Genomic DNA, 97,415 nt, shown 5'->3' on the forward strand with positions numbered 1-97,415 from the left:
GTATGACGATTATTGTGATGGGCTGGCGCAGTGAGTAATAAGTTGGTGAGTGAGATGCAAATGATTAAATATTTGAATGAGGGATTATTGTGATTAGCAAGTTATTGAAGCTACTTGGAAAAACACTGGCTGCACTGTTTGTGTTGATTATTGTTGTGGTATTGGCGTTTGTTGTTATTAATAGCAGTGATAAACCACCTTCGCAAACCACACTGGAATTTCAACAGGCTTATGACAACCGTAAGCCAGTGAATGCAGCGGATAATGGCTATATCTACTTGGCCGGGTTTGATGCAGCAAGCGATGAGACACCAGAAGCAGTTGGAGCAAAACGCATCAAATTCTCAATAGACTTTATAAAAGGTCTTGAGTCAAAAAATAAGGATATTTTTCGTGCTGAATATAACCCTGAAGAAGCTTTTATCAAGGAAGTAAAAACGGTATTTGATCAGTGTGCCGTAATTAATAAAGTTTGCATTGAGGAAATTAACAAAAATAATGCTCGAATTTTTGAATGGTCGCAGGCAGAAGCACTAATAGGTGAGCGCTATACAAAACTTATTACTCACTCGAGCTGGCTTGAGTTAGCGCCTATGGATATGGATTTACCCACCCCTACTTTTGGCTTAGTAATGAAGGCACAGCGCCTTGCATTTATACAGGAATTGGCTGCGTCAGGCCCGAAAAATCCAAATCGAGTTGTTGAATTGCTTGATAAAGATCTGCAATTTTGGCGAGTGGTATTGCGCGATACTGACATGCTGATTGGAAAGATGGTTGCTGCAACTGCAATAAAAAATAATTTTTTGTGGACGAATCAGTTTCTATTATCGCTTGATCAAAACGAACGATCTTCTGTAATTCCGAGTGTCGCACAAAAGACCTTCACCGATGAAGAGTTGTCATTGCGCCGCAGCCTTATCGGAGAGTGGATTTTTACCTCCAAGGCTTATGATAAGCCCGAAAAAATGCACCTTGATAAGTTCCCCGATAAGCTAGCTTCTGACCTGTTATTTAAAAAGCAAGACACTATTAATCGATCAGCAACAACATTTGCAAAGGTGATAAATGAGCAGGATATTTCTATCGCTGAATTTGAAACTACGTTTGTAGCACCGAAGGAATCCAATCTGCAAAATGACTCGAAAGAAAGTTCGCTCACTTATTTTATTAAGAATCCCTACAATCCTGTAGGAAAAATTTTATTAGCGGTGGCAGTTCCCGCTTATGACAATTACAGTGCACGCACCAAGGATTTAGAAGCATTTAGGCGTGGCTTATTGGCAAGTATTGAACATATGAACAATGTACCCGACGCGAGCACTAGCTATATTAGCCCATACAAAACCAAACCCTTTGTAATAAACCAGCAAGAACGCGCAATAACCGTAAACGGTCTCGGCAATGGTACTCATGGACAACTGATCTATTCTTATTAAATACGGATGTGTTTCACCACTACAACGGCAGCTAAACTATAACAATGAAAACACCTATTTTTAATATTCACGACTTAATCCTCGTGCTCACTGTAGCGGTGTGTGTGCTGCTAGTGATTTTCCAGTGGCTGTTGTCCAAACAGAAAGCAGTTGCATCGCAACTGCTTTCGGGGTTTTTTGTTTGTGTGGGTGCAAGTGGGCTGTGTAATTTATTGTTGTGGAATGACTACATTGGTTTGCAGAGCGACTTTTCAAAAATCCTATTATCGTTAGGGCTGGCGACGGCAGTAGTGGGTAAAAGCGTTTGCCTTTATTTATATGTAGTGGCGATTACCCGCGCAAATTTTGCATTGAAAGTAAAAGATGCATTTCATTTGCTCAATTTGGGAGTTGTTATTGGTTTGATTGCTATTGGTGGAGTAGACAGTGATCGCCTGCGGTTTTTGGCGAATAGCCATACTGAATTCTCAACGCAAATCACCAATTATTTATGGCATTACCTGAAATTTCTGCCGGTGGTGTATGCCTTTGCGGCGGCGCTGGAAATTTACCGTTACAAACAACAATTAAAAGAATTTTATTCCAGTTTGAGTTTGCAAGGTCCCTATTGGTTGCTGTTGTTAACCCTGGGCTTTGCGTTTAATTGGCTCTGGTCGTTGATTGTGCATTTGCTGGGGCAGACTGTTGGCATTAACGTCGCGGATAGTTTTGGTATTGTCGATAACTACCTGACCTTTTTATTAGTTAATGCGCTCTTTGTTTACAGCTTGTTATATGCGCACCAATTGTTAGAGACGCAGGGCAAACCTAAAGAAAAAGAAGTTGTCACTGAAACGGAAATATCACCCGATGCCATTGCCCGTATCCGCAATACCATGGAAAAGCATCAGTTATATTTGAAGCAGAATTTGAATATCGAGGATTTTGCCAAGCAGGTGGGCATTCACTATCGCGAAGTGTCGAGTATTATTAACAAACACTTTGAGACGAATTTTTTTGAATTTGTGAACGAATATCGGGTCAATAAAGCCAAGGCGATGTTGCTTGATCCGGCCTGTAGCGAGATGACGATCCTGGATATTTTATTGGAGTCCGGATTCAACAGTAAGTCGGCATTTCACCGTTTTTTTAAACGCTACACGGGGATGTCAGCGGCGGAATTCCGCAAACAGCATCCTGCAGGTAGCTTGCAAAATAACGCACAGGATAAAAGCGCTAATTAGCGATATAAGCGCATTTGCCCTTTCGTGTGCGGGACGCTCCTGTACGGGCTTGTTATAATCGCCACTTCATTCTCCACAACGGAAGAGTAGTTACGTTGGATAAATCACAACTCCCCCAATTTCACCGCAGTTTTTTGTTGCCGCGCTTTTGGCCGACCTGGTTAGCGCTGGGTTTCTTCTGGGTAATCGGGCAGCTACCGGTGGCGATGAATCAGGCAGTTGGCCGTGGCATGGGACATTTGCTTTATCGCGTTGCCAAATCGCGTAAACGCTACGCTGAAATTAATATCGCACTCTGTTTCCCCGAATTGGATGCGCAAGCCCAAGCGAAAATGGTGCATGGCGTGATTATGTCCTGCGGGCTGAGCATTGCTGAAACGGCAATGGGCCTGTGGGGCCAGCAGAATAAAATGCGCGATCGTTACAGCATTACTGGTCTTGAGCACATTGAAAAGGCGCGTGCCGAAGGCAAAGGTGTGTTGTTGTGCGGCAGCCATTTGACCACGATTGATATCAGTGGGTTGATGATGTCCTATCACATTGTGGCCGATGTACTTTATCGCGCTGACCCCAACCCGTTGATGGCGTACGCCATTATGAGCGCGCGCAGCCGCGTGAATGACAGTGCCATTCATCGCAATGACACTCGTCAATTAATCAAAAATTTACGCAAGGGAAATATTGTCTGGTATGCACCGGACCAGGATTATGGTCGCGATCAAAGTGTGTTCGCACCTTTTTTTGGAATCCAGGCCGCGACTGTAGTTGCTACATCGCGCATTGCGAAAATTTCCAAGTGCGCAGTGATTCCATTTTTTTGTTTTCGCGAACCTCATGGCCGCTACCGTTTGGAAATCCAACCGGCGCTGGAAAATTTTCCTACTGACGATGATGTTGCCGATGCAACGCGGATCAATAAAATTTTAGAAGATGCAATACGGCAGGAGCCTGACCAATATCTGTGGGTGCACCGTCGTTTTAAAACCCGTCCAATCGGCGAAGAAAGTTTATATCCACCCAAGAAAAAACGCCGCGCACGACCATCAGTCTAATGGTTGGGTTGGTGCGCAGCGCGAATAATTAATGCGAATTGCGTTTTGCGTTGCGCACCAATGCCAAAGCACCGAGCAACAACAACCATCCATAATGCACAGTACCGCCCCCACCTCCGCTGCCGGAATTATTGCTGGCGGCTTTTGAACTGGCAGCAGTTGAACTAACCGCAACGACTGAGCTTGGCGCAACACTTGATCCAACACTGCTCGCTGCAATTGAGCTTGCTGCTGCACTTGAAGGAGCAACAGAGCTTGCACTTGAGCTGCTTGCGGGTTCATCGGCTGGCGGTGTACCGGTATAACCTGTGGCATTTTCTTTGGTGAGCGCGAGCACCAGAATTCCATCTTTTACTACAGCATTTTCCGGTGCGAAATCAACGCGGTTAGAATCAAATGTCCAATTAGCTTTGCCCCAACGGCTGGTGTCGAAACTATTAAAATCATCGCGCCAACCACCTTCAAAGGTTTTGGTTGTTGCGTTGTAAGCTTTGTATTCGATGTAACTAACGAATTGATAAACCGGTAATACAGAATCGTCCCATGCGCCCACCCACGGCACTGAATCTGATGCCCAAATATTGAAACGTAAACTCTGCGGACTGGTCAGGGTGTTAAGGGTGCTGGTGCCGGTGATGCGACGTTTTTCAACACCATCGACAAACCAGGCTACGTATTCCGGCGTCCATTCCAATACATAGGTGTGATAACCCTCAGCGAGCGAAGTGCTTTCGGTGTGTGTCTCTTCAGTATGCGACGGTCCGGTGCCGTAAATAATATTGCTCTGCCATTGGGTGCCGTTATTTTTGCCGAAGATTTCGATATCAATTTCTTCCCACACTGTGCCGGCTATTTGCGAACCATCTTTGTAAGTGAAAAAAGTGGAGAGCACACCGCTCGCTTTTGCCGATTGCATACGCATTTCATAGCGGCCATAAAGATAGGCATTGTTGCTATAAATTTCGGCACCCTTGTATGCCTTGGCATGGACAAGTTGGGCAGCCAAACCCGTAGTGATCGCTAAAAATACATACAACAAACGACGCATAAGTTTTACCTCATCAACAAAAACAAAAATCAGAAAACACATTGAATAAAAAATAGCAGAATAAAAACGGGGGCGGGAATGACCCGCGCCCCCAAAGCGGAAACACCACTAGATTTTGGTCAGCTTGATCCAATCGATATTGAATCCACCGCTGTTGGCATAGATCGCCAGATTTTGCGGACCGGCCGGGAAATAAATATTGTGCTGGATTACCCAATAGGTTCCCCAATCACCGGTATTGGGAACACTGATGGTGCCGAGGCCGACGCCATTTTTATCGAGCGTAAATTGCGCCGTGTTTAACGCCGAAGCCACTTTGTATTCCACGCGATAGGTACCCGCCTGCGGGATGTTCACGTTGTGATATTTGAACCACTCGCCCGCGTCGATATAACCCACCACGCCGCCTGCAACATTCACGCTGCCGCCGACTTCGTTAAAACTTTCCGCTTCGATAAATACGCTCGGTGCCGGTGTTGAACCGCCATCAACAGGAGGTGTGCCGGTATAACCGGTTTGGCCTTCGCGGGTTAAGGCGAGCACCAGAGTGCCGTTTTTCACTACTACGTTGTTGGGTTCAAAGTCGGCCAGGTTCTCGCCGAAGGTCCAGTTGGCTTTGCTCCAGCGGTTGGTATCAAAGCTGTTGAAGTCATCGCGCCAGCCGGTGCCGAAACTGTTGGTCGCAGCCACCCAAGGCTTGTACTCGATGTAATTGACGAATTGGTAAACCGGCAGGATATTCGGGTTCCAAGCGCCCACCCACTCGGCAATATTTGCAGCCCAGAGGTTAAAGCGCAGGTCTTGCGGGCTGGTCAGGCTGGTAACGAACTGGCCGCCGTTGATGCGGCGCACTTGGGTGCCGTCTACAAACCAGGCGATGTAGCTTGGCGTCCACTCCAGCACATAAGTGTGATAACCATCGCCCAACGAGTAAGGCAGTGTGTGGACACCTTCGGTTTTGGTGGTCGGGCGATTGGTGCCGATAATGACGTTGCTCTGCCATTGGGTGGCGTTGTTCTTGCCGAAGATCTCAATATCGATCTCCTCCCAGAAAACCCCCGGTTGCTCCGACCCATTTTTGTAAGTGAAGAAAGTGGACAGCACGCCGCTGCCTTTGGCGACCTGCATACGCATTTCGTAGCGGCCGTATTTGTAGGTTTGCTTCGAATAGATTTCCGCTGCCTTGTACGGCTTGGCGATAGCGGGAGTGGTAAAACCGATTAGAGCGGCGAGTGCGAGCAGCACGCCGGTAGCGCGATTGAGTTTGAACATAGCGATTACCTTTATCATTAATTATTAGAAACGCTGTTGGAGAAAAGTGGCACCTCCGCAACCTACTTGCACAACTTACGGCCGTACCACTTGAGCTTATCTTCGCTAAAAAAAACCGTACCAGCGCACCAGTTTGCGCACTATCGCAAACTGGTGTGGTACGGCTTCCCGCATCGCCCAAAACGACCGGATTGTCATGAAATGGTCATCTCCCGTTAACCCCGCAGTAATAATCGTGTCGTATTTTTCAACCTCTTTTAAGTAACCGTGAAGATGCCGAAGGCACAAAAAGAGAGGAAAATCATGAGGTTGAACTACACCAAGAAGGCACTCGTTGTCGCTATGGCCCTGGTTGGGGCACAACAAGCGGTAGGCCAGCAAAACGCGCAACTCGACGAAATTATCGTGACCGGAACCCGGGGTGCATTGATTAATGCGCTTGAACGCCAGCGCGATTCGGACAAAGTGGCAAGCGTGGTAGATTCTGACTCCATGGGGAATTTTGCCGATATCAACGTTGCGGAATCCCTGCGTCGCGTCTCAGGCGTGATGGTAGAAAATGACCAGGGCGAAGGCCGCTATGTATCCGTGCGCGGTATGAATACTGACTTGAACGCCATGACCATCAATGGCGTGAGCACTGCATCACCGGAAAACCGTCGCGGCATCATGTTGGATGGCGTGCCGACCGACATGCTCGAATCCATGACCGTTTACAAAACCCTTACCCCGAATCTCGATGCCGATACCATCGGCGGTGCGATCGATCTGGAAACCATCAGCGCATTTAAGTTCGACGGTTTGCATGCGCGGGTAAAAGCCGAAACCTCCTACAGCGAACTGAGTAAAGACAGTTCCAATCCTAAACTGGCACTCATCGCAACCAACCGTTTCCAAATGGCCGATGGCGAATTGGGCGTGGCCCTTACCCTGAGCGACCAAACCCGCCGCATCGTCTCCAAAAATAATGAGACGGGTGGCTGGGGTGAAGAGGCGATCAATACCGATTATGAAATGCGCTACTACGACCTCGAGCGCGAGCGTCAGGGCGCGGTGTTGAATTTTGATTATCACGCCAACAGCGGCAACAAGTATTACGCGCGCTTCTTCCACAACGAGTACACCGAAACTGAAGATCGTGCCAAGTGGGAAGTACGCAAATCAATGGAAGAAGATGCGGTGGTCGAAGGTAATATCGCCACTTTTCCATTCCAGCGCGTTGATACCGAATCCCGCCCCCGTGTTGAGTTGCGCAGCATCAGTTCCGCGCAGTTTGGTGGTGAGTTCCAACTGAGCGACCGAACCACTTTGAAGGCTGAGATCTTTGGCTCGGAAGCCGAGCAGGACGATACCAACAAGTGGAATGTGGTGTACCGCAGCAAGCAATTGAACACACCGCTGACCTACGACAACAGCAATCCGCGCAAGCCAGTGCTCAATTTTGACCCAGCGCTTTATGACGCCGCGAATTACAAGCTCAACGCATTCGAAAGCGAATACGCGCTCACCCAGGATCAGGATGTTGGTATCCGTGCTGATTTAACCTTTGAGCTGAGTGACTCGACTGAAATCCAATACGGCGCCAAATACCGTGCGCGCCAGAAGGACAATGATTTTAACTTCTGCGGTTATTCACCAGTTGAAGATTCTACTTTGGCTGAGCATCCCTACGAAATCATCGGCAATTACATGAATAACCGCCATGGTCCGGCACCGACAGCAGCTGGCGCGCGCGCCCTGATCGACACCCTCGGCACCGGTGTAGTGACATTGTCCGATGGCACTAGCTGCCGAGCTCCCGGCGATAACTGGGAAATGAGCGGCGATGAAGATGCAGAATCAATCGCCGCTGACTGGTACACCGACGAAGATATTTTGTCCGGTTACCTGATGGCGACCACCAAAACCGACAAAGTGACTTACATCTACGGTGTGCGTTACGAAGAGACCAAAGCGACCTATAACGGCAAACAATTTGATGGCGAAGCCTTTGCCGGAAATGTCTCCTACGACAATGACTACGGTTTTGTAGCGCCCTCGCTCAATATCAAAATCGATTTGGCCGACGATAAATTAATGCGCGTTGGTTTATTCCGCTCACTGGTTCGCCCGGGCTTTGGCGAGTCGGCAGCCGGTGCAGAGATTGATCTGGAAGACAACGAAATCAAAGGCGGCAATCCCTTCCTCGACCCAACCACGGCCTGGAACCTGGACCTGAGTTACGAGTGGTATATCAGCCGTGAAACCTTCCTGAGCGCGGGTGTTTTCCACAAAGAAATCGACGATGCCATCCTTGCAGTAGAAGCGGCGGATATCAACTTACGCGGGCAACTGTGGGATCGTGGTGAAACCTACATTAATGCCGATGGCAGCAGCATTACCGGTTTTGAACTGGGCTTCCAAACCGCATTTGAAAACGGCTTCCTGGTATTGCTCAACTACACCTACGCCGATGGCACCACCGATTTGCCAGCAGATTCTGCCTACGGTGTACGCAGCATCCCTTACTTCAAGCAAGCGGAACACACCGGCAACGTCTCCTTTGGCTACAACAAAGGTGATTGGGATATTCGTCTCGCCGCTAACTACCGCAGTGAATATCTCGACGCTATCGGCGGCGGCGCTCTCTATGACCGCTACGCCAGCGACCACGTCCAGCTGGATTTGACCGCCAAGTATCAATTCAGCGAGAAGTTAGCCTTCAATGCCGCTGCGATTAATCTCAATGATCGCCCCGAGTACTACTACTTCGGCAACAAAAGCCGTCTGTCGCAGTACGACGAGTTCGGTGCGACTTATGAAGTGGGCGTGAGTTATACCTTTTAATCCGACTTAGTTCTCTCCTCCTTTTGTCCCCGCTTGCGGGGACTTTTTTATTTAAGGACTCCTCTTTTTAGGAACCATTATGAAAACGATTATTTCTTTGTGTGTATTGAGCCTCGCGCTCGCTGCCCAAGCCGAATCCCTACCCGCACAAAAACCCGCTCCCAAAGCGATGAATATCCTGGATTTCCCGCAACCCAAAAAAGCACCGGAAGAAATCTACGCGGTGATTGAAATTCCCGCCGGCAGCACGACCAAATATGAGTTGGATGCAGAAACCGGCTTCCTGATTGCCAACCGTTTCCAGTCAATGCCGGTGGTTTATCCAGCCAATTACGGCACCTTGCCTTCATCACTCGCAGGCGATATGGACCCGCTCGATATTCTGGTTTACACCCGTGAACCCATAGTGCCCGGCGCACTTATCAAGGTGCGTCCAATCGGTGTGCTGCGCATGCTGGACGATGGCAAGCAGGACGATAAAATCATCGCCGTCCCCACCGAGAAAGTGGACCCAACCTATGCCCACATCAAAGATCTGCGGGACTTACCGGAGATCGAGCGCGAGCGTTTGCTGGCCTTTTTTACCATCTATAAAGATCTGCCCAAAGGCCGCAAGAAAGTGAGCATCCAATCGCTTGATGATCGCAAGCAGGCGCTCGTGCTGATCAAAAACGCCTTGGCGGAATATAAGAAACAATAAACCCCATGGGATTGTAAAAGGGCTTGCCAGCATCCCGAATCAAGACCAAAATACTGTATTCATATACAGTATTTTGGTGCAACCCATGGTAGACGATGAATTCCTCGAAGACCCCGCTCCCTGGGTTGTTGCCAAACCACAAGCGCTCAAGGGGCGCGGCGCGATAAGCAATATTGCTGGCCGTTTCGAAACCCAATTGATCGAAACTGTGGATGACGGTTGGCTGCCATACAGCGCTGATACCGACATCAACCCCGCACTTACAACCAGTATTACACCGGAGCTGGCCAAGACAATTCTCACTCGCAACCAATCGCCGGATTTACCCTTCAGTGTGACGCTTAATCCCTATCGCGGTTGTGAGCATGGCTGTGTGTATTGTTTTGCGCGCCCGACCCACGCCTATCTCGGCCTATCGCCGGGGCTGGATTTTGAAACCCGCCTCTACGCCAAAACCAACGCGCCGGAATTATTGCGCCGTGAACTCGCCCATAAAAGTTATCAGCCCAGCCCCATCGCCTTTGGTATGAATACCGATGCCTATCAACCCTGCGAGCGCGATTTAAAAATCACCCGCCGCTGTCTGGAGGTTTTGCACGAATGCGATCATCCGCTCGGGATGATTACCAAGTCGACGCTGATCGAGCGGGATATAGATTTACTGACGGATATGACGGCGAAAAATCTGGTCACAGTCGCTATCACAATTACCACGCTCGACCATTCAATCGCACGAACATTAGAGCCGCGCGCCGCGTCACCTACTCGCCGGTTACAAACGATTGAAAAACTGACACAAGCGGGCATTCCGGTGCTGGTGAGTGTGGCACCGGTGATTCCGTTTGTAACCGAACAAGAATTGGAAAATGTGATGCGCGCTGCCGCTGATGCGGGAGCCGTAGCGGCGGGTTACACCGTGTTGCGTTTGCCCTGGGAAGTGAACCCGCTCTTTCAACAATGGCTCGCAACCCACTTTCCCGAGCGTGCCGAACGGGTGATGAACCGCATCCGCGATATGCGCGGCGGCAAAGATTACGACGCTAATTTTGCCACGCGCATGCGCGGTGAAGGGCTCTGGGCCGATATGATCCGCCAGCGTTTTGCCAAAGGGCTTAAACGCTATGGGCTAAATAAAAGTGGCCGCTTTGCACAAATGGACTGCAGTTTATTTCGCAAACCCCTGAGCATTCCGGCAACGAAAAAATTGGATGGGCAATTGGATATTTTTGGTTGAACCCATCACATCTGATCTCACTCCTTACCGAAGTGCAGTAACGCCTTGTAATGCAAGCTGGTACAAAGCATCGATATGATCGTTTTGGATATCCAGCAGCAACCCGGTTTAGCTATCTGAAATTAAATATGCAATTAATTGAAGTTGCCTGTGCCGCATAACTCCAAAATTAGTTGGAATAAGGTTCTACGGGTTATATAGTCGGTGCAATTTAATAAGCTGCTATAAATCTCTAGGGAACAAAGAATGAAGTCAGTATTTAAAGCCATGATTTTATTGGAACTTATTATTGGTTATGGCCCAATTTTTTATATGCTGATACTGTCCTTAATCATGAGCCCATTTATGTTGTTATCTGTTTTTACCGGAGCAACTACTTTGTTGGCACCGTTGCTTGCAACCATTCTGGGTTCTTTAGGTTGCATCGGTATGTTTCAGGTGGTAATTAAAATTTTAGACCGCGACGTTGAAATAAAGAAGCCAAAGCTTATTAAGCTTTTCCTTTTCTGCGGGCTAACAGCATTAATAATTGGTGCCGCATATATGCAAGCCTTCGAGTTTCCACAGGCTTTAATATTTTTATTGCCTGCCTTTGTTTTAGTTCACTTTGTCTATCTTTTGAAAGACCAACTGTTTAAAGAGTACTCATAACAAGCATAGCGACCTGCGCACTGCATGTACTGTACAGTTTGTAAGTCGCAATTTTTTGGCTTTGCTACGCAAAAGGAAGAATGGATTAAAAATGAATACTGAAAAGAATCGTATACAAGATGCGATAAATGAGCTTCAGAGATTTTACTGGCTAGATGGGTTAGTCGCTAAGTTATCAACGCATCATCGAAAATTTAATTTTCCACGTCCTCCTGACAGATCTTTTGGCCGAACTCCACGTGTTTTGCCGTTTATTAATCCAAATAAAATTAGCAACCTTTATGGTTACGAACAGCTTGCAATTGAGTCATATAATGAAGGCGTTGTATTTGCTCACAAATGTATTGACTGGGAATATTCCGGGCTTCTAACCGCCATTGCAAATGAGGCAAAGGGTACCTCTGAATGGAATGCATATATTGTTGAGGCGAGAGCTTCAATAAAAGAATATTTTGAATCTGGCGAAGCTTGGTCTGACTTTGAAGCTTATATGATTGAGCCAGTTCAGGAACTAATGGCACTAGAGTAAGTGCATACAAATCATTCAAGCCGATACTACGTCGTGACGCGGCTTAATTCAGGCGTTATAAAACTAAAGGAAACAGCATGAAGTACGATGATGCTTCTTGGCATTTTGGAGCAGAAAATTTCGGTAATTTGCCAGAAATTAATGGTTATACCCATACTGGAACTTTCTTGGCTTGGGCAGTAATAAATGGTTTGGCTGGAGAGATTCATACAGAAGAATGGCCAGAAGAAATAGAAAAGTTAAAGGCCAGAGAAATAACACCAGTTGAATTTTTCAGAGATAACTGTGACGGAAAATTTACTGATCAAGACCTGAATGATCTTGGCAATAAATTCGCTCAGTCATTTTTTGAAAATCGATATTTCGGAGTCTATGCAGAAGCCGCCGACCCTGAAGAGCAATTTGAAAACCCATATGAAATTCCGTGCAGCTGGGAAACATACGACAAAGTAGCACCAGAATTAGATAGAGCTTTTAGTCTTTGGAAGAATGAAAATTTATAACAAGTCGTTGCATCTGACAGTGAAATTTTCCAATTTAATGGGCATTTTTTTCGCAGTTTTAGCTTGGCTCTTCCATGGCCTTACTGCGCAAAAGTAACCCACAAACCGCCATTGTGCTAAACGTTAGGGCGCCAAATGCACGAAAATCTAAATGAATTTTCTAGGAATGTATCAATTCAATTTTTTAAGTCTTTTCCTGAATTGAAAGAATTTGCAACTGCGCTAGAAGAAAATGATGAAGGTACATTCTCAGTAAAGGTTATTCCACCTTTCAATGTGGTTGAGCATCCCTTAAGTATTGACACATTTGGTGAGGAGGTTACGGTTGCATTTGATGCGTATCACGCTCACTTTAATGAGTTCAAAGAGGAGTGCGAGTATGGCGGTGCACTAACATTCATTAAAAATATTGTATCGGAACAATATGCAGTTGTTAGTTTTTGGCGTAACGATCAATGGTGCGGCTCTTCATTGATAGAAAGTTGTAACTTTCCATCAAACAATGAAAATTATCCTTATGCCAATTTAATTAAAATAAGGTCTTGGTCAGGAAAACTTAACAAAACAATTGAGTGCATTCCAAGAGACTAACTACCTAATAATTCGCTCGAACGTAGCACCTTCGGTGCTGGAAAGGTTTTAATTGCAATTTAAGCTAGACGTTGCACATTACGCTCAACCTGAACACCACATCTCAAATATTCATCTTCGCATTAGCATTCTGATTATTTTGTTTTTCACAAAATTGGGTGATAAGGCCTCAATCATTGATCTTGATAAACGACGAAATAATATATTTATCATTTGATTCCGCCACATGTCCGCAGTGCATATAATTCCAGCCCGCAGGAAACATCACGAGATAGCCCGCCTTTGGTGAAATCTTGATGCGCTGATGAAAAAATTCGGTTTCGCCACCCTGCTTCACATCATTCAAATACAACACCATAGCCGCAACACGATTGCGCGCGTTGCGCCCCAATGAATCTGCATGCCAGCGGAAGTAGCCCTGGTTTTTTGGATACATTTGAATTTTGTATCCGGTGGCCAATAGAGGAAAGGATTTTAATACCGGGCTGCGCGCTAAATAGTCTGCCATGCAGGCTTGGATTTGCGGATGGATTTTTTGGAAGAGATTTTGCCATTCACCTTCATTGGCGATTTCCAGATCCCAGGAATTTTTGGTTTCTTGCTGATGGCTAATCCCATCGGAGCGGCCAATTTTACCGCGCCATTTGCTACTGTCCTGATCGAATAAATCAATAACAGCTTTGCATAAGTCTGCATCAAGGCCGCGATAGACAACGATAAAATCTTTATCGTGTATCACTTCAGGTGAAGAGCTGTTGCTGGTAGTGCAGGAGGATTCCATTATTGAAAATAAGTCGCTGGCAAAAGATGCAAGCAGAGTAAGACAGCGGTTGGTATCTGTCTATTAAAGTGCACTGTGCTGATACGACTAATTGCAAAATAATAAAGGATGGCTGCATTTTTGATTGCTGTAGCCATCCATCATCTTAATTAATACATTTTTTCAATCTGGTAATAGCTGTGAAGCCAGTTGCTCTTCCTGTGTTACTGAGCCCGGCGCTGGCGTTAACAACAGAACCAATGCCATTGCGATAATCGGTACATGGCCGAGCAATTCCTCCGGTCCCAATACAAATCCCGTCAGCGTGAAAATAACTGCAATCAATATCGACGCTATTCGCGGTGCAATATTAGCCACCAGCAATGAACCAAAACACAATTCGGCCATGCCTGCCCCGAATACAAAATGGGTGTTGGTAAAACTGTGCCAGCCAAAATAGTGGGGGAAATTAAACATTGGATAATCTTGCAAAAATGCCAAACCAAAACCAGGGTGCAATAACTTGTCGTGGAAGGTGAGAATAATTAATTGAATTCCCAATCCCAATTGCAAAATTGCCACTGCAAAAGCGCGATGTTCCATGCGCAACCATTTCATTTGCAAATTACCATCGGCATAACCCGAGCTGGTAAAGAACAGGGCGATGCTCAAAGCAATTAATTCCGGTGCATAATCGATAGCATTGGTAACAGGGAAAAACGCAAACAGTGCTAATGAAAAAACAAACAGCGCAATTGCAAACAATTTTACGCTTACAATCAGAAGCAAAATCAATAAAGCTTGAATGAGCACGTAGTTAAATGCACTGCCATCCGCTACAAAATTGGGCGCGATAAAATGTCCTTGCACCAAATTAGCGAGAAATAATATTCCTAAAGAAAACTTTAATAGTGCATTAATGTAATGCGATGGATTTTTCATCCAGCGTTTATTGATGGGCGCATGTAAACAGGAATGAATGCGCGGATTATGTTTGGCTTGCCACTGCATCAGGCTGGCAGCTGCGATAAATAAAAATGCACCCAGCAAGATAAATGCAAAAAGACTATCAAAAACATAGCCTGCTTTAGTAAACGCGTGATTTTCTTCTACAAACCATTTAACGTGCGCATGAGCACCAGCAGGAAAAATACCGGCTATAAGCAATAAAAATCGTTGGTATCGCATCACATTGCTCCCATTTATTCGTTATTCAATAGCAAGGAGCAGATACTATTCGCTGAAATAGAGTTTGATGAGTAAAATATTCGGGACATTAAGTTGCAGCTTTAATGCGCAAGCTGACTGTCAATTAACAAAAAGCTGTGTTAAATAGGCAACGACCAAAAGGCTAATCATAAATTGGTCGAACAATTAAAAATAAAAATGGAATTAAGCAACCCAAACCACCACTAGCGCCAACGCACCACTCTCTGGAAACAGGATTTATTGGTTCGATAATTTACGCGCCAATAATGCCAACCCTAGGCTTTTCCTCAGCAAGCAGCGGGTTCTATAGGACTCAGTAGAGCAGTACTTTTATTTTCTGCGTCAACTTTTGTTGAGGGGTCTATGGCATCCAGCGTTAACCTAAACGACATCTATGTTTTTCATGCAGTGTCTGAACTGAGCAGCATCACTGCCGCAAGCAAGCAGTTAAATAGCAGCAAACAAACCATCAGCCGCAAGCTCGCGCAATTGGAAGCCGCGCTAGGTGTGACTCTTATTTCGCGCAATAGCCGCCATTTCCAACTGACTAGCGCCGGGCAAACCTACTATCAAAATTGCTGCCAGATTATCCAGCAAATTGAATTTGCAAATGCCCAAGTGCAAGAACATCAAACGGTGATGGAAGGCCACATCAAAATAAGCCTGCCCCACGAGTGCAACAGCAAAGCCTTGTGCAATTACTTTATGACGTTTATGGAAATGCACCCTGCGATCAAATTGGATATCAGCCTGTGTGATCGCAATAGTTTTGCCGCGGGCGATGGTTTTGATCTGGCATTTCGTTTGGGAGAGCTGGAAGATTCGTCGCTAGTTGCACGACGCTTGGGTGAAATTAATTACGGCCTGGTTGCCAGCCCTTGTTATCTGAAAAAAATTAGCCCACCACAAACTGCTGATGATCTGCAGCGCCACACTTATATTATGGTCAGTAAAAGTTTGGCCAATACCGGCCGCGATTGGCCGCTACAACAATGTCGGCAATTGGTGGTAAATGAATTTATCCTTGCCAAACAATTTTCCTGCCAAGGGTTCGGGTTGGTGCATTTACCTTTGTTTATGTGCTGCGACGAATTGCAATCCGGCGAGCTATCAACTTTGCCATTGGCAGAATGCATGGAAACCAAAACACTAAGTCTGGTATTCCAGAAAGATAAATACATGCCCGGTTATGTACGCCGTTTTATCGATTATCTGGTAGATACCTGTCGCGACCGCGAGCTGTGGCTGGTTGACCACAACCAATATCTTTATCAGGCCCCACACTCCAAGCGCTGAATATCAGCGCTAATCCTTCCAGTTGTTGCCCTCGTAAAAGCACTTGGCTAAGTGTAGTAACAGCTTGTAATGCAAACTAGCCCAAATGTAGCTATGATCTTTTGAACACGTTTCTTGTTTGCATAACCACATTAACTTAAAAAAACTGCCGTACAGCATTAATTTACTATTACGGTCTTATAAGGTTTTAAATGATTACATTCGCTAATCCCCAAAAAAAGAAAATGGATATCGGCTGGGAATATATTGAGCTTACAGAATCTGGAAATTGGGAAACGTTTCCTGAGTTTGCTGAAGCTTACGTGGTGCAGCTAGAGGCAAAAATTGTTAAACGCAACTCAGCTGTTGATATACATATCTGGGAAATTGAATATGAGGGAGGTGGCTTTAAACCTTGTGTATGATGATTTTCCGAACGGTGTATCAATTGAACCAAAAAGTAAAAAAGGCCAAATTGCTATAGAAAAGCTGTGGCGGCTTGCTTCAATGCAAAGTAAGCCAGATGGTTTATAGCATTTTATAAACGGATAAGGGTTACCAGTTTGATAATGGATGTCGAATCCAATTAACAAAAAGGTAACCCTTTTACATATCAATATATCGGCTGGTATTAGGCCAATAGTTCTTTTCGAACAATTTCTGCGCCTGCACTTAACGCATCCAGCTTGCCTCTTGCTACTTGGCGAGATAAAGGCGTCATGCCACAGTTGGTGCAAGGATAGAGTTTGTCGGCATCTACAAATTGAAGTGCTTTTCTTAAGGTGTTCGCAACTTCCTCGGGGGTTTCAATGGTATTGCTTGCCACATCAATAGCGCCCACCATCACTTTTTTACCGCGGATCAACTCCAGCAATTCCATTGGAACATGAGAGTTGTGACATTCCAGTGAGATTATATCGATATTGGATTTTTGCAGCTTGGGGAAAATTTCTTCATATTGTCTCCACTCGGAGCCCAAGGTTTTTTTCCAATCGGTATTGGCTTTGATGCCATAGCCGTAGCAAATATGAACGGCAGTTTCGCACTTAAGCCCTTCAATTGCTTTTTCTAAGGTAGCAATACCCCAGTCATTTACCTCATCAAAAAACACATTAAATGCAGGTTCATCAAATTGGATAATATCCACACCGGCAGCTTCTAATTCTTTCGCTTCCTGATTAAGAATTTTGGCAAATTCCCAAGCCAGTTTTTCACGGCTTTTATAATGGGCATCATAAAGCGTATCGATCATCGTCATAGGGCCAGGCAGAGCCCACTTAATTGGCTGCTTGGTTTGCTGACGTAAAAACTTGGCATCTTCAACAAAAACTGGTTTGGTACGTGACACAGGACCAACGACTGTGGGTACGCTAGCATCGTAGCGATCACGAATTCTAACAGTCTCACGTTTTTCAAAGTCAACACCGTTGAGGTGTTCAATAAACGTAGTCACAAAGTGTTGGCGCGACTGCTCGCCATCGCCAACAATATCAATGCCTGCTTGTTCTTGTTCGTGCAATGACAAACGCAAAGCATCTTGTTTGCCGTCAATTAATTCCTGATCTTGCAGTTTCCAAGGTGACCAAAGTGTCTCAGGCTGTGCCAGCCAGGAGGGTTTTGGCAAACTGCCTGCAGTTGAAGTAGGTAATAGCTTTTTCATAATCGATAATCTTGATTTTAATAAAGGGGATTTTCTAAATGAAAGATCTTGTCTAAATAAATGGTCTTGTATAAATGATCGTAATTACGCGCTTTAATTAAAGCGCGTAATTAGCAGACCATTGCTCAAGAATAGTTTGGTATGGTTTGATAAATTGCTCTTCAGCAAACTTACCCTGCTCAATCGCCAAGCGACTACGCTCTTCCCGATCATAAACAATGCGAGTTAATGAATAATCCTGGTGCTTCAAACTTGGCTGATAGGATTTACCCGCAGCAGAGTTCGCATTGTAAATCTCAGGGCGATAAATCTTTTGGAAAGTATCCATGGTGCTGATAGTGCTGATAAGCTCAAGATTAGTGTAATCAACCAGCAAATCGCCAGAAAAATAAAAAGCCAAAGGCGCAACACTATTCGCAGGCATGAAATAGCGAACTTGTAAGCCCATTTTTCTGAAATATTCATCAGTTAAAGAATATTCATCTTGTTGGTATTCAACACCCAATACCGGATGCTGATTTTCAGTTCGATGATAGGTCTTACTGCTCGAAACACTTAAGCATATAACGGGTAGCTTATTAAAATGTTCTTTGTAAGTGCTGGAGTTCACGAAGCTCTTAAATAGCTTCCCATGCAGATCGCCAAAATTATCCGGAGTTTTAAATTCAGACTGATCCTTATTGTGCCCCAGCAACAGAACACTAAAGTCATAATCGCGCACGTAGGAGGAAAAATTATTCCCTACAATACCTTCAATGCGCTCGCCAGTTTTGTGATCAACAATATTCGTTTTCAATATTTCAATCAAAGGAAGAGCATCACCACTCTTTTCAGTGGCAACATCCATCTCAACAGAAATGATTTCAAGTTCAAGTGAATAACGATCGCCTTTGGGGTTATCCCAATGCGCCAGGGCATTGAAACGATTGTCAATCATCCGCAGCGTGTTGCGCAAATTCTCCTGACGGCTCTCGCCTCTGGCCAAATTGGCAAAGTTGGTAGTGATGCGCGTATTGTCTGCAGGACGATAATTTTCATCGAAACGAATGCTTTTAATCGCAAATGTGAAATCTGTATTCATGGTGATCTTGTAACCTGATTGCTGAGATAAAACCCGAATTTGTGCCGTGCTCTGAGCCTTCCAGTTTTCTGGACTGCTTAGTACCTAATTGGTCTAGCTGATGGCAGGAGTACTTTATACTTGAATCGGAGCATGAATAAAAATGATCTTATTTCACAAAAACATGAGTTAAATTCATGTTTTTGTGAAATATCAGGCTTTGGGATGGGACTTTCCACCGATATTGGGGGAACGAAGGTTTATGAAGCTGTGAATTAGATATTCCACAGCTCCCGATTAAGTTGATATTTATGCTGGATTTGAGTACCTACTGAGGTGCTTGTTTCGCCTTCTCATACTCTTGAGTCATGATTCTCAGTGTCATTGCACCAATTTGACCATCCGGAGTAAGGCCGTGCTCTTGCTGAAACGTTTGTGTGGCTTGTCTAAATTCAGGAGTGTAAAAATCTTCAACTTGTCCGGTGTAATAGCCCAATGCTTTAAGCATTTCCTGAACATCTCTGGCCGTTTTGAATTTCGTTGGTACTTGGGCGACAGACATAATTTGGGGGATTGATTCCGGAACTGCCTCTCTGGATTTTGCGTACTCTCGTACTCCTTTTTTTATTTCGGGATCTTGTATTAGATTGGTTTCAATTAGCAATCTTAGTGATTCAAGCCGCTGCGACGGATCGCCAGATTCCAGGGCTTTCAGGACAAGATCGGAATTGAATTTCTGCTTTGCTAGTTGAACTTGTGACCAACCAGTTACCGCAGCTCCACCCAGCGCACCTGCTAGTGCGAAAACACTTGCAACAATTGTCCCTCTTATAGCGTCTGTCATTTTCACTCCTTTAGCTCTGAGAGCTGCGTTGATATATTCCCGCCTACAATGAAACCTATGTTGATCTGTTTTACAAAAAATCATTTATTTGATGATTGTTAAACTAAGCCTTGCAGTAGGCTCAGTTGTTAGCAGGTATCACTTCAATTTTCACCTCAATAACGCCTGCCGATACACTTGCTATGCTGCTGAATGCAGATTTTGAAAGATCCAGAATTCGGCCTTTAATAAAGGGGCCGCGATCATTAACTTTTACAACAACGGTTTTCCCATTCGCCAAATTAGTGACCTTGAGTTTTGTTCCAAAAGGTAATTTCTTGTGGGCTGCTGTACTCAGTTTATGATCGTAAATTTCTCCGCTGGCGGTTTTCTTCGCTTGATGTAGGTTTGCATAGAACGAGGCTTTACCTGTTTCTACATAACCAGGTTGACTCACACTACTTGTTCCTGTGGGCTTGGTTGAAGGAGTTTTATGTTGAGCTGAGCTACAGCCCCACATAACAGCAGAGATAAGTATTACAACTAGTGCCTTTAAAGCGAATCTCATGTTATTCCCTCGTTTATTGTCTACTTTTCAACGGCGCGTTTTGGAAGCTTATCACTAAAGTCTATTCTGTGGTTGTGTACAAGTTTTTACGCGTTTTAGTTGGAATATAACAGCAGCGTTTATATGAATTTATTATTCGTTTGAGGCGCTCGCGTTGTGTGCGATAGACCTCTTAGGAAATATGTTTTCAACCGCCTGTTCAGGGCATCAGCAAAATCAGTAGAGTGGGTTATTGCCTGACACTGAGTCCGGTTAATGACGCAACTTTTCTCAGAAATTTTCCAGGAGGGATCATGGGACTTTTAGCACTTGCCTTATTTTCTGTGTTTGCAATCTGGCTGCTTTCATCTCCAACGTCGGAGAAGTAAAAGCTTTTGCGACACGTGTTTTCAATGCGATGAAAGCATCCAGATTGGTTGTAGAGCACTGCATTAGCAGCGCATTAATCCAACCTCTCCTCAATCACTTTTTTCGGCTCTGGATTTGGGAATTTTTTGCGATCCTCATCGGTCGCTTTGTCGTAGCATTCGCCAGCGATATTCATCGCACCGCGCCGCGATTGGGTTTCCAATTGTTGGTAGCCGTTGCGGCAGTAACCGGTGTCTTCCAACTTGGCGAGCAAACCTTCTTCGGTGAGATGTTTTAGTCGTCCGTCATCATGATCGTCATCTGCGCGATCAAAATCTCCGGGGCCGCCGGGGCGTTTACCGTCTGGGCCTCCCGGCGGTGGACCGCCTTTACCACCACCTCTGCCTCCGGGTCCTCCTTGCGGTCGGCCACCTCGGTCGGGCATTTCCATAATCAGGGTATAGCTGAATTGTTTGCTGCCATCAACCTGGATCAGGGTGATGATGGAGTCGGTAGTTTTGGGCTGTTTTGGTTCCTGGCTGGCGCAGGCGAACAAGCTGAGGGCGACGGGGATTAAAAAGAAACGAGTGATAGTCACTGCAAACTCCGTGGATTTATTCAATATTCAGGGGCTCTGACCATTGCCGGATCATTTGATTCCAACCGGAAGTTGTTTGCACAATCTTTGAATTATTTGTGTGCTTGAATGGCGCGCGCTCCAGCATCAAAAACCAGCGATTAATTTCCCCAGTGTCGCCATAGCTGCATCCATTCCCGCGTTCCAATTGCAGCCGTAGTTTAGGCGGATGCAATGTTGGTAGCGGCGGGTGGCAGAAAAAATTGGGCCGGGGGCGACACTAATGCCTTGCGCGAGCGCCATGGAAAACAATTGCAAACTATCCACTTGCGGCGGCAATTCTACCCACAAAAAATAACCGCCATCAGGACGGGTGACTTTCGTATTTTTGGGAAAATATTTTGCAATTGCGTTCAACATTAATTGCTGTTGATGTTCAAGGGTATCGCGCAATTTGCGTAGATGGCGATCATAACCGCCGTGTTGTAAATAATCGGCGATAGCAACTTGCGCGGGCACCGAGGGCGAAATGGTGGTCATTAATTTCAGGCGATGGATTTGTTCGGTGTAGCGCCCCGCAGAAACCCAGCCTACCCTGTAACCGGGCGCGAGATTTTTGGAAAAAGAGCCGCAGTGCATTACCAATCCACCGCGGTCAAAAAATTTCACCGGCTTGGGTGGCGTAGCATCAAAATACAATTCGGCGTAGACATCATCTTCAATTAAGGGAACCTGATGTTGCTGTAGTAATTCGTAGAGCGATTGTTTTTTTTCATCGCTCATGGACGCGCCGAGTGGATTGTGAAAACTACTCATAAACCAGCAGGCTTTAATTGGCAAACGTTGCAAGCTGTCCGCCAAAGTAGGCAAGTGAATTCCGTCGCGCGGATGCACCGGAATTTCCACTGCTTTTAATTGCAAGCGTTCAAGGATTTGCAATGCGGCGTAAAACGTGGGTGATTCAATCGCTACCAAGTCGCCCGGTTTGGTGACAACTTGCAAACATAAATTCAATGCTTCCAATGCGCCGTTGGTGATAACTAATTCGTCGGGTGAATTCATTACGCCATTCACCATGTAACGCAATGCAATCTGGCGGCGCAAGTTGGGGTTGCCGTAAGTCATATCGGCAAGAATCGCGCGCGCGGGTAATTGCTGGATACTTTTGCCCATTGAGCGGGCAAGGCGCGAGAGGGGAAATAAATCCGGACTGGGAAATGCGGAGCCCATCGGAATAATGTCCGGATCTTTAATTGAGCCTAATACTGAAAATACCAGTTCGCTGACATCTACATCGGTACTGTCAGCAATCGCTGCGCTCATTTCCGGTTCGGCGAGTGCGTGTTTTGCTTGCGCGCGCACGAAGTAACCTGAGCGCGCGCGTGCTTGAATCAGGCCGCGGCTTTCCAATAAATAATAGGCTTGGAAAACCGTAGCCTGGCTTACGCCGTAGGTGCGGCTTGCAGTGCGCACCGAGGGGACTTTTTCATTCGCCGCCAGCACACCGGTGCGAATGAGTTGCGCGATTTCGTCGGCGAACTTTTCATAAAGTTTCATAAGGTGTTATAAATTTTCCTTGTGACTTTTAATTAAATAACACCTTAATAAATTACCAGGCATTAAAACGCCGGATAAATAAAGTTGGCATCTACACGCACTGATGAACCTGGCTGGGCGTGATTCACCAGCACAAAATCAAAGTGCGTCATGCCGGATGTTTCGCTGCCTTGTTTCATAGTGACGCTGATCGGCATATCAAACACTTCACCCGGTTTTAATATTATCTCGTGGGTGCGAGTCAGGGTTAAACGCGGGTCTTTATCGATCATCAATTCGTAGCGCGCAGGCACCTGGGTTTTGTTGGTGATTTTTAAACGGTACACGTTCATCACATTGCCTTCGCTGGTTTTGCGATACATCACGGTGCGATCTTTTACTACGCTCATATCGACCAGTTCGCGCGCATCCAATGCAAACCAGAGCGAGCCGATCATAATCACCAGCGCCGCGCTGTAAGCCCACAAACGTGGACGCGCAATGCGCACCGGTTCGCCCGCGAGTGCGGCTTCTGAAGTATAACTGACGAGGCCTTTGGCATAGCCCATTTTATCCATCACATCATCGCAGGCGTCGATGCAGGCGGCGCAGCCGATGCAATCCATTTGCAAACCATCGCGGATATCAATTCCAGTCGGACAAACTTGCACGCACATATAGCAGTCGATGCAATCGCCCAAGCCAAGCGCTTTGGGATCTTCGTGTTTTTTGCGTGCGCCGCGTGAATCACCGCGCGCACTGTCGTAGGCGATCACTAAGGTATCGCGATCAAACATCACGCTTTGGAAGCGCGCGTAGGGGCACATGTGTACGCACACTTTTTCGCGCACCCAACCGGCGTTAACGTAAGTGAGACCGGCGACAATAAATACCCAGGCGGCGCTGGTGGTGAACCATTCCAGTTGCAGCAAGTTGGCAGTCAGTTCGCGCACCGGAATAAAGTAGCCGACAAAGGCGATGCCGGTGGCAAGGCTCATCGCCAACCACAGGCCGTGTTTGCTGGTGCGCTTGGCGATTTTGGATAAATTATTCGGCGCGGCATTTAATTTGATGCGCTGGTTGCGATCGCCCTCGGTGATATTTTCGACCCACATAAACGCCCAGGTCCACACGCTTTGTGGGCAGGTGTAGCCACACCAAATGCGCCCGGCAACCATGGTCACAGCGAACAATAAAAATACGCCGATCAGCATAAACAGTGAGAGCAGCAAGAAATCCTGCGGCCAGAAGGTGGTGCCGAAGACGTGGAATTGGCGGGTGTTCAGATCCCATAACACGGCTTGGTGGCCATTCCAATTCAGCCATGAAGTGCCGAAAAACATCAGCGCTAACAGACCCGCTGCGCCACGGCGCCAATTGCGGAAGCGGCCGCTGAAGCTGCGAGTGAAAATTTTGCCGTCGACCTTGGCGGCGGCTTTGGGAGAGTGCAAGTTTTTGGTGGGAATTAACAGAGGGTTGCTGGTGTTGCTCATGGTGATGTCTCATCCGCAGTGATGCTGTTCACTATGGCGTTTCATCTGTACTAAAAACAGACTCAGTTAAATCATAAAAAACCATAGCAGATGCGTTTGTCCCGTTAAAAAGCCCGCCGTGTGGCAGGCTTATAACCAAAACAGGTTACAGATCACTATGGGGGCCAAAAACCTCGTAGTGGATGCGCGCGGCATCAACCCCCAATGCCAACAACTGGTCTTTGGCAAACTTCATAAAGCCGGTCGGGCCGCAGAGGTAAAAGTTGCCATCCGCGAGTGGCAGTTGCGCCGCGAGCGGGGCGATTTCCATCAAGCCGTGGAAGTGCGTTGGCGAGGGCAAATCATCCAGCGCGCTGTACCAGGTAAAGCTGCGCAGCGGTGCATAAGCTTGCTGAAGCGCGGCGATACGCCCGGCGAACGAGTGCTGCTGCGCATTTTCGCAGGCATGTAGGAAGGCGACCGGTGCACCGGTATTGGCGTGCACGATTGCCTCCAGCATGGACACCATCGGTGTTAAGCCCACGCCGGCAGAGATCAATACCGTCGGGCGGTTGAGCGATTGCAGGAAGAAATCACCTGCCGGTGGCAGCACTTCGATTTCATCGCCCTGCTGTACCGCATCGTGCAAATGGTTGGAAACCGCGCCCTGCACCGCTCCATTCTCGCGTTTTACGCTGATCCGGTAATACTCGCCGTTGGCGCGATCTGAGAGCGAATACTGGCGGATCTCCCAATAGTCGGCGCCCGCCGGTTTTACGCGCACTGACAGGTATTGCCCCGGTTGGTAACGCAGTACCGCGCCGCCATCGCTGGGTGCGAGTACAAAACTGGTCACCAGTGCCGACTCGACTTTTTTCTTGATCACAGTAAAGCGACGCACACCTCTCCAGCCGCCAACTCCCTGTTCTGACTGGCGATACAGTTCACCCTCGCGGCCAATAAATATTGCGGCGAGAAAGGCGTAAGCCTCGGTCCAGGCCGCTTCGACCTCGGCAGTAAAGGCGGCGGGCGCCAGCTCGCGCAGGGTTTCGATCAGGTGATGGCCGACGATATCGTAGTGATGCGCCTGCACATTCAAACTGGTGTGTTTGTGGGCGATGCGCTCCACCGCCGTCTTGAGCACCGCCGGGTTTTCGATATTTTTGGCGTAGGCCGCAATCGCACTGAAGAGCGCAAATTGCTGGCGCCCGGACTGCTGGTTGCTCATGTTAAAAATATCTTTCAGCTCGGGGTTGGCGCGAAACATACGCGCGTAAAAATGCTCGGTAATCACGGTGCCGGCATCTTCCAGCAGGGGGACGGTACTTTTCACAATAGCCATAGTTTGGGCAGATAACATAGCGGGCTCCTCAGCCTGAATTGTCGCAATGCGACGATAAAAACAACGAAAATACACATAAAATCGGCGAAATAGGGATCAACCTACAGGTAAGTGCAGCGCCTGTTGGGCGATACAGCGCAGCAGGTAAGTGAGCTTGATCAGCACTGCACTCAGGATCATCGCGGCGTGACCGAAGATCTGTGCCTCCAGCGAAAACCACTCGGCATAGGGGTAACAGACGAGCACAGTCAGCAGCAGGACAAGGGCAGATGCGAGCAAGCCGCGATTGGCGAAGCTGAGCAGTAAGCGGTGATCCACTTCGACGTCAGCGTGATCGGCAGAAGATTGGGCACAGATTGGTAGTGACATGGTTGGCTCCCGGATGAATTTGGTTAACTTGCTAATCCGGTTATTACAGCAACAATGCCAAAATTAAAAACTGTTTAATATCAGTATCTTATGAGTTTTCATCGATTCTTTATGTGTCATATTGACTCTATTATTTTGTGTCAATATGACTCTTATGTATTGTTTTGACTTTCAAGAAACAGCAGGATCAAATAGACTCGCGACGTGATCATTTCTTAAGTGGCACTCAGCGGGAGCAGGTTATGGCAGAGGTGAATTCCACCCTGTTGATTGAAGTGGCATTGGACTTGGCCAATAGCATCGGCAATGAAGACCGCTTTGACCGGCTGCTGACCAGCATCCGCAAAGCCATCAATTGCGATGCGGTTGCCTTGCTGGCACTGAACGATGGCCTGCTAACGCCGCTGGCGATCCAGGGCTTATCACCCGATACCCTCGGTCGCCGTTTTCATACCCGCGACCATCCGCGCCTCGCCGAAATTTGCCAGGCAATGCGGCCACTGCGTTTTGCTGCCGATTCGCCTCACCCTGATCCTTACGACGGTCTATTGCTGGCGCAACCGGGCGATTTGCCCGTCCACGCCTGCATGGGTTTACCGCTTTATTCGGATGCGCAACTGATCGGCGTAGTTACGCTCGATAGCCTCACTCCTAATGTGTTCGACACCATTCCCGAGCGCACGCTGGAGGTAATCGCCGCTATGTCGGCCGCCAGTTTAAAAACAGCGATGCAGCTGAATCGCCTCGAACTCAGCGCCAAACGCAGCCAGGATTTGTTGCAGGAATTGACGCGCGAGGCGCTCACCCGCGAAGGCGGCGGCGGTGAGTTGATCGGCCAAAGTCCGGCGATGCTCGCGCTCAAAAGCGATATCAATCTGGTCGCCAACTCGGATTACACGGTGCTGATTGAAGGTGAAACCGGCGTTGGCAAAGAGCTGGTCGCGCGCAAGTTGCATCAGTTATCCCATCGCAGCAGTCAGCCCCTTGTCCATCTCAACTGCGCATCGCTGCCGGAAACCCTCGCAGAAAGCGAATTGTTCGGCCACAGCAAAGGCGCATTTACCGGCGCCGAGCGTGAGCGTGCGGGCAAATTCCAGTTGGCGAATGGCGGCACTTTATTTTTGGATGAAGTGGGCGAGTTGCCGTTGGCGATCCAAAGCAAACTGCTGCGCGCTTTGCAGAGCGGTGAGATACAACCGGTCGGGCGCGACCAGGTGGAGCGGGTTAATGTGCGCGTGGTTGCGGCGACCAATCGCGATCTCAAGCAAGAAGTTGAGCGAGGCAATTTTCGCGCAGATTTATACCATCGCCTGTCGGTTTACCCGATTGCCGTACCGCCATTGCGTGAGCGCGATGGCGATGTGTTGTTGCTCGCCGGCTATTTCCTTGAACTCACCGCGCGCAAATTGGGTTTGCGTCAATTAAAGCTGGCGAAGGCAAGCGAATTGGCGCTGCTGAATTATCAGTGGCCGGGCAATGTGCGCGAGTTGGAACACATGATCAGCCGCGCCGCACTAAAAGCCAAAGCGCAACAGGGCGCGGATGATCCGGCGATACTTGCCCTTCTGCCTGCGCATTTTGATTTGGCGGAAGGCGCAAAACCGGAAACGAATCGCGCTGCTAAAACCAACGTGCAAGCGATTGATATCAGCGGCGCGAGCTTGAAAGAATCAACCGAGCAATTTCAACGCGCGCAAATTATCCAGGCGTTATCGGCATCCGCAGGTAATTGGACTGTTGCGGCCAAGACTCTGGATTTGGATCGCGCCAACCTCACGCGCTTGGCGAAACGCTTGGGTATCAAACTGGAAAAACGGCTCGCCACAGATAATTAATAACCACCATTCATAATTAATGCTCTCCACTGACAATTAATAATTGGCGCGCGCCATTTTTTAACGAAACTGTCATTTCCTTTCTGCACATTAAATAACTGCACTTTAACTAAGTGATGGCGAGCCATTCCGGTGCCTGCAAAACAGGGTTTGCATTCTGGTGAGGCACTTGGGTGAAATAAGTGATCGCTGATTTTTATTCCTGATTGCGCCGCGATGCTTATTTCACGCGTGCAATTCCTTATCCCGAAATCCTGACCGACGCTGGCACAATCCATGCTGCCGCCTATGCCGCCAGAGTGACAACTGGGCTCGCTAGATGTTGTAAAAAAATCGGTGGAAAAAATGGCGCTATCCAAATATCAATTCAATCGTTTGATCAACACAAGGTTTATCAGCACGGCAATTAAAACGGCATTCGCAACCGGCCTCATCATTGGGCTTGGCGCTTGTACGCATTCTCCATCCTCCTCAAGTGTGAATGTGAGCCTTGTTGCCCTGAATGATTTTCACGGCTACATACAAGCCAGCACTTACACTTACGCCGACCCCAAAAATCCTACGCAGCAAATCGCAACACCCGCAGGTGGTATTGCGGCCTTAAGTGGTTTGCTAACCGAATTGAGCGAACAAGATCCGCAATTATTATTTGTGGGGGTGGGCGATTTAATCCGCGCATCGCCGCCAGTCTCGGCAATGTGGGCCGACGAGCCCAGCATTAATGCGCTGAATTTATTGGGGCTTGAATTTTCCACGCTCGGCAATCACGAGCTGGACGAAGGCAAAGCGGAATTATTGCGGCAGGTGCATGGCGGTTGTGAGTCGCCAAGGCCAGATAAAGCCTGCAAATATGCAACGGAATTCAAGGGCGCAACATTTCCCTATATCGCTGCGAATTTAATCGATAGCACCAGCGGCCAACCAGTTTTTGCGCCTTACCTGATTAAAGAAATCAAAGGTGTGAAGATCGCTTTTATTGGCGCAGAAGTAGAAGAACTTGCGTCGGTTATTCCCGCATCATCAATGAAAGGTATTCGGGTCCTCGATGAAGCTGAAGCGATAAATCGCTACGTGCCTGAAATCCAGCGTCAAGGTGTAAAGGCCATAGTTGCGTTGGTACATCAAGGTGGAAAACAGCAGGGATCGTTTAACGGTTGCGATAATTTTAGTGGTGACATTGTTGATATTGCGCAGCGGCTTGATCCGGAAATCGATGTGCTCTTGAGCGCGCACACACATCAATCTTATGTATGCAAACTCGGAAAATTATTGATCAGTCAAGGTGCGTCTTACGGTCATTTGGTAACTCATTTGAATTTAACCTTGAATCAAGCCGATGGCGAAATCACTAACGCCGTTGCAGAAAATATTCTGGTTGATCCAAATCGCTATCGCCCTACTCCTGCAATTGCTGCGTTTGAACAGCAGCTGGTGGAACGCAGCAAATCAATTTTAGAAAAACCGATTGCGCGAATTGGTGTGCAAACAATTAATCGTGTTGCTAATACCGCCGGAGAATCGGCAATGGGTGATTTGATTGCCGATGCGCAATTGGCTGCGACAAAAAATAAAGGGGCGCAAATTGCGTTTATGAATTCGGGTGGCATTCGCAGTGATTTGTCGCTGGGTGAAGGCAAAGCGCAGGTAGTATTTTCGCAAGTATCCGCCGTGCATCCATTCAAAGGTACTTTGCAAGTGATGAACCTGAGCGGTGCGCAATTAAAATCCCTGCTGGAGCAGCAATGGCAGGCGGGAGCGGTGGAAGATTTTCGCCCGCTGCAAATTTCCCGGTCGTTTTCCTATCAGTGGGATGCAACGCGCCCGCTGGGCAATCGCGTTATTGCGGAATCGCTACGCGTGAATGGGCAGCTGGTAAAAGCGGATAACCAGTATCGTATTACGACCAATTCATTCCTCGCGGATGGGGGCGATAAGTTTTCGGTATTCACGCAGGGAAGTGAGCGCGAAGACAGCGCCGTGCGCGATCTCGATGCGTTAATTGATTATCTGCAAGCGCAGGAAAAAGCCGGAAAACCCGCCGGCCAAGCAGCTCCGGAAAAGCGCATCCAGCGGGTGAATTAATAGCGCAGCGCTAAAGGCTATTGGGCGCGAGTGAGGTTTTTGCGTAGTTGCTGCAATTGCTCGCGCAGGGCATTGATCTCCGCTTCGCTGGTCGCGCAGGCCATGCCGATGTGCAGGGGGATTTCCTGCGCCTGTTCACGCAGCGCTTTACCGGCCGGGGTCAGGCCAATCTCAAGGGTGCGCTCGTTGTCTACCTGACGCTGGCGCTGCAAAAGTCCCAGGGCTTCAAGCCGTTTGATCACTGGTGTAAGCGCGCCGGAGTCGATATGTAATTGCTCGGCAATATCCTTCAGTGCAAGGCCATCACGCTCCCACAAAATCAGCATCACAAGGTATTGCGGGTAAGTAAGCCCTAACTTTTCCAGCAATGGCTTATAGAGTTTGGTCATCGCCAAGGATGTGGAATAGAGGGCAAAACAGAGCTGTTTGTCTAATAGCAGATAGTTAGTGGACATGGCGGTTGCTCGCAGTCAAAAAGAATCAAGGCGATAACATTGCTTGTTGTGCTCAATGTTATCGCGATAATTCTCGACCAAAATTACACCAGTTGCAAACTTACCTGAATGTTGCCGCGGGTGGCGTTGGAGTATGGGCAAACGATGTGGGCTTTATCGACCAGCGCTTGGGCCTGTTCTGGATCAACACCGGGCAAGCTGATTTTCAGCGCGACTTCCAAGGCAAAACCGGTGGGGATCTGGCCGATGCCAACGTCGGCAGTCACGGTTGAATCGCTACCTACCGCGATTTTTGCCTGGCCAGCGACGAATTTGATCGCGCTCAGAAAGCAGGCTGAGTAACCAGCAGCGAATAGTTGTTCAGGGTTAGTTGCAGCGCGGCCATCGCCACCCAATTCTTTTGGCACCGCCAGTTTTACATCCAAAACTCCATCAGCAGAAACTGCACGACCATCGCGGCCAGAGTTGGTAGTAGCAGAGGTTTTATACAATATGTTCATGGTGTAGCTCCTGTATTTACATTGAATATTTAAGGTAATTGATTTTGCGATAATTATTATCGCGATAATTAAATGAGTAAATAAAAAGGTTTTTCGTCTTGTCCCGGAAGCGTTTGTACAATTCCGTGGAACTGAAATTAGATTATCGCGATAACTATTATTGTGCAAATTATTATTTTGATAAATTTATACCGTTTTATTCTGAAGGCAGTTGTTTTAATGATCAAAATGGCAAGAATCAATGGGCAGGTTCAGTTATTACTGATGCAGGCAGCCCGAATACTGTGTCGAACACCCAGTTAAATATAAAGGTGTAGAACAGGAAGAAGGCCAGTAAACCCATGTCCAGAATCAGTGCTTCCATAAAGCTGATATCCAGCCAGAGCGCGATTACCGGTACCAAAAAGATCAGCAAGCCGCCTTCAAACCCGAGCGCATGCAGCACGCGCACGCCTATGCTGCGCCCTTTGCGCTGGCGATATTGTTCCCAGCGCTCAAACCCATAGTTGAACACCAGATTCCACACAATCGCGATTGCCGAGGCGGCCACCGCAATACCCAGCGAGTCGCCAGTACCAGCGCTGCTGATCAGCTTTAACAAGAGTGCCGACAGCACTATCGCGATAAATTCGTACAGTCCCACATAGACCACACGGCGTTTTAAACCTTGCATAACGACCTCCATCACAATCGAATGAAGCCAGTTTCTATGTTTTGTGCTGATAGAAAAAGTTAGCTAATATCAGTTCAATTGATAGATTGAGGTATTAAGCATGAGCGCGGTATTCAATTCCGAGACGATCAGTATCTTTTTGGCAGTGTTGGATAGCGGCTCCTTCTCTGCCGCCTCGCGCCGACTGGGGCGCGTGCCCTCGGCAATCAGCATGGCGATTGCGAACTTGGAAGCCGAACTGGCGCTGGAATTGTTTGACCGCAGCGGCCGCGAGCCCAAACCCACCGCCGTCGCACGCGCATTGGAACCGCAAGCGCGTTTGCTGATGAACCAGCTACAGCAGCTCAACACCCAGGCACTGGAGTTGAGCCAGGGATTGGAAACACGGTTGACACTGGTAATTGCCCCCGAGCTGCAATCCACCGCTTGGGTTGATCCACTCAAGGTGCTGGCACAGGAATATCCGCTGCTGGATATCCAGGTCATCACCGCCCCGCAAACCGATGCATTGCAACTGCTGCATAACGGCAGCGCGCAACTCGCCCTCGTGTTTGAACGCCCTGCCGCTGATGGCCGCGAAAACTTTCAGGAGGTGGGGCAAGAAACATTGGTCGCAGTGATTGCCCGCACTCATCCACTGATGCAACAAGTTTCCGCTGAAGGCAATCTCAACGACAGCCAGTTGCGCCCCGTGCGGCAGATATTAGTCAGCAGCCGCAACAGCGAAACCCCGCGCAGCGAAAGCAACCTCAACAGCTTCTGTACTATCTCCGAACACTACTGGCGAGTGGATAATCCGGAAGTCGCATTACAATTGGTCATCGCCGAACTCGGCTGGGCCTGGTTGCCACGCACGCTAGTGCAACCCTGGATTAACGGCCGCATGGTGCTGGAATTGCCTCTGGAAAATCTCACCAACGGCGAAGAATTATGGATCGATTTAGTTTGGTCGCGCGAACGCCCCTTAGGTTTGGGCGCGCAAAGATTTGTTGCGTTGATGGCGGAGCAGTATCGGAAAACGCGGTGATGAGGTGAAAAATCCGCTACTGAAATACAGTAGCGGATTTTTATTTATTGGCAGGACCACTCAACGATTGGATTATTATATTGCTGACTTTGCGATGCTGGTTTGCATTGGGTGTTATAACCTTTTTCTGCGGTGCTTAACGGACAGCTAGCATCACCACAGACTACATATCTTCCCATATCATTAGGTCCTGGATTGAGTATTCCATTGGTGTATTTGCACGATTGTCCCAAAACTGCACCTGATTGACAGGCAGTGCTGGTTCTAACCAAATTTGGTTGCAAGCAAGTGCCATTGTTAATGGTATTTCCAATCATGCTAATTGTGCATGCTGGAGGAGAGGTAAAGGGTGCTGAAGACACTAGTGTTCGGGTAGCAAACCACGCATTACTGTTATTATCTTTACAGCGTTGATTGGTTGTTTGTTGTTGAGGAGTCGATGTGGAGCTGGTTATCTCCCAAGAACAGGAAGCTGGTGTGTTTGCCAGCGCTGGAATTGATGTGAACGCAATGAAGCTAACCGTTATGGCTGAAATAATTTTAAATAACTTCATGAAAATATCCCTAATTACAATTGTAAAAATAATTAGTATTGAATGAAGCCTTCCTGCTCAGTTCTCCACTCTGTGAAAGTAGAAAACAGTATCCATCAATACTTGTTATACCTGAATTCCATTCCAGATAATTGAGCTGAGTAATTATTTACTTAAGCTCAAATCCTTTCTCATCACGCGATACATAAAAAATGGCTTCGCCCTGCTTGACTTTGTTGTCGATAATAATTTGTGCGGATTTGTGGTTGCCTATGACTTTGCTAATTGTCATGGCTGTTTCATTTGCATGATTTTGATCCATCACGCTGACAGTGATTTGGCATTGAGTTGATTTACAAGACGTAGATTTGAGTGCGATACCAGCTAATGCTGAGTCTTGAATAAAAAGTGTTTGTAAATATTCTTCTTCTGCAGGAGCCCAATCGTAATCAGTTTTTTCTGCAGAAAATCGCCCATTCATTTCAACTCCCAAATCAAACCAGGGTTTATCCTTTTGATTTTTGGTGAGCCACTCAGTAAATTTTTCTGAGTGTTGTTCAGCTTCGTATTGTGCTTTGATCTCATCAATTTGTTGTTGTGAGGGTTGAGCGGAAATAGATAATTCGGGATGTGAAGATAGTTGCTGATTTTCTGCAGTAACAGGATCACTCTGTTGGTGCTGTGCTACGGGCAAAGTAGAGGAAGTTTGTGTAGCAATTGGGGTGGTTACAGCTTCACTCTGTGCAACTACAGCTATGGAAGGAGCAGTATCCAGTGTGTGTGAATTTTTCCCCGCCCAGTAACCTGCGCCGACGGCAACAACAATGGAAAGTGGAAATATTATTTTATTCATCCTGAAAGCACCTTTCTCTGTTAGCGCTTAAATCATAACAGACTGAAAATAACTTACAGCTCATTTAAGCGACAACGTTGTCTAGTGTTTAAAAATTCACACTGATTAAATCTCGTTAGTCATTTAAATATTAATAATTGAGGGGATTTTTACAGGTGAAGAAAAATGATATTTAAGGTGCCAATACAGTAAAAATTTTGTCTGACGAATCACGAAACGGCGATCTTGTACTGGCATCATAAATGTCGATGTGATCTGATAAATCCGCCAATTTCCTCTGTTGTATGAACCTCGCCGGTAACGCACCTGCGCGTTCCGAAAGCGACGGTTTCTAAGGAATAATAATAAGAGCATTTACAGAATTTCTTCGGCTTGGTCTCGCTGTACCACAATCCCTATCTCAAATAACAAGCGAGAATTATCACTATGAATATCTCTTCAGCACGCCTGCTAAAAAAGGCAGGCTTCAGCACGTCTTGCGTTGCAGCTGCAATTGCCCTGTTAAGCGGGAGCCACGCATTCGCTGCAGCAACCGGCGGTTTTTCTACTACTGATGGCGGCAGCGCTTCAGGTTCAAAATCATTTACTGCATCCACTTACGAGCAAATCAACACGATTATCGCCAACGCCAAGCTCGATGCTAACGGTAGTAAAGTCAGCGGTGGTGCTTATCCGGTCATCATCACTTACACCGGCAATGAAGATTCGCTGATTAACCAGGTGATTAAAGACCACACGGTTGATTCATCCGGCAACTGCCCCAAGCCGCGTTGGAACGATGCTTATCGCTACGTAGAAATTAAAGAATTTACCAAAGGCGTGACGATTCTCGGTGCGAATGGTTCTTCGGCGAATTTCGGAATCGTGGTCAATAAATCCAGCAACGTGATTATCCGCAATATGAAAATTGGCGCGCTTGCCGGTGCAAATAATGATGCGGATATGATTCGTATCGACAGCGGTAGCAACGTGTGGGTTGATCACAATGAATTGTTCGCAGTGAACAACGAGTGTAAAGGTTCGCCCGATGGTGACTTAACCTTTGAAAGTGCAATCGATATTAAAAAAGAATCGCACAATGTGACAGTTTCTTACAACTTGATTCGCGATAGCAAAAAAGTCGGCCTTGATGGTTCCAGCAGTAGCGATATTGCCGGCGGTCGTGAAATTACTTTCCACCACAATATTTATCGCAATGTGAATGCGCGTTTGCCATTGCAGCGCGGTGGTTGGACGCACATGTACAACAACCTTTACGATGGTATTACCGATTCTGGTATTAACGTGCGTCAAAAAGGTTATGCGTTAATTGAAAGCAACTGGTTCCAGAATGCAAAAAATCCGATCACTTGCCGTTACGATAGCAGCAACTGCGGCTATTGGGATTTGCGCAACAACAACGTGCGCAACCCTGGTGATTTTGCAACCTACAATATTACCTGGAGCAGTGGCGGTACCATTGATGCAACTAACTGGACAACCACAGCGCCCTTCCCGATCAGCATTCCCTACAGCTACTCGCCGGTAACGCCGCAATGCGTGAAAGATCGTCTTGCAAGTTACGCTGGTGTTGGTAAAAACAATGCGCAATTAACAGCATCGGCCTGTGGTGGTACTACTTCATCAGTAGCACCTTCATCTGTTCCTGCCTCTTCCGTTGCACCATCAAGTCGTTCATCCAGCAGCGCTGCGCCCAGTTCAGTTCCTTCTAACAATTCATCAAGTTCTGTTGCAGCAACCGGTTCAATTTCACTCGGTGCAACTGCGACCAGCAATAGCATTGTGTTGAGTTGGTCGGCGAATAATGTGACGCTCGGAGCACAAGAAGTGTATCGCGATACCGACGCTGATCCTGCTGGCCGTGTGCGCATTGCGTCACTTGCCGCATCAGTGCGTTTGTATACCGATAGCACTGCAGCATCTGGCCAAACCTATTATTACTGGATTAAAAATACCACTTCCGGTGTAGTCACCAACTCTAATGCAGCATCCGCGCGTATCGGCAGCACGGCTTCCAGTTCTGTTGCATCAAGCAGTTCAAGTTCAGCAAGTGGCGCGCCGGTATTAAGTGGCACTGGTGATTATCCAAGTGGCTTTTCCAAGTGCGCGGATTTAGGTGATACTTGTGCAGTTACCTCAGGCGATGGTTGGGTTGCCTTTGGCCGCAAAGGCAAATGGGTTACCAAGAAAGTATCGGTGGGCGGATCAATCGCTTGTACTGTTGCAGCATTTGGTTCTGATCCAGGCGGCAACCCAAACAAATGCTCCTACAAAAAATAATTGCTTTTGTTGAAATAAAAAACCCGGCGCAATGCCGGGTTTTTTATTTGCTATTTTATAACTGTCAAAATGGACAGTGACTTATCCCCTGAATTCTTTGACCCGTAACCGGATGATCAAATTCGATTGTAGTTGCATGCAACATCAAGCGTGGTGCAAGTGAAAATGACTCAGAATTTTTATACAGGTCGCAACCTAAAATAGGATGGCCGAATTCCCGGCTGTGAATACGCAGTTGATGGGTTCGGCCAGTAATTGGTGTAAATAAAACCCGCGTGGTTGGCGGGGCACTGGTTCGTTCAATAACGGTGTAATGAGTCACTGCCGGTTTACCTGACTCCGCACAAATTTTTTGGAGCGGAAAATTAGCGGGATCTTTTGCAATCGGAAACTCAATGATGCCGCTATCGCATTGCAGATGACCATGCAGAATCGCAGTGTAGGTTTTGTTGATGCTGCCAGCTTGAAATTGTTTGGTAATCTGCCCATTCACCGTTTTATTTAGTGCGACCACCATAATTCCCGATGTGCCAAAATCAAGCCGATGCACCAGCGTGGCAGACGGAAAATCCTGCACCAAGCGAAAATGTACCGAATCTTTATTCAACGGATTTTTACCCGACAAACTCAACAAGCCGCTGGGTTTATTGATCAGTAGCAGGTGCTCATCCTGAAATAAGATGTCAATTACATCCCGACAAGGAGGTGCGATAAAGGTATCGGGTTTGCTGGTCATTATTTTCCTGTGTAACAAAATAAATCGCCCCGGCTGCAAGTAAATGCAGCCGGGGCGAACGAGCGCATTTAATACTAGCTATTAAAAAACTCTTTGGTAACTCAGATTAAAGCTACGGCCGATACCGGTGAAATTGCGGATATCGTTCGGGTTACTTTGCGAAAAGTAAGTGAAGTAAAACTCATCCGTCAGGTTTTGTACGGAAAAACTGATTTTGCCATCAAAGGCCGCGATGTTCGCACTGAAATCGTAAGTGGTATAGCCATTAAAACTGTTAGTGACTGTACCAGTTGCATTGCGCACATCGCGATCAAATAAATAATTTGCCTGCAAGCGAGTGTCTATACCTTCAACCCAGGTGCGATCCCAACTCACATTCACGCGATCCGGTGAAATATTGGTGCCGCCCAAATCGGAATCTACGCGACCATCTTTATTTGAATCGTAACGGCCGGTTGCTTCAGCGTAACGCAGGCCGAGTAAATCCACATCAGTTACTGCCCATGAGGTGCTGAATTCAATACCGTCGATTTCCGTTTTTTCGCGCGACACTGAGTAAATCCCATCGGCACCGCGCACCAAGCGCTCACCTAAATCAGAATTCGAAGTGTAGTAACTCAACTGGGCGGTGATATCCGCAGTTTTAAATTCCGCTCCAAACTCGGTGCTCTCGGTGAGGATAGGTTCTAAATCCAGAAAACTTTCTACGCTTTGGTTGGGGATATTAATAGCGCGCAATACACGGCCAACATCGGGCATAGAAAAGGCTTCGGCGTAATTAGCAAACGCGCGCCAGGCACTGGTGATTTGGTAGGTGCCGCCGAAGTTATACAGGGTTTCCGAAAACTCCGGTGAACCGCCTTCCACAAAGCGGCTGCCGTAGGATGCAAGGGTAGTAAAGTCATCTACTTTAAGTTTCGATTTTTCATGGCGCACGCCGCCGGTCACAGTGAGTTTATCGATACCGGTAAATTCAGCCTGCGCATAAGGCGCAATATTTTCGTATTCGGTTGGCGGCACCCAGGCGCGTCCGGTCAGGATTAATTCCTGCCAGGTTTCATCTTTCAATACGTCCACACCATAAACAAGATTCACGGGTAAATCAGCGAGCTGATCTTTTACCAGCGTAATTTTTGCGCCGACTTTTTCTGAATTGTTTTGCGATTGGTCGATCAGGTTCGGGCCATAGGCCGGATCTTGAAAGGTGGCCGAGGGCACAATATCAGCACCGTAGGTGCCGGCAAAATCCTGACTGAAACCCTGCACGCGCAGTTTGTGGCCGAGGAAATCTTCATTGGTGTAAGTGAGACTGATTGCGGTGACGTCATTGCTGGAACCTTCTCCAGTAATCTCACCTTTTATCGAGCTGCTGGGAATACCTTCGGATACATCGCCCGGAACACCGATCCAATTATTTTTGTTTTCCACTTTATAGTGGTTCACCATTAATTCGATGCGCTGGTCATCCCAGTCATAACCACCCTTCACAAAACCATTCCAGGACTCCGAATCCATCGTATCGCCTTGGGCATTATCGGCACCGATAATATCGCCGCGGCCATCGTAAGCGACGCCGCTATCGCGCAAGCTGATGCTGGCGATAATATCGGCGTTGCTGCTAAAACGATTGGACACGCTGTAACTCACACCGTAATCCGCACTCTCGCCCACATCTTCGGTTTGAAAGCCAGTGCTGAAACGAATGCTTTGTTCCAATTGATCGGAGGGTTTGCGTGTGATCAAGTTGATCACACCGCCCGAAGCGCCCATTCCGTGAATTGCATTCGCGCCGTGCAACACTTCCACTCGCTCAATCACCACCGGATCAATGGTATTGCCTTCACGGCTACCGTCACGCAGTGGGTTGGATTGCGGCACGCCGTCGATCATGTACAGCGGCTTGCGTCCGCGCAGGGTTTCACCAGAGTTGGTCATCTTCTGACGGCTGGGCGAGAAACCGGGAATTAAATTGCCCAGCACAGTGGAAAGGTCATCTTGAATTGATAATTGCTGCTCCAGCTCAGCCGGATTAATCACAGTCACCGTATTGGGAATCGTGCTCAGCGGCCGCTCGGTGCGGCTCGCACTCACAATCACTTCTTCAATCGGCGCGGCAGCAAAACCAAGGCTCGGCAAGAGCGCACCGCAGGTCAATAACAGACTGGCAGGACGGGTAAAACGGTACATGCGGATTTCCTATAGCGGGAGTTAAAGCAAGGAGGGGATAAACGGGCGAGGATTTTAGCAATAATGAGAATGGTTATCAATAATGCCAATGATATGTGCCATTTAAGTGCTGTTTAGGGGCTGGTTGTTTATTTAATAGTCTGTGTTATCTTGTGTACATTCGAATACAAAGAGGTTTTGTTATGTCGACGACTATGACTATCCGCTTGGATGATGATCTGAAGCTGCGCTTGGAAAAGTTGGCAGATACAACGCATCGCTCAAAATCTTTTTTAGCTACTGAAGCTATTCGCGATTTTGTAGAGCTGAACGAATGGCAGGTGCAAGAAATTAAAGCAGCTATTGAAGAGGCTGATAGAGGTGAGTTTGCCTCTGAGGATGCGGTAGCTGATACGTTTAAGAAGTGGGGTGTAAATGCAAATTAAGTGGCTGGAGAAAGCCCTTCACAACTTGGACGAGGAAGCCAGTTACATTGCAAAAAATAATCCTCAAGCAGCAATAGTAGTAATACAACGTATATACGAAGCCGTTAATTCATTACGTGAAAATCCTGCTCTCGGTCATCCTGGCCGCATTCACGGCACACGAGAACTTGTTGTTCCCGACACGCGTTATGTCATTCCTTATCGAGTAAAAATTGAAGTCCAGCAAATTCAAATCTTGAGAATATTTCACACGTCAAGAAAACCACCTAAACGCTGGTAATCAATCAACGTATTTACGTTAACGGCTAAAAAATATGTCGAACTACCACCTCATTATTCCCTCGCCCGTAGGTCAATTAACTTTGATTGCCAACGATAAAGGTTTGGCCGCAGTGTTGTGGGAAAATGAAGATCCAAAAAGAGTGGGGATCGATAAAGGTGATCGCAGCGATGACTTCCCGTTGCTGCTAAAAACTGCGCAGCAGTTGAATGAATATTTTAATGGGACGAGAAAAGTATTTGAGTTGCCGCTGGATTTTCACGGCACTGAATTCCAGCAGCAAGTGTGGCAAGCATTGCTGACTATTCCTTACGGTGAAACGCGCAGCTATTTGCAAATCGCGCAACAAATCAACAATGAAAAATCCGTACGCGCTGTGGGAGCGGCTAACGGGAAAAATCCTATCTCGATTATTGCTCCATGCCATCGTGTGATAGGTTCGTCAGGCAAATTGACAGGTTTTGCGGGTGGGTTGGAAGCCAAAGCATTTTTATTGCAATTGGAATCGCCCACCCGTCAAGCAGAGTTATGGTAGAAGTGAATTCCGTTATTGTAATAACGGAATTCACGATGAGTTATTCACAATTCTTTTCGCAAGTTTTCAGGCTACCTATCCATGGCTCATACAAACGACCGTAATTAACAACGGCGATAAAAGGTGAGGTGGATTTTCCATTATTAAATGTTAATTCTTGCGCAAAATGTTTGGGAAGATAAAGAGATGAAACTGAGAGCTCATTAATAAAAATATCTCTTTCTTTGTTCTTGGCGTGATTGCACGAATATCTATAATTTACTTCCACCTCAGTAGGTACAATCAATAATTTTGTTTTTCCGGAAATATTTCTTGCTTGCATAACTTTTTCTAATGCGCTGCGTGTTGCAGCTGCATCTATAGCAATAAGGCGTGTGATAGAGTTTTTTGCCTCCTGTAACAGCTTATCCGCCTCTTCCCGTTTTTCGTTTAGCTCTTTTTTAGCCAGTTCCGAATCGGACGTTGGCTCCTGGCTGTGTATCAAGCTGTGGTATTGTTCTGTTTTGGTTACGTAATCTGTGTAGCTTTGGCCATTAAATTCTAATAATACCCAACCGCTTTTTTTATTGAGTTGGCGCTTGTCATTGTCGCAAGAGGGAAACTGAAAGCTGGAATAATGTGCTGGACTCAACACGAGAGTTCTATCGAGGTGCCAGCGTAATTCGTTGTAATCGAGCGATACTGGATTAGAGTTAAGTGCGGACCATTGTATGCTTAAACGCTTGCTTGAATCTTCCTTCTTAAAACCGTAGTTATAAGGAAACTGTAATTCCCGTTCACTCAATTGCAGTGTCGTTATAACTTCCGAGCGATTAAAAAACACCTTACCCAGAATAACGATATTCACGACCAGCACAAAAGCAACAGCGAGCCAAGCCAGTTTTTTGGTTGAGATATTCAGTGGAGATGTCTTCATGATTAGCTTCCTGCCTGTTGGGTTTTGCGTAGGCGATTAAAGACCATCAACGCCAAAATAGCGGTGAGGCCGATCACCAGGAAGAACAGATATTTCGGCATCCAGTCCCACCACCAATCAAAAAACTTGGTAAACAAAAATAATGCGAAGAAAATATTGCCCGCAAGCATTAAGTTTGCATTGCGGGTACGTAACCCATAGAGCACTAACAAGCCGCTACATGCAAAGCCGAGAGTTTGGTAAATACCTTCAATAAATGACTTTGACCAAGGTAAATAACTCCCATATCCCCAGTTAGACAAAATCAGTAAAGCGATAAAGAAAACCACTGCGGAGAGAATTTGGTAAATATTTGTGAAACCATCAAAATGCTCATGCTTAAACCATAGCGGCAAAGCAAAAAATAATATTGATGGCAAGAGAAAATGTTCCGGATTTTCGCCTACATGAATCCAGTAGCTGCCCATCCAGGTACCGAACTTGGCACCGATAAAAATAAAACTGCAAATCATCGCTGCCGCTAACAACAAGCGCGCTTGCAGCATATACGCGAGCAAAAATCCGTAGAGGGCAAAAACTGCAAAGGCATTGGGCGATGGTGTGATATTAAAAATACTGCCGAGCATCGTAATATTGAGTGTCCAGCTTACAAACGAGATTAAGGCTGCGAGCTTGGCGTAGTAACCGGAAGCGTCAAAGCGTCTTACCCAGAGAGCTGCGGCCAAACTGAGTAGCGGAGCGGCAATTAAAATAGCAACCTGTGCGAAGGTGGATAAATATCCCCAGTATTGGTAGAAGAGAAAAAACAAACTCGCCGCCAATGCTGCTGCCCCTAAAAAAGAAACTATCTGCATGCCGAGCGATAAATGCCGCGATCCCTCATTCAAATCTACATCTTGCGCCTGCTGCAATTCACGCAGCAGACCATCGTGGTATGAACGGATACTGGCTGCCGTCTCATCCGGCAAATGCAACAGCCCTTGCCAGGTTAATAACGCCTGCTCCGCACGAAATGCCCGCACTTGGTCAGCACGCGCTTGCGCTTGGGTTTTAGTGAGATTGCTCAATGGTGCTTCCCTCTGCCGCTAATGGTTAACGAATGCTTCTTTCGAAGGATATCCTGCAAAGGTTGGAATTTAACCTAAACGAACGAGAGGACGAAACAGGTATTTGCTGAAATATCTGTTTCGTTAAGTAGATATGAACGAAGGAGGATTGCTTTACTGGCTTACAAAACATTATCCAATAAAAACTGCGCGACACCATCGTTGTAATTTGGCTGTGCACGCGCAGCGTGTGGGAATAATTGTTTTAGTGATGAGCTGCTATTTTCCATCAACACCGGATGAGCAACCGAGCGGAATAATTCCACATCGTTAAAACCATCACCAAAAGCCATGGTTCGCTCGACTGGCAATGACAATTTTTCCAGCAACACTTTTAACGAGTAGCCTTTGGAAATATTGTTGTTCATCACTTCTAAATAATATTGATCGGAAAACGTCAGGTTTATCGCGAGTGAATAGTCGCGCTCTATTTGCGCTTTTAATGATTGCAGCTCAGCATTTTTACCGTAAAACAAAATTTTTAAGGCGCGCGCATTTATCATTGCCTGCATATCAATCTGGCGATAGGCAAAATGATCCAGCTCATGGGCTTCCAATAATTCTTCGCAGGGCGCGGTTACCAACCATTCGGTATCTGTGTACATATTGGTGTGCACATCAAATTGAGCCGCGAGTGGAATCAAGGCTTGGTTAACGTCTTGGGGCAAGCCATCGCGATAAATCAATTCGCCATCGCCGTTGTGGATATTCGCACCGTTGCAGGTGATTGTCGCAATGCCGCCGCCAAGTTGTTTCAAATAGCTGCGGATATCGTTGAAGTGTCGTCCGGTTGCGATTACCAGATTAGCGCCGCGTTCGCGCAACTCACCTAGTGCACGCAGCGTCAGCGGGGCGAGTGCATGTGCCTCATTGAGCAAGGTTCCATCCATATCAAAAACAAACGTATTTACATCGTAACGAGTGGAAGTTGACAGGGTATTTTCTAGCATGGGTAATTCTCGGTTAACGGGTTCGATTTATTATTGGACGAGTGCTAGCATAAATAAAACTAATTTTTTCTATTTTAAAGATCAAATTAACTGATGTTTTAAGTCTGTAAAGTCATTCTATGAAATTAACCCCGCATATCATCGCCCACCTTCCCTATCTGGCGGCGTTGGCTGAAACCGGCAGTTTTACCGGCGCGGCGGCGCAAATGAATATTACCCAGGCGGCGATGAGTTACCAAATCAAAGCCTTGGAAGAAAAACTCAATTGCACGTTGGTGATGCGGCAATCGGGCGCGCAGCTCAAACTCACCAATTCCGGTGAATTGTTGATGACCGAATATCGCTATTGCGCCAAGCGGCTGGGGATTGTGCTGGACCAGTTAAACCACGGCGATGGCAAAGGCGTATTAAAAATCAGCACGCCGGTGGATTTCGGCAGCCTCCTGATGCCCAAAGCCATGGCCGCATTAAAGTTGCTCGCACCCGGTTTGCACATCGACCTGCACACCAGCGATGACAACGTCGATCTGGCCACATCCAAATGGGACATGGCGATTCGCTCGCACACGACTGTCGAGCAGGAGCCTATCTACACTTCAAAAATTTGTTTGGTCGTCAGCAAGGTCTACAAAAAACGCTGCGGTATTCCCAAAAATATCCACGACGTTAACAAACATACGATCTTGATCCGCGAGCAAGCCAAACATCGCGCCTGGAACGCATTGCTCGCCCAGCACGAATTAACCTTCGATCACATACAAGACCGCATGATCCTCGGCAACACCATCGCATTGAAAGAAGCAGCCAAAGAAGGCTTAGGCATAGCACTCCTGCCCGAGTTTGTGGTGAGGGAAGATATAAAAGATAAAAAGCTGGATGTGTTGTTGCCAACCTACACCGCATCCCTCGCCTCAAAATTCTTCTTATCGAAAATCAATGCAGCGCAATTGCAGAGTTACGAGGTTTTATTGCGCAAGGTGTTTAAGGAGATTTAACTGGTCTGATATATGCCGGCATTAGGTGATAACCAACAATCAGACGATAGGTTAATAGTCAATTAGACGGTAATATAATAGGCAATTAGACGGTTGTTTAATAGGCAATTGGACGGTAGTATGCAGTTGTCCTATTCCTCCTTAATTGTTGATCATTATCGTTATGACTAACCCATATCCGCGACTGTTAGCCACAAAGCTAGCTGAAGTGCTTGCCGATACGCCCGTAGTTTGTCTGCTAGGGCCACGTCAGGTGGGTAAAACGACCCTGGCCCGACAATATTGTCCCGCCCACACGTATATTAATTTCGACGATAGCAGCCTGCTGTCCATCGCCAAGCAAGATCCATCGGGCTTTATTCAAGGTTTACCGGAATACGTGATACTCGACGAAGTCCAGCGTGTTCCGGAGTTGTTGCCCGCTATCAAAGCCGCGGTGGATAGCAACCGTAAGCCGGGTAGATTCCTGTTAACAGGTTCGGCTAATTTGTTATTACTGCCCGGTGCTCAGGAATCTCTGGCTGGGCGTATGGAGGTGCTCAATCTTTTGCCATTGACTGAGCAGGAGATAAAAGGCGTTAAATCTACACTTTTGCAGCGGCTACTTACCAATGGCATAACGGCTACCATTCAAGGCGAGCAGCAAGCCATACAGGGGATTGCCGATATTATTTGTCGCGGTGGTTTTCCTGAGCCGATCACACGTACACCTGCTCGTGCCCGACAATGGCATCGTCAATACATTAATGCGATTATCCAGCGAGATGTTAAAGATATTGCTGCTATTCGCGATGAAACAGAAATGCACAAGCTGTTTGAGGTGCTTGCTTATCGCACCGCCAATTTACTCAATATTAGTAATATGGCGAATGAATTGCAGATGCGGCGTGAAACGGTAGAAAAGTACATTACGATTCTTGAGCGTTTGTATTTGGTTCATCGTTTACCGGCGTGGCATAAAAACGACAGTAATCGCCTGATCAAAACGCCTAAAATTCATTTTGTTGATTCAGGCCTTACGGCGACCTTTTGTAATCTACAAGCGAGCGAGTGGAATAATTTCAGTACTGATTTTGGTGCTTTGCTGGAAACATTTGTAGTTCAACAATTCATCACCCAAGCAACCTGGCTTGATGACGATATACGATTTTCCCACTATCGAGACAAGGATCAAGTTGAAGTTGATTTGGTAATCGAAAAAAGCAAAAAAATATGGGGAGTGGAAGTTAAAAAAGCGTCAAGTGTTCAAGCAAAAGATGGCGCAGGCCTTAACCGTCTTGCAGCTCAGGCAGGCGCACAATTCCAGGGTGGAATTTTGTTATATGGAGGTAATAACACCTTACCTCTTGCGCAGAAAAATTGTTTTGCAGTACCTATAAGTGCGCTGTGGGAATAAAATTTTAAATAAAGTAATAAGAAAAATGTTCAAGGTAATTATAAAAACCCGGCACAAGCCGGGTTTTCTTTGCATCAGTTTTTACAAGTGACCCTGAGCCAGGCCCACCAGGCGCCGGAGCCAAGTACACCGCTGTTGTAACCGCAGGCACCGCAGAAGGCATTTACCTCGTTGATCGGGAAGGCGCGGTTATCGGCGGTAGAATAAGGGTTGTTATTGACGTACACATCGCCATAAAGTTGGCCGGCGTTAGGGCCACAGGCTTGTGGTGGTTCAGTGTCCGGCACGGTTTTTAAAATGGTTGGATCGCAGGCATAGCCGCTGTAGGAATAACCCGCTTGTGGCTGCACGGTGCATTGTCCCACGTAAGCATCCACACCGATCACCTTGGTCGCTGCCAATACACCATTGTCGTAACAGACATAATTGTAATACGCGCCCCAGGCGCCACCGTGGATATAGGTCAATTGCCAATTACAACTCAAGGGAACCGTAGCAGCGTTGGCATTGAAGGATAGTGCGGCCATTACAACGAATAAAAAAGTCGCGCTGATTTTTTTAAGCATATTCATACAAACTCCTGTTGGATTAAAAAATTATTGTGGTGCGAATGCACAATAGCCATCCTGCTATCGCGTTCACGGCAATAGATTTCTTCTGCCAATGCCGATATGACCCGGCAAACAACTCCTGTTAGCGGCAAGTTGAAATAGAAATAAAAAAACAGACATTCCCACTCCGGTAAAAAAGAGTGCGAGAAATGAATACGCTAGCGCTGTAGGTGGTGGGGTAAAAAGAGGGAATCCTTCCTGCTCATTATATTGTCGTAGTGAGTGTAGAGGCTTTTTGTAGAGGGCAATAAAAATGAAAACAGAGGTGCCTAAGTAATATTTGTCACATGAAAGTTGTTGTGGAGGTGAATCCGCATTCCGCTACAATTCGCGCGTGCTACTTAGTAGGATTATCGCAAAACCCCCGTATTTACTGGGGTGGCGGGTGATTGGCGGGTAGACGGCGTCACTTAATTAGCAACTCTTCAGGTAGTTTGAGTTCCATCAATCAGCCTGGAGTAAAGAAAGATGGACATGAAAGCAAAATCATCACTGATCAGAAAATACCGCACCGACCGTTTATGGTCGCAAGAGCAATTGGCGGAAATCAGCGGCCTCGGCTTGCGCACGATTCAAAGATTGGAAGCGCGCGGTAGCGGTTCGCAAGAATCGATCAAAGCATTGGCTGCCGTATTTGAAGTCGAGGCGGATACCTTGTTCTGGCGCGACGGCGCCTTCCAATCCTACAAACACAAACAATGGGGTTTGGTTACCTTGGTGTTGATGCCGGTAATTGCTGCAACCATTTTGATAATCAATGAGTCATTTTCATTACCCTCCGCTGGCATAGGCGTACTCTTCGGTGTGCTCACTCTTGCCGCCATCACTTTTAGTTCAATGACCATCGAGGTAAACGAAAGCGAGATCAACTGGTATTTTGGCCCCGGCTTGTTCAAAAAAAGTTTGCCGCTGGAAGAAGTGGGTCAGTGCAAAAAAGTTAAAAACCCGCTCTGGATGGGAATCGGCATCCACGCTTTCGGCACCGGATGGATCTACAACGTATCCGGTTTATTGGGTGTGGAGATCGAACTCAAAGGAGGATCATTTATTCGCCTCGGCACCGATGAACCCAATTATTTAGTGCAAGCAATTGAAGATGCGAAAAATAATGTTGAATAAAAAACACTTGTGAGTTCATAAGGATAAGTTTGGTAAAAATTTAACCTCTGCGGATATTCCTCCTGTTCAATCAGCGCGTAGCCCGTATGGAGCCTAGCGAAATACGGGTATTTTTATCTTGATTTACATTGTGAAGAGCAACCCCGTATTCCGTTAGCGTCCATACGGGCTACTCAAGCGAAGCCACAACATATTTCAAAGGAGAAATAAATGCTGAATCGATGTATTGCCGGCCTGATGTTATTGATTGCAAGCGTTGGCCTCCAGGCTGAATCACCCAAGCCTCCAACCTACACCAGCGATAAATTAATTCCAGTCGCCGATTTGGGAAAAAAGCGCGCGATTGGTGTCAGCGTATCCTCCGATAACCGCCTCTTTGTTTCTTTCCCCAACAGACCAACCAATTACCAATATGGTCTGGTGGAAATCATTAATGGCAAGGAAAAGGTGTATCCCGATGCAGCATGGAATGAAACCACCGGTGACCAGAGCAAACGTTTTGTCAGCGTGCAGGATCTCTACGTTGATACCAAAGATAATTTGTGGGTGCTGGATTCAAAACCATCAGGTGGTTCCATTTTTGGAAAAAGTGCTGACCAAAAACCGGAGGGTTATTTCAAACTGCTGAAGATCAACCTTAAAACCAATCAGGTGGAAAGGGTTTATCACTTCGATGACCTCGACAAAGTGAACTCCGGTTTAAACGATGTTCGCGTCGATACCGATAAAAATCTCGCCTACTTATCCGACCCAGGCCAAAGCGCAATTGTGGTGCTCGATTTAACCTCGGGTAAAACCAGAACCCTGTTAAAGAAACATCCCGTCACCCAAGCTGATCCCAATATCGTGCTGAGTTATGACGGCAAAGAAATGCGCAACAAAGAAGGCACGCCATTCCGCTCCAACATCAACGGCATAGCAATAACCAAAGACAATAAATATTTTTACTTCAAACCAATCAACAAACTGAATTTATACCGCATAGAAACCCGCTATCTGGCAGATGCATCGCTATCAGACAAAGAGCTGGGCAATAAAGTGGAAGACTTGGGAAAAACCGCAGTAACTCACGGTTTGGAAGCGGATAAAAAAGGCAACATCTACCTCACATCATCGCTTGATTACAGCATCAAATATTTTTCACCGGACGGAAAACTTCACACACTAGCACAAGACTCCCGCCTACTTTGGCCGGATTCCCTGGGCATCGGTAGCGACGGCTATTTATATTTCTCCTGCGCCCAACTACAACGCGATCCACAATGGAGCAACGGCGAAGACCACACCGAATATCCCTACACAATATTCAAAGTGAAATTACCGCAATAATTTCCACCCACATCAAAATGTAGCCCGTATGGAGCCTAGCGAAATACGGGTGCTTTTACTCTCAGTTTAAATCCGCAAAGAACAAACCCGCATTACGTTGCACCCCCTGCGGGCGACGACTCATCCTGTAATTACACAATTAAAAATTGCTGAAACAATTGATTAAGAGGTGATATGTCTCGGCTTTTATCCGGTTCTGTAAATTGTACTTCTTCGTAGTGCGCAAGTATTTCTTCAATAAACTTATTTAATAAAGGAATAGCAGGAGCTATTTCCTTCTCTTGGCTTCTTTTTTTTCTCTCCAAAAGCAGCTCTATCTCATGATTCACTTCGGCGTGATCAGTTAACATTTCACGTAGTTTATGAAATTCAATCGGAGCAGGTTTTTGATTCTGCTCAAGCCACATAATGGACAGTAGTGGACGCAATACATAAAAATATTTTTTGATCGGTACAATATCTTCTTTGAGATGACCGCGATAATTTGTCTTTGCCATGCTGAGATAATGATAGATACCCTTCTTGGGTGAATAAATCGTCGGCAATAATGATCGTGCAGCAGATGCAAATATCCCATCATCCACATATACAATAGGCGACTGAAGCCACTCCACAATACCGGGATTGGATTTCCACAATAGCTTTAGCGCTTTACGAATATCCCAACCATTAATATCAATTTCATCAACAATCGGATATTCAATCACATCACGTTTGTCTTCCACATCGATTGTCAAATACCAATCACGTGGATGTACATAAATAAACCGCACATCGTAATCACTGTTCGGTGATGCAAACCCCCATGCGCGGCTGCCCGATTCAATTGCGAATAGAACTTTAACGTTATGTTCTTTTTCTGCGGCTTTAATACGTTTTAGGATTTCATTATGTATGTCATTTGGAATCATAAAATCTATTGTCCAGAACAAATTGAGATTGACAGTGAACGTTATAGCTAGACGAAATTTAATTCGTTCAATCCACACGCTTGCAGATATCGATATGTATTATCATAAAAATCAGAAGATCGTGTGGTGTCTTTTATGTTGCCTAACGGAATATAAATTATCATGCCTTGGCGAGCGCGAGTAAGTAATACACGATAAGTGTTTTCAAGATAACGCTGCTTATCATCAAGTTTTATTTGTTCCCAACGAGCCCCCCTAAAGTTCCAGTGTTCAAACGATTTGCCGTTGTGCCGGTAATCTGCGTCCCAGGCGATTATGCTCCAATCTAACTCTAGCCCTTGCACAATAAATTCTGTAGCGACATCCTCCAAAAAATGTGATGAACGAACATCATCAGGGTCATTTAAAAACCATTTTTCGGCCTCTATTTTGTTATCAACAAATATACCTGTTGCTTTTAATCGCTTCGCCCCCGATGAGGCAATTAATCCACTACTTTCGAAACCTTTAACTTTACTTTTAACCCATACCTTCGCTTTAGATAAATCACGAGTTATATATATCGGGTATTTATCTGCAATTTGCTGGTATTCGAATTTTGCACTTGTTGCATTATTATGAATAAGATAATGAACAAAGTGTGAAAGCTTTTCGGCGCGGAATGACCGCATTGATGTGGACAGATGCAAAGAGACTTCACTGTGTGATCGAGTCTTTTCCAGTAATGTAATATCAACATCACCTCCGGCGTATTCTCTTTGTTTCAGTTTGTCGGAATAATAAATATTCCACTTATCGAAGCTTTTATTCAGTGCTGAGAACCAACCATTTAGACCTGCCTCGCCATCATTAATTTCTTGTCCACCGCCAATAAGCGCAATAATTACGCACCAATCTGTATGGCGATCCATGACACTGATTAGAAACTCTGGCTCTGATTGATGAAAGTTATCTTGATTGCGCTTATCCCTCATAAATTTTGAGGTTTTTTGTTGATTCCATGCGCGTTGTGCCTCATCAAAAATAACAACCTTTTCGATAGGTGGTCGGGTTTTATCTTTAAGCGCATCATCTCTAAAATGATGAATGTTTTGAATGAAACTTGCGGTTTCACGACGTGCATCTGAGATAGATTGCTGTTTATTGTTATTAGTTGCGTTTTTAGCCTTACTTCTGTCTTTGGCTAAAGCCTCACGCAAAACATCGACTAATGGTCCGTTACCTGAAAGAAAAACTGCGTGCTCTTCGTCTTGTGAATTGTTGTGTGTGGTTGCTATCTGTAGACCTACAAGAGTTTTCCCTGCCCCAGGAACACCAGTTACAAAGCAGATAGTTTTTTTCTTTAATAAGCGAGATTGATGGATAATATCATTTAGGCGATCCGCTGTTTCTGCCAAATTTACAGCATCTGCATCAGAACGAGCGATTTCCTTCACGTCGTGATTATTGTAAAGAGCTTGTGCTGCTTCAATAATTGTTGGTGTTGGTTTGTACTGAGACTTAAGCCAATCGAAGGGATTCAATTTTTCTTGAGATGTGTAAATCAGCAAACAAGAGTTGATAATAAAGGCAAGGTTTTCACTATTAGCCTTGATGGTATCTGTTACACCTACGACTCTCTTATCCAGAGAAAAATCAATTGATAATCCTTTAGTGGAAACTAATATGGGAATAATCACTCGATTATGACTTGCTTCGTGAAAACAGTTTAAATCGAGTGCATATCCCTGAGCTTGTCGTAAGTCAGCGGTTTTGTACTGAGACTCACCAACTTTAAATTCAAGGACGAAAATAATTCCATCAATTATCAAAACCGCATCAGCTCGTTTTCCCATTCTTGGGATAAGCAATTCAAAACAAATATAGCCATTCTGAAAATTTTTTAATTGTGTTTGCAATATCTCGATTTGAGATTCCCATGCACTAGTTTGCTGATGAACAACATCTTGTGAATGGTATTTACCTATCTCACCTCTAATTGCATTGGAGGATGTGCCAAGAAATTCATTGATTGTAGCTGAGTAGTAAGCACGATTAGACATAATCAGCCTCGCTAAACTTCAACAATTCTGCTGGCTCCACATGGAGGGCTGCTGAAAGGCGCTCAATATTAATTAAGCTTACATTGCGTAAACCGCGCTCAATCCCGCTGATATATGTTCGATCGAGTTCTGCCAACTGTCCGAGTTGTTCTTGACTAATACCTTGCTCTAAACGAATTGCTTTTATGCGATTGCCAAAAGCTTTAAGAATTGACCTATCCATGCATGAGTTCCAAGTGGACAAAATAGGCCTTATGGTGTAATTAATGTGACTTATAGGTCTACGGACTATGAGTCACATTAATTAGGAGCAATGCTATGTATGGTGATAAAAGATTGATGATTAGAGAGGATTATTTAACAAGCATTAATGAATATTTAATATCGCTCTACGCCATAACTTTTGCAGACACTGGCTACTCAGAAGATGAATGGTTATCTAGGTTTGGGGACTTAGATGTGGATGATGCTATTGAAAGCTATGCAGATAAATACGGTTTGACGAAGGCATCCGAATGGAGCTAAAGGTTAGGTTACTTCTCCCTCAAACCTCATTCATGTTGTCCGAATAAATTAGATGTAATTCATTATATGCAATATTTATTTATTGATTATCGATAAATAAATATTGCATATTGGTGTTTTATGGGTATTATTTAGTCACTAACCATAAATAACCAAGGAGTTTTGAGATGAATGTTCAACAGCATGAGCGGATTGCGCGGATTAAACAGTTCAGCCGCTATTTGTATGTTTGCCTGACGTGGATACGTTATTTCTTGTGGGTGATGTGGCCGTTGGTGGCGGTTGCTTTTCTGTTTGGTCACAAAGCGACGCTCAAGATAGGGCTGATTCAGATTGACGATGTGGAGCTGAGTATTGTGCAGCGTGTTTTGCTGGTGGCTGTTGTATCGGCGTTTATGTTTCTTGCGTTGAAATTGGTTTATCACTTTCGTGAATTGATCCAGCATTTTTCTTCTGGCGATATTTTTAATAAAAAGGCTATCGACCATGCGCGTAAGGCGCTGTTAAACGGATTGGTAATTTATGCGTTGTATTTATCTACTTTGTTAGCAAGCTGGATTTATGTCGCGACGCAAAGTACACAGACAACCGTTTCCATTAATGCGGATTTCATTCTGGTGCTTATGTTTTTCGGCTTGATGTACATATTGTTGTGGGCGCTCGAAATCGGGTGCGATCTCAATGAAGAATCCGAGCTGACTATTTAGGATTCGCTGCCTGATAAGCGAGAGGAATTTGTATGCCTATTATTGTGAATCTGGATGTGGTGCTCGCCCAGCGAAAAATGCGTTTGAATACGCTGGCGGAGTTGGTGGATATCACCCCGCAGAATTTGTCGGTGCTCAAAACTGGTAAAGCAAAAGCGATTCGTTTTGATACGCTGGAAAAAATCTGCGAAGTGTTGGAATGTCAGCCCGGAGACATTCTTGCATTTACCAAAGAATCTGCGACGGTAAATGAAACGGCTGAATAAGCCTGATTAAATTGGGTTAGATGTTTGCCTGATCCCCGATCAGGCTTTTTTTATTTCTGCGTTATCAAATTCAATTGCCCGGTATTAACCGGGCAGACCATCAAAAATCAACGAGCGGTGTGCGGCAAAGCCTGCTTGTGCGCCATCGCCAATCGCGAAAGTCACACTGCCCATTGGTCTTCCCAAATCGCCGCAGGCGAATACACCGGGGATTGAGGTTTGTTTTAATTCGTCGGTCTTCACATAAAAACCCACCGGGCTTTCGGCGAGTTCGCAGCCTAAATCCTGCGCGAGTGGGCTGGCAGGTTTGGTGAGTGATGCAACAAAAAGCCCTGCGAGTTCGACCAGGCGCCCGTTGGCGAGTTTTACGATAACGGATTGCTCGCCAGCAATTTCACTCACTTTTTCCGTTTCTATTTTTACATTGCGCGCAGCTAATTGTTTTAGCTGGAGTTCGTCGGGCGTAAAACAATTGTTGGTGAATAAAGTTGTCGGGCCCCAATCGGGAATTAACAGCGCTTGATGCAGCGATGCTTCGCTGGTAGCGAGTACGCCGAGATTGCCCTGGTTTAATTCGTAGCCGTGGCAATAAGGACAGTGGAAAACGGTTTTGCCCCAGCGATCTTGCAAACCGGAAATGGCGGGCAGGTGATCGCTTATGCCGGTGGCGAGGATCAAGCGTTTTGCGCTCAGGGTTTTGTTGTCGGTAGTGATCACGGTAAATACGTCGCCGATTTTTTCTGCCGATTCAACACTGCCTTGAATCCAGGTGACGGTGGGATATTTCAGTAATTGCGCTTTTGCTTCTTCAGCGATATGCGCTGGCGGTTTTCCATCTTGCCCCAGCACACCGTGTGAATGTGACGCGAAACGATTGCGGCGAATGCCCGCGTCTATCACCAATACACTGCGCCGCCCGCGCGCTAATTGCAGTGCGCCCGCCATACCGGCATAGCTGCCGCCAATCACAATGACATCGTAGGTTGTTTGCATAAACTCACCCTTCTTGTTCAGGAAAAATGGAATGTTCGTGGTGGCCGGAAAATCCATGCGCGATTTTGCGTTGATGGAAATCGGCGCTGAGTTGCGCGAGCGTTACTGTGCGGAAGCGTTCGAGTAATAAGGCTTCGGCATCGTGAAATGCCTGGTTGAGCGCGTTGTTCACCGCCGCTTCTACTAAACAGCCGGGCGATTCGGTGCGATTGCCCATGGCGAGCAAGGTGGGTTCATCCAATGCGCGGTATATATCGTGCAGGCTGATGGTGTCGAGCGCGCGGCAAATTTGCCAGCCGCCGCCGTGACCTTTAGCCGAGCAGACGAGTCCATGCTCGCGCAAACCGGCGAGCACGCGACGGATCACCACCGGATTGGTTTTCATCATGTTGGCTAAAGCTTCTGAAGTCATGGGCGCATCGACTTCGGCCATATGCAGGAGGACATGGAGCACGCCGGATAAGCGGGAATCGCGTTTCATAAGCAGTATCTTTTCACGTAACTGTATTTTTAATGTAACTATATTTGTTACGTAAAAAGATACGCTATGAATTTAAGTTATGCAACTTTTAATGTTACGAGATAGCTATTCGGGTTGCAGATCCAGCGCGGCGCGCTCGGTTAAAGATTGCCCCGCTATGTCGATGATCCAGCAGGCTGAATTGCGTTGCGATATAAAACTTCAAAGAAAAAAATGCTGAAATTAAGATTATCGGTCTTCAACCGGATGAAGGTGCAGGTATTCAGGATTTGCTGTTGGCCGGAAGCTTGCCTCCCCGCAAAATTTACGACAGGACCGTGTAGACGAAATTGTTGGAATGTTTCAACAGGAAGTTGAGCGCGTTATGCGTGAGCTTACCCGTAAAGATGGTATATTTTGCGGATTTTCATCGAGTGGATCTGTTGCTGCGGCCATGCGTTTGAGCGAGAAAGTGAAAAGCGTCGTTATAGTGGCGATTATTTATGGCTGCGGTGATAGGTATTTATCGTCGGGGCTTTTTAATTAGTGTGGGATGTTTTTGCAAAAGCAGGCCTGGAATCACTTAGCATAGAATTAATTAACAATTACTAATCAGGATGTTTATGTCAGTGATGATTCGGTTCGGTATTATTTTTATTGGGATTTTGCTGCAAGGCTGCGGTGGAGGAAATTCGAGCACTACGGATCCTTCTGTACCACGTTCAGCAACTACTTCATCAGTCGTTAGTATCCTATCGTCTAGTTCGCTTTCCTCAGGTGTTAAGTCTTTTAGCTCAAGCTCGACATCAAGTCGCCCAGCTGATTTCCCCACGGGTATTGCTGAATCTTTACCTGTCTTAAATATCTCGACTAACGATAGTGCTCCCATCCTGTCCAAAGAGACTTACCTTAAAGGTACTTTTGCTTTAACCGGCGATGGTGTAGAGCAGGTTGATGGTGCGTTGGAGATTCGCGGGCGTGGTAATGCAACTTGGGAATGGGATAAGAAGCCCTTTCGTTTAAAGTTAAACCAAGCTACCGAACTGTTGGGTATGCCCGCTAGTAAGCATTGGGTGTTACTGGCGAATTATGCGGATAAAACTCTTATACGCAATGATATAGCGCTGCGTTTTGGGCGCACACTCGGTATGGAGTACGTACCGCGCAATCAACATGTTGAGTTGACCTTGAATGGTGTTTACCAAGGCGTGTATCAATTAACAGAACAGATTCGTATCGCCAAGGACAGGGTAAATATTCCCGAGCTGAAAGTGGATGATACCGAAGCGGAAAAAATTACTGGTGGCTATTTAATGGAGCTGGATTTCCGCATGGACAAGGATTTTTGTAACGGCCCCGGTAGTTGGAAACCCTTCTGTAACAATGGCGTCAACACGGATCGTGAAAAAACGTTTTGTGTCGATTCCCAAGAAGGCATGAGCCCCATCTGTGTAGATACACCGGAAACATTATTAGATACTGCTTGGTCGGCACAGCGTGAATATATTCAGAGTTACTTGATAAAGATGGAGAGCGCGTTGTTTAGCGCTAACTTTACCGATCCCACCACAGGCTATGCTGCCTACATTGATGTGGATTCTGCCATAAATTATTACCTGTTAAATGAATTGTTTAAAAATGTTGATGGTGCTATTACCAGTTTTTACATTTATAAAAAGCGCAATGGCAAAGTGTTTTTTGGTCCCATCTGGGATTTCGATTGGGCGTTGGGCAATGCGGGGGTTAATGCTGGTGTAGAGAAAACTTCGGGTTGGCACATTCGCAACGCTCCTTGGTTTAATCGTCTGTTACAAGATCCCGCATTTGAGGCAAAAGTGAAAGCGCGTTGGCAAACCTTAAAAGTACAGGGCCAACTGGAGGAAATGTTCGAATATGCTGAAGCCCGTGCATTGTGGTTAGGTAAGGCTCAAGCGCGCAACTTTGATGTATGGAATATTTTTTATTGGGAAGCATTTTATACCCGTGTTGTATTGGGTAGTTATGAGCTTGAGGTAAAAGAAATGATTCGCTGGCAGCGCGAGCGCAGTCAGTGGATGGATGCACAATTAAGTCAGTGAGCTCCGATCGAACCCGTCAATTAAAATAATTAGATGAAACTTTTAATGTTACGAGATGGCTATTCGGGTTGCAGATCCAGTGCAGCGCGCTCGCTGCCATCCATATAGAAAGGGACTGAGGTGTGTTCATGGATGATCAGCCAGCGGCCGTTGTACTGCTTCAGGCAAGTGGTGGCGCGGAACCAGAGATCCACTTCCTCGCCCTCCTTCTTTTTACCGGACATATGCAGGAGCGCGGTGGTAATCGCCAAGTTACCCGAGAGTTCGGTATTTACGTCCTGATACTCAAGGTTGATTGGGCCTTCCCAAGTATCAAACCAGGCGGAGATATCACCGACATTCATGCCGGTGCGCGAGAGCGGTGGTGCCAGATCAAACAATCGGGTTGCGGGCTTGTAGAGGGCCGCCAGCTTGGCGGCATCTTTGTCCGCATGGGCCTGGGCAATGTGTTGGAGAATGGTTTCAATTGCAGATTTATCAATCGTAGAACTCATAAAGACTTCCTTCGTTGCTAAACACATAACTTCGACCCTAAGGGCGGAGCGAGTGTTCAGGCGGAAGCCTCGGAATGAGATCTGGTTGGTAAATCGTATGTGATCTTTGTTGGAAGGCAGTCCTTTGCCCGGGCGAAATCCTAGCCTGCCAGGCGCTCCGCATAATCCTTTTCCAATTGCGTATGCACGCGCCAGAATCCTTGCGGAGTTTTGCCCTGCAGGATATCGCGCAAAATATTGAGGTGCGTATGCCAGCCACCGGCGACGCTGAGGCGTTCTGCGGCATTATTAAGGCGGCGATGGGTGACGATGAGCTTTACCCTATCTTGCTGTTGCTCCAGCTCAAAACTCACTTCGGATTCCGCGTCCGATCCGGCATTCCAGATGTAGCTCAGCAAGCGCAGTGGCTCGCACGCGGTGACTTTGCCCAGCATAGATACATCGCCCGCGCAGTCAGAATATTTGGGGGGTGGAATATCGTTTTCCGGGCTTAGCTGGGAATTACGGAAGGTGTGATCCACCTTGCCGCCGACCTGTTGCTCGACATTGCCCGCCGCCAGCCAAGTGGCGCGTTTATCGGAATTGGTCAGGTATTGCCAGACTCGCTCAATCGGGCCGGGCAGGATACGCTCCAGGCGCAGGGTATCGGGCGCGGTTAAAACACCATAGTCATTCATCGCAAACTCCTTTGGCCAGTGGCCTTGGTCGGGAAATCGAAGGGTCTGCTGGTAATGGCTGACCCGGTTTAGTCCTGCTTGGCCTGCGCCTGATCATCTGCCAGTAGCGCAGCCGTCAGTGCATCCAACTGTTGATTCCAGAATTGTTCGTAGTGGCGCAGCCATTCAATGCCACCCTGCATGGGGAGGCTATCCAACTGACAGGTATGGTTGCGCCCCTGGATATTGCGCACCACCAGCCCAGCACCCTCCAAGACTTTGATGTGTTTGGAAACTGCTGCCAGTGTCATCTCAAATGGCGCCGCCAGTTCACTGATTCCGCAGGGCGACTGCGCCAGACGCGCGATCATCGCCCGCCTTGTAGGGTCTGCCAGTGCATGGAAGACAGCATTCAATTGTTCGCTTTGATTGTTTACCATATGGTTAAGTATTCCTCTGGAATGATTTATTGTCAACCGTTTGGCTGAATGTAATGCAGGAGTGTTGAGATCCAAGTAATGATGGCTATATTCATCATTTTGCCTAAAAATCGCTTTTTGATGAATGTATGCATCTTTTCTGGCATAAAAAACCATAGCTAGCGCGCATGTGATGCCCTGAGTTAAAACCTGCGTAAAGAAGCAGGTTCGCGATCAAAGTATCTGGCAGAATTGGCGTCTGGATCAACTTAAAGGTCAGCAATGCAGATTACTGGTATTTCAACTTTGGTGAAATTAAGAGCAAAAGGATTGCGTCTTTGATGAAAACCCCCCTTTCTATCCTCAATACGGTATTCGGCTACCACGAATTTCGCGGCCCGCAGGCGGCGGTGATTGATGCGTTAGTTGCCGGTGACGATGTGCTGGTGCTTATGCCGACCGGTGGTGGTAAATCCCTGTGCTACCAAATTCCGGCGCTGGTGCGTGAGGGTGTGGGCATTGTGGTATCGCCGTTGATCGCGTTGATGCAGGATCAAGTCAGCGCGCTACGGGAATTGGGTGTGCGCGCCGGATTTTTAAATTCATCGCTCAGTGCGCAGGAGATGTGGCAAACCGAGTTGGCGCTGGAGCGCGGCGAGTTTGATTTACTCTACGTCGCGCCCGAGCGTTTGATCCAACAGCGCACGCTGGAATTGTTTCATCGCGTAAAAATTTCTTTGTTTGCGATTGATGAAGCCCACTGCGTATCGCAATGGGGTCACGATTTCCGTTCCGATTATTTAAAGCTGGAATTGTTGCAGCGCGAATTTCCGCAGGTGCCGCGCATTGCATTAACGGCGACTGCTGATGTGCGCACGCGCGATGAAATTATCGCGCGCTTGCAACTGGAAAATGCGCAGCAATTTATCAATGGCTTTGATCGCCCGAATATCCAGTACCGCATCGCGCAAAAGAACAATCCCAAAATCCAGCTGATGCGTTTTTTGCGTGAAGAGCAAGCAGGCAATTCCGGCATTGTGTATTGCCTGTCGCGCAACAAAGTGGAGCAAATTGCCGAGTGGCTAAGCAGCGAAAATTTTACCGCACTACCCTATCACGCTGGTTTGCCGGCAAATGTGCGGCAGAAAAACCAGGAGCGGTTTTTGCGCGAAGACAACATCATTATGGTGGCGACTATCGCGTTCGGAATGGGAATTGATAAACCCGATGTGCGTTTTGTTGCGCATTTGGATTTGCCCAAAAGTATTGAAGCCTATTATCAGGAAACCGGCCGCGCAGGTCGCGATGGTGAACCTGCGACGACATTATTGCTTTACGGTTTGGAAGATGTGGTGAAGCTGCGCCAGATGATGGCGCAGAGTGAAGGCAGTGAAGAATTTAAACGCAATGAACAGCAGCGCTTAAATGCGATGCTGGGCTTGTGCGAAATTACCAGTTGCCGCCGCCAGAGTTTGCTGCGCTATTTTGGTGATACGCTCGCACAAGCCTGCGGCAATTGCGATTGCTGCATCACCCCGCCGCAAACCTGGGACGCAACTGAAGCGGTACAAATGGCACTCTCTTGTGTGTATCGCACTGGCCAGCGGTTTGGTGCCGGTCATGTTATCGATGTGTTGCGCGGCAGCAACAATGAAAAAATATTGTCGTTTGATCATCACAAGTTAACGACTTACGGCATCGGCAAAAGTTTAAGTGCAGATGGATGGAAATCGATTTTCCGCCAATTGGTCGCACGCGGATTGCTGGATGTAAATACCGATGGTTTTGGTGGTTTGGTATTAAATGAATCCTGCCGTTCTTATTTGCGCGGCGAAGAAAAAATCAATTTGCGCCGTGAACTTAAAGTCGCTGCCAATACACCGCGCCGCGCCAACCTTGGCCAAAATATCGAGACAGAAGATCAGGGTTTATGGAATGCATTGCGCTCTTGTCGCAAACGCCTCGCAGAAGAACAGGGCGTGCCGCCTTACGTTATTTTCCACGATGCTACCCTGCGCGAGATGCTGGAGTTCCGCCCGCTTACACCTGAGCAATTGCGCAGTATTACCGGTGTGGGCGACAGCAAACTAAAACGTTTCGGCGATGAATTTTTAGCGGTGATCCGCGAAGCCGAGTATCAAGAATAATGAAAGCATTAGGAATAATGGAGCATCAGGACTAATGGATTCTCTTTCACAAATCGCATTGGGCGCCGCAGTCGGCGTCGCGGTGATGGGGCGCAAAACTGCGCTCTGGAAAGCTGCACTTATGGGCGCGGTGTGTGGCACCTTGCCGGATCTGGATGTGTTGATCGAACATGGCGATCCAATTCGCGATATGACCTTGCATCGCACAGAAAGCCACGCGCTGTTTTATCTCACGTTGGTCTCACCGGTATTTGCATGGATTGTCGCTAGGCTCGCGCGCGAAATGCATTTATTTAAATACTGGTGGCTCGCAGTGTGGCTGGTATTAATTACCCACCCGCTGCTCGATACCATGACGATTTACGGCACCCAGCTTGCGCTGCCGTTTAGTGATTATCCATTTGGTATCGGCAGCGTATTTGTCATTGATCCGCTCTACACCTTGCCATTATTAATCGGCACAGGCATCGCATTAACGCGCAAACAATTGCGCGGTTTGCGCTGGAATAGTATCGGTCTTGGTATTAGCAGCGCGTATTTATTGTGGGGGTTGGCGATGCAATTTTATGTCGGCACTCTCGCCGATAAAGCCATTGTCGCGCAGGGGCTCGCAGTAGAACAGCGGCTGGTAACGGCGACACCATTTAATAGTGTGTTATGGCGCGTGGTTGCAATTACTCCGCGTGGTTACGCCGAAGGTTTTTATTCTCTATTCGATAAGGATAAAGAAATTCAGTTTGTAGAGTATCCGCGTGGACAAGACATTTACGGATTGACCAGAGGCAATTGGGAAGTCAATCGCATGGCCTGGTTTAGTCACGGCTATTTCAAAATGACGGAGCAAAATGGTGTAGTGAGCATCGCGGATTTGCGCATGGGTGTTGAACCCTATTACACATTTACGTTTGAAGTTGCTGAACACTCTATTGAGCAGAGCAATCAACGAATACTTTTTAGTTTGCCCAAACAAGTGATACCGGCGATCAACAGCGAACAAAGTTTGCTCTGGATGCGACAACGCTTGCTGGGTAATACCGATCAAACATTGAAAGAGTTTTTAACAACGCACTAAAGCATGGTGTGTTGCGCGCATTTGAAAATTACCACAGAGGTATCATGGATTCATTTTCACCCTTCGCCTTTTCGCCAATTCTTGTGGGCGATATGCACGTTACATTTCCGGTTATTTTTACGCTCCTTGTCTGCATGGGGGTGACTTTTCTCGCTCATTGGGTAAGTCGTCAGCGAGTGTTTCCCGGCCGCGTTACCTTTGTGATGGCCCATATTGCCAGCCTTTGGTGGATGCTAAGTGCAGCGCGAGAAATGGCCGTTATTGCACCTGAGGCTAAATTATTTTGGGCGGCGATGGCGTGGCCCGGCATTATTTTTATGCCAACCTTCTGGGTGGTATTTTTATGGCAGTACGTCAACAGTGTGCACACGCCAATTAAAAAATTACATTTATTATTGCTATCAATAATGCCCGTATTTTTTTGGTTGATTGCAATGACCAATCCATCGCATCAGCTCTTTTATATAGAAGGCACTGGCCCGATTAACAATGAAGTGGGTGCTCCAATCCATTATGAACACGGCTTGTTGTTTTATCTTTCTGCCGTGTACGTTTATGTTTTTATGATGTTCTGTGTCGGTGTCTTGGTGCGTGCAGCAATACGGAGCAAAGGTTTGCATCGCCGTCACTATCTAGCATTTATTGCGGTCAGCATTGTGCCTTGGGTAGCGAATATCAGCTACGTGGTATTTGGCTGGACTATTTTCGAGTTCGATCCAACACCCTTCAGTTTTGCTTTTGTATTGGTTGCATTTGCCTGGTTAATTGTAGGGGTGCGCTTATTCGATTTATTGCCCGTTGCACGCCATCTACTTTTGGAATCATTGCTCGATCCGGTGTTGGTAATCGATCCCTACCAGCGCGTGATCGAGGCGAATCCTGCGGCACGGAGTTTGGCTGGATTTCCGGAAAAATGGTTAGGGCGTGATTTGAATGAATGGCCAGTATTTGGTGCAGCCTTACAACAATTGCTGGCGCAATATCCTGACGATGAACGCGAACATTTATTGACGCTGGGAAATTGTGGTCGCTATTACGAAGTACGCGCGCGTGCAATCAAACGCGATACGCGCGAAGGTGCAATCAGCCTTGGACAAATGCTCTATCTGCGTGATGTAACCCAACGCCATTTAAGCGATCTAAAATTGGCGGAAGCGCTAAAGCTGAGTGAAGAGCGCCTGAAAACGATTTCTAATTTGCACGAATTATTGCGCGAACAAGCGCTGCGCGATCCTCTTACCGGTTTATACAATCGCCGTTATCTGGATGAATTGTTTGCACTTGAATTGGCACGCGCGCAACGCAAAAAAACCTCTATTGCATTGGCGCTGTTGGATCTGGATCATTTCAAACAACTTAACGACGAACACGGCCATTTGATTGGCGATGATGTGTTGAAATCCGTTGCAAGTTATTTCCTGGAAAATGTACGCAGTACCGATGCGGTATTCCGCATCGGCGGCGAAGAGTTTTTATTGATACTACCGGAAGCAGATTCGACAGAAGCCTTTACACGGTTAAAAAACTTATGTGCACAGTTGGCAACCACGCCTATGCAAACACGCATTGGCGAAATTCAAATCACCTGCTCCGCTGGTTTAGCACACTGGCCAACCCAAGGGCAATCGCTGGATGAATTAATCCTCAAAGCGGATGCCGCGCTCTATTCCGCGAAGCGTGCAGGGCGTAATTGTGTGAGGGAGTAATTAGTCAATAGAATTTGCGGTGCTTTTCCACTGCGCTTTCAGGATTATTACGCCCCAGATAAGCGCCGCAATTATTACAATCACCCCAATTCCAAAACTGCAATTCGCTACTGTTTGCGTGCTTTCCAGCGCATCCAGCATGGTTAATATATTTCCCCAGTCGTGAGATTCTTCTCCACCACCACCTACCAGTGGCAACGCGCGATATTGTGCATCGGCGATATAGGGTGATACATCGATAAAATTTTGTCCGCACCACCAGAGCATAATGCTGCCGGCAAAAGTGTCGCGCTGTTTAAAAACAAATACGCACATGCAAATGAGCGGCAACAAGATCTGGAACAAACTGCCACCGAGAAACATGACGAATGTGCCGAATGGCATAAATAGGATGTGGCCAAATTCGTGGAAGGGTAAATTAACCGCATGCAAAAATGAGCTGCCGATTTTCTCCCAGTTGACGCCTGCGGTAATAAAATAACCGCCCCAGAGTGCAAACGCGGCAAGCAAAACAGCGCGTGCATAAAATACTTCTTTGGGAACTTGGGCGGGCACATATAAAAATGCTTCGCCCAATCGCTGCCGTAGTGTTGGTACTATTTCGTAATCCAACACAGTTTCGGTCGCTGGCTCAGGATCATCTGCGGGCGGATTTTGTTTGGCGATAAATTTGCTGTAGACAATTCCACAACTGGGGCAGACATCCGCATGAATGGTGTGATCAATCGGTTGACGTTGGTAATGGCATTTGGGGCAAATAGTTATCATCGTTGTGTATCCACATAATCATTCATCACAGTGCTCACCCAATCCATAAATACTTGCACACGACGCGACAGGTTGCGGCGGTTGGGATAGATCAGCGAAACCGGCATGGCTTGCGCGCGAAAATCTGTCAGCACTTCCACTAATTTCCCCTCGGCTAAATATTCTTGCGCACCTATACGTGGAATTTGCGCGATGCCAAATCCCGCGAGACAAGCTGCGCTATAGGCATCGGAATTATTCACGGTGATGTTGCCTTGCATAGGCAAAAATATTGTTTCGCCTTTGTCAGTGTATTCAAAACCGGATGATTTGCTACCTAGGGTAATTACATAATGAATCAGTTGGTGATTCGCTAAATCACTGAGTGTAGTGGGTGTACCAAAACGCGCGATATAGTCGGGGCTGACGCAATTCAGCAATTCAAGTGCGCCAAGCGGTCGCGCGATTAGTGATGAGTCGCTGAGTTTGCCAACGCGAATCACGCAATCAAATCCTTCGCGGATAACATCGACCCGGCGGTCCGTGCTGCTGATTTCCACTTGCAACTGCGGATGCTGCGCCAGCAATTCCGGCAAGCGCGGAATGATGCGATTTTTAGCCATGCCGCTGGGCATATCTACGCGCAGGCACCCGCTCAAATTGCTCGCGCCTTGCTGGAATAAACCTTCCAGTTCATCCATATCGGCCAGTAGATCCTTGCAGCGCTCATAGAACACTTGGCCATCCTGGGTCATCTGTACTTTACGCGTGGTGCGATGCAAAAGTCGTGTTGCTAGCAAGCTTTCAAGCTGCTGCACGGCGGTGGAAATACTCGCTTTGGGCAGGCCTAGGCTATCGGCTGCTTTGGTAAAGCTGGCGAGTTCAGCCACCCGCACAAAGATCTGCATGGCATCCAATCGGTTCATAAACAAGGCTCATTGTTCGGATTATCCAAACAGTCTAATCATTATTTGTAGATTTATCGAAGTTTAAGCGAGTAATAGACTGGCTTCGTTGACTTGATTCCCCTTTTACAGGGTCTCCTTCCACCATCTTTTTTTGAAGAATGAAGAGGCACTTATGAGTAAGATTGCATTGGTTACTGGCGGCAGCCGCGGTTTGGGTAAAAACACGGTGTTGGCTTTGGCTAAACAGGGTGTTGATGTGGTGTTCACCTACAACAGTAAACAGGCCGAAGCTGAAGCGGTAGTGGCCGAGGTTCAGGCGTTGGGCGTGCAAGCGGCGGCGCTGCAACTGGATGTGAGCAACAGTAAAAATTTCCCCGCATTCGCAGAGCAATTAGCGGTGCTGCTGAAATCAACATGGCAGCGCACTAGTTTTGATTTTTTAGTTAACAACGCCGGTATCGGGATTCACGCGAGTTTTGCTGAAACAACCGAAGAGCAATTTGATTTGCTGGTAAATATCCACCTCAAAGGTACATTTTTTCTCACGCAAAAATTATTGCCATTGATTAACGACGGCGGTCGTATCGTCAATATTTCCACCGGCCTCGCGCGCTTCAGTTTCCCGGGCTACGCCGCTTACGCTGCGATGAAAGGCGGCATTGAAGTATTGAGTCGCTACATGGCAAAAGAATTGGGCGCGCGCGGAATCGCAGTGAATGTGGTAGCGCCGGGTGCAATCGAAACGGATTTTGGCGGCGGTGTGGTGCGCGATAACGATCAACTAAACCAACAGATTGCATCAGCGACTGCGCTGGGGCGCGTGGGTGTTGCCGATGATATAGGCCCGATGATTGCGTCGCTGTTATCCGAAAGCAACCGCTGGATTAATGCGCAGCGTATCGAAGTGTCGGGTGGGATGATGTTGTAGTTTGATTTTACGAGTTATACATGATTGAAAATGTATAACTCGTGACGATGCTATTACTGCACCGGTTTTTCTGCTGCAAAATCTTTCAGCAATTGGATTGCCTGGCTGCAGGAAATTTCATCCAATAACAGTGTCATCTTGCCATCATTGTTTGTCGCCAGGGTTTCACTGGTACCGCACTTTTTATTCACCTCTTTCAATACTTCACTTACGGCTGTATCGGCGACATCGATTGATATTTTTTTATCGTCACCTTTATCCGGTGCCGCATTAACACAAATTGCCAGAACCAGACTGGTAAACAATATTGTGATACTCGCGGCTATATTGTGTTTAGGTGTTGTCTTTTTCTCATGCTTATTAAAAAGTCGGGTAATACGATTTAGTAATAATTTTTTACCGGTAATATTCATAGTCATTTTTTGATCGATATTCATCTCAGCAAGCTCCTTCAGTGTGTTGGCAAATAACAGTGGGTTTTGGTTTACAGCTACAGCAATATCATCACAAGCATGTTCACGCTCCTTATCCATTTGTGAGGCGATCCATAATAAAAATGGGTTAAAAAAGAAGATGGCTTTTATCAGTGTTTGTATTATTCCCAGCAAATAATCCTGCCTACGTATGTGCGCCAGCTCATGCAAGAGAATGGCTTCGATTTGCTGTTGGTCCATTCCCAGTAGCAATTTCATCGGCAGTAGCACTACTGGTTTTACATGGCCAATTACACAGGGAATTGTTGCTACTAATGAAATACGCAATTCGATTTTATTCGTGATTCCGATTTTCGTAGCAAGTTGCGCGAAGATGTGTTGCCATTTCACCGGAGTAGCCGTTAACGACTGGTTTTTTAACTGTTGGCAGGATTTGTACGCGCACAGTATTTTCATGCCGTAGACAATAACGCCGGTTAGCCACATGAGCGCAATGCTATCCATATGAGCATTTATGATATCGAGGATATCCAATACCTCAGGGCTATTTATCAATGGCTTTAGCGTGTGATTTTGTAGAGGACGTAAAATAATTTCGGTGCTGGCTTGCTGATAGTTATAGAAAGTTAACGCACTGGTAAATGTTGCTACTAAAATTCCGCCAAGCGCAATCAGATAGCGCGAGTTTGCACTTCCATACTTGTTGAAAAATAACAAAAGTGCGCAGCATGTAGCGATTAGCGCGTGCTGCCAGAGTGAATGCAACAGTGCCCAACCAAGGGAATTGATCCAATCCTGCTGCAGAAAATGTGCAGTGATGGGCATAGCTATTTCTCAATGCTGTCGAGAAAAGCTTTAATTTCATTCAATTCTTTTTTGGATACTTTTTTATTGCCAAGCAACTGCATAACCAGTTGTGACTTGGAGCCGCCAAATGCACTTTGCAATAATTTTTCCAGCATAGAACTTTGCGTATCTGCCTGTGCGATTTGCGGAAAATAAATATGGCTTTTCCCGTCCTTCTTGCGACCCAATAAACCTTTCTGCTCCATGATCTGCATGGTTTTCAAGGTGGTGGTGTAACCCACAGGCTTAAACTCACTGAGTTTGTCATTCACGGCTTGGACTTTTGCCTCGCCTAGCAGCCAAAGTACCTGCAATATCTCAAGTTCGGCGGGAGTTGGTGTAGTCATATCTGATTCCAAAAAGTGTTTTTATTCAATCTACGTAAGGCTTCGTAAAATAATATACGAAGATCTACGTAGTTGCAAATTTTTTGTTGGGAGTAGATAAACCGCAGGTAAGGGATGGCGATGGAGATTAGTAGTGTTAATATACGAAATGACAACGTTGTATTTAAAAACTACACATAATGGAATGGCAACAAATGATAAAGATATGGGTTAGACAATTTTTAGTTCTTGTAAGCGCAACGGCATTAATAGCATGTGGTGGCGGAGGTTCCAGTGGCGGTTCTGGCGGCGGTAAAACCAGTGTTGCCCCAGTAGTATCAAGCAGCTCGAGCTTGGCTAATTCATCATCTTCCAGCTCCGCACAGTCATCTGCAATAAATCTTAATCCTGCAGTAAAAATTCAATTTCCACGCACAGATGCACGCCCAATCATTGGTGGTTATGGCAATTTTACAGTGAGTGGCATTGCTTATGATGACAAAGGCATTAGAAGTGTTAGCGTCAATGGTGTTGCCGCTTCCTTAAATACCGCTCCGGTAGCTCAGAGTAGCGAGATTCCTGCCACTCACCCTTTCCTCATGAATTGGAGTGCAACAGTTAACTTATCTGAGGGTGATACACAGATAAAAGTTGATGTTACTGATAATGAAGGCGTGGTAGTAAAAAATGCAGCAGCCCCTTTAACTATTAGCAATTCTCATACGCCTATAGGCATGGTACTTGATGACATCAACGACCGCATGATTGGTGCTGTGCTATTTGGTCGAAATGTTGCGACAAATCTTAGCACCTTAACATCAGTGATGTTGCCGTATGCTGTATATGGTGATGGCGCGGTGATTAATAAAAATGCAACTGACATATATTCAACCAAGATAGTCGATGGTTTTTTGAAGCTTTATTCCAATAAAATTGCTACAGGTGTGGATAGCCTTGTTGCCAACTACAATTTGGGATTTGATCCAGAAAAGCATTATTGGATTGATAGCTATTCCGGCGCTATTTCATCAGATTCCCGATTCTACTTTGCTGCGGTCAGGTATGTTTTCCTTCAAGGTGTAGGTTCACCACAAATAAAAATTTTAAAGATTGATACCGGCAGTGGAGCTGTATCGGTTTTAGTAGGAGCAAATGCTGACGCAACATATAAAAATGTATCTAACATTCTTTATGTGGATAATTATCTGCTTGGTTTAAATGTCGATAATTACGAGAATAGTGAGCTGGTGAAAATCGATACTGAAACCGGTGAGCAATCAATCTTTATGTCGATGCCCCGGTTTGAAATGTTTTCGTTAAATAGTGATCGTACGGTTTTGTATGCACTTACTTACGATAAGTTTGCTGCTCTAAATCTTGTAGACAAAACAGTAGTTTCTAAAAGTTTTACATTGCAAGGAGAGGAATTTGAATTTCCACAATTTTCATACCTCCTGGTTGATCAAAAGCGAAACCGTCTGATCGTGTCCAGTACCGGTGTAAGCGACATAATCGCCGTTGACATTGCCACTGGCGAACGGAGCTTACTGGTTAAGAATGGTATTGGAGACGGCATTAGCCTGGTATGGCCTAACCAGCTTGAAGTTACCTCTGACGATAAATTTGCTTACGTATTTGATAGTCGTCAGATGGCAACTATTGCGCTTTCCAAAATAAACTTGTTAACAGGCAATCGTGAAACTATTTCAAATTTCAGCCACTACAATGATAGTCGAACTTCAGGGTTAGCATTGGATGAGCCGAATAATCGCATTTTCTTCGCGACAGATTTGACAATAGGCATTGTTGATCTCGGCACTGGATTGCAAAAAATAATTGCCAGTCCGGAAACTGGTCTTGGAGTCACTATGGAAGCCCTTGGGGCAATTGATGAGATAGTTTATGACAGTGAAAATCAGCGACTACTCGTTTCAAGTGCGACCAAAGGTTTTATTGTTGCGGTTGATCCTGTCACGCTAAAAAGAACAATTTTGTTCGACTCCACAATGGGTAGTGGTCCGACATTGAATGGGATTGCTAGTATGTCGTTGGATACTGCAGGAAAAAAATTATATCTATCTAATGATAACGGTGACGGTAAGAGTTCGATTTTAGCGATCAATATGGAAAGCGGAGAGCGCTCATTTGTGTTCGATAGATGTAATGACACAAATCGCGTGGAGCATACACTTCCTGTTTTAGGTGGTACGGTAGTGGAGTTGGATCGCCAAGGTAAAAAATTATATGTGATTGGTAGTAATGAGATTTTGGTTCACGATATTGCGAGCAATCAATGCAGTATCATTAATTCACCTGCTGATGATATTGCTATCTTGTCTGACTCTACATTGATTGGATTGTCTTCCGGGCTTTCACAAATTCATCCCGTTAGTGGATTGCGTGCAGTTTTATCGAAATAATAAGTTGATTTTGCCCATTAGGTTTCGTAATGGGCAAAATCAATAAAACTTAAAACTCCCCATCGCGCGCCATGCGCTCACGCTCTTTGCGGTCTTCCTCTTCTTCTTTGGCGTGTTCGATGATGCGCATCATAGTGGCGATGTCGGCATCGACATTGCTCTCGGCGAATTCACCAGTGAGTTTGCTATCGGGATGCAAATTGCCGTGCTCGAATAGATCCCACATTTCTTCCGCGTAGTGAGTGACTAACAAGTCGGGTGCGTACTGGCCAAAATAATCGCGCATATTATTTACATCGCGCGTGAGCATCATTTTAGCGCTGTTATTACCGGCAGCATTTACCGCTTGTGGCAAATCGATTACCACCGGACCTGAGTGATCAACCAATACATTGAATTCCGACAGGTCGCCGTGGACAAGACCGGCGCAGAGCATGCGCACAATTTCAACGATCATCTGCGCATGATATTCGCGTGCAGTTTCCGGATCGAAGGCAACGTCATCCAAGCGTGGTGCCGGGTCGCCGTCTTCATCAACGACCAGTTCCATCACCAGCACGCCCTCCACAAACCAATAGGGTTTAGGAACGCGGACACCAGCGTCAGCAAGGCGATAAAGTGCTTCGACTTCGGCATTAAGCCAGGCTTCTTCCGCTTCTTTCTGGCCGTAGCGAGTGCCTTTGGCCATGGCGCGTGCGCGGCGTGAGTTGCGCACGGTGCGCCCCTCTTGATATTGCACGGCTTGTTTGAAGCTGCGTTTTTTGGCTTCTTTGTACACTTTGGCGCAGCGGACTTCGTTGTTAGCGCGCACCACAAATACTTGCGCTTCCTTGCCGCTCATTAACGCATAGTAAACTTCGTCGATCAGGCCATCATTGACCAGAGATGCTAAGCGATCAGGTATTTTCATCAGTGCTCGGAACCAAATGTTCAGTTTCAGGATGGGGAATAGAGTCCCGCCATAATAACACCCTGATCCCGCTACTGGACAACCATTGCCAGAATGATGGCCGGTTAATGCTCGCGCACGAAGCGTTTGAGGCGCAGCAGCCAGCCGCGTTTTAAGTATTCGTTATAAAGCTGGTTTTTATTCCAGCCGATATGTGCGAAGAATCTTTCGCGATAAATCGCCAGATCCGGATTGGGCGTCTTGTGCAAGCTGCGCATATCGCGTGCGACACAGATGTGGGTTTTAACGCAGAAATAGGTAAAGTAAAAACGCGCGCGGCGCGATAGCTGCGGATAATAACGTAACCAGAGATCAAGCACGCCAGCGCAGGCAACTGACATGTCGTCGATTTTTTTCTGGCTGGAGCTGGAGAGAATGCTGCCGTCGCGCTGGCGATAAGCGACCCATACACTTGGCTGGTAGTAATAACTTTGCGCGCGCAGTGCGAGACGCGGTGTGACCACCATATCTTCCATTACCCGGCCTTCGGGGAAACGTAAATCCGCATCCCAGAGTGCGCGTTTGGAAATTTTCGACCAGATATGCAAATTGCGCTCTTTATAAATCCCCTCAAATAATGCGAGCGGATCAGTGAGCAATTTTTGTTTTGGTCCTGCAAAAGTCGCGGTGTGATTTTCTCCGCGCCAGATATGTTTTCGTGTCTGCCGTTCACGCCAGACACGAAAATCGCACATGACCAAATCTGGCGAAAACTGAAATGCAATTTGATGCAGCTCAGCGATTGCGCCGGGATGCAAGGCATCATCGGAATCGAGAAACCAGACGTATTCGCCGCGTGCGTGATCGAGCAGTGTATTGCGCGCAGCACTTAAACCGCGATTATATTCATGGCGTAAAATAGTAATCGAATTGCCATATTCCTCTGCAAAGTCTTGCAGAAGTTGATGCGAGTTATCGGTTGAGCAATCGTCCAGGGTAATGACTTCGACACCGGGAATGATTTGTGCCGCTACAGATTCAAGGCACTCGCGCAGAAAGGGGCCGACGTTATAGACAGGGATTAAAATGCTTAACCAGGGGGCAGTAGTTTTAGTCACAATCAATTACACCTTTCGCTCAACCGTTATCCAATACTAGCTGTTCGTTAAGTGCGGCAGGCGCAGATTGTTGTACTGCAAAAAATAATTGTTCGTAGCGGTTTGCCATACGCGCCAGCGAAAATTCGGTCTGTGCACGTTGGCGTCCCTGCAATGCCAGCACTTGTGCGTAGGTTGGATTGTTTAATAACAATTCAATTGCATCGGCGAGTGCGTGGGCACATTGGGGTTTTACCAAAAGGCCATCATTGCTGTGGTTGATCATTTCTTTTACGCCCACAACAGCCGAGCCAATAACTGCACAACCGGCAGCCATACCTTCAGCCAACGCCAAAGGCATGCCTTCATAGCGCGTGCTTAACACGCAAATCTGGTGGCGCATCAATAAAAACGGCAAGTTGCCACAGTGTCCGGCAAAATGAATTTGCTCATTGAGTTGTAACTCATCGACCAATTGTTTTGCTTTTGCTATATGACGTTTATTTCCCGCGCCTGCAAAAAATACCGGCGGGCAAATATTTTTCTCGCGCAGTAATGCAATCGCGCGAATCAATGTTTCATGATCTTTTTGCTTTGCAAAACGAGCGGGCATGATAATGCCGGGAATACGATCGATCAGTGGTGTTGCATCGGCTTGCGTGTAATCTGCTAATTGGATGCCGTTATTGATTGCATCGACTTTGTGCGCAGGAAAACCCAACTCCAACAAGCGCATACGCACGCCTTCCGAGCAGCCGATAATTTTATCGGTGTAGTTGGCGAGCCAACGCGCTTGTAGCAAACGGAACGGCGTATAGCGTTCACGGGAATTGTGCTCAACATGAATCAAATGCGGAACACGTGCGAGCAAACCGGCGTAGCGTCCCCAGAGGTGCTCGCTAAAACCGTGGGTGACAACTATATCCGGTTGGTATTCGCGGCAGAGGCGCATCAATTCTACAATCGTTGCCAGATGTGACCAGCCGGCGACCAATTTGAGTGAAATTCCCTCGCGCTGCAGTTGTGCAACTCGCTCCATATCAGTGGAGGATTTTTTGCGTAACACCAGCATGGATGAAAACGCCGGATTGTGTTTCGCTGCGCGAATGATATCAATCGCCACTTTGGTTGAGCCGGTAAATCCGCCCGTCACAAAGTGCATGACCTTTAGCGGCTGGTGGCCGGGTGCCTGATTATCCGGCAGGAACTGTTCGGCATTAACCGGTACAAGTGGGGAGTTCATAGCATAAACCGCAGGTAAAATAAGGTGGGTTGCGGCTGGTATTAGAGGAGCACAACCCTGTTGGGCGCGATTATAAAAACATCCCGTAGTGGAAGTTGTGAAAGTTTGTGCGGTGATGGCGACGGACGAAGGAACAAAAAAGCGCGCCGGGTGATGGGCGCGCTGTTGTTTAACAAGCATTTATACCGATGTTAATTCGTAAGATCAGCCTAAATGGGTAAATACTTTTGCAAGAAGTTTTCCATGGCTTCAAACGTTTGTTGGCGATCCGGCAAATAATCCAGATAGTGAGTGCCATCCTCCAACTCTACATACTGGTAAACCTTGCCTTCATCTTTCAGTGCGTCAGCCATGATACGGCTTTGCACAACAGGTACGGTGGTATCGTCCTTACCATGAATTAGCAGGATTGGGATTTTTACTTTTTCGGCCATACGCGCTGGTGAAGTTTCTTTTAGCTGCGCTTTATCTTCACCATATTGTTTGCGGGCGGTATTTTTGTTGGTGAAGTTACGACGGTATTCATTCATTTTGATCAGGTCTGACATGCCTGCAAAGCTGATTGCACATTGAAATAAATCCGGAGTCTTGGTTGCTCCCATTAGCGCTGCATAACCACCGTAGCTGGCACCGACGATGCAGACCTTTTTCGGATCAGCAATTTTTTGCTCAACCAGATATTTCACTGCATCTTCCAAATCGTCCTGCATTTCCAATCCGTAACCGCCGACTGCCTGCATCATAAAATCATGGCCGTAGCCTGATGAGCCGCGAAAGTTGGGTTGGAACACCACGTAACCGCGGTTCGCCATATAGGTGGAAAACATATCAAAATCTTTTCCATCTTCAGCCATAGGGCCGCCATGGGGAAGGATGATAGTGGCGGTTGGTTTGTTTTTGAAATTTTTTGGAATTGATAAAAAACCTTCCAACTCTAAACCATCGCGGGCTTTGTAAGTGCGCGACTCTTTTTCCACTAACACTTCTTTGGTTAACGCCGGATAAGTTGATGCAATAGGCACAAGGCTTTTTTCATCGCGATCACCGAAAAAATAAGTACCGGGGTTGGTATTGTTGGTGTTGAACATGACGTATTTGCGTCCATCGTCGCTCATGCTACCAATATAATTGCGCGAGCCAGCCAGTGCTTTATCCAATCCAGCCTGAAATGCTTTGAATTCTTTATTCCAGAACACACTTTTGGAATTGCCGTCATTGTAGTAAAGCCCTACTACCTGTTTCAGGGAGGTGGAATAAATCAAACGGCCGGTAACATCGTAATCGGGATCACTCAGCATTAATTCGCGCGGATAACCGGGTTTGGATAAATCGACTTTGTACAACGCTTGGCGACCTTCATGATCGGCAAAAATAAATAATTCATTTGGATCATTACCAAAACCGGCGATGCCAATATCCGGCTCGTCGAATACCACATATTCCCAAGCCACTACCCATTTTTGTGTCGCGTTATCCAAAATTTTGTAGGTAACTTTGCGTTGTTTATCATCATAGTGTTCACCGATGCGCACATTGCCTGAGCGGTCGGCATACCAGGAGCGCACGCTGGTTGAGTGTTTTTTCACGCGCTTTAATTTGCCCGTGTACACATTGGCTTTGTAAACAGTTTGGTGCAAGGGCATCTCGCGATCCACGCTCAATAATACGTGATCGTCATCATCAGGCAGGAAGCTGATAATGTTGTCCTGGTATTGGCTCACCCAGCCATCTGCATCTTCATCCGGCTTTACCAGCGTAATCATTTTGCCTGGTTTTTTTGCATCGGTTGCCAGCAAGCGTGTTTGCATATATTTCACGCCGTTGGGCATGCGGCTATCAAAACGCAAGCTCATCAACAGGCGATCGTTGTTGGCCCAAGTCACCCAATTAAATTTAAATTGTTTGTTATCGGTTTTGGTTGGATAAAATGTTTTGCCCGTAGCAAGTTCAAGCACCATCACCACGGTATCGCCACCGACATTTTTCAATGCCAGCAAATGGGTACCATCGGGTGATAATTCGATATCTTCGATCATCGCGTCATTGTAAAAAACGCTGAGCGGCAACGGGACGTGCTTTGAAGCTGCATCGGCAGCATTAACCGGTGCGATGGCAAAAGCTAAAACCAGTGCAGTAAGCGCCGTTAAAGCGCGTCTGGCGAGAGGGGGCATGTGCATCTCTGTGTCCTTTGTTTATTGCTATTTATTGTGTGAATCCGGCAGGTTCAATCCTTGGGCATGGGGCTCCATGAGCAATCCGCTCTTATTTGGGTTCCTGTCACAAGCAATACAAAGCTGCACGATGCAAGTATAAGCTGCCTTTAGGCGCCATTCCACTGATCCAGGGCAAGGTATTTGGGGGAGTGCTAAATTAAGTTTGATTTAAGCAAGCATGGTTAGCCTGATCATCGTTAAGTCACTTTTTATTCATTGATTCAGGAGCTTTACCATGAAAACTATCTCTAAATGCTTGTTATTGTCTGGTCTTGTTACTTTCACCCTGGGTGCGCAAGCGCGTGATTTGGGGCCGGATGAGGCGCTTAAATTGCGCGATGCTGGTACCATTCAATCTTTCGAGAAATTGAATGAAATCGCGCTAAAGCAGCATCCCGGCGGCACTGTTCGTGAAACCGAGCTGGAAAACGAATGGGGCCGTTACATTTACCAATTGGAAGTGATCGATTCCAAAGGTGTTGAGTGGGATCTGGAATTGGATGCAGCTACCGGCGAAGTTTTGAAAAACCATCAGGATCATTAATCGTTAATTGATGAAACCCATGCGACTACTACTGCGAATTACCGCTTATGTCTGTCTCACCGCGTTGACGCTTGGCGTCAGCGCGCGTGACTTATCGCAAGACGAAGCGCTGCGCCTGCGCGAACAGGGCCGCATTATTCCGTTGGAAAAATTATTGGAGTTGGTCGCCCAGCGTCATCCGCAAGCCAGCCTGCTGGAAGTGGAATTGGAAGAAGATGACGACATTTATATTTACGAAGTTGAACTCGCCACACGCGATGGAGTGGTGCGTGAACTCGAATTTGATGCACACACTGGCACTGTATTGAAAGACGAGGAAGACGATTAATGCGGTTGTTAATCGTGGAAGACAATGTTGCACTAGCCGATGAATTGGTGGCGGATTTGCAGCGCACCGGTTACGCCGTGGATTGGCTCGCCGATGGTCGCGATGCGCTTTATCAAGGTGCAAGTGAACCCTATGATTTAATCCTGCTCGATTTGGGTTTGCCCGGCAAATCCGGTTTGGATATTTTGCGCGAATGGCGCGCAACCGGCATGAATCGCCCGGTGTTGATTCTCACTGCGCGCGATCATTGGGCGGAGCGAATTGATGGTTTAAAAGCCGGCGCCGATGATTACCTCACTAAACCATTTCATCCCGAAGAATTACAACTGCGCATTCAGGCGCTGTTGCGCCGCGCGCACGGACAAGTTAACCAACCGCAATTGGATGTTGCCGGATTGCAGTTGGATGAAGCGCATCAAGTTGTGATAAAAAACGGCACTGCAATTGAGTTAACCGCAGCAGAATTCAGTTTGCTGCGTTATTTCATGTTGCACAGCGGAAAAATTATTTCTAAAAGCCAATTGAATGATCATCTTTACGATGGCGAAAGCGAGCGCGATTCCAACGTTATTGAAGTGCACGTCAATCACCTGCGCAGCAAATTGGGTAAAACGGCTATCGAAACCAAGCGCGGCCAGGGCTATCGCTTTCTCGGTATCGATAATCCATGAGCCGCCTGTTTAACTCAATCCAGCAGCGACTCAGTATCAGTTTGATTGCGGTACTGATTTTGGTGGGATTGGTGTTTGCGCAAATGAGTTTGTGGTTGTTCGATCAGGGTTTGCGCCGCTATCTTGAAAATCATTTGCACAATGAAACCGAATTATTAGTTGCTGCACTGGCGCGCGGTGCCAACAATATCGAACTCGATCAGCGCCGCATTTCCGCCGCTTACAATCGCCCTTTCTCCGGTCATTATTTCGCGATTGATCTGGATGGCCAGCAGTGGCGCTCGCGTTCGTCGTGGGATTTTGCATTGCCTGAACCGGCAGTTGCAGGTTTGATGGATGAATTAGCCGATGGCCCACAAGAACAGCAATTATTAATTGTACGCGCCGATTATCGCCGCTTTGGCAAAAATATTTTGATTGTGGTTGCGCAAGATTACACACCCATGTTGGAGAGCTTCCGCCGTGTGCAATGGATGGCGGGTGGTTTGGGTTTGGGTGCATTAATTTTATTAGTATTATTGCAGCGTTATCTGGTGGCGCGCGCGCTACAACCGCTCGAACAAGTACGCGAACAAATTGCGCAATTACAACAAGGGCAGCGTTCAACCCTGGATGCAAAAGTGCCGCAAGAATTGCAGCCATTAGTGCAGCAAATCAATCATCTGTTACAGCATACTGAAGATACACTCACCCGCTCGCGCAATGCGTTGGGCAATCTCGGTCACGCCTTAAAAACTCCGCTCGCAATTTTATTCAGCCTCGCCAATCGTCAGGAATTAAATCACCATCTGGAATTGCGTGAGAGTTTACGCAACCAACTTGAACATATGCAGCAGCGTATCAGCCGCGAATTGGGGCGTGCACGGCTCGCGGGTGAAGCATTGCCCGGCGCCTATTTTGATTGCGCGGCAGAACTTCCTGATTTAGTAAGTACGCTGGCGCAAATTCATGGGTGCAATTTATCGATCAAATGGTCAGCGCCGGATAATTTACGTCTGCCGTGGGATCGCGAAGATATTTTGGAGCTGCTCGGTAATCTGCTCGACAACGCCAGCAAGTGGGCGCTGCACAATGTGCAACTTACGATTACGCAGAGTGATAATGATTTTATCCTGACGATTGATGATGACGGCCCCGGCATCGCCGCGGAATTGCGCGAGCAAGTTGTTGCGCGCGGAGCGCGCATTGATGAACATATCCAGGGCCACGGTCTGGGGTTGGGAATCGTGCGCGATATTGTGGAGCACTGCAAAGGTGACTTCAGTTTGCACGACAGCCCACTCGGTGGGCTACAGGTTGTAATTCGTCTACCCGCCCCCAAATCCTGAACCGGCTTTCCCGTGGTCTATCATTAGTCATAGTCCTAATGGTTCACCTATCTCCTATTCCCAATCAATTTCCACAGAAGAATATTCTATGCGTGGCATGCATACCTCCGGCCTATCTGTTCATCCCAACAATGAAGCGCGCACGACCAGTGCGAAAATGAATTTGCGCCAGAGCATGGCTTATTTATTACCTTACTTGTGGGATTTTAAAGGCCGGGTGCTATTGGCTATAGCGGCGTTGCTTGCGGCCAAAGGTGCAACCCTGGTAATGCCCTGGGCGCTCAAGCATATTATTGACGGTGTTGACCGCAGCATTGCCCCGGAATTAGCACTGCCTGCTTTTTTTATTTTGTTTTACGGTGCATTGCGGTTTGCCAGTGTATTTTTTGGCGAAGTGCGCGATGCATTATTCAGCCGTGTTACCGAGCACGCAATGCGCAAAATTGGATTGCGGGTGTTCAATCATTTGCATTCCCTTGAACTGGCGTTCCATCTTGACCGCGCTACTGGCGGTATCAGCCGCGATATAGAGCGCGGTACTAACGGCATTAGTTTTTTGATGCGCTTTCTAATGTTCAATATTGTTCCCACCCTGTTTGAAATTATTATGGTGGCGATAATTTTTGCCGCGGCGTTTTCAATCTGGTACGCGGTAATAACTCTGGTTGCGGTTGTTATCTATGTGGTGTTTACCATTTACACCACAGAGTGGCGCAATAAATTTGTGCGTGAAGCCAATCAGGCAGATTCATCTACCAGCACCCGTGCGATTGATTCACTGCTCAATTATGAAACGGTTAAATATTTTAATAATGAACAACACGAAGCTGATACTTACGATAAATTTCTCGCCAATTGGGAAAATGCCAAACTAAAAAATCGTATGTCGCTGCTCGCGCTCAACTCGGGCCAGGCATTGATTATTGCACTGGCAATGACCGCAATGATGTGGATGGCAGCGCAGAGTGTGCTCGATAAAGAAATGACGCTGGGTGATTTGGCAATGATTAACGCCTATATGATCCAGTTGTTTATCCCGCTTAATTTTCTCGGTTTTGTGTATCGCGAAATTCGCCGCTCGCTGACTGATTTGGAAAATATGTTGGCGCTGCTCAAGCGCAACCCCACCATTTCTGACAGTGCTGATGCGCAGCCCTTACAGATCCATAAAGGTGCGATTGAATTCCAACAGGTAGAGTTTGGTTATCATGCCGAGCGCCCTATCCTCAAACAATTTAACTTGCAGATTCCCGCAGGAGCCAAGGTAGCAATTGTCGGATCGTCCGGTGCAGGTAAAAGTACATTGTCGCGCTTGCTCTATCGTTTCTACGATATTAATTCCGGTAGCATCCAGATTGACGGACAGGATATTCGTGCGCTAACGCTTGATAGTTTGCGGCGCGCTATCGCCATAGTGCCGCAAGATACGGTGCTATTTAATAGCAGCATCCGCGACAATATCGCCTACGGCAATCCGCAGGCGAGCGACGAACAAATTGATCGTGCAATAAAAATGGCGCATCTGGAGCAATTTATTAACAGCTTGCCAGAAGGCGATAAAACTTTAGTAGGCGAGCGCGGGTTAAAAGTATCGGGCGGTGAAAAACAGCGCATCGCTATTGCGCGGGTGTTATTGAAAGGGTCGCCAATTTTAATTTTTGATGAAGCGACCAGCGCACTGGACTCCAATTCTGAAGCGGCGATTCTCACTGCAATGCGTGAAGTGGCGAGTGGTCATACGACTTTGGTTATTGCACATCGCTTATCAACGGTAGTGGATGCTGACCAGATTATCGTGCTGGATGCCGGCGCCGTTGTCGAACAGGGAACGCACACAGAGTTATTAGCACAACAGGGTAAATACGCGCAGATGTGGGCGATGCAATTACAGGAAGGGGAATAAACGCGTGTCAGCTGTAAATAGATCGTAAGAGATAATTTTTTTAACGGGATATAACCGGGCCAGTAATTCGGCCCGGTTAACAACATCTTAGTTCTTGGTTGCTTCTTCTACTTTTTCTTGTGCAGTTTCAGCAGCGTTCTCGATAGTTGCAGCTGCATCAGCAGCGCCTTCTTGAATCGCTTCGCCAGTTGCTTCTGCAGTATCAGCTGCATCGGCTTTCAATTCAGCAGCGGCATCGCCAACATCGTTTGCTGCTTCTTGCAAGGTGTCACCTGCTTGTTCCAACTTTTCTGCTGCAGCATCTTTTGCTTCAACAGCTGCTTCTTTTACTGCTTCAGTGGTAGTTTGTGGCTCTTCTTTAGCACAAGCAGTCAACAGACCTGCAGCTACCAATAACGTTGCCAGTGTGTGGATGATTTTCATTGTGTAATCCTTATGATTGATGTGTGAATAGATTGCCTAAACAGCAAGCAGTATGGTTGCCAGCTATACAGCTTGTGATGCTTGTTATAGCTGCATGGCAGAGTCTATACCCAACGGCATAACGATTAAAGAATTAATCCCGCAAAACGGAGCCAAAAAGGTGCAGTCGGGTGTTTGATTGCCCCTTTTTGTGCAGTTTTTATCGATAGTCTGTGCGCTGGCTAGCTGTGCTTGCCGTAACCGGCTTTGCGCGCATCAAAATGTGTTTGGTTCATCAGGTCGATTCCGCAGGCCAGTCCGCTAATCCAATCGAGAAAACGCTGCACCATTTCCTGCCCGACAAATGGACTACCATGCTGGGGCACAATCATTTCAACATCCATTTCGCGAACCATACTTGCCCATAAACGACAGGCTTTGTTGCTCGCCATATAGCGCTGATGGAAGCCGTGCATATGAGGAATGTGCGCATCAAAATCAGTAACCGGTTGTTCGGCGTGATCCTCAATCAGCGATGCGCCCATATCGCCGCTGAATAAAATTTTGCTCACCGGATCGTAAAAATGAAAATTGCCAACCGAGTGAAGAAAGTGTGCAGGCAACACAATAATTTCGCTGCGACCAAAACGAATTGAACCGCCTTTGTCGGGCATGGCGATGATGCGTTCATCAAGATTGTGATTGAGTTGCTGGGTGATAAATTGCGAAGCCAAGTGTGGCAGAAATCGCGACCAGAGTTTGGAGGTGACAACCTGGCATTGGGTGTACATCATCCAGCGCGGCAGTGAAGCGATAATATCCGGGTCCTGGTGCGATGCAAAAATATAATCGAGCTGGCTGGTTTTAACGCGTTTGCCCAATTCAATATTGAGCGGGGTGTAAGTCAAATCACCACCGGGATCGATCAATGCAGCGCGGCCGTTATCGATAATTAAAAACTGGTTGGCCTGAATTCCCTCTCCTGTCACCAGATCAGAAAACTGAATGCACTGGTGTCCGTCTTTGTTGTATAAAAAGTGGGCTTTGTCGCGCGTAGTTAATGCCTGGTTCATGCAGGTAGAATCCCGATTGCAAAACGACCAGCATAGGTGTTTTAACAAAGGGCGACTTGACCAGTATCAAGTGCAGCGCAAAAAGAGGTAAACAGTCGGCGCTATTAAAATGAAGTGCGCAAATAAAGTTGTTCTACTTTTTCGCGCGCCCAAGGTGTTTTGCGCAAAAACTTTAAGCTGGATTTTACACTCGGGTCGCTCTGGAAACAGCGAATGTTAATTAACTCGCCGAGTTCTTCCCAGCCGTAGTGTTCAGCAAGACGCGTGACAATGGTTTCCAACGTAAGGCCATGCAGTGGATTATTTTTTTGTTCAGTCATGGATTATTTTCCTCTGTTATCGATATGGAACTATTCAGTAGCAGGATGTAATTTTTTCTCATTGAATGCATACCATAATTGACAAGCGATCACACCGATTACACCCGATAACATCAACAGCGAAAACGGCATAGCTGTGCCGGTATAAAAATACGCAAGCAATGGCCCGGCGAAAGCGCCGCTACCAAATCGCAGTGTACCTGTCACCGCGGTTGCGGTACCCGAGTTGTGGGGAAACTTCATAATAATTAGTGCATCGGTATTGGTGGAAATCAAGGTAAGCCCGCCCATTAGCGGAGCAATACTGAAAACACTAAACCAGATATTCAAACCGAAGAAGTTAAATACACAGAGTAAAACCGCACTAATTACCGCAACTAACAGGCCTGCGCGCAGCATACGCAATGAACCGTAACGCGTTACCAGACGACTGTTGATAAAGTTGGCGAGCATCAGGCAAATAACATTTGCGCCAAACAACAGGCTGAACATTTGCTCACTTACGCCAAAGTATTTAATGTAAATAAACGAGACGGCAGTAATAAAACAGAAGAACGAAAACGAACCAAACATCATGCTGGTAATCAGCGGGCGTGCGAGCGGATTGGAAAACACAACTTTATAGCCGCTGAAAAAATTTCCCGCCGCTTTTGGCTGATCGGCAATCGATGGATCATCAGTTGGATTAATAATCGGCTTGCTGATTTCCGGCAACCATTTCCACACCAATGCAAAAATTAATGCAGCGTAAATTGTCAGTACTATAAAAATGCTGCGCCAATCACTCACCAACAAAATCGCGCTGCCGATACTCGGCGCGAGCAAAGGTGCGAGCATCATGATCATCGATAAATAGGACATGCCTTTCGCTGTGTGCTCTTGATACAAGTGCCGTACGATTCCGGGCACCACCACGGTTGCGGCCGCGCCACAAAAAGCTTGCAGTGCACGCAATACTAAAAAGTGGCTGATGTCATCGACAAACGCGAGCAGAATGCTGCAGAGGGTAAAGCCGGTGAGACCGAAAATTGCCAGCGGCCTGCGCCCGAGTGAATCGGCGAGTGGACCAAACAGCAGCATGCCAGCGGCATAGGCCGCGAGAAAAATGCTGAGCGATTGCTGCACGCTGCCGATATGCGCATCGAGATCATGCGCAATAGCGGGCATCGCCGGTAAATACATATCCACTGCCAGCGGTGTAACAGCGATTACCGCCGCGAGTAGCACAATTAAATAGGGATGGGATTCTTTAGTCATGGGTCAGTCGCATTGCAGAGTGGTGTTTATGCTACGTGACCCGGCTGCATTAAACGATGGGTTTTGCCTTAACGGATTACACTAGAATTTCGATCATTGCGGAGCGGCAATCGGTTGATCACAATTATTTTGCAGTTTGGTTATAGCATCGCCATAAAGTGGCTTTAAAAGTTCTAGTTGGATATCACCCAAATATTTTTGCGCGAATTCCCAATGGGGTACGCCGTTATTCCAATCGCAATTAACCACGGCGATCGTTGCCAGATTTTGTGCAACAGAGGTTTTCAGATAAGGACGATAATTTTTTTCTTGCGCAAAGGCGAAAAACTTATCCAACTCGCCAACGTAAAAGTCAGGCGTTTTATTGAAGCTGACCTTGTGTATGCCGGCTTGCTCCATGATCGCTTTTACATAAATTGGTTTGAGCGATGCCTGCGTCTTGGGCCAGTCTTCCAGAGTAAAGCCTCCGGTTTGGGCGTGACCGGGTAGTGCAGCCAGGCTGAATATTAGTGAGATAAATAATAAAGCGTGGCGCATCAATAACATGGAGGATTCCGGGAGCAATAAGATGAGGCGATAATTATACGCGCGGACGGGGTCGCTTTAGCAAACCCGGGCGATTGACATTGATATAAAGGCGTGTAAACTGAGTTCCAGCTTGAAAGTACGTCTAATATTTATGCACCACATTTCGAAGTTCCAGTATAGTATTTCGTCCTGTTTACATAAGTAATTTTCACATTTCCAGCACAAACGCCCCTTGGGGTAAACTTACTTTTGTATTAATAGGTAACACTATGTCTAAAACTACTACTGGTACTGTTAAATGGTTCAACGAAGCTAAAGGTTTTGGTTTCATCGAGCAAGAATCTGGTCCAGACGTTTTCGCTCACTTCAGCGCTATCGCTGGTTCAGGCTTCAAAACTTTGGCTGAAGGCCAAAAAGTTAGCTTCACCGTGACCCAAGGCCAAAAAGGCCCACAAGCTGAAAACATCCAAGCTATCTAATTATTAGATAGTTTATTAGCGGCCAAGGTCGCTGATGTAACAGCTAAAAAGGCGAAATCTACGGATTTCGCCTTTTTTATTGCCTGTTGTTTAGTGCTCGGCTGACAAAGGTCACTACTCCACCACCTGCCCTTGTATTTGATTGTCCCTCCCCAATTGTTCCTTGATGCTGTTTAACCTCGTCGGGAATTGTTATGCCTGTTTCTACCTCCTCACCTGTTGCGCCACTCTCGCGTCACCAGATACTGCTGGATCTGCTGCGTCCTTACCGTGGGCGGATTCTGCTCGCGCTCTGCGCATTGATTGTGGCCGCGGCCACTGTGCTGCTGATCGGCCAAGGGCTCAAGCAGGTTATCGATAAGGGCTTTATTGCGGGCAGCCCGCAATTGCTGAATTACGCGCTGCTGGGGCTGTTGGGAGTGATCCTGGTGATGTCGGTGGCGACTTACTGCCGGTTTTATCTGGTGTCCTGGTTGGGCGAGCGGATCACTGCGGATTTGCGCCGTCGTGTGTTCTCTCATCTACTCACGCTCTCGCCGTTTTTCTTTGAGCAAAATCGCACTGGCGATGTGCTCTCGCGTTTGACCAATGACACTACCCAGTTGGAGACGGTGATTGGCTCCAGTGTGTCTATGGCGCTACGCAATGCGCTCTTGTTGATTGGCGGTTTGGTGATGCTGGCGATCACCAGTTTGAAATTGATGGCGCTGGTATTGCTGGCGATTCCGTTTGTGCTGGTGCCGATCATTGTGTTTGGTCGGCGTCTGCGCAAACTTGCGCGCGCGAGTCAGGATAGCGTGGCGGATGTTGGCGCTTATACCGATGAGGTAATCCACGAAATTCGCACCGTACAAGCTTACGGCCATGAATACGCTTCGACAGATGCATTCAATCAGCGCGTTGAAAGTACTTTTATGACCGGTGTAAAACGCATTCGCCAGCGCGCACTTTTGGTTGCGGCAGTAATCACTCTGGTGTTCAGTGCAATTGCTCTGGTGTTGTGGGTTGGCGGCCATTATGTGTTGCAGGGGACCCTGACTGGTGGTGAACTTTCCGCTTTTATTTTTTATGCGGTGGTGGTTGCCGGGGCGATGGGAACTATCTCGGAAGTGATTGGTGATTTACAGCGCGCAGCAGGTGCAACCGAACGATTGGTTGAACTGCTTGCAACACCGTCGGCGTTGCCTTTGAGTGAAAATCCCCAAATTTTGCCGGTGCCAGCGCGTGGGCAAGTGGAAATGCGCAATGTGCAATTTGCTTATCCATCACGCATTGATGCACCGGTATTCGACGGATTCAATTTGCAAATAAAACCGGGCGAAAAAATTGCGTTGGTCGGCCCTTCCGGTGCGGGAAAAACCACGGTGTTTCAATTGCTGCAGCGATTCTATGATCCGCTCGCCGGTGAAATTTTATTGGATGGTGTCGATCTGAAAAATGCGGATATCCAGCAAGTGCGTGAGCGAATTGCATTGGTGCCGCAAGACCCGGTGATCTTTGCTGCAAGTGTGCGTGACAACGTGCGTTACGCGCGCCCCGATGCGAGTGATGAAGATGTTATCGCTGCCTGCAAAGCAGCCTTTGCGTTGGAATTCATTGAGCAGTTACCGGATGGTTTGGATGCTTATCTCGGTGAGCGCGGCGTGCGTTTGTCGGGCGGACAGAAACAGCGTATTGCGATTGCACGCGCGATTCTCGCGGATCGCCCGATTTTATTATTGGATGAAGCCACTAGCGCATTGGATTCAAATAGCGAGCAAGTGGTGCAGCAGGCGCTTGAAGTACTGATGCAAAATCGCACCACAATTATGATTGCGCATCGATTATCAACAGTAGTGAATGCCGATCGGATTTTGGTATTGCAGCAAGGCAAGGTTGTCGCCAGTGGCACTCATACAGAATTATTGGAAGGCAGTGAGTTGTATCGCCAATTAGCGCGTTTGCAATTTCAGTTGGAAGCTTGAGCGCAGAGCTTCTAATCGTAGAAAAACACAGTAGAAATAAAAAACGGCAACCACAAGGTTGCCGTTTTTTATTGCGTGTTAAACCGGATTAACTTGCAGGGGAACCCGGTTTAACTTTGCAGAACTTTAAACGCTGAACTTAGTTGCAAGAACGAACCAGGTTCCATGCGTTAGTCCATGCCCAGCCAGTGCCTGGAGCGTATGGACCACCAACAGTACACCAGCCGCCTACAGTACATTGATACTCGCTGCCAGCATTAACTACTTTAGCGCCAGCTGCGTAAGTAGCACCGTTTACGTAAGCAGGAGAGGTGCAGTTACCAGTAGATACTGAAGAAGCAACACTTGAGCTGCTAACAGCTGGAGTGCTTGACTTGCTTGATGAACTTGGCGCTACGCTTGATGGAGTTGATGAAGTAGTGCCACCAGTACATGCACCCAGATCCAACCAGTAGTTGTATTGACCGTTAGTCAATGCTGGGTCATTACCTTGGGTCCAGTAGTTAGCAGAGTAACGTCTGCTGTTGTGTTGTACTTGTTGTGGAGCGGTGTAAGCGGTGCTCGCATTCCAGGTTGGCAAACCAGCACAAGTGTTGTTAGAAACACTTGAAGAAGTTGCTACTGAAGATGAGCTGGATCTTACTGAAGAAGATGTAGCAACAGAGCTATTTGAGGTATTGCCGTAAACAACGTCAATACATTGATAGAAACCTTCTGGAGCATCTCTCAATGCGTCACGTTGCCAGATGCTGTACACAATGTGGCGACCAGTACGTGGTGGCAGGTTAACAATGTGAGTAGCAACTGCTTCTTGGTCAGCTGGTGCTGACTGATGGATTTGTTCCAGATCAGACCACTTCAATGGCGCAGCACCTGGGTTGAAGCCTTCTTTGGTGATGTAGTAACGGAAGTAAGAAGTTTTGTGTGCTGCAGTGTTAGTCCATACAAAAGCCAAAGGACCAGCAGTTACAGTGGTTGCATTCCAGTCGTTACGAGCCAGGTTAAGGCCGTTGTTGCTGGTCATGTTGGCGCCACACAGCTTGCCATCGGGAATTACGCTTTGGTGATTGTCGTTCACACCGCCAATACCGATAGATTGTGGTTCATATTGGCTGGCGTTACCGGCTGCAGAAGCAGCAACACACGCAGGTGAGCTGGCGCCACCTTGTGCACTGGTACAGAAAAAAGCACGGCTTTTTGGTGAAGATACATAACCGTGTGCAAACGCTTGGCTAGCAACCAACATTGAGCCAATTACTACTGCGGAAATTCCGCAAGCTTTGATTGTCTTTTTCACTTTTCATCTCCGAACATATTAGATTTATTAACAACATGCGGCTGACTAATTATTCAGTAAACCGCTTTGGGATGAGGCTTGTTATCCATGCAAGCAAGGTGATCTGGCTTGGCACCAGGATCATTCCATGGGGAGTGAGTCTAAAATGACAACGTTGTTTTTGCGAGTCCGACTTTCAGTTTGGAGGGTAATAGTTTGCGAAGCAGGTTTGATTTTTAGAAGATTTTCTAAGGGAAAACGAAATAAAAAGTTCGATTTTTATTTTGGTTAAAAAAAGTGTGATGAATTTGGCGAAAGCGCGCCCCACTTTAATGTGGCAGCTGGAACACGCATAAAAAAGTGCTGCCCTTGCCGACCTCACTGGTAATTTTTAATTCGGCGTCGTGACGCATAAGCACGTGTTTGACGATTGCCAAACCTAAACCGGTTCCACCGGTGCCGCTATTGCGGCTGGCATCGACCCGATAAAAGCGTTCGGTCAGGCGCGGAAGATGTTGCGCTTCGATGCCGGGGCCGTTATCGCTTACCGCTACATAGAAATGTTTTTGATCCTGCCAGAAGCGCACGTTTACGACACCATTGTCAGGCGTGTATTTGATGGCGTTGGTGACCAGATTGGAAAAAGCGCTGTGCAGCTCTTTTTCATTGCCGGAAAACAGCAGGGGTTTGGTGGTGTTTTCGCATGCCAGGGTCAATTCCTGGGCTTTGTCTTTGCTCAGTACCTCGGCTTCGCTCTTTACTACTGTTAATAGCAGCTCGATATTGATCGGTTTGTGATTGTGGCCAGCTTCGGTCGTTTCCAGTTTGGAGAGCACCAGTAGATCGTTAATCAGCAGCGACATGCGCTTGGCCTGCTGCAGCATTTGTTGCAGGGGCTTGTTCCAGCTCGGGGTCGTATTGTTGTCGGCGAGGGTTTCCACATAGCCGTTGATTACGGTTAAGGGCGTGCGCAATTCGTGGGAGACGTTGGCGACGAAGTCCTGGCGCATCTTTTCCAGATTGTGCAGCTGGGTCACATCGCGCACTACGATTAACCGCTCGCGCTTGCCGAAAGTGGTGATCTGGAATTGCAGGTGTTTGGACGGGAAGCGCGGTGAGGGCAGCTCCAGCGGCTCCTCGTAATTGCCTTCCTCAAAATAACTGACGAACTTGGGATGACGGATAAAGTTGATTACCGATTGCCCTTGGTCTTTGGTGTTCAGGGCGAGCATGCGATGAGCTGCCGGGTTCCAGAAATCCAGATGGCCGCGCGCGTCGAGGATCACCAAGCCATCTTTTAAAGCCGAGCTGATCTCCTGGATACGTTTAATCACCGCTTGCAGATTGTCTTTTTCGGCGCGCTGATTGCGTTGCAGGTAATAGATGTTATCGAAAATCTGACCCCAGATACCGCTGGCCTCGGGCGGATGGTCGGTCTCTTGCCGCAGCAGCCACTGGTTGAGGCGGCGCATTTGCCACAGCATCCAGACGATATAGCCCGCACAGCCAATCAACATCCACAGTGAATAATGGTCGCTGAAAAACCCGATTACGCTGGAAATCGCCAGAATAACCAGAATGCGCTGGAGTTCAGTGCTGAAACCTTTTAACAACGGAGGAGCCTCGCAGTTTTAAACCCGTGGGGTTAGCCAGTAATCAGGCTTCAATACGGGTGGAAAAACGGTAGCCGGTGCCGCGTACGGTTTGGATCAAATCCTCGTGGCCGTCAACGGTCAGTGCTTTGCGCAGGCGGCGGATATGGACGTCCACCGTGCGTTCTTCCACGTACACATTGCCGCCCCACACGTGGTCGAGCAATTGGCTGCGAGTATAGGCTCTTTCCTGGTGGGTGAGGAAAAACTCCAGCAGGCGATATTCGGTCGGCCCCATATCCACCGACTGGTCATTGATAGTGACGCGGTGGCTGGCGGGGTCAAGGCAAAGGCCCTGGACTTGAATAGGTGCGGAGTTGATTTGCGGATCGGCGCGGCGCAATACCGCTTTTAAGCGCGCAACCAATTCGCGGGGGGAGAAAGGTTTGGTGATGTAATCGTCGGCGCCCACTTCAAGACCCTGGATCTTGTTGTCTTCTTCGCCTTTGGCGGTGAGCATGATGATCGGGGTGCCGGCGGTGACTTCATCGCGCTTCAAACGGCGCGCCAATTCAATGCCGCTGGTGCCGGGCATCATCCAGTCGAGCAGGATCAGGTCGGGCTTTTCATCGATAATAATACTGTGCGCGTCCTGGGCATTGCTGGCCTCCATGACTTGATACTCAGCCATTTCGAGTGCTACACGCAGCATATCGCGGATTGCGGATTCATCGTCGACGATAAGGATTTTGCGACCAGTCATATAAGTTCTGCCTGAAAAAACCACGGGGCGCTTCATGGATTTATGAAGCTATTGTTGCAGCTTATTAAATAAGTTCAGTGTTACACATTTATGACAGGCGAAAAATTTACCCGCACTGTAAAACCTTTCGCCTGTTATTGAGGATAGCCGCGCGGGTGTTAAGCCGCCGGATTTTACTGTGCCAGTCCTTTTAACAGCGCCGCGTGAAAGCGATCCGGTGCTTGGATTTGCGGCGAGTGGCCGAGGTCGGCAAAGTTCACCAGTGTCGCGCGCGGAATCGCCTTGGCCGTTTTTGGCCCCAGTTCGCGATAATTGCCCAAGGTTTTTTGTAGTGCTGGCGGTGCAGCATCTTTACCGAGGGCGGTGTTATCCAACTCGCCGATCAACAACAGCACCGGCATTTTCAGCTGCGGGAATTCGTACACCACCGGTTGGCTCATGATCATGTCGGCGGTCAGGGCGGAATTCCACGCGACTATCTCCTTGCCTTTGCCGCGGAACATCCCCGCTTGCATCTCCACCCATTGGTCGAACTCCGCGCGCCATTCACCGGCGTAATAGGTGTTCAGCTGATATTTACGTATGCCTTCAGCAGAGGTGTTTAGTTCGCGCGCATACCAGTCATCAACACTGCGATAGGGAACCCCCATCGCTTTCCAATCTTCCAGGCCGATGGGATTTACCATCACTAACTGTTCGGTTTGTTCCGGGTACATCAGTGCAAATCGGGTTGCCAACATGCCGCCCATGGAGTGGCCCATCACTGTGACTTTTTCAGCGCCTATGGAGGCGAGCAACGCGCGGGTATTGCTGGCGAGTTGTTGGAAGCTGAACTGGTAATGGGCAGGTTTGCTGGATTTGCAGAAACCGATTTGGTCGGGCGCGACTACGCGATAGCCCGCTTTCACCAGCGCATCGATCGTTTTCACCCAGGTTGCGGCGCAGAAGTTTTTGCCGTGCATTAATACCAGCGTTCGGCCGTTGGGCTTTGCCGGTTTTACATCCATGTACACCATTTCCAACGCTTGTTGTTGGGAGGTGAATTGGAAGGTTTTTACCGGATAGGGATATTCAAAACCTTCAAGGCGCGGCCCATACACCGCTGGTTGGGCGGCGATACTTGAACCACAAACGAACATTAATAACGCGAGACAGTACTTCATAAAATGTCCTTGGCGGGAAAGGGAAATCAGCTTTGGGAGCATTATGAAGGTTAAAAGTTCTATTTGAAGGTTGGTACTGAGTGAATGGCGGGGCAGCGCTACGCTCAGCAGCGCCGCCCCAAATGCAGTTAGCGCAAGGCGAAATCCACCGAGATACCCGCAAATATCGCCACGCCCACCCAGTTATTATTGAGGAAGGCTTTGAAGCAGGCTTCGCGTACGCGGAAACGGATCAGCCATTGTTGGTAGATAAATAAACCTGCAGCGACCGCGAGGCCGAGGTAAAAAGCAGTCCCCAGCTCAAAGCGCCTGCCAACCAGATACAAGGTATAGAGGGTGAGGAATTGCAGGATGCCGGTGATGACGCGGTCTTGTTCGCCAAACAGAATCGCGGTGGATTTCACCCCGATCTTCAAATCGTCATCGCGGTCTACCATCGCGTAAAAGGTATCGTAAGCCACTGTCCAGAGTATGACGGCGACATAAATCAGCCACATATGCTGGTTCAACTCGCCCGCCTCGGCCGCGTAGGCCATGGGAGTCCCCCAGGCAAAAGCGGCGCCCAGCACCACTTGCGGCAGATGGGTGTGGCGTTTCATAAAGGGATAACTGAAGGCCAGCAGTAAACCGCCAACCGACAATTTGATGGTGAGTGGATCGGTAAACAGTACCAAGGTGAAGGCAATCAGGCAGAGGACGATAAACAATCCTATCGCCTCGCGGCTGGAAACCGCGCCAGTCGCAAGCGGGCGATTTTTGGTGCGCAGTACTTTGCCGTCGATCTTGCGGTCGGCGAAGTCATTGATCACACAGCCAGCCGCGCGCATCACTATCACGCCCAACACAAAAATCACCAGGTTCTTGATGCCGGGCACACCTTTGGCCGCAATCCACAGCGCCCAGAGTGTTGGCCAGAGCAATAGCAGTGTGCCGATAGGGCGATCCATGCGCGTCAAACGCCAGTAGTTGATAGCTTTTTGGCGAAAATCGATGGAATTTTGGCTTTTTCCCGAGGACTTCGCCGCAGCACGCTTGATGATTTTGGCCGCGTGGACGTTAGCCCAATCCGGTGCGCCAGATTTCTCTTCTGCCGCTGGTGTTACTGGCTCGGCTTGCTCAGGCAGCGGTGCCACTACCGATTCGTTTTGTGTTGGTGCTGTTGCTGCAGGTGATACCGGTTTTGCTTTCGGAGCCGCTTTCGCTTTGGGTTTGGTCGCTGGCTTAGGTTCTGTTGATGGGGTTTCATCAGTCTTGGGTTTTACCGCCGCTTTTGCCGGAGCCTTTTTCTTGGGGGCGGGTTTATCTGATCCGCTCGCATCCACCGCCGGTTTAGCCACTTTTTTTGCCGCAGTTTTGCTGGATGCGCTGGCTTTTTGCGCCGCAGACGCGACTATCGCGCTCGCCGCTGCTGCCGCACTTTTTTTAGCGGTGGGCTTTTTGGGCGCAGCTGTAGCGGGTGCGCTATCTGATTTTAAGCTCTCGGGCTTCACGTCTTCGGGAGTCGTCATGGACAAAACGCCGTGTTATTGGAGGTTATTAGAACCGGGTTTACCATCAAGCCGGGCGACAAATGCAGGCAAAAAAACTTCGCTGACCAAGAGCGGCTTTTGCTGCAGATAGAACACCGAGCGCCGTCCCCAGAGGCGATCATCACCAATCAGGTGGTCGGGCATATAGGCATGATCGCGGCTAATCCGCGCCACCGCAATGGCGCTGCGCGTCAACTGTGGCTGACTAAACAAAAATGCACCCAGCGGGCGAGTGGTTTGTTTACGCAGATGACGCAGGCCACCGGTCAGGCTGGAGAGTGGTAACAAACTGCGCGCAAACACCCAAGGTTGGTTGTGGCCGCACAGCATCACTTCGCGGATCAGCGCCAGCGACGGGCGTTTCATCCCCAGCGCTTTGCGTTCGTTCAATTCCGGCACGCCGATAAATTGCCGCACTATCTCCACATGGAATTGGCCCTCGCTTGCATCAATCAAGCGGGCAGTCAGTGAGCCGCTGTGTTGCAGCCAATCTTGCATTGCCGGGCTGGGGCGCTGGTGTCGGGCAAGGGATCGCAATGGCTGCCAGGCCGGTGCGGATGGACGGTAACTCACAGCCTTGGGCAAAACCTGACTCCTGTTTCTGTGCGGCAAGGATATGGCAGCGGATGTGCATATCGGGATGAATCGGGCGGCAGTTTACCAGCTTGCGCCGGGGCGGGGATGGAATTGGCGGAGGAAAAAGCCACTGCAAGTCTGCCGTAAATGGATTATTGAAGGTACACTCCAGTGTCAATTGATATAACTAAGGAGAAAATGATGCACAAGACCGATATCGTTGTAGCACTGGCGAACAACACCGACCTGGGGGTTAACAAGGCTGACCTGGTGGTCTCGGCCTTTATCGAGCAAATCACCAATGCGCTGAATCGCGGTGAATCTGTCGCCCTGCTCGGCTTTGGTACTTTCAATGTGAGCGCGCGTGCAGCGCGTGAAGGCCGCAATCCACAAACTGGCGCAACTATCCAGATCGCCGCCAGCAAAACCGTCACTTTCAAAGCGGGCAAAGCCCTCAAAGACGCCGTTAACGAATAACGGCTACCCCTGATGCGGCAGGCAACTGCCGCACTCGCCAGAACACACAATAATTCCAAGAGGTTCCGCCTATGTCTCTGACCAACAAAATTCTGCTCGGCATGGTGCTGGGGGTGATTGTCGGGATAGTGTTCAATTTATTGCTTGGCGGCGCCCACTCACCACCCACGCAAGGCGTTGGCTTGGTGGTAAAAACCTATTTGATTGATGGCCTGTTTGATATCGTCGGCCAGATTTTTATTTCCTCGCTTAAATTATTGGTAGTGCCTTTGGTTTTTGTGTCGCTGGTGTGCGGCGCAGCAGCTTTAGGTGGCCAAAGCCGCATGGGCGCACTCGCTGGCAAGACCCTCGGTTTATATATTTGCTGCACTTCTTTTGCGGTGGCCTTATCGATTGCCTGCGCGGTATTTATCCAGCCGGGTGCCGAAGTAAATATTCCTACCAGCAGCAATTTCACTGCGCCGGAAATTCCTTCCATTAAACAAACGCTCATCGATATTGTGCCGAGCAACCCGCTGCAATCTATGGTGGAAACCAATATGTTGCAGATCATTATTTTTTCGATTTTATTTGGCATCGCCATCTCGCGCACCGGCGGTGAAGCTTCCGCAAATTTGATGACATTTTTTAATAATCTCAACGATGTGATTATTAAAATGGTGATGATGCTAATGCAGCTCGCACCCTATGGTGTGTTTTGTTTACTGGCGAAATTATTTTCAACGCTCGGTGTTGGTGTAATTATCGATCTGGCGAAATATTTTTTCACTGTAGTGTTTGTGTTGTTTTTGCACGGTATCGGTGTGTACGGTGCGCTGATCAAAATTCTGTCGGGTTTGAATCCGATCATCTTCTTCAAAAAAATGCAAAAAGTGATGCTGTTTGCCTTCAGTACTGCATCAAGCAACGCCACTATTCCGATCACTTTGCGCACGGTTGAGCACGACTTGGGGGTGGACAATAAAGTCGCCAGTTTTTCCATTCCACTCGGTGCAACAGTGAACATGGATGGCACCGCCATCATGCAGGGTGTGGCGACTGTATTTATCGCGCAGGCTTATGGAATTGATATCGGCATCGCCGGTTATTTAATGGTGGTGCTCACTGCAACCCTCGCCTCAATTGGCACCGCTGGTGTACCCGGTGTCGGTTTGGTTACCTTGACTATGGTATTGCAATCGGTTGGTTTGCCGGTGGAAGGTATTGCATTGATTATTGGTGTTGACCGTCTGCTGGATATGATCCGCACCGGCGTGAATGTCGCCGGTGATGCGGTGGTGGCAGTGATAGTCGCCAAGAGCGAAAAAATGCTCGATATCGAGCGCTACAATAATCCTTCGCTCAATGTAGAAAACGAAAAAGCATAGTTTGTTAAGTGATGTGTACCTGATAGTGAAATGTAAAAAAGGCGAATTGTGATTGCACAACTCGCCTTTTTATTTGCGATTAAAACCGCTAAAAAGCAGTATCAATGACGAGTGTTGTTGTCTGTATCAAATTCAACACTGATCGCCAGATCGTCAACCAGACATGGCCAACGCTCTAACTCTTCTGCCCAGCCGCGATCTTTGTGGGCGTTGATGTAATCGCTAAAATTACTGCCTTCAAAACCGTGTTCGTTGAGTAATAGTTCAGCTGAAAATAACACTGCCTGATCCAGCTCATTCGCAAATGGCTCGCCAATTAATTCATGGGCAATTACGTTGGCGACAGTCATATCCATAGGCGCAAGTGGAATTCCACTTTTCGCCATAAAGCGATCATTTACTTCTTCAAGTAGACGATGCGCAAGATAGGCTTCGTCGAGCAAAGCTTCCAATTGGCTGTGCGGATCGACAATCGATGGCGGCGATAAAAAATAATCGCTCGCAATTTTTAATAGCGGTTCGACATCGTCATAAATGCCCGCTTCTATCGCCATGCTGCGAATCGCATCGATAAAATCCGGCACGTGTTTTATGTAGCGCACGACAAAATCGGCCAACCCTTTTGCGGCCTGTTGCTCCGGCAATTTGATGGCTGCATGCAAATGGTTTTTGCGGCACTCCACAAATTCTAACAATTTTCCGCTTGCACAATCTTGTTCTTGTGCTTGCCGGATTAGTTGCCGTATAGGGTTAAGGGGGTCGGTCAAACTGTTTCTCTGGTAATAGTTATAGGTAATCACATTAGCGGTCCCGCATGCTGTTGCTGACTTTGTTTAGTCGCGCTTTAAAAGTAAACCATGACCACGCAAACGCAAGCCACTCTTAATACCAACTTTTTATAAAAACCTGAGCAACTGACGAAATCGGCCTGATGGTATTTTTTTATGCTCAGGCCTTAGCAGTAAACCGACATTTATCATGCTTAAAACGCGCCAGATATTTTCAAACGCAGGCTGTTGTCGAGATCGCCGCTAAAATATTGTTGGAACTGTAAACTTAAATCCAAACTGCCAAGTGTCTGGCCAATTCCCAACACACCGTAAGCTCCGCCTTTAATATCAATATCTTCTGAATAACAATTGCGGCAGCCACTGATGCTGCGTTCCGAACCGATAATTCCACTCACGCCACCGCGAACGGTGACAAAGGTCATGTTGTCCTGACCGAAACGGTATTTCGGGCCGTACTCGGCAAACAACATAAAGGCGTTGGCGTCTGATTCGCTGTAATCCACATCGCCCCAATAATCTTCCACGTATTGGGCGAATTCGGCGTTATCGCGATAAAATAAAAAGCTGGCACCAAGCACGAGGGTGTTTTCCGTTTTGCTGGAATAGTATTCCGCCGAGCCACCTACTGCGGTTGCAGTATCTTCGATCCACTGTTCGGCTGCGGCCTTGGAATCGATAGTGATGTGATCCACATGCCCTGAAAAGCTCCAGCCGGTGTAATCGAGATTGTTGGGATTGTTGTTCGAAGGTGCGGCAAAGGCAGATGCGGTGAATACCGTCGTCGTGAATACCGTCGCTGCAAACAAACTGGTGCGTGACAGGGCTAACAGGGTGTTGGTCATGGTGGGTCCATCTAGGGTGAGATTAAGGTGAAAGACGGCGGGGAATCGGGCGAGGCTGCGCGATTTCCATCGCAAGTTGGTTGGATTTTGAGCGCGGCAATCTGTACGGAAACTTAACAATCATCCCAATAGCGCGGCATTCCGTGAATTCGGCGCCCCAAGTCTATATAATTCGCGCTTTATTCAGTAGCGCCGGATATTTTCCGGTTTGACGGAGTTCTGCATGTCAGATCGTATAGCCCAAGTCACTCGCAATACCCTTGAAACCAAAATCAGTGTCAGCCTCAATCTGGATGGCGCCGGCAAAGGGGTATTCAATACCGGTGTGCCCTTTCTGGAGCACATGATGGACCAGATCGCCCGCCACGGCATGATCGATCTGGATGTGACTTGCGATGGTGACACCCACATTGACGACCACCACTCGGTGGAAGATATTGGCATCACCATCGGCCAGGCGATTGCCAAAGCCGTGGGCGATAAAAAAGGTATCCGTCGTTACGGCCACGCTTACGTGCCGCTCGATGAAGCACTATCGCGCGTAGTGATCGATTTTTCCGGCCGTCCCGGTCTGGTGATGGACATCCCTTTTACCCAAAAACGCGTCGGCCAATTTGATGTGGAACTGTTCTGGGAATTTTTCCAGGGTTTCGTCAACCACGCGGGCGTGACCCTGCACGTGGATAACCTGCGCGGCCACAACGCGCATCACCAGATCGAAACCGTATTCAAAGCCTTCGGCCGTGCCCTGCGTATGGCGCTGGAAAAAGATCCGCGTATGGAAGGCATTATGCCGTCCACCAAAGGTAGCCTCTGATTTATGAC

Annotated in this window: 96 protein-coding genes; 44 read left to right on the plus strand and 52 right to left on the minus strand. The window is 47.3% G+C overall.

Translation table 11 applies throughout. The annotated features are described in order from the left end of the window. The first annotated feature begins 89 nt into the window (after positions 1 to 89). From AAGC78_RS13165 to lpxL, 3 genes are all read left to right on the plus strand, one after another. On the plus strand, positions 90 to 1,439 hold the full coding sequence (locus AAGC78_RS13165; RefSeq protein WP_435784549.1) for a hypothetical protein: 1,350 nt from the start codon (positions 90 to 92) through the stop codon (positions 1,437 to 1,439). A gap of 44 nt (positions 1,440 to 1,483) precedes the next feature. Further along, the gene (locus AAGC78_RS13170) at positions 1,484 to 2,662 is read left to right on the plus strand and encodes a helix-turn-helix domain-containing protein (protein ID WP_435784550.1); all 1,179 of its coding nucleotides are present in this window, start codon (positions 1,484 to 1,486) and stop codon (positions 2,660 to 2,662) included. A 95-nt stretch (positions 2,663 to 2,757) separates the two neighbouring features. After that, positions 2,758 to 3,714, plus strand: coding sequence for an LpxL/LpxP family Kdo(2)-lipid IV(A) lauroyl/palmitoleoyl acyltransferase (gene lpxL / locus AAGC78_RS13175; protein WP_435784551.1), 957 nt, complete (start codon positions 2,758 to 2,760; stop codon positions 3,712 to 3,714). 28 nt (positions 3,715 to 3,742) lie between these two features. Here lpxL and AAGC78_RS13180 read toward each other — a convergent pair whose 3' ends face one another. Beyond that, complete coding sequence (locus AAGC78_RS13180) at positions 3,743 to 4,762, minus strand: family 16 glycosylhydrolase (RefSeq protein WP_435784552.1); 1,020 nt, start codon at positions 4,760 to 4,762, stop codon at positions 3,743 to 3,745. Positions 4,763 to 4,870: 108 nt separating this feature from the next. Then, the gene (locus tag AAGC78_RS13185; RefSeq protein WP_435784553.1) at positions 4,871 to 6,034 is read right to left on the minus strand and encodes a family 16 glycosylhydrolase; all 1,164 of its coding nucleotides are present in this window, start codon (positions 6,032 to 6,034) and stop codon (positions 4,871 to 4,873) included. 303 nt (positions 6,035 to 6,337) lie between these two features. On the opposite strand from AAGC78_RS13185, the gene AAGC78_RS13190 reads away from it, so the two are divergent. The 7 genes from AAGC78_RS13190 (at position 6,338) to AAGC78_RS13220 (ending at position 13,068) form a co-directional block, all read left to right on the plus strand. Then, on the plus strand, positions 6,338 to 8,860 hold the full coding sequence (locus AAGC78_RS13190) for a TonB-dependent receptor (protein WP_435784554.1): 2,523 nt from the start codon (positions 6,338 to 6,340) through the stop codon (positions 8,858 to 8,860). Positions 8,861 to 8,939: 79 nt separating this feature from the next. Then, positions 8,940 to 9,560, plus strand: a complete 621-nt coding sequence (locus tag AAGC78_RS13195; protein WP_435784555.1) for an inorganic diphosphatase — start codon at positions 8,940 to 8,942, stop codon at positions 9,558 to 9,560. 85 nt (positions 9,561 to 9,645) lie between these two features. Continuing rightward, positions 9,646 to 10,794: a PA0069 family radical SAM protein gene (locus AAGC78_RS13200; RefSeq protein ID WP_435784556.1), complete on the plus strand. Its 1,149-nt coding sequence runs from the start codon at positions 9,646 to 9,648 to the stop codon at positions 10,792 to 10,794. A gap of 246 nt (positions 10,795 to 11,040) precedes the next feature. Continuing rightward, positions 11,041 to 11,445: a hypothetical protein gene (locus AAGC78_RS13205; protein ID WP_435784557.1), complete on the plus strand. Its 405-nt coding sequence runs from the start codon at positions 11,041 to 11,043 to the stop codon at positions 11,443 to 11,445. A gap of 91 nt (positions 11,446 to 11,536) precedes the next feature. Then, positions 11,537 to 11,974: a hypothetical protein gene (locus AAGC78_RS13210; RefSeq protein WP_435784558.1), complete on the plus strand. Its 438-nt coding sequence runs from the start codon at positions 11,537 to 11,539 to the stop codon at positions 11,972 to 11,974. A gap of 77 nt (positions 11,975 to 12,051) precedes the next feature. Further along, positions 12,052 to 12,477, plus strand: coding sequence for a hypothetical protein (locus AAGC78_RS13215; RefSeq protein WP_435784559.1), 426 nt, complete (start codon positions 12,052 to 12,054; stop codon positions 12,475 to 12,477). Positions 12,478 to 12,612: 135 nt separating this feature from the next. Further along, positions 12,613 to 13,068 (plus strand): hypothetical protein, encoded by a 456-nt coding sequence (locus AAGC78_RS13220; protein ID WP_435784560.1) that lies wholly within the window; start codon positions 12,613 to 12,615, stop codon positions 13,066 to 13,068. 169 nt (positions 13,069 to 13,237) lie between these two features. Here AAGC78_RS13220 and AAGC78_RS13225 read toward each other — a convergent pair whose 3' ends face one another. Further along, positions 13,238 to 13,849, minus strand: coding sequence for a 2OG-Fe(II) oxygenase (locus tag AAGC78_RS13225; protein ID WP_435784561.1), 612 nt, complete (start codon positions 13,847 to 13,849; stop codon positions 13,238 to 13,240). A gap of 162 nt (positions 13,850 to 14,011) precedes the next feature. Further along, the gene (locus tag AAGC78_RS13230; RefSeq protein ID WP_435784562.1) at positions 14,012 to 15,016 is read right to left on the minus strand and encodes a hypothetical protein; all 1,005 of its coding nucleotides are present in this window, start codon (positions 15,014 to 15,016) and stop codon (positions 14,012 to 14,014) included. A gap of 384 nt (positions 15,017 to 15,400) precedes the next feature. Between AAGC78_RS13230 and AAGC78_RS13235 the strand changes: the two genes are divergently transcribed. Together AAGC78_RS13235 and AAGC78_RS13240 are read left to right on the plus strand one after the other, a co-directional pair. After that, positions 15,401 to 16,333: a LysR family transcriptional regulator gene (locus tag AAGC78_RS13235; RefSeq protein WP_435784563.1), complete on the plus strand. Its 933-nt coding sequence runs from the start codon at positions 15,401 to 15,403 to the stop codon at positions 16,331 to 16,333. 191 nt (positions 16,334 to 16,524) lie between these two features. Then, positions 16,525 to 16,737, plus strand: a complete 213-nt coding sequence (locus tag AAGC78_RS13240) for a DUF3630 family protein (protein ID WP_435784564.1) — start codon at positions 16,525 to 16,527, stop codon at positions 16,735 to 16,737. 206 nt (positions 16,738 to 16,943) lie between these two features. Here AAGC78_RS13240 and AAGC78_RS13245 read toward each other — a convergent pair whose 3' ends face one another. From AAGC78_RS13245 to AAGC78_RS13285, 9 genes are all read right to left on the minus strand, one after another. Then, on the minus strand, positions 16,944 to 17,972 hold the full coding sequence (locus AAGC78_RS13245; RefSeq protein WP_435784565.1) for a methionine synthase: 1,029 nt from the start codon (positions 17,970 to 17,972) through the stop codon (positions 16,944 to 16,946). A gap of 97 nt (positions 17,973 to 18,069) precedes the next feature. After that, entirely contained in the window at positions 18,070 to 19,053 is a 984-nt protein-coding gene (locus AAGC78_RS13250; RefSeq protein WP_435784566.1) for a DUF1852 domain-containing protein, read from the minus strand. Between the two features lie 307 nt (positions 19,054 to 19,360). Continuing rightward, complete coding sequence (locus tag AAGC78_RS13255) at positions 19,361 to 19,876, minus strand: peptidoglycan-binding domain-containing protein (RefSeq protein WP_435784567.1); 516 nt, start codon at positions 19,874 to 19,876, stop codon at positions 19,361 to 19,363. A 121-nt stretch (positions 19,877 to 19,997) separates the two neighbouring features. Next, on the minus strand, positions 19,998 to 20,423 hold the full coding sequence (locus tag AAGC78_RS13260; protein ID WP_435784568.1) for a septal ring lytic transglycosylase RlpA family protein: 426 nt from the start codon (positions 20,421 to 20,423) through the stop codon (positions 19,998 to 20,000). Between the two features lie 442 nt (positions 20,424 to 20,865). Beyond that, positions 20,866 to 21,369: a hypothetical protein gene (locus AAGC78_RS13265; protein ID WP_435784569.1), complete on the minus strand. Its 504-nt coding sequence runs from the start codon at positions 21,367 to 21,369 to the stop codon at positions 20,866 to 20,868. Positions 21,370 to 21,495: 126 nt separating this feature from the next. Continuing rightward, positions 21,496 to 22,905, minus strand: a complete 1,410-nt coding sequence (mapR, locus tag AAGC78_RS13270) for a GntR family transcriptional regulator MpaR (protein ID WP_435784570.1) — start codon at positions 22,903 to 22,905, stop codon at positions 21,496 to 21,498. Positions 22,906 to 22,967: 62 nt separating this feature from the next. Then, entirely contained in the window at positions 22,968 to 24,377 is a 1,410-nt protein-coding gene (gene ccoG / locus AAGC78_RS13275) for a cytochrome c oxidase accessory protein CcoG (protein WP_435784571.1), read from the minus strand. 145 nt (positions 24,378 to 24,522) lie between these two features. Further along, positions 24,523 to 25,716, minus strand: a complete 1,194-nt coding sequence (gene hmpA, locus AAGC78_RS13280; RefSeq protein ID WP_435784572.1) for an NO-inducible flavohemoprotein — start codon at positions 25,714 to 25,716, stop codon at positions 24,523 to 24,525. Positions 25,717 to 25,794: 78 nt separating this feature from the next. Beyond that, positions 25,795 to 26,067 (minus strand): hypothetical protein, encoded by a 273-nt coding sequence (locus AAGC78_RS13285; protein ID WP_435784573.1) that lies wholly within the window; start codon positions 26,065 to 26,067, stop codon positions 25,795 to 25,797. A gap of 242 nt (positions 26,068 to 26,309) precedes the next feature. Between AAGC78_RS13285 and norR the strand changes: the two genes are divergently transcribed. Next, positions 26,310 to 27,902: a nitric oxide reductase transcriptional regulator NorR gene (gene norR, locus AAGC78_RS13290; protein ID WP_435784574.1), complete on the plus strand. Its 1,593-nt coding sequence runs from the start codon at positions 26,310 to 26,312 to the stop codon at positions 27,900 to 27,902. Positions 27,903 to 28,247: 345 nt separating this feature from the next. Next, positions 28,248 to 29,984, plus strand: a complete 1,737-nt coding sequence (locus AAGC78_RS13295; protein WP_435784575.1) for a bifunctional metallophosphatase/5'-nucleotidase — start codon at positions 28,248 to 28,250, stop codon at positions 29,982 to 29,984. Between the two features lie 17 nt (positions 29,985 to 30,001). Here AAGC78_RS13295 and AAGC78_RS13300 read toward each other — a convergent pair whose 3' ends face one another. The 3 genes from AAGC78_RS13300 to AAGC78_RS13310 form a co-directional block, all read right to left on the minus strand. After that, entirely contained in the window at positions 30,002 to 30,439 is a 438-nt protein-coding gene (locus tag AAGC78_RS13300; RefSeq protein ID WP_435784576.1) for a MarR family winged helix-turn-helix transcriptional regulator, read from the minus strand. A gap of 83 nt (positions 30,440 to 30,522) precedes the next feature. Beyond that, a complete protein-coding gene (locus AAGC78_RS13305) occupies positions 30,523 to 30,939 on the minus strand; it encodes an organic hydroperoxide resistance protein (protein WP_435784577.1) in 417 nt (138 codons plus the stop codon). Between the two features lie 238 nt (positions 30,940 to 31,177). After that, entirely contained in the window at positions 31,178 to 31,612 is a 435-nt protein-coding gene (locus AAGC78_RS13310) for a PACE efflux transporter (protein ID WP_435784578.1), read from the minus strand. 100 nt (positions 31,613 to 31,712) lie between these two features. Between AAGC78_RS13310 and AAGC78_RS13315 the strand changes: the two genes are divergently transcribed. Further along, positions 31,713 to 32,639: a LysR family transcriptional regulator gene (locus AAGC78_RS13315; protein WP_435784579.1), complete on the plus strand. Its 927-nt coding sequence runs from the start codon at positions 31,713 to 31,715 to the stop codon at positions 32,637 to 32,639. Positions 32,640 to 33,080: 441 nt separating this feature from the next. Beyond that, a complete protein-coding gene (locus AAGC78_RS13320; protein WP_435784580.1) occupies positions 33,081 to 33,239 on the plus strand; it encodes a hypothetical protein in 159 nt (52 codons plus the stop codon). A gap of 102 nt (positions 33,240 to 33,341) precedes the next feature. Here AAGC78_RS13320 and AAGC78_RS13325 read toward each other — a convergent pair whose 3' ends face one another. After that, on the minus strand, positions 33,342 to 34,025 hold the full coding sequence (locus AAGC78_RS13325; RefSeq protein ID WP_435784581.1) for a hypothetical protein: 684 nt from the start codon (positions 34,023 to 34,025) through the stop codon (positions 33,342 to 33,344). A 426-nt stretch (positions 34,026 to 34,451) separates the two neighbouring features. Here AAGC78_RS13325 and AAGC78_RS13330 point away from each other — a divergent pair, with 426 nt between their 5' ends. Then, the gene (locus AAGC78_RS13330; RefSeq protein WP_435784582.1) at positions 34,452 to 36,305 is read left to right on the plus strand and encodes a pectate lyase; all 1,854 of its coding nucleotides are present in this window, start codon (positions 34,452 to 34,454) and stop codon (positions 36,303 to 36,305) included. A 64-nt stretch (positions 36,306 to 36,369) separates the two neighbouring features. Here AAGC78_RS13330 and AAGC78_RS13335 read toward each other — a convergent pair whose 3' ends face one another. Both AAGC78_RS13335 and AAGC78_RS13340 read right to left on the minus strand, forming a co-directional pair. After that, positions 36,370 to 37,041 carry an RluA family pseudouridine synthase gene (locus AAGC78_RS13335; protein WP_435784583.1) on the minus strand — a complete coding sequence of 224 codons (672 nt, stop codon included), beginning with the start codon at positions 37,039 to 37,041 and terminating at the stop codon, positions 36,370 to 36,372. 81 nt (positions 37,042 to 37,122) lie between these two features. Continuing rightward, positions 37,123 to 39,228: a TonB-dependent receptor gene (locus AAGC78_RS13340; RefSeq protein WP_435784584.1), complete on the minus strand. Its 2,106-nt coding sequence runs from the start codon at positions 39,226 to 39,228 to the stop codon at positions 37,123 to 37,125. Between the two features lie 182 nt (positions 39,229 to 39,410). On the opposite strand from AAGC78_RS13340, the gene AAGC78_RS13345 reads away from it, so the two are divergent. The 3 genes from AAGC78_RS13345 to AAGC78_RS13355 are packed head-to-tail and all read left to right on the plus strand — an operon-like array spanning position 39,411 to position 40,468. Then, on the plus strand, positions 39,411 to 39,653 hold the full coding sequence (locus tag AAGC78_RS13345; RefSeq protein ID WP_435784585.1) for a CopG family ribbon-helix-helix protein: 243 nt from the start codon (positions 39,411 to 39,413) through the stop codon (positions 39,651 to 39,653). Beyond that, positions 39,643 to 39,933, plus strand: coding sequence for a type II toxin-antitoxin system RelE/ParE family toxin (locus AAGC78_RS13350; protein ID WP_435784586.1), 291 nt, complete (start codon positions 39,643 to 39,645; stop codon positions 39,931 to 39,933). Before AAGC78_RS13345 ends, AAGC78_RS13350 begins: the two co-directional genes overlap by 11 nt. 34 nt (positions 39,934 to 39,967) lie before the next feature. Further along, the gene (locus tag AAGC78_RS13355; RefSeq protein ID WP_435784587.1) at positions 39,968 to 40,468 is read left to right on the plus strand and encodes a methylated-DNA--[protein]-cysteine S-methyltransferase; all 501 of its coding nucleotides are present in this window, start codon (positions 39,968 to 39,970) and stop codon (positions 40,466 to 40,468) included. Positions 40,469 to 40,508: 40 nt separating this feature from the next. On the opposite strand, the gene AAGC78_RS13360 is transcribed toward AAGC78_RS13355, so the two are convergent. From AAGC78_RS13360 to AAGC78_RS13370, 3 genes are all read right to left on the minus strand, one after another. Continuing rightward, positions 40,509 to 41,384 carry a DUF4824 family protein gene (locus AAGC78_RS13360; RefSeq protein WP_435784588.1) on the minus strand — a complete coding sequence of 292 codons (876 nt, stop codon included), beginning with the start codon at positions 41,382 to 41,384 and terminating at the stop codon, positions 40,509 to 40,511. A gap of 2 nt (positions 41,385 to 41,386) precedes the next feature. Then, positions 41,387 to 42,451 (minus strand): DUF2157 domain-containing protein, encoded by a 1,065-nt coding sequence (locus tag AAGC78_RS13365; protein WP_435784589.1) that lies wholly within the window; start codon positions 42,449 to 42,451, stop codon positions 41,387 to 41,389. Between the two features lie 161 nt (positions 42,452 to 42,612). Further along, a complete protein-coding gene (locus AAGC78_RS13370) occupies positions 42,613 to 43,440 on the minus strand; it encodes a Cof-type HAD-IIB family hydrolase (protein WP_435784590.1) in 828 nt (275 codons plus the stop codon). A gap of 119 nt (positions 43,441 to 43,559) precedes the next feature. Between AAGC78_RS13370 and AAGC78_RS13375 the strand changes: the two genes are divergently transcribed. Both AAGC78_RS13375 and AAGC78_RS13380 read left to right on the plus strand, forming a co-directional pair. Beyond that, a complete protein-coding gene (locus AAGC78_RS13375; RefSeq protein WP_435784591.1) occupies positions 43,560 to 44,435 on the plus strand; it encodes a LysR family transcriptional regulator in 876 nt (291 codons plus the stop codon). A gap of 163 nt (positions 44,436 to 44,598) precedes the next feature. Then, entirely contained in the window at positions 44,599 to 45,831 is a 1,233-nt protein-coding gene (locus AAGC78_RS13380) for an ATP-binding protein (protein WP_435784592.1), read from the plus strand. A 74-nt stretch (positions 45,832 to 45,905) separates the two neighbouring features. On the opposite strand, the gene AAGC78_RS13385 is transcribed toward AAGC78_RS13380, so the two are convergent. After that, positions 45,906 to 46,403 carry a hypothetical protein gene (locus AAGC78_RS13385; RefSeq protein ID WP_435784593.1) on the minus strand — a complete coding sequence of 166 codons (498 nt, stop codon included), beginning with the start codon at positions 46,401 to 46,403 and terminating at the stop codon, positions 45,906 to 45,908. Positions 46,404 to 46,910: 507 nt separating this feature from the next. On the opposite strand from AAGC78_RS13385, the gene AAGC78_RS13390 reads away from it, so the two are divergent. Together AAGC78_RS13390 and AAGC78_RS13395 are read left to right on the plus strand one after the other, a co-directional pair. Further along, positions 46,911 to 47,561: a helix-turn-helix transcriptional regulator gene (locus tag AAGC78_RS13390; RefSeq protein ID WP_435784594.1), complete on the plus strand. Its 651-nt coding sequence runs from the start codon at positions 46,911 to 46,913 to the stop codon at positions 47,559 to 47,561. Positions 47,562 to 47,771: 210 nt separating this feature from the next. Next, entirely contained in the window at positions 47,772 to 48,890 is a 1,119-nt protein-coding gene (locus AAGC78_RS13395; protein ID WP_435784595.1) for an L-dopachrome tautomerase-related protein, read from the plus strand. Between the two features lie 131 nt (positions 48,891 to 49,021). On the opposite strand, the gene AAGC78_RS13400 is transcribed toward AAGC78_RS13395, so the two are convergent. From AAGC78_RS13400 to AAGC78_RS13410, 3 genes are read right to left on the minus strand one after another with little or no spacing between them, the layout of a single operon-like run. Continuing rightward, positions 49,022 to 49,801 (minus strand): nucleotidyltransferase domain-containing protein, encoded by a 780-nt coding sequence (locus tag AAGC78_RS13400; protein WP_435784596.1) that lies wholly within the window; start codon positions 49,799 to 49,801, stop codon positions 49,022 to 49,024. A 47-nt stretch (positions 49,802 to 49,848) separates the two neighbouring features. Beyond that, entirely contained in the window at positions 49,849 to 51,843 is a 1,995-nt protein-coding gene (locus AAGC78_RS13405; protein ID WP_435784597.1) for a DUF2075 domain-containing protein, read from the minus strand. Further along, positions 51,836 to 52,066, minus strand: a complete 231-nt coding sequence (locus AAGC78_RS13410) for a helix-turn-helix domain-containing protein (protein WP_435784598.1) — start codon at positions 52,064 to 52,066, stop codon at positions 51,836 to 51,838. The genes AAGC78_RS13405 and AAGC78_RS13410 overlap by 8 nt, the downstream gene beginning before the upstream one ends. Positions 52,067 to 52,161: 95 nt before the next feature. Between AAGC78_RS13410 and AAGC78_RS13415 the strand changes: the two genes are divergently transcribed. From AAGC78_RS13415 to AAGC78_RS13425, 3 genes are all read left to right on the plus strand, one after another. Next, positions 52,162 to 52,368 (plus strand): hypothetical protein, encoded by a 207-nt coding sequence (locus tag AAGC78_RS13415; RefSeq protein ID WP_435784599.1) that lies wholly within the window; start codon positions 52,162 to 52,164, stop codon positions 52,366 to 52,368. A 167-nt stretch (positions 52,369 to 52,535) separates the two neighbouring features. Further along, entirely contained in the window at positions 52,536 to 53,075 is a 540-nt protein-coding gene (locus AAGC78_RS13420; RefSeq protein WP_435784600.1) for a DUF2975 domain-containing protein, read from the plus strand. A gap of 32 nt (positions 53,076 to 53,107) precedes the next feature. Beyond that, positions 53,108 to 53,341 (plus strand): helix-turn-helix domain-containing protein, encoded by a 234-nt coding sequence (locus tag AAGC78_RS13425; protein ID WP_435784601.1) that lies wholly within the window; start codon positions 53,108 to 53,110, stop codon positions 53,339 to 53,341. A gap of 84 nt (positions 53,342 to 53,425) precedes the next feature. On the opposite strand, the gene AAGC78_RS13430 is transcribed toward AAGC78_RS13425, so the two are convergent. Both AAGC78_RS13430 and AAGC78_RS13435 read right to left on the minus strand, forming a co-directional pair. Beyond that, on the minus strand, positions 53,426 to 54,334 hold the full coding sequence (locus tag AAGC78_RS13430) for an NAD(P)/FAD-dependent oxidoreductase (RefSeq protein WP_435784602.1): 909 nt from the start codon (positions 54,332 to 54,334) through the stop codon (positions 53,426 to 53,428). 4 nt (positions 54,335 to 54,338) lie between these two features. Then, the gene (locus tag AAGC78_RS13435) at positions 54,339 to 54,815 is read right to left on the minus strand and encodes an Rrf2 family transcriptional regulator (protein ID WP_435784603.1); all 477 of its coding nucleotides are present in this window, start codon (positions 54,813 to 54,815) and stop codon (positions 54,339 to 54,341) included. A gap of 364 nt (positions 54,816 to 55,179) precedes the next feature. Here AAGC78_RS13435 and AAGC78_RS13440 point away from each other — a divergent pair, with 364 nt between their 5' ends. Further along, the gene (locus AAGC78_RS13440) at positions 55,180 to 55,341 is read left to right on the plus strand and encodes a hypothetical protein (RefSeq protein WP_435784604.1); all 162 of its coding nucleotides are present in this window, start codon (positions 55,180 to 55,182) and stop codon (positions 55,339 to 55,341) included. A gap of 76 nt (positions 55,342 to 55,417) precedes the next feature. Next, entirely contained in the window at positions 55,418 to 56,872 is a 1,455-nt protein-coding gene (locus tag AAGC78_RS13445) for a CotH kinase family protein (protein WP_435784605.1), read from the plus strand. Between the two features lie 59 nt (positions 56,873 to 56,931). On the opposite strand, the gene AAGC78_RS13450 is transcribed toward AAGC78_RS13445, so the two are convergent. The 3 genes from AAGC78_RS13450 to AAGC78_RS13460 form a co-directional block, all read right to left on the minus strand. Beyond that, positions 56,932 to 57,366, minus strand: a complete 435-nt coding sequence (locus AAGC78_RS13450; RefSeq protein WP_435784606.1) for a YybH family protein — start codon at positions 57,364 to 57,366, stop codon at positions 56,932 to 56,934. A gap of 140 nt (positions 57,367 to 57,506) precedes the next feature. Further along, complete coding sequence (locus tag AAGC78_RS13455; RefSeq protein WP_435784607.1) at positions 57,507 to 58,043, minus strand: SRPBCC family protein; 537 nt, start codon at positions 58,041 to 58,043, stop codon at positions 57,507 to 57,509. 68 nt (positions 58,044 to 58,111) lie between these two features. After that, on the minus strand, positions 58,112 to 58,462 hold the full coding sequence (locus tag AAGC78_RS13460) for an ArsR/SmtB family transcription factor (RefSeq protein ID WP_435784608.1): 351 nt from the start codon (positions 58,460 to 58,462) through the stop codon (positions 58,112 to 58,114). 320 nt (positions 58,463 to 58,782) lie between these two features. On the opposite strand from AAGC78_RS13460, the gene recQ reads away from it, so the two are divergent. Genes recQ through AAGC78_RS13475 form a run of 3 tightly spaced genes read left to right on the plus strand, consistent with a single transcriptional unit; the run spans position 58,783 to position 63,366 of the window. Next, positions 58,783 to 60,588: a DNA helicase RecQ gene (recQ, locus tag AAGC78_RS13465; RefSeq protein ID WP_435784609.1), complete on the plus strand. Its 1,806-nt coding sequence runs from the start codon at positions 58,783 to 58,785 to the stop codon at positions 60,586 to 60,588. Positions 60,589 to 60,622: 34 nt separating this feature from the next. Next, complete coding sequence (locus AAGC78_RS13470) at positions 60,623 to 61,660, plus strand: metal-dependent hydrolase (RefSeq protein WP_435784610.1); 1,038 nt, start codon at positions 60,623 to 60,625, stop codon at positions 61,658 to 61,660. Positions 61,661 to 61,704: 44 nt separating this feature from the next. Further along, positions 61,705 to 63,366, plus strand: coding sequence for a histidine kinase N-terminal 7TM domain-containing protein (locus AAGC78_RS13475; RefSeq protein ID WP_435784611.1), 1,662 nt, complete (start codon positions 61,705 to 61,707; stop codon positions 63,364 to 63,366). Here the strand turns inward: AAGC78_RS13475 and AAGC78_RS13480 are convergent, their stop codons facing one another. Both AAGC78_RS13480 and AAGC78_RS13485 read right to left on the minus strand, forming a co-directional pair. Continuing rightward, positions 63,367 to 64,134: a hypothetical protein gene (locus AAGC78_RS13480; RefSeq protein ID WP_435784612.1), complete on the minus strand. Its 768-nt coding sequence runs from the start codon at positions 64,132 to 64,134 to the stop codon at positions 63,367 to 63,369. Then, positions 64,131 to 65,039 (minus strand): LysR family transcriptional regulator, encoded by a 909-nt coding sequence (locus AAGC78_RS13485; RefSeq protein WP_435784613.1) that lies wholly within the window; start codon positions 65,037 to 65,039, stop codon positions 64,131 to 64,133. The genes AAGC78_RS13480 and AAGC78_RS13485 overlap by 4 nt, the downstream gene beginning before the upstream one ends. A gap of 154 nt (positions 65,040 to 65,193) precedes the next feature. Between AAGC78_RS13485 and AAGC78_RS13490 the strand changes: the two genes are divergently transcribed. Then, positions 65,194 to 65,949, plus strand: a complete 756-nt coding sequence (locus AAGC78_RS13490) for an SDR family NAD(P)-dependent oxidoreductase (RefSeq protein ID WP_435784614.1) — start codon at positions 65,194 to 65,196, stop codon at positions 65,947 to 65,949. 53 nt (positions 65,950 to 66,002) lie between these two features. Here AAGC78_RS13490 and AAGC78_RS13495 read toward each other — a convergent pair whose 3' ends face one another. Then, complete coding sequence (locus AAGC78_RS13495; RefSeq protein WP_435784615.1) at positions 66,003 to 67,208, minus strand: M56 family metallopeptidase; 1,206 nt, start codon at positions 67,206 to 67,208, stop codon at positions 66,003 to 66,005. A gap of 2 nt (positions 67,209 to 67,210) precedes the next feature. After that, the gene (locus AAGC78_RS13500) at positions 67,211 to 67,576 is read right to left on the minus strand and encodes a BlaI/MecI/CopY family transcriptional regulator (RefSeq protein ID WP_435784616.1); all 366 of its coding nucleotides are present in this window, start codon (positions 67,574 to 67,576) and stop codon (positions 67,211 to 67,213) included. A 194-nt stretch (positions 67,577 to 67,770) separates the two neighbouring features. Between AAGC78_RS13500 and AAGC78_RS13505 the strand changes: the two genes are divergently transcribed. Next, complete coding sequence (locus AAGC78_RS13505) at positions 67,771 to 69,975, plus strand: YncE family protein (protein ID WP_435784617.1); 2,205 nt, start codon at positions 67,771 to 67,773, stop codon at positions 69,973 to 69,975. 49 nt (positions 69,976 to 70,024) lie between these two features. Here AAGC78_RS13505 and AAGC78_RS13510 read toward each other — a convergent pair whose 3' ends face one another. The 4 genes from AAGC78_RS13510 to AAGC78_RS13525 all read right to left on the minus strand — a co-directional run bounded on the left by AAGC78_RS13510 (position 70,025) and on the right by AAGC78_RS13525 (position 75,381). Beyond that, positions 70,025 to 70,885, minus strand: a complete 861-nt coding sequence (locus AAGC78_RS13510) for a PA4780 family RIO1-like protein kinase (protein WP_435784618.1) — start codon at positions 70,883 to 70,885, stop codon at positions 70,025 to 70,027. 104 nt (positions 70,886 to 70,989) lie between these two features. Continuing rightward, positions 70,990 to 71,982, minus strand: a complete 993-nt coding sequence (locus AAGC78_RS13515; RefSeq protein ID WP_435784619.1) for a glycosyltransferase family 2 protein — start codon at positions 71,980 to 71,982, stop codon at positions 70,990 to 70,992. A 19-nt stretch (positions 71,983 to 72,001) separates the two neighbouring features. Beyond that, positions 72,002 to 73,204 (minus strand): glycosyltransferase, encoded by a 1,203-nt coding sequence (locus AAGC78_RS13520; protein ID WP_435784620.1) that lies wholly within the window; start codon positions 73,202 to 73,204, stop codon positions 72,002 to 72,004. 209 nt (positions 73,205 to 73,413) lie between these two features. Continuing rightward, positions 73,414 to 75,381: an alpha/beta hydrolase family protein gene (locus tag AAGC78_RS13525; RefSeq protein WP_435784621.1), complete on the minus strand. Its 1,968-nt coding sequence runs from the start codon at positions 75,379 to 75,381 to the stop codon at positions 73,414 to 73,416. 271 nt (positions 75,382 to 75,652) lie between these two features. Here AAGC78_RS13525 and AAGC78_RS13530 point away from each other — a divergent pair, with 271 nt between their 5' ends. From AAGC78_RS13530 to AAGC78_RS13550, 5 genes are all read left to right on the plus strand, one after another. Further along, entirely contained in the window at positions 75,653 to 75,961 is a 309-nt protein-coding gene (locus AAGC78_RS13530) for a PepSY domain-containing protein (RefSeq protein ID WP_435784622.1), read from the plus strand. Positions 75,962 to 75,980: 19 nt separating this feature from the next. Next, complete coding sequence (locus AAGC78_RS13535; RefSeq protein WP_435784623.1) at positions 75,981 to 76,289, plus strand: PepSY domain-containing protein; 309 nt, start codon at positions 75,981 to 75,983, stop codon at positions 76,287 to 76,289. Then, entirely contained in the window at positions 76,289 to 76,960 is a 672-nt protein-coding gene (locus AAGC78_RS13540; protein WP_435784624.1) for a response regulator transcription factor, read from the plus strand. The genes AAGC78_RS13535 and AAGC78_RS13540 overlap by 1 nt, the downstream gene beginning before the upstream one ends. Next, positions 76,957 to 78,288 carry an ATP-binding protein gene (locus AAGC78_RS13545; protein ID WP_435784625.1) on the plus strand — a complete coding sequence of 444 codons (1,332 nt, stop codon included), beginning with the start codon at positions 76,957 to 76,959 and terminating at the stop codon, positions 78,286 to 78,288. The genes AAGC78_RS13540 and AAGC78_RS13545 overlap by 4 nt, the downstream gene beginning before the upstream one ends. Positions 78,289 to 78,376: 88 nt before the next feature. Continuing rightward, positions 78,377 to 80,191: an ABCB family ABC transporter ATP-binding protein/permease gene (locus tag AAGC78_RS13550; RefSeq protein WP_435784626.1), complete on the plus strand. Its 1,815-nt coding sequence runs from the start codon at positions 78,377 to 78,379 to the stop codon at positions 80,189 to 80,191. Positions 80,192 to 80,278: 87 nt separating this feature from the next. On the opposite strand, the gene AAGC78_RS13555 is transcribed toward AAGC78_RS13550, so the two are convergent. From AAGC78_RS13555 to AAGC78_RS13575, 5 genes are all read right to left on the minus strand, one after another. Beyond that, positions 80,279 to 80,614 carry a hypothetical protein gene (locus AAGC78_RS13555; RefSeq protein WP_435784627.1) on the minus strand — a complete coding sequence of 112 codons (336 nt, stop codon included), beginning with the start codon at positions 80,612 to 80,614 and terminating at the stop codon, positions 80,279 to 80,281. Between the two features lie 221 nt (positions 80,615 to 80,835). Next, positions 80,836 to 81,666, minus strand: coding sequence for an MBL fold metallo-hydrolase (locus tag AAGC78_RS13560; protein ID WP_435784628.1), 831 nt, complete (start codon positions 81,664 to 81,666; stop codon positions 80,836 to 80,838). 104 nt (positions 81,667 to 81,770) lie between these two features. Further along, the gene (locus AAGC78_RS13565) at positions 81,771 to 81,986 is read right to left on the minus strand and encodes a VF530 family DNA-binding protein (RefSeq protein ID WP_435784629.1); all 216 of its coding nucleotides are present in this window, start codon (positions 81,984 to 81,986) and stop codon (positions 81,771 to 81,773) included. A 30-nt stretch (positions 81,987 to 82,016) separates the two neighbouring features. Continuing rightward, a complete protein-coding gene (locus AAGC78_RS13570; protein ID WP_435784630.1) occupies positions 82,017 to 83,243 on the minus strand; it encodes a Bcr/CflA family multidrug efflux MFS transporter in 1,227 nt (408 codons plus the stop codon). Positions 83,244 to 83,336: 93 nt separating this feature from the next. Beyond that, positions 83,337 to 83,789: a hypothetical protein gene (locus AAGC78_RS13575; protein WP_435784631.1), complete on the minus strand. Its 453-nt coding sequence runs from the start codon at positions 83,787 to 83,789 to the stop codon at positions 83,337 to 83,339. A 251-nt stretch (positions 83,790 to 84,040) separates the two neighbouring features. Between AAGC78_RS13575 and AAGC78_RS13580 the strand changes: the two genes are divergently transcribed. Both AAGC78_RS13580 and AAGC78_RS13585 read left to right on the plus strand, forming a co-directional pair. After that, entirely contained in the window at positions 84,041 to 84,250 is a 210-nt protein-coding gene (locus AAGC78_RS13580; RefSeq protein ID WP_133680631.1) for a cold-shock protein, read from the plus strand. Between the two features lie 194 nt (positions 84,251 to 84,444). Further along, complete coding sequence (locus AAGC78_RS13585) at positions 84,445 to 86,214, plus strand: ABC transporter transmembrane domain-containing protein (protein WP_435784632.1); 1,770 nt, start codon at positions 84,445 to 84,447, stop codon at positions 86,212 to 86,214. A 139-nt stretch (positions 86,215 to 86,353) separates the two neighbouring features. On the opposite strand, the gene AAGC78_RS13590 is transcribed toward AAGC78_RS13585, so the two are convergent. The 6 genes from AAGC78_RS13590 to AAGC78_RS13615 form a co-directional block, all read right to left on the minus strand. Then, positions 86,354 to 87,511, minus strand: a complete 1,158-nt coding sequence (locus tag AAGC78_RS13590; protein WP_435784633.1) for a lytic polysaccharide monooxygenase — start codon at positions 87,509 to 87,511, stop codon at positions 86,354 to 86,356. A gap of 308 nt (positions 87,512 to 87,819) precedes the next feature. Then, on the minus strand, positions 87,820 to 89,103 hold the full coding sequence (gene phoR / locus AAGC78_RS13595; protein WP_435784634.1) for a phosphate regulon sensor histidine kinase PhoR: 1,284 nt from the start codon (positions 89,101 to 89,103) through the stop codon (positions 87,820 to 87,822). Between the two features lie 43 nt (positions 89,104 to 89,146). Next, on the minus strand, positions 89,147 to 89,845 hold the full coding sequence (gene phoB, locus AAGC78_RS13600; protein ID WP_435784640.1) for a phosphate regulon transcriptional regulator PhoB: 699 nt from the start codon (positions 89,843 to 89,845) through the stop codon (positions 89,147 to 89,149). 173 nt (positions 89,846 to 90,018) lie between these two features. Next, positions 90,019 to 91,008, minus strand: a complete 990-nt coding sequence (locus tag AAGC78_RS13605; RefSeq protein ID WP_435784635.1) for an alpha/beta fold hydrolase — start codon at positions 91,006 to 91,008, stop codon at positions 90,019 to 90,021. Between the two features lie 128 nt (positions 91,009 to 91,136). Further along, on the minus strand, positions 91,137 to 91,955 hold the full coding sequence (gene ubiA, locus AAGC78_RS13610) for a 4-hydroxybenzoate octaprenyltransferase (RefSeq protein WP_435784641.1): 819 nt from the start codon (positions 91,953 to 91,955) through the stop codon (positions 91,137 to 91,139). Between the two features lie 576 nt (positions 91,956 to 92,531). Next, positions 92,532 to 93,122, minus strand: coding sequence for a chorismate--pyruvate lyase family protein (locus AAGC78_RS13615; RefSeq protein ID WP_435784636.1), 591 nt, complete (start codon positions 93,120 to 93,122; stop codon positions 92,532 to 92,534). Between the two features lie 192 nt (positions 93,123 to 93,314). Here AAGC78_RS13615 and AAGC78_RS13620 point away from each other — a divergent pair, with 192 nt between their 5' ends. Next, the gene (locus AAGC78_RS13620; protein WP_435784642.1) at positions 93,315 to 93,590 is read left to right on the plus strand and encodes an HU family DNA-binding protein; all 276 of its coding nucleotides are present in this window, start codon (positions 93,315 to 93,317) and stop codon (positions 93,588 to 93,590) included. 71 nt (positions 93,591 to 93,661) lie between these two features. After that, positions 93,662 to 94,957 (plus strand): dicarboxylate/amino acid:cation symporter, encoded by a 1,296-nt coding sequence (locus tag AAGC78_RS13625; RefSeq protein WP_435784637.1) that lies wholly within the window; start codon positions 93,662 to 93,664, stop codon positions 94,955 to 94,957. 101 nt (positions 94,958 to 95,058) lie between these two features. Here AAGC78_RS13625 and AAGC78_RS13630 read toward each other — a convergent pair whose 3' ends face one another. Then, complete coding sequence (locus tag AAGC78_RS13630) at positions 95,059 to 95,724, minus strand: hypothetical protein (protein WP_435784638.1); 666 nt, start codon at positions 95,722 to 95,724, stop codon at positions 95,059 to 95,061. A 215-nt stretch (positions 95,725 to 95,939) separates the two neighbouring features. Continuing rightward, positions 95,940 to 96,590, minus strand: coding sequence for a hypothetical protein (locus tag AAGC78_RS13635; RefSeq protein WP_435784639.1), 651 nt, complete (start codon positions 96,588 to 96,590; stop codon positions 95,940 to 95,942). A 223-nt stretch (positions 96,591 to 96,813) separates the two neighbouring features. On the opposite strand from AAGC78_RS13635, the gene hisB reads away from it, so the two are divergent. Continuing rightward, positions 96,814 to 97,407, plus strand: a complete 594-nt coding sequence (gene hisB, locus AAGC78_RS13640) for an imidazoleglycerol-phosphate dehydratase HisB (RefSeq protein ID WP_151033578.1) — start codon at positions 96,814 to 96,816, stop codon at positions 97,405 to 97,407. Positions 97,408 to 97,415: the final 8 nt, after the last annotated feature.

It is taken from the genome of Cellvibrio sp., from assembly GCF_039207905.1.
In the GTDB taxonomy this organism is placed as follows: Bacteria; Pseudomonadota; Gammaproteobacteria; order Pseudomonadales; family Cellvibrionaceae; genus Cellvibrio.

What these genes read in the sequence shown, in the direction of transcription:
- AAGC78_RS13170 (WP_435784550.1), top strand. Translation starts at nt 1,484, where the DNA reads ATGAAAACACCTATTTTTAATATTCACGACTTAATCCTCGTGCTCACT.
- AAGC78_RS13180 (WP_435784552.1), bottom strand. Translation starts at nt 4,762, where the DNA reads ATGCGTCGTTTGTTGTATGTATTTTTAGCGATCACTACGGGTTTGGCT.
- AAGC78_RS13185 (WP_435784553.1), bottom strand. Translation starts at nt 6,034, where the DNA reads ATGTTCAAACTCAATCGCGCTACCGGCGTGCTGCTCGCACTCGCCGCT.
- AAGC78_RS13190 (WP_435784554.1), top strand. Translation starts at nt 6,338, where the DNA reads ATGAGGTTGAACTACACCAAGAAGGCACTCGTTGTCGCTATGGCCCTG.
- AAGC78_RS13195 (WP_435784555.1), top strand. Translation starts at nt 8,940, where the DNA reads ATGAAAACGATTATTTCTTTGTGTGTATTGAGCCTCGCGCTCGCTGCC.
- AAGC78_RS13200 (WP_435784556.1), top strand. Translation starts at nt 9,646, where the DNA reads ATGGTAGACGATGAATTCCTCGAAGACCCCGCTCCCTGGGTTGTTGCC.
- AAGC78_RS13205 (WP_435784557.1), top strand. Translation starts at nt 11,041, where the DNA reads ATGAAGTCAGTATTTAAAGCCATGATTTTATTGGAACTTATTATTGGT.
- AAGC78_RS13210 (WP_435784558.1), top strand. Translation starts at nt 11,537, where the DNA reads ATGAATACTGAAAAGAATCGTATACAAGATGCGATAAATGAGCTTCAG.
- AAGC78_RS13215 (WP_435784559.1), top strand. Translation starts at nt 12,052, where the DNA reads ATGAAGTACGATGATGCTTCTTGGCATTTTGGAGCAGAAAATTTCGGT.
- AAGC78_RS13220 (WP_435784560.1), top strand. Translation starts at nt 12,613, where the DNA reads ATGCACGAAAATCTAAATGAATTTTCTAGGAATGTATCAATTCAATTT.
- AAGC78_RS13225 (WP_435784561.1), bottom strand. Translation starts at nt 13,849, where the DNA reads ATGGAATCCTCCTGCACTACCAGCAACAGCTCTTCACCTGAAGTGATA.
- AAGC78_RS13230 (WP_435784562.1), bottom strand. Translation starts at nt 15,016, where the DNA reads ATGCGATACCAACGATTTTTATTGCTTATAGCCGGTATTTTTCCTGCT.
- AAGC78_RS13235 (WP_435784563.1), top strand. Translation starts at nt 15,401, where the DNA reads ATGGCATCCAGCGTTAACCTAAACGACATCTATGTTTTTCATGCAGTG.
- AAGC78_RS13240 (WP_435784564.1), top strand. Translation starts at nt 16,525, where the DNA reads ATGATTACATTCGCTAATCCCCAAAAAAAGAAAATGGATATCGGCTGG.
- AAGC78_RS13245 (WP_435784565.1), bottom strand. Translation starts at nt 17,972, where the DNA reads ATGAAAAAGCTATTACCTACTTCAACTGCAGGCAGTTTGCCAAAACCC.
- AAGC78_RS13250 (WP_435784566.1), bottom strand. Translation starts at nt 19,053, where the DNA reads ATGAATACAGATTTCACATTTGCGATTAAAAGCATTCGTTTCGATGAA.
- AAGC78_RS13255 (WP_435784567.1), bottom strand. Translation starts at nt 19,876, where the DNA reads ATGACAGACGCTATAAGAGGGACAATTGTTGCAAGTGTTTTCGCACTA.
- AAGC78_RS13260 (WP_435784568.1), bottom strand. Translation starts at nt 20,423, where the DNA reads ATGAGATTCGCTTTAAAGGCACTAGTTGTAATACTTATCTCTGCTGTT.
- mapR (WP_435784570.1), bottom strand. Translation starts at nt 22,905, where the DNA reads ATGAAACTTTATGAAAAGTTCGCCGACGAAATCGCGCAACTCATTCGC.
- ccoG (WP_435784571.1), bottom strand. Translation starts at nt 24,377, where the DNA reads ATGAGCAACACCAGCAACCCTCTGTTAATTCCCACCAAAAACTTGCAC.
- hmpA (WP_435784572.1), bottom strand. Translation starts at nt 25,716, where the DNA reads ATGTTATCTGCCCAAACTATGGCTATTGTGAAAAGTACCGTCCCCCTG.
- AAGC78_RS13285 (WP_435784573.1), bottom strand. Translation starts at nt 26,067, where the DNA reads ATGTCACTACCAATCTGTGCCCAATCTTCTGCCGATCACGCTGACGTC.
- norR (WP_435784574.1), top strand. Translation starts at nt 26,310, where the DNA reads ATGGCAGAGGTGAATTCCACCCTGTTGATTGAAGTGGCATTGGACTTG.
- AAGC78_RS13295 (WP_435784575.1), top strand. Translation starts at nt 28,248, where the DNA reads ATGGCGCTATCCAAATATCAATTCAATCGTTTGATCAACACAAGGTTT.
- AAGC78_RS13300 (WP_435784576.1), bottom strand. Translation starts at nt 30,439, where the DNA reads ATGTCCACTAACTATCTGCTATTAGACAAACAGCTCTGTTTTGCCCTC.
- AAGC78_RS13305 (WP_435784577.1), bottom strand. Translation starts at nt 30,939, where the DNA reads ATGAACATATTGTATAAAACCTCTGCTACTACCAACTCTGGCCGCGAT.
- AAGC78_RS13310 (WP_435784578.1), bottom strand. Translation starts at nt 31,612, where the DNA reads ATGCAAGGTTTAAAACGCCGTGTGGTCTATGTGGGACTGTACGAATTT.
- AAGC78_RS13315 (WP_435784579.1), top strand. Translation starts at nt 31,713, where the DNA reads ATGAGCGCGGTATTCAATTCCGAGACGATCAGTATCTTTTTGGCAGTG.
- AAGC78_RS13325 (WP_435784581.1), bottom strand. Translation starts at nt 34,025, where the DNA reads ATGAATAAAATAATATTTCCACTTTCCATTGTTGTTGCCGTCGGCGCA.
- AAGC78_RS13330 (WP_435784582.1), top strand. Translation starts at nt 34,452, where the DNA reads ATGAATATCTCTTCAGCACGCCTGCTAAAAAAGGCAGGCTTCAGCACG.
- AAGC78_RS13335 (WP_435784583.1), bottom strand. Translation starts at nt 37,041, where the DNA reads ATGACCAGCAAACCCGATACCTTTATCGCACCTCCTTGTCGGGATGTA.
- AAGC78_RS13340 (WP_435784584.1), bottom strand. Translation starts at nt 39,228, where the DNA reads ATGTACCGTTTTACCCGTCCTGCCAGTCTGTTATTGACCTGCGGTGCG.
- AAGC78_RS13345 (WP_435784585.1), top strand. Translation starts at nt 39,411, where the DNA reads ATGTCGACGACTATGACTATCCGCTTGGATGATGATCTGAAGCTGCGC.
- AAGC78_RS13350 (WP_435784586.1), top strand. Translation starts at nt 39,643, where the DNA reads ATGCAAATTAAGTGGCTGGAGAAAGCCCTTCACAACTTGGACGAGGAA.
- AAGC78_RS13355 (WP_435784587.1), top strand. Translation starts at nt 39,968, where the DNA reads ATGTCGAACTACCACCTCATTATTCCCTCGCCCGTAGGTCAATTAACT.
- AAGC78_RS13360 (WP_435784588.1), bottom strand. Translation starts at nt 41,384, where the DNA reads ATGAAGACATCTCCACTGAATATCTCAACCAAAAAACTGGCTTGGCTC.
- AAGC78_RS13370 (WP_435784590.1), bottom strand. Translation starts at nt 43,440, where the DNA reads ATGCTAGAAAATACCCTGTCAACTTCCACTCGTTACGATGTAAATACG.
- AAGC78_RS13375 (WP_435784591.1), top strand. Translation starts at nt 43,560, where the DNA reads ATGAAATTAACCCCGCATATCATCGCCCACCTTCCCTATCTGGCGGCG.
- AAGC78_RS13380 (WP_435784592.1), top strand. Translation starts at nt 44,599, where the DNA reads ATGACTAACCCATATCCGCGACTGTTAGCCACAAAGCTAGCTGAAGTG.
- AAGC78_RS13385 (WP_435784593.1), bottom strand. Translation starts at nt 46,403, where the DNA reads ATGAATATGCTTAAAAAAATCAGCGCGACTTTTTTATTCGTTGTAATG.
- AAGC78_RS13390 (WP_435784594.1), top strand. Translation starts at nt 46,911, where the DNA reads ATGGACATGAAAGCAAAATCATCACTGATCAGAAAATACCGCACCGAC.
- AAGC78_RS13395 (WP_435784595.1), top strand. Translation starts at nt 47,772, where the DNA reads ATGCTGAATCGATGTATTGCCGGCCTGATGTTATTGATTGCAAGCGTT.
- AAGC78_RS13400 (WP_435784596.1), bottom strand. Translation starts at nt 49,801, where the DNA reads ATGATTCCAAATGACATACATAATGAAATCCTAAAACGTATTAAAGCC.
- AAGC78_RS13405 (WP_435784597.1), bottom strand. Translation starts at nt 51,843, where the DNA reads ATGTCTAATCGTGCTTACTACTCAGCTACAATCAATGAATTTCTTGGC.
- AAGC78_RS13410 (WP_435784598.1), bottom strand. Translation starts at nt 52,066, where the DNA reads ATGGATAGGTCAATTCTTAAAGCTTTTGGCAATCGCATAAAAGCAATT.
- AAGC78_RS13415 (WP_435784599.1), top strand. Translation starts at nt 52,162, where the DNA reads ATGTATGGTGATAAAAGATTGATGATTAGAGAGGATTATTTAACAAGC.
- AAGC78_RS13420 (WP_435784600.1), top strand. Translation starts at nt 52,536, where the DNA reads ATGAATGTTCAACAGCATGAGCGGATTGCGCGGATTAAACAGTTCAGC.
- AAGC78_RS13425 (WP_435784601.1), top strand. Translation starts at nt 53,108, where the DNA reads ATGCCTATTATTGTGAATCTGGATGTGGTGCTCGCCCAGCGAAAAATG.
- AAGC78_RS13430 (WP_435784602.1), bottom strand. Translation starts at nt 54,334, where the DNA reads ATGCAAACAACCTACGATGTCATTGTGATTGGCGGCAGCTATGCCGGT.
- AAGC78_RS13435 (WP_435784603.1), bottom strand. Translation starts at nt 54,815, where the DNA reads ATGAAACGCGATTCCCGCTTATCCGGCGTGCTCCATGTCCTCCTGCAT.
- AAGC78_RS13440 (WP_435784604.1), top strand. Translation starts at nt 55,180, where the DNA reads ATGCGTGAGCTTACCCGTAAAGATGGTATATTTTGCGGATTTTCATCG.
- AAGC78_RS13445 (WP_435784605.1), top strand. Translation starts at nt 55,418, where the DNA reads ATGTCAGTGATGATTCGGTTCGGTATTATTTTTATTGGGATTTTGCTG.
- AAGC78_RS13450 (WP_435784606.1), bottom strand. Translation starts at nt 57,366, where the DNA reads ATGAGTTCTACGATTGATAAATCTGCAATTGAAACCATTCTCCAACAC.
- AAGC78_RS13455 (WP_435784607.1), bottom strand. Translation starts at nt 58,043, where the DNA reads ATGAATGACTATGGTGTTTTAACCGCGCCCGATACCCTGCGCCTGGAG.
- AAGC78_RS13460 (WP_435784608.1), bottom strand. Translation starts at nt 58,462, where the DNA reads ATGGTAAACAATCAAAGCGAACAATTGAATGCTGTCTTCCATGCACTG.
- recQ (WP_435784609.1), top strand. Translation starts at nt 58,783, where the DNA reads ATGAAAACCCCCCTTTCTATCCTCAATACGGTATTCGGCTACCACGAA.
- AAGC78_RS13470 (WP_435784610.1), top strand. Translation starts at nt 60,623, where the DNA reads ATGGATTCTCTTTCACAAATCGCATTGGGCGCCGCAGTCGGCGTCGCG.
- AAGC78_RS13475 (WP_435784611.1), top strand. Translation starts at nt 61,705, where the DNA reads ATGGATTCATTTTCACCCTTCGCCTTTTCGCCAATTCTTGTGGGCGAT.
- AAGC78_RS13480 (WP_435784612.1), bottom strand. Translation starts at nt 64,134, where the DNA reads ATGATAACTATTTGCCCCAAATGCCATTACCAACGTCAACCGATTGAT.
- AAGC78_RS13485 (WP_435784613.1), bottom strand. Translation starts at nt 65,039, where the DNA reads ATGAACCGATTGGATGCCATGCAGATCTTTGTGCGGGTGGCTGAACTC.
- AAGC78_RS13490 (WP_435784614.1), top strand. Translation starts at nt 65,194, where the DNA reads ATGAGTAAGATTGCATTGGTTACTGGCGGCAGCCGCGGTTTGGGTAAA.
- AAGC78_RS13495 (WP_435784615.1), bottom strand. Translation starts at nt 67,208, where the DNA reads ATGCCCATCACTGCACATTTTCTGCAGCAGGATTGGATCAATTCCCTT.
- AAGC78_RS13500 (WP_435784616.1), bottom strand. Translation starts at nt 67,576, where the DNA reads ATGACTACACCAACTCCCGCCGAACTTGAGATATTGCAGGTACTTTGG.
- AAGC78_RS13505 (WP_435784617.1), top strand. Translation starts at nt 67,771, where the DNA reads ATGATAAAGATATGGGTTAGACAATTTTTAGTTCTTGTAAGCGCAACG.
- AAGC78_RS13510 (WP_435784618.1), bottom strand. Translation starts at nt 70,885, where the DNA reads ATGAAAATACCTGATCGCTTAGCATCTCTGGTCAATGATGGCCTGATC.
- AAGC78_RS13520 (WP_435784620.1), bottom strand. Translation starts at nt 73,204, where the DNA reads ATGAACTCCCCACTTGTACCGGTTAATGCCGAACAGTTCCTGCCGGAT.
- AAGC78_RS13525 (WP_435784621.1), bottom strand. Translation starts at nt 75,381, where the DNA reads ATGCACATGCCCCCTCTCGCCAGACGCGCTTTAACGGCGCTTACTGCA.
- AAGC78_RS13530 (WP_435784622.1), top strand. Translation starts at nt 75,653, where the DNA reads ATGAAAACTATCTCTAAATGCTTGTTATTGTCTGGTCTTGTTACTTTC.
- AAGC78_RS13535 (WP_435784623.1), top strand. Translation starts at nt 75,981, where the DNA reads ATGCGACTACTACTGCGAATTACCGCTTATGTCTGTCTCACCGCGTTG.
- AAGC78_RS13540 (WP_435784624.1), top strand. Translation starts at nt 76,289, where the DNA reads ATGCGGTTGTTAATCGTGGAAGACAATGTTGCACTAGCCGATGAATTG.
- AAGC78_RS13545 (WP_435784625.1), top strand. Translation starts at nt 76,957, where the DNA reads ATGAGCCGCCTGTTTAACTCAATCCAGCAGCGACTCAGTATCAGTTTG.
- AAGC78_RS13550 (WP_435784626.1), top strand. Translation starts at nt 78,377, where the DNA reads ATGCGTGGCATGCATACCTCCGGCCTATCTGTTCATCCCAACAATGAA.
- AAGC78_RS13555 (WP_435784627.1), bottom strand. Translation starts at nt 80,614, where the DNA reads ATGAAAATCATCCACACACTGGCAACGTTATTGGTAGCTGCAGGTCTG.
- AAGC78_RS13560 (WP_435784628.1), bottom strand. Translation starts at nt 81,666, where the DNA reads ATGAACCAGGCATTAACTACGCGCGACAAAGCCCACTTTTTATACAAC.
- AAGC78_RS13565 (WP_435784629.1), bottom strand. Translation starts at nt 81,986, where the DNA reads ATGACTGAACAAAAAAATAATCCACTGCATGGCCTTACGTTGGAAACC.
- AAGC78_RS13570 (WP_435784630.1), bottom strand. Translation starts at nt 83,243, where the DNA reads ATGACTAAAGAATCCCATCCCTATTTAATTGTGCTACTCGCGGCGGTA.
- AAGC78_RS13575 (WP_435784631.1), bottom strand. Translation starts at nt 83,789, where the DNA reads ATGTTATTGATGCGCCACGCTTTATTATTTATCTCACTAATATTCAGC.
- AAGC78_RS13580 (WP_133680631.1), top strand. Translation starts at nt 84,041, where the DNA reads ATGTCTAAAACTACTACTGGTACTGTTAAATGGTTCAACGAAGCTAAA.
- AAGC78_RS13585 (WP_435784632.1), top strand. Translation starts at nt 84,445, where the DNA reads ATGCCTGTTTCTACCTCCTCACCTGTTGCGCCACTCTCGCGTCACCAG.
- phoB (WP_435784640.1), bottom strand. Translation starts at nt 89,845, where the DNA reads ATGACTGGTCGCAAAATCCTTATCGTCGACGATGAATCCGCAATCCGC.
- AAGC78_RS13605 (WP_435784635.1), bottom strand. Translation starts at nt 91,008, where the DNA reads ATGAAGTACTGTCTCGCGTTATTAATGTTCGTTTGTGGTTCAAGTATC.
- ubiA (WP_435784641.1), bottom strand. Translation starts at nt 91,955, where the DNA reads ATGGATCGCCCTATCGGCACACTGCTATTGCTCTGGCCAACACTCTGG.
- AAGC78_RS13620 (WP_435784642.1), top strand. Translation starts at nt 93,315, where the DNA reads ATGCACAAGACCGATATCGTTGTAGCACTGGCGAACAACACCGACCTG.
- AAGC78_RS13625 (WP_435784637.1), top strand. Translation starts at nt 93,662, where the DNA reads ATGTCTCTGACCAACAAAATTCTGCTCGGCATGGTGCTGGGGGTGATT.
- AAGC78_RS13635 (WP_435784639.1), bottom strand. Translation starts at nt 96,590, where the DNA reads ATGACCAACACCCTGTTAGCCCTGTCACGCACCAGTTTGTTTGCAGCG.
- hisB (WP_151033578.1), top strand. Translation starts at nt 96,814, where the DNA reads ATGTCAGATCGTATAGCCCAAGTCACTCGCAATACCCTTGAAACCAAA.